The sequence below is a fragment of the Pseudarthrobacter sp. KH_020_B genome (assembly GCF_057840185.1).
Map to the genome: position 1 here is coordinate 2,804,873 of NZ_CM174506.1, position 112,186 is coordinate 2,917,058.

105 protein-coding genes, 5 tRNA genes, 1 other RNA gene, 1 pseudogene and 2 riboswitches (3 of these 114 running past the window's edge) are annotated in these 112,186 nt (G+C 65.4%); of the genes and pseudogenes, 36 read left to right on the forward strand and 76 right to left on the reverse strand.

Features of this window, described 5'->3' with window-relative positions; all coding sequences use genetic code 11:
* Positions 1-4 carry the start of a glutamate 5-kinase gene (proB, locus tag AC3IT0_RS12885; protein WP_489320185.1) on the reverse strand. It extends 1,148 nt beyond the left edge of the window, so 4 of the gene's 1,152 nt are visible here — the first part of the coding sequence; it begins with the start codon at positions 2-4; its stop codon lies beyond the left edge, outside the window.
* Positions 1-1,583, reverse strand: the 5' portion of a protein-coding gene (gene obgE / locus AC3IT0_RS12890; RefSeq protein ID WP_489320186.1) for a GTPase ObgE. Its footprint begins 7 nt before the window's first position; 1,583 of the gene's 1,590 nt are visible here — the first part of the coding sequence; it begins with the start codon at positions 1,581-1,583; the stop codon falls past the left edge of the window. Before obgE ends, proB begins: the two co-directional genes overlap by 11 nt.
* Positions 1,584-1,699: 116 nt before the next feature.
* The gene (gene rpmA, locus AC3IT0_RS12895) at positions 1,700-1,963 is read right to left on the reverse strand and encodes a 50S ribosomal protein L27 (protein ID WP_056340543.1); all 264 of its coding nucleotides are present in this window, start codon (positions 1,961-1,963) and stop codon (positions 1,700-1,702) included.
* A gap of 60 nt (positions 1,964-2,023) precedes the next feature.
* Positions 2,024-2,332, reverse strand: a complete 309-nt coding sequence (gene rplU, locus AC3IT0_RS12900; protein ID WP_018773353.1) for a 50S ribosomal protein L21 — start codon at positions 2,330-2,332, stop codon at positions 2,024-2,026.
* A 272-nt stretch (positions 2,333-2,604) separates the two neighbouring features.
* On the reverse strand, positions 2,605-4,170 hold the full coding sequence (thiD, locus tag AC3IT0_RS12905) for a bifunctional hydroxymethylpyrimidine kinase/phosphomethylpyrimidine kinase (RefSeq protein ID WP_489320187.1): 1,566 nt from the start codon (positions 4,168-4,170) through the stop codon (positions 2,605-2,607).
* A riboswitch (TPP riboswitch) is annotated at positions 4,153-4,250 on the reverse strand. (Overlaps the previous gene by 18 nt.)
* 101 nt (positions 4,251-4,351) lie before the next feature.
* Positions 4,352-7,624, reverse strand: a complete 3,273-nt coding sequence (locus AC3IT0_RS12910) for an Rne/Rng family ribonuclease (protein ID WP_489320188.1) — start codon at positions 7,622-7,624, stop codon at positions 4,352-4,354.
* Positions 7,625-8,078: 454 nt separating this feature from the next.
* Between AC3IT0_RS12910 and AC3IT0_RS12915 the strand changes: the two genes are divergently transcribed.
* Positions 8,079-8,753 (forward strand): vitamin K epoxide reductase family protein, encoded by a 675-nt coding sequence (locus tag AC3IT0_RS12915; RefSeq protein WP_489320189.1) that lies wholly within the window; start codon positions 8,079-8,081, stop codon positions 8,751-8,753.
* 157 nt (positions 8,754-8,910) lie between these two features.
* On the opposite strand, the gene ndk is transcribed toward AC3IT0_RS12915, so the two are convergent.
* Positions 8,911-9,330 carry a nucleoside-diphosphate kinase gene (ndk, locus tag AC3IT0_RS12920; protein ID WP_058932211.1) on the reverse strand — a complete coding sequence of 140 codons (420 nt, stop codon included), beginning with the start codon at positions 9,328-9,330 and terminating at the stop codon, positions 8,911-8,913.
* 191 nt (positions 9,331-9,521) lie between these two features.
* Between ndk and AC3IT0_RS12925 the strand changes: the two genes are divergently transcribed.
* Positions 9,522-10,280 carry a nuclear transport factor 2 family protein gene (locus AC3IT0_RS12925; protein WP_489320190.1) on the forward strand — a complete coding sequence of 253 codons (759 nt, stop codon included), beginning with the start codon at positions 9,522-9,524 and terminating at the stop codon, positions 10,278-10,280.
* Here AC3IT0_RS12925 and AC3IT0_RS12930 read toward each other — a convergent pair.
* Genes AC3IT0_RS12930 through ileS form a run of 3 tightly spaced genes read right to left on the reverse strand, consistent with a single transcriptional unit; the run spans position 10,277 to position 15,417 of the window.
* Positions 10,277-10,726, reverse strand: coding sequence for a DUF4233 domain-containing protein (locus AC3IT0_RS12930; RefSeq protein WP_489320191.1), 450 nt, complete (start codon positions 10,724-10,726; stop codon positions 10,277-10,279). The genes AC3IT0_RS12925 and AC3IT0_RS12930 overlap by 4 nt on opposite strands.
* Before the next feature lie 2 nt (positions 10,727-10,728).
* The gene (locus AC3IT0_RS12935; RefSeq protein ID WP_489320192.1) at positions 10,729-12,087 is read right to left on the reverse strand and encodes a bifunctional folylpolyglutamate synthase/dihydrofolate synthase; all 1,359 of its coding nucleotides are present in this window, start codon (positions 12,085-12,087) and stop codon (positions 10,729-10,731) included.
* Positions 12,088-12,090: 3 nt separating this feature from the next.
* Entirely contained in the window at positions 12,091-15,417 is a 3,327-nt protein-coding gene (gene ileS, locus AC3IT0_RS12940) for an isoleucine--tRNA ligase (protein ID WP_489320193.1), read from the reverse strand.
* Positions 15,418-15,799: 382 nt separating this feature from the next.
* On the opposite strand from ileS, the gene AC3IT0_RS12945 reads away from it, so the two are divergent.
* Positions 15,800-16,810, forward strand: coding sequence for an endonuclease/exonuclease/phosphatase family protein (locus tag AC3IT0_RS12945; protein WP_489320194.1), 1,011 nt, complete (start codon positions 15,800-15,802; stop codon positions 16,808-16,810).
* 58 nt (positions 16,811-16,868) lie between these two features.
* On the opposite strand, the gene AC3IT0_RS12950 is transcribed toward AC3IT0_RS12945, so the two are convergent.
* Entirely contained in the window at positions 16,869-17,627 is a 759-nt protein-coding gene (locus AC3IT0_RS12950; protein WP_489320195.1) for an SDR family oxidoreductase, read from the reverse strand.
* Positions 17,628-17,709: 82 nt separating this feature from the next.
* Between AC3IT0_RS12950 and valS the strand changes: the two genes are divergently transcribed.
* On the forward strand, positions 17,710-20,328 hold the full coding sequence (gene valS / locus AC3IT0_RS12955; RefSeq protein ID WP_489320196.1) for a valine--tRNA ligase: 2,619 nt from the start codon (positions 17,710-17,712) through the stop codon (positions 20,326-20,328).
* Between the two features lie 326 nt (positions 20,329-20,654).
* On the opposite strand, the gene AC3IT0_RS12960 is transcribed toward valS, so the two are convergent.
* From AC3IT0_RS12960 to AC3IT0_RS12985, 6 genes are all read right to left on the reverse strand, one after another.
* Positions 20,655-21,269, reverse strand: coding sequence for a mycothiol-dependent nitroreductase Rv2466c family protein (locus AC3IT0_RS12960; protein ID WP_489320197.1), 615 nt, complete (start codon positions 21,267-21,269; stop codon positions 20,655-20,657).
* 67 nt (positions 21,270-21,336) lie between these two features.
* A complete protein-coding gene (gene clpX, locus AC3IT0_RS12965) occupies positions 21,337-22,617 on the reverse strand; it encodes an ATP-dependent Clp protease ATP-binding subunit ClpX (RefSeq protein WP_489320198.1) in 1,281 nt (426 codons plus the stop codon).
* 180 nt (positions 22,618-22,797) lie between these two features.
* Entirely contained in the window at positions 22,798-23,457 is a 660-nt protein-coding gene (locus AC3IT0_RS12970) for an ATP-dependent Clp protease proteolytic subunit (RefSeq protein ID WP_185260774.1), read from the reverse strand.
* 37 nt (positions 23,458-23,494) lie between these two features.
* Positions 23,495-24,118 (reverse strand): ATP-dependent Clp protease proteolytic subunit, encoded by a 624-nt coding sequence (locus AC3IT0_RS12975; protein WP_489320199.1) that lies wholly within the window; start codon positions 24,116-24,118, stop codon positions 23,495-23,497.
* 225 nt (positions 24,119-24,343) lie between these two features.
* Positions 24,344-25,735 (reverse strand): trigger factor, encoded by a 1,392-nt coding sequence (tig, locus tag AC3IT0_RS12980; RefSeq protein WP_489320200.1) that lies wholly within the window; start codon positions 25,733-25,735, stop codon positions 24,344-24,346.
* Positions 25,736-25,820: 85 nt separating this feature from the next.
* Positions 25,821-25,895 (reverse strand) — tRNA-Pro (locus AC3IT0_RS12985).
* Between the two features lie 148 nt (positions 25,896-26,043).
* Here AC3IT0_RS12985 and AC3IT0_RS12990 point away from each other — a divergent pair.
* A tRNA-Gly gene (locus tag AC3IT0_RS12990) sits at positions 26,044-26,117 on the forward strand.
* Between the two features lie 72 nt (positions 26,118-26,189).
* On the opposite strand, the gene AC3IT0_RS12995 is transcribed toward AC3IT0_RS12990, so the two are convergent.
* The 3 genes from AC3IT0_RS12995 to AC3IT0_RS13005 all read right to left on the reverse strand — a co-directional run bounded on the left by AC3IT0_RS12995 (position 26,190) and on the right by AC3IT0_RS13005 (position 28,699).
* Positions 26,190-27,110 (reverse strand): Fpg/Nei family DNA glycosylase, encoded by a 921-nt coding sequence (locus AC3IT0_RS12995; protein ID WP_489320201.1) that lies wholly within the window; start codon positions 27,108-27,110, stop codon positions 26,190-26,192.
* A complete protein-coding gene (locus AC3IT0_RS13000; protein ID WP_489320202.1) occupies positions 27,110-27,604 on the reverse strand; it encodes a ribose-5-phosphate isomerase in 495 nt (164 codons plus the stop codon). Before AC3IT0_RS13000 ends, AC3IT0_RS12995 begins: the two co-directional genes overlap by 1 nt.
* A 78-nt stretch (positions 27,605-27,682) precedes the next feature.
* Positions 27,683-28,699 (reverse strand): hypothetical protein, encoded by a 1,017-nt coding sequence (locus tag AC3IT0_RS13005; protein WP_489320203.1) that lies wholly within the window; start codon positions 28,697-28,699, stop codon positions 27,683-27,685.
* Between the two features lie 109 nt (positions 28,700-28,808).
* On the opposite strand from AC3IT0_RS13005, the gene pepN reads away from it, so the two are divergent.
* Together pepN and AC3IT0_RS13015 are read left to right on the forward strand one after the other, a co-directional pair.
* On the forward strand, positions 28,809-31,376 hold the full coding sequence (pepN, locus tag AC3IT0_RS13010) for an aminopeptidase N (protein WP_489320204.1): 2,568 nt from the start codon (positions 28,809-28,811) through the stop codon (positions 31,374-31,376).
* Positions 31,377-31,384: 8 nt separating this feature from the next.
* The gene (locus tag AC3IT0_RS13015) at positions 31,385-31,858 is read left to right on the forward strand and encodes an OsmC family protein (RefSeq protein ID WP_489320205.1); all 474 of its coding nucleotides are present in this window, start codon (positions 31,385-31,387) and stop codon (positions 31,856-31,858) included.
* A gap of 79 nt (positions 31,859-31,937) precedes the next feature.
* Here the strand turns inward: AC3IT0_RS13015 and AC3IT0_RS13020 are convergent.
* Positions 31,938-32,931: pseudogene (locus AC3IT0_RS13020) on the reverse strand (NAD-dependent epimerase/dehydratase family protein).
* Between the two features lie 130 nt (positions 32,932-33,061).
* On the opposite strand from AC3IT0_RS13020, the gene AC3IT0_RS13025 reads away from it, so the two are divergent.
* Together AC3IT0_RS13025 and AC3IT0_RS13030 are read left to right on the forward strand one after the other, a co-directional pair.
* Complete coding sequence (locus AC3IT0_RS13025) at positions 33,062-33,745, forward strand: mechanosensitive ion channel family protein (RefSeq protein ID WP_489320206.1); 684 nt, start codon at positions 33,062-33,064, stop codon at positions 33,743-33,745.
* A 4-nt stretch (positions 33,746-33,749) separates the two neighbouring features.
* Positions 33,750-34,202: a globin gene (locus AC3IT0_RS13030; RefSeq protein WP_489320207.1), complete on the forward strand. Its 453-nt coding sequence runs from the start codon at positions 33,750-33,752 to the stop codon at positions 34,200-34,202.
* Positions 34,203-34,244: 42 nt separating this feature from the next.
* Here the strand turns inward: AC3IT0_RS13030 and AC3IT0_RS13035 are convergent, their stop codons facing one another.
* Entirely contained in the window at positions 34,245-34,901 is a 657-nt protein-coding gene (locus tag AC3IT0_RS13035) for a DUF8185 domain-containing protein (RefSeq protein WP_489320208.1), read from the reverse strand.
* Between the two features lie 63 nt (positions 34,902-34,964).
* Here AC3IT0_RS13035 and AC3IT0_RS13040 point away from each other — a divergent pair, with 63 nt between their 5' ends.
* Complete coding sequence (locus AC3IT0_RS13040) at positions 34,965-35,945, forward strand: acyl-CoA thioesterase (RefSeq protein WP_489320209.1); 981 nt, start codon at positions 34,965-34,967, stop codon at positions 35,943-35,945.
* A 50-nt stretch (positions 35,946-35,995) separates the two neighbouring features.
* On the opposite strand, the gene ettA is transcribed toward AC3IT0_RS13040, so the two are convergent.
* The 3 genes from ettA to AC3IT0_RS13055 form a co-directional block, all read right to left on the reverse strand.
* Positions 35,996-37,678: an energy-dependent translational throttle protein EttA gene (ettA, locus tag AC3IT0_RS13045; RefSeq protein WP_489320210.1), complete on the reverse strand. Its 1,683-nt coding sequence runs from the start codon at positions 37,676-37,678 to the stop codon at positions 35,996-35,998.
* 46 nt (positions 37,679-37,724) lie between these two features.
* On the reverse strand, positions 37,725-38,282 hold the full coding sequence (locus tag AC3IT0_RS13050) for a DUF6993 domain-containing protein (RefSeq protein WP_489320211.1): 558 nt from the start codon (positions 38,280-38,282) through the stop codon (positions 37,725-37,727).
* Between the two features lie 111 nt (positions 38,283-38,393).
* Positions 38,394-38,975 carry a single-stranded DNA-binding protein gene (locus AC3IT0_RS13055; RefSeq protein WP_489320212.1) on the reverse strand — a complete coding sequence of 194 codons (582 nt, stop codon included), beginning with the start codon at positions 38,973-38,975 and terminating at the stop codon, positions 38,394-38,396.
* Positions 38,976-39,187: 212 nt separating this feature from the next.
* On the opposite strand from AC3IT0_RS13055, the gene AC3IT0_RS13060 reads away from it, so the two are divergent.
* Positions 39,188-39,260, forward strand: a tRNA-Arg gene (locus AC3IT0_RS13060).
* A gap of 108 nt (positions 39,261-39,368) precedes the next feature.
* On the opposite strand, the gene AC3IT0_RS13065 is transcribed toward AC3IT0_RS13060, so the two are convergent.
* From AC3IT0_RS13065 to AC3IT0_RS13075, 3 genes are read right to left on the reverse strand one after another with little or no spacing between them, the layout of a single operon-like run.
* A complete protein-coding gene (locus AC3IT0_RS13065) occupies positions 39,369-40,226 on the reverse strand; it encodes a sugar phosphate isomerase/epimerase family protein (RefSeq protein ID WP_489320213.1) in 858 nt (285 codons plus the stop codon).
* The gene (locus AC3IT0_RS13070; RefSeq protein WP_489320214.1) at positions 40,223-41,437 is read right to left on the reverse strand and encodes a dihydrodipicolinate synthase family protein; all 1,215 of its coding nucleotides are present in this window, start codon (positions 41,435-41,437) and stop codon (positions 40,223-40,225) included. Before AC3IT0_RS13070 ends, AC3IT0_RS13065 begins: the two co-directional genes overlap by 4 nt.
* Complete coding sequence (locus AC3IT0_RS13075; RefSeq protein ID WP_489320215.1) at positions 41,437-42,606, reverse strand: Gfo/Idh/MocA family protein; 1,170 nt, start codon at positions 42,604-42,606, stop codon at positions 41,437-41,439. Before AC3IT0_RS13075 ends, AC3IT0_RS13070 begins: the two co-directional genes overlap by 1 nt.
* 177 nt (positions 42,607-42,783) lie before the next feature.
* Here AC3IT0_RS13075 and AC3IT0_RS13080 point away from each other — a divergent pair, with 177 nt between their 5' ends.
* On the forward strand, positions 42,784-43,872 hold the full coding sequence (locus AC3IT0_RS13080; protein WP_489320216.1) for a LacI family DNA-binding transcriptional regulator: 1,089 nt from the start codon (positions 42,784-42,786) through the stop codon (positions 43,870-43,872).
* A gap of 5 nt (positions 43,873-43,877) precedes the next feature.
* A complete protein-coding gene (locus AC3IT0_RS13085) occupies positions 43,878-44,513 on the forward strand; it encodes a GNAT family N-acetyltransferase (RefSeq protein ID WP_489320217.1) in 636 nt (211 codons plus the stop codon).
* Here AC3IT0_RS13085 and map read toward each other — a convergent pair.
* Entirely contained in the window at positions 44,500-45,267 is a 768-nt protein-coding gene (map, locus tag AC3IT0_RS13090; RefSeq protein ID WP_489320218.1) for a type I methionyl aminopeptidase, read from the reverse strand. The two genes, AC3IT0_RS13085 and map, sit on opposite strands and share 14 nt — an antisense overlap.
* Before the next feature lie 218 nt (positions 45,268-45,485).
* Here map and AC3IT0_RS13095 point away from each other — a divergent pair, with 218 nt between their 5' ends.
* The gene (locus tag AC3IT0_RS13095) at positions 45,486-46,196 is read left to right on the forward strand and encodes a DNA alkylation repair protein (protein ID WP_489323790.1); all 711 of its coding nucleotides are present in this window, start codon (positions 45,486-45,488) and stop codon (positions 46,194-46,196) included.
* Between the two features lie 15 nt (positions 46,197-46,211).
* On the opposite strand, the gene mptB is transcribed toward AC3IT0_RS13095, so the two are convergent.
* Complete coding sequence (gene mptB, locus AC3IT0_RS13100) at positions 46,212-47,768, reverse strand: polyprenol phosphomannose-dependent alpha 1,6 mannosyltransferase MptB (RefSeq protein ID WP_489320219.1); 1,557 nt, start codon at positions 47,766-47,768, stop codon at positions 46,212-46,214.
* Positions 47,769-47,967: 199 nt separating this feature from the next.
* Here mptB and orn point away from each other — a divergent pair, with 199 nt between their 5' ends.
* From orn to def, 3 genes are all read left to right on the forward strand, one after another.
* Positions 47,968-48,558, forward strand: a complete 591-nt coding sequence (orn, locus tag AC3IT0_RS13105; protein ID WP_489323791.1) for an oligoribonuclease — start codon at positions 47,968-47,970, stop codon at positions 48,556-48,558.
* 129 nt (positions 48,559-48,687) lie between these two features.
* Positions 48,688-48,760 (forward strand) — tRNA-His (locus AC3IT0_RS13110).
* Positions 48,761-48,875: 115 nt separating this feature from the next.
* Positions 48,876-49,448 carry a peptide deformylase gene (def, locus tag AC3IT0_RS13115; RefSeq protein ID WP_489320220.1) on the forward strand — a complete coding sequence of 191 codons (573 nt, stop codon included), beginning with the start codon at positions 48,876-48,878 and terminating at the stop codon, positions 49,446-49,448.
* Positions 49,449-49,457: 9 nt separating this feature from the next.
* On the opposite strand, the gene AC3IT0_RS13120 is transcribed toward def, so the two are convergent.
* From AC3IT0_RS13120 to rnpB, 4 genes are all read right to left on the reverse strand, one after another.
* Positions 49,458-50,255 (reverse strand): HNH endonuclease family protein, encoded by a 798-nt coding sequence (locus AC3IT0_RS13120; protein ID WP_489320221.1) that lies wholly within the window; start codon positions 50,253-50,255, stop codon positions 49,458-49,460.
* Positions 50,256-50,381: 126 nt separating this feature from the next.
* Positions 50,382-50,585 carry a hypothetical protein gene (locus tag AC3IT0_RS13125; RefSeq protein ID WP_056340655.1) on the reverse strand — a complete coding sequence of 68 codons (204 nt, stop codon included), beginning with the start codon at positions 50,583-50,585 and terminating at the stop codon, positions 50,382-50,384.
* Between the two features lie 78 nt (positions 50,586-50,663).
* Positions 50,664-52,106: a glyceraldehyde-3-phosphate dehydrogenase gene (locus AC3IT0_RS13130; protein WP_489323792.1), complete on the reverse strand. Its 1,443-nt coding sequence runs from the start codon at positions 52,104-52,106 to the stop codon at positions 50,664-50,666.
* 303 nt (positions 52,107-52,409) lie between these two features.
* An RNA gene (gene rnpB, locus AC3IT0_RS13135) (RNase P RNA component class A) lies at positions 52,410-52,801 on the reverse strand.
* 57 nt (positions 52,802-52,858) lie between these two features.
* Here rnpB and AC3IT0_RS13140 point away from each other — a divergent pair.
* Positions 52,859-53,623, forward strand: a complete 765-nt coding sequence (locus tag AC3IT0_RS13140; RefSeq protein WP_489320222.1) for a YaaA family protein — start codon at positions 52,859-52,861, stop codon at positions 53,621-53,623.
* Positions 53,624-53,683: 60 nt separating this feature from the next.
* Here the strand turns inward: AC3IT0_RS13140 and AC3IT0_RS13145 are convergent, their stop codons facing one another.
* Together AC3IT0_RS13145 and AC3IT0_RS13150 are read right to left on the reverse strand one after the other, a co-directional pair.
* Positions 53,684-54,439, reverse strand: coding sequence for a zinc ribbon domain-containing protein (locus AC3IT0_RS13145; protein WP_489320223.1), 756 nt, complete (start codon positions 54,437-54,439; stop codon positions 53,684-53,686).
* Positions 54,440-54,526: 87 nt separating this feature from the next.
* Positions 54,527-55,450, reverse strand: coding sequence for a Nif3-like dinuclear metal center hexameric protein (locus tag AC3IT0_RS13150; RefSeq protein ID WP_489320224.1), 924 nt, complete (start codon positions 55,448-55,450; stop codon positions 54,527-54,529).
* Positions 55,451-55,549: 99 nt separating this feature from the next.
* Between AC3IT0_RS13150 and msrA the strand changes: the two genes are divergently transcribed.
* From msrA to epsC, 3 genes are all read left to right on the forward strand, one after another.
* Complete coding sequence (gene msrA, locus AC3IT0_RS13155; RefSeq protein ID WP_489320225.1) at positions 55,550-56,074, forward strand: peptide-methionine (S)-S-oxide reductase MsrA; 525 nt, start codon at positions 55,550-55,552, stop codon at positions 56,072-56,074.
* A 65-nt stretch (positions 56,075-56,139) separates the two neighbouring features.
* Positions 56,140-57,075: a cysteine synthase A gene (cysK, locus tag AC3IT0_RS13160; protein ID WP_489320226.1), complete on the forward strand. Its 936-nt coding sequence runs from the start codon at positions 56,140-56,142 to the stop codon at positions 57,073-57,075.
* 39 nt (positions 57,076-57,114) lie between these two features.
* On the forward strand, positions 57,115-57,699 hold the full coding sequence (epsC, locus tag AC3IT0_RS13165) for a serine O-acetyltransferase EpsC (RefSeq protein ID WP_489320227.1): 585 nt from the start codon (positions 57,115-57,117) through the stop codon (positions 57,697-57,699).
* A gap of 8 nt (positions 57,700-57,707) precedes the next feature.
* Here the strand turns inward: epsC and AC3IT0_RS13170 are convergent, their stop codons facing one another.
* Together AC3IT0_RS13170 and gndA are read right to left on the reverse strand one after the other, a co-directional pair.
* The gene (locus AC3IT0_RS13170; RefSeq protein WP_489320228.1) at positions 57,708-58,541 is read right to left on the reverse strand and encodes an oxidoreductase; all 834 of its coding nucleotides are present in this window, start codon (positions 58,539-58,541) and stop codon (positions 57,708-57,710) included.
* 124 nt (positions 58,542-58,665) lie between these two features.
* Positions 58,666-60,102: an NADP-dependent phosphogluconate dehydrogenase gene (gene gndA / locus AC3IT0_RS13175; RefSeq protein WP_489320229.1), complete on the reverse strand. Its 1,437-nt coding sequence runs from the start codon at positions 60,100-60,102 to the stop codon at positions 58,666-58,668.
* A 172-nt stretch (positions 60,103-60,274) separates the two neighbouring features.
* Between gndA and AC3IT0_RS13180 the strand changes: the two genes are divergently transcribed.
* Positions 60,275-61,003, forward strand: coding sequence for a FadR/GntR family transcriptional regulator (locus AC3IT0_RS13180; RefSeq protein ID WP_489320230.1), 729 nt, complete (start codon positions 60,275-60,277; stop codon positions 61,001-61,003).
* Between the two features lie 64 nt (positions 61,004-61,067).
* Here the strand turns inward: AC3IT0_RS13180 and AC3IT0_RS13185 are convergent, their stop codons facing one another.
* From AC3IT0_RS13185 to AC3IT0_RS13195, 3 genes are read right to left on the reverse strand one after another with little or no spacing between them, the layout of a single operon-like run.
* Entirely contained in the window at positions 61,068-62,135 is a 1,068-nt protein-coding gene (locus tag AC3IT0_RS13185; protein WP_489320231.1) for an L-idonate 5-dehydrogenase, read from the reverse strand.
* Positions 62,135-62,905, reverse strand: a complete 771-nt coding sequence (locus tag AC3IT0_RS13190; RefSeq protein ID WP_489320232.1) for an SDR family oxidoreductase — start codon at positions 62,903-62,905, stop codon at positions 62,135-62,137. Before AC3IT0_RS13190 ends, AC3IT0_RS13185 begins: the two co-directional genes overlap by 1 nt.
* Positions 62,902-63,846: an NAD(P)-dependent oxidoreductase gene (locus AC3IT0_RS13195; RefSeq protein WP_489320233.1), complete on the reverse strand. Its 945-nt coding sequence runs from the start codon at positions 63,844-63,846 to the stop codon at positions 62,902-62,904. The genes AC3IT0_RS13190 and AC3IT0_RS13195 overlap by 4 nt, the downstream gene beginning before the upstream one ends.
* Before the next feature lie 73 nt (positions 63,847-63,919).
* Between AC3IT0_RS13195 and AC3IT0_RS13200 the strand changes: the two genes are divergently transcribed.
* Positions 63,920-64,984: a D-2-hydroxyacid dehydrogenase gene (locus AC3IT0_RS13200; RefSeq protein WP_489320234.1), complete on the forward strand. Its 1,065-nt coding sequence runs from the start codon at positions 63,920-63,922 to the stop codon at positions 64,982-64,984.
* Between the two features lie 223 nt (positions 64,985-65,207).
* Here AC3IT0_RS13200 and AC3IT0_RS13205 read toward each other — a convergent pair whose 3' ends face one another.
* The 3 genes from AC3IT0_RS13205 to AC3IT0_RS13215 all read right to left on the reverse strand — a co-directional run bounded on the left by AC3IT0_RS13205 (position 65,208) and on the right by AC3IT0_RS13215 (position 68,092).
* Positions 65,208-66,524, reverse strand: coding sequence for an MFS transporter (locus AC3IT0_RS13205; protein WP_489323793.1), 1,317 nt, complete (start codon positions 66,522-66,524; stop codon positions 65,208-65,210).
* Between the two features lie 214 nt (positions 66,525-66,738).
* Entirely contained in the window at positions 66,739-67,536 is a 798-nt protein-coding gene (locus AC3IT0_RS13210; RefSeq protein WP_489320235.1) for an IclR family transcriptional regulator, read from the reverse strand.
* A gap of 265 nt (positions 67,537-67,801) precedes the next feature.
* Positions 67,802-68,092, reverse strand: a complete 291-nt coding sequence (locus AC3IT0_RS13215) for a hypothetical protein (protein WP_489320236.1) — start codon at positions 68,090-68,092, stop codon at positions 67,802-67,804.
* Between the two features lie 222 nt (positions 68,093-68,314).
* On the opposite strand from AC3IT0_RS13215, the gene AC3IT0_RS13220 reads away from it, so the two are divergent.
* Entirely contained in the window at positions 68,315-68,818 is a 504-nt protein-coding gene (locus AC3IT0_RS13220) for an RNA polymerase sigma factor (protein WP_489320237.1), read from the forward strand.
* A 23-nt stretch (positions 68,819-68,841) separates the two neighbouring features.
* A complete protein-coding gene (locus AC3IT0_RS13225) occupies positions 68,842-69,612 on the forward strand; it encodes a hypothetical protein (RefSeq protein WP_489320238.1) in 771 nt (256 codons plus the stop codon).
* A 46-nt stretch (positions 69,613-69,658) separates the two neighbouring features.
* On the opposite strand, the gene AC3IT0_RS13230 is transcribed toward AC3IT0_RS13225, so the two are convergent.
* The 4 genes from AC3IT0_RS13230 to AC3IT0_RS13245 all read right to left on the reverse strand — a co-directional run bounded on the left by AC3IT0_RS13230 (position 69,659) and on the right by AC3IT0_RS13245 (position 71,673).
* Positions 69,659-69,734 (reverse strand) — tRNA-Val (locus AC3IT0_RS13230).
* 101 nt (positions 69,735-69,835) lie between these two features.
* On the reverse strand, positions 69,836-70,756 hold the full coding sequence (locus AC3IT0_RS13235; protein WP_489320239.1) for an NAD-dependent protein deacetylase: 921 nt from the start codon (positions 70,754-70,756) through the stop codon (positions 69,836-69,838).
* A 6-nt stretch (positions 70,757-70,762) separates the two neighbouring features.
* A complete protein-coding gene (locus AC3IT0_RS13240; RefSeq protein ID WP_489320240.1) occupies positions 70,763-71,257 on the reverse strand; it encodes a peroxiredoxin in 495 nt (164 codons plus the stop codon).
* The gene (locus AC3IT0_RS13245; protein ID WP_489320241.1) at positions 71,254-71,673 is read right to left on the reverse strand and encodes a DUF3052 domain-containing protein; all 420 of its coding nucleotides are present in this window, start codon (positions 71,671-71,673) and stop codon (positions 71,254-71,256) included. Before AC3IT0_RS13245 ends, AC3IT0_RS13240 begins: the two co-directional genes overlap by 4 nt.
* Before the next feature lie 398 nt (positions 71,674-72,071).
* On the opposite strand from AC3IT0_RS13245, the gene aceE reads away from it, so the two are divergent.
* The 6 genes from aceE (at position 72,072) to AC3IT0_RS13275 (ending at position 80,058) form a co-directional block, all read left to right on the forward strand.
* Entirely contained in the window at positions 72,072-74,840 is a 2,769-nt protein-coding gene (aceE, locus tag AC3IT0_RS13250; protein WP_489320242.1) for a pyruvate dehydrogenase (acetyl-transferring), homodimeric type, read from the forward strand.
* Positions 74,841-75,022: 182 nt separating this feature from the next.
* A complete protein-coding gene (locus AC3IT0_RS13255; protein ID WP_489320243.1) occupies positions 75,023-76,267 on the forward strand; it encodes a PucR family transcriptional regulator in 1,245 nt (414 codons plus the stop codon).
* 88 nt (positions 76,268-76,355) lie between these two features.
* A complete protein-coding gene (locus tag AC3IT0_RS13260; protein WP_489320244.1) occupies positions 76,356-77,285 on the forward strand; it encodes an ACP S-malonyltransferase in 930 nt (309 codons plus the stop codon).
* Positions 77,282-78,343, forward strand: a complete 1,062-nt coding sequence (locus AC3IT0_RS13265) for a beta-ketoacyl-ACP synthase III (RefSeq protein WP_489320245.1) — start codon at positions 77,282-77,284, stop codon at positions 78,341-78,343. The genes AC3IT0_RS13260 and AC3IT0_RS13265 overlap by 4 nt, the downstream gene beginning before the upstream one ends.
* Positions 78,344-78,424: 81 nt before the next feature.
* On the forward strand, positions 78,425-78,670 hold the full coding sequence (locus tag AC3IT0_RS13270; RefSeq protein ID WP_489320246.1) for an acyl carrier protein: 246 nt from the start codon (positions 78,425-78,427) through the stop codon (positions 78,668-78,670).
* 152 nt (positions 78,671-78,822) lie between these two features.
* A complete protein-coding gene (locus AC3IT0_RS13275; protein ID WP_058932122.1) occupies positions 78,823-80,058 on the forward strand; it encodes a beta-ketoacyl-[acyl-carrier-protein] synthase family protein in 1,236 nt (411 codons plus the stop codon).
* 92 nt (positions 80,059-80,150) lie between these two features.
* Here AC3IT0_RS13275 and AC3IT0_RS13280 read toward each other — a convergent pair whose 3' ends face one another.
* The 16 genes from AC3IT0_RS13280 to AC3IT0_RS13355 form a co-directional block, all read right to left on the reverse strand.
* Positions 80,151-80,654, reverse strand: a complete 504-nt coding sequence (locus tag AC3IT0_RS13280) for a DUF3145 domain-containing protein (protein WP_056349065.1) — start codon at positions 80,652-80,654, stop codon at positions 80,151-80,153.
* Positions 80,655-80,926: 272 nt separating this feature from the next.
* Positions 80,927-81,904: a tyrosine recombinase XerC gene (locus AC3IT0_RS13285; protein ID WP_489320247.1), complete on the reverse strand. Its 978-nt coding sequence runs from the start codon at positions 81,902-81,904 to the stop codon at positions 80,927-80,929.
* A complete protein-coding gene (gene dprA, locus AC3IT0_RS13290) occupies positions 81,905-83,089 on the reverse strand; it encodes a DNA-processing protein DprA (protein ID WP_489320248.1) in 1,185 nt (394 codons plus the stop codon). It lies immediately after the preceding gene.
* 13 nt (positions 83,090-83,102) lie between these two features.
* On the reverse strand, positions 83,103-84,647 hold the full coding sequence (locus AC3IT0_RS13295; protein WP_489320249.1) for a YifB family Mg chelatase-like AAA ATPase: 1,545 nt from the start codon (positions 84,645-84,647) through the stop codon (positions 83,103-83,105).
* A complete protein-coding gene (locus tag AC3IT0_RS13300; RefSeq protein WP_489320250.1) occupies positions 84,648-85,004 on the reverse strand; it encodes a YraN family protein in 357 nt (118 codons plus the stop codon).
* A 124-nt stretch (positions 85,005-85,128) separates the two neighbouring features.
* On the reverse strand, positions 85,129-85,455 hold the full coding sequence (locus AC3IT0_RS13305) for a DUF2469 domain-containing protein (protein WP_489320251.1): 327 nt from the start codon (positions 85,453-85,455) through the stop codon (positions 85,129-85,131).
* Between the two features lie 78 nt (positions 85,456-85,533).
* On the reverse strand, positions 85,534-86,262 hold the full coding sequence (gene rnhB, locus AC3IT0_RS13310; RefSeq protein ID WP_489323794.1) for a ribonuclease HII: 729 nt from the start codon (positions 86,260-86,262) through the stop codon (positions 85,534-85,536).
* An 11-nt stretch (positions 86,263-86,273) separates the two neighbouring features.
* Positions 86,274-87,140, reverse strand: a complete 867-nt coding sequence (lepB, locus tag AC3IT0_RS13315) for a signal peptidase I (protein ID WP_489320252.1) — start codon at positions 87,138-87,140, stop codon at positions 86,274-86,276.
* On the reverse strand, positions 87,141-87,818 hold the full coding sequence (lepB, locus tag AC3IT0_RS13320) for a signal peptidase I (protein WP_489320253.1): 678 nt from the start codon (positions 87,816-87,818) through the stop codon (positions 87,141-87,143).
* 83 nt (positions 87,819-87,901) lie between these two features.
* Entirely contained in the window at positions 87,902-88,261 is a 360-nt protein-coding gene (gene rplS / locus AC3IT0_RS13325) for a 50S ribosomal protein L19 (protein ID WP_131682513.1), read from the reverse strand.
* 244 nt (positions 88,262-88,505) lie between these two features.
* Complete coding sequence (gene trmD / locus AC3IT0_RS13330) at positions 88,506-89,363, reverse strand: tRNA (guanosine(37)-N1)-methyltransferase TrmD (protein ID WP_489320254.1); 858 nt, start codon at positions 89,361-89,363, stop codon at positions 88,506-88,508.
* A complete protein-coding gene (gene rimM, locus AC3IT0_RS13335; protein WP_489323795.1) occupies positions 89,364-89,909 on the reverse strand; it encodes a ribosome maturation factor RimM in 546 nt (181 codons plus the stop codon). It lies immediately after the preceding gene.
* Between the two features lie 113 nt (positions 89,910-90,022).
* A complete protein-coding gene (locus tag AC3IT0_RS13340) occupies positions 90,023-90,265 on the reverse strand; it encodes an RNA-binding protein (RefSeq protein ID WP_056349097.1) in 243 nt (80 codons plus the stop codon).
* A gap of 1 nt (position 90,266) precedes the next feature.
* Positions 90,267-90,683, reverse strand: a complete 417-nt coding sequence (gene rpsP, locus AC3IT0_RS13345) for a 30S ribosomal protein S16 (RefSeq protein ID WP_056349101.1) — start codon at positions 90,681-90,683, stop codon at positions 90,267-90,269.
* 212 nt (positions 90,684-90,895) lie between these two features.
* On the reverse strand, positions 90,896-91,333 hold the full coding sequence (locus AC3IT0_RS13350; RefSeq protein WP_489320255.1) for a hypothetical protein: 438 nt from the start codon (positions 91,331-91,333) through the stop codon (positions 90,896-90,898).
* Positions 91,334-91,446: 113 nt separating this feature from the next.
* Positions 91,447-92,322 (reverse strand): VOC family protein, encoded by an 876-nt coding sequence (locus tag AC3IT0_RS13355; protein WP_489320256.1) that lies wholly within the window; start codon positions 92,320-92,322, stop codon positions 91,447-91,449.
* Between the two features lie 154 nt (positions 92,323-92,476).
* A riboswitch (TPP riboswitch) is annotated at positions 92,477-92,584 on the forward strand.
* Between AC3IT0_RS13355 and thiC the strand changes: the two genes are divergently transcribed.
* The gene (gene thiC, locus AC3IT0_RS13360) at positions 92,579-94,396 is read left to right on the forward strand and encodes a phosphomethylpyrimidine synthase ThiC (RefSeq protein ID WP_489320257.1); all 1,818 of its coding nucleotides are present in this window, start codon (positions 92,579-92,581) and stop codon (positions 94,394-94,396) included. (Overlaps the previous riboswitch by 6 nt.)
* 4 nt (positions 94,397-94,400) lie before the next feature.
* Here thiC and AC3IT0_RS13365 read toward each other — a convergent pair whose 3' ends face one another.
* Positions 94,401-95,135 (reverse strand): alpha/beta hydrolase, encoded by a 735-nt coding sequence (locus AC3IT0_RS13365; protein WP_489320258.1) that lies wholly within the window; start codon positions 95,133-95,135, stop codon positions 94,401-94,403.
* Between the two features lie 95 nt (positions 95,136-95,230).
* Complete coding sequence (ffh, locus tag AC3IT0_RS13370; RefSeq protein WP_489320259.1) at positions 95,231-96,811, reverse strand: signal recognition particle protein; 1,581 nt, start codon at positions 96,809-96,811, stop codon at positions 95,231-95,233.
* A gap of 88 nt (positions 96,812-96,899) precedes the next feature.
* Here ffh and AC3IT0_RS13375 point away from each other — a divergent pair, with 88 nt between their 5' ends.
* Positions 96,900-98,303 carry a glucose-6-phosphate dehydrogenase gene (locus tag AC3IT0_RS13375; protein ID WP_489320260.1) on the forward strand — a complete coding sequence of 468 codons (1,404 nt, stop codon included), beginning with the start codon at positions 96,900-96,902 and terminating at the stop codon, positions 98,301-98,303.
* A gap of 116 nt (positions 98,304-98,419) precedes the next feature.
* Here the strand turns inward: AC3IT0_RS13375 and AC3IT0_RS13380 are convergent, their stop codons facing one another.
* Complete coding sequence (locus AC3IT0_RS13380) at positions 98,420-98,758, reverse strand: P-II family nitrogen regulator (RefSeq protein ID WP_489320261.1); 339 nt, start codon at positions 98,756-98,758, stop codon at positions 98,420-98,422.
* On the reverse strand, positions 98,755-100,104 hold the full coding sequence (locus AC3IT0_RS13385; protein WP_489320262.1) for an ammonium transporter: 1,350 nt from the start codon (positions 100,102-100,104) through the stop codon (positions 98,755-98,757). Before AC3IT0_RS13385 ends, AC3IT0_RS13380 begins: the two co-directional genes overlap by 4 nt.
* Positions 100,105-100,373: 269 nt before the next feature.
* On the opposite strand from AC3IT0_RS13385, the gene AC3IT0_RS13390 reads away from it, so the two are divergent.
* Positions 100,374-101,573 (forward strand): MFS transporter, encoded by a 1,200-nt coding sequence (locus AC3IT0_RS13390; RefSeq protein ID WP_489323796.1) that lies wholly within the window; start codon positions 100,374-100,376, stop codon positions 101,571-101,573.
* Between the two features lie 10 nt (positions 101,574-101,583).
* Here the strand turns inward: AC3IT0_RS13390 and ftsY are convergent, their stop codons facing one another.
* The 7 genes from ftsY to coaD form a co-directional block, all read right to left on the reverse strand.
* Positions 101,584-102,792, reverse strand: a complete 1,209-nt coding sequence (gene ftsY, locus AC3IT0_RS13395) for a signal recognition particle-docking protein FtsY (RefSeq protein WP_489320263.1) — start codon at positions 102,790-102,792, stop codon at positions 101,584-101,586.
* 55 nt (positions 102,793-102,847) lie between these two features.
* The gene (gene smc, locus AC3IT0_RS13400) at positions 102,848-106,435 is read right to left on the reverse strand and encodes a chromosome segregation protein SMC (protein WP_489320264.1); all 3,588 of its coding nucleotides are present in this window, start codon (positions 106,433-106,435) and stop codon (positions 102,848-102,850) included.
* A gap of 192 nt (positions 106,436-106,627) precedes the next feature.
* Positions 106,628-107,575 carry a bifunctional DNA-formamidopyrimidine glycosylase/DNA-(apurinic or apyrimidinic site) lyase gene (mutM, locus tag AC3IT0_RS13405; RefSeq protein ID WP_489320265.1) on the reverse strand — a complete coding sequence of 316 codons (948 nt, stop codon included), beginning with the start codon at positions 107,573-107,575 and terminating at the stop codon, positions 106,628-106,630.
* Between the two features lie 8 nt (positions 107,576-107,583).
* Entirely contained in the window at positions 107,584-108,324 is a 741-nt protein-coding gene (gene rnc / locus AC3IT0_RS13410) for a ribonuclease III (RefSeq protein WP_489320266.1), read from the reverse strand.
* 21 nt (positions 108,325-108,345) lie between these two features.
* A complete protein-coding gene (rpmF, locus tag AC3IT0_RS13415; protein ID WP_009356569.1) occupies positions 108,346-108,549 on the reverse strand; it encodes a 50S ribosomal protein L32 in 204 nt (67 codons plus the stop codon).
* Between the two features lie 36 nt (positions 108,550-108,585).
* Complete coding sequence (locus tag AC3IT0_RS13420) at positions 108,586-109,110, reverse strand: YceD family protein (protein WP_489320267.1); 525 nt, start codon at positions 109,108-109,110, stop codon at positions 108,586-108,588.
* A gap of 142 nt (positions 109,111-109,252) precedes the next feature.
* Complete coding sequence (coaD, locus tag AC3IT0_RS13425; protein ID WP_489320268.1) at positions 109,253-109,735, reverse strand: pantetheine-phosphate adenylyltransferase; 483 nt, start codon at positions 109,733-109,735, stop codon at positions 109,253-109,255.
* A 43-nt stretch (positions 109,736-109,778) separates the two neighbouring features.
* Between coaD and AC3IT0_RS13430 the strand changes: the two genes are divergently transcribed.
* Complete coding sequence (locus AC3IT0_RS13430; protein ID WP_489320269.1) at positions 109,779-111,008, forward strand: aminotransferase class I/II-fold pyridoxal phosphate-dependent enzyme; 1,230 nt, start codon at positions 109,779-109,781, stop codon at positions 111,006-111,008.
* Positions 111,008-111,796: a spermidine synthase gene (locus AC3IT0_RS13435; protein ID WP_489320270.1), complete on the forward strand. Its 789-nt coding sequence runs from the start codon at positions 111,008-111,010 to the stop codon at positions 111,794-111,796. The genes AC3IT0_RS13430 and AC3IT0_RS13435 overlap by 1 nt, the downstream gene beginning before the upstream one ends.
* Before the next feature lie 3 nt (positions 111,797-111,799).
* Here the strand turns inward: AC3IT0_RS13435 and rsmD are convergent, their stop codons facing one another.
* A protein-coding gene (gene rsmD, locus AC3IT0_RS13440) for a 16S rRNA (guanine(966)-N(2))-methyltransferase RsmD (protein ID WP_489320271.1) crosses the window boundary here: on the reverse strand, positions 111,800-112,186 show its 3' portion. The gene runs 243 nt beyond the window's last position; 387 of the gene's 630 nt are visible here — the last part of the coding sequence; its start codon lies off the right edge, out of view; the stop codon is at positions 111,800-111,802.

Genomic DNA, 112,186 nt, shown 5'->3' on the forward strand with positions numbered 1-112,186 from the left:
TCATCTTCTGCGCCTAGTCCACTCTCCTTGACCGGCTTTGCAGCGCGGCGGCCGCTGACCGATTCGGTCCAGATCCCGGCCTTGCGCTCGGCTTCGAGCTCGGCGCGGGCGGCGGCCTTGGCCTCGCGGCGTTCCACCTGCTCGTCCCGCTTCTGACCTCGGGTGGGCCGGTCGCCGATGTCGGCGAAGCGGACGTCGGTGCCACGCGGTGCCGCCAGCAGTTCGGCGCCGGCCATCATGGTGGGCTCCCAATCGAAGACGACGCCGTCGTCCTCGCCGATCACTACCGTGTCGCCCGGCTTGGCGCCCTGTTTGAACAGTTCGTTTTCGACGCCGAGCTTGGCCAGGCGGTCGGCGAGGTAGCCGATCGCTTCCTCGTTGGTGAAGTCGGTCTGCTTGACCCAGCGGACAGGCTTGTCGCCCAGGACGCGGAACAGCGGTTCGAGGTTCTTCTCCTCGCGGCGGATCTTGAAGCCGGATTCGTTGACGGCGCGGGGCCGCAGGACGGGCGGCTTGACCTTGGGCGGGGCGGCGGCGAGGGTGTCGCGGGCGGCCTGGACGATTTCCGCCATGGCGAAGCCAAGCTGGCGGAGCCCCTCGTGGCTGGTGGCCGAGATCTCGAAGACCCGGTAGCCGCGTGACTCGAGTTCCGGGCGGACAAATTCAGCCATGTCCTTGCCGTCCGGGAGGTCCACCTTGTTCAGGGCCACCAGGCGCGGACGGTGGTTCAACGGAACCACATCGCCGTCGGTACCCGCGTAGCTCATGTCCACGGAGTACTTTTCCAGCTCGGCCTCGATGATGGCAAGGTCTGCCAACGGGTCACGGTCCGATTCGAGCGTGCCGCAGTCCAGCACGTGCACCAGGGCGGCGCAGCGCTCCACGTGGCGCAGGAAGTGGTGGCCAAGGCCCTTGCCTTCGCTGGCGCCCTCGATGAGGCCCGGGACGTCGGCAATGGTGAAGCGGACATCGCCGGACTGGACAACACCCAGGTTCGGGATCAGGGTGGTGAAGGGGTAATCGGCGATCTTGGGCCGCGCGGCGGACATGGCCGCGATCAGGCTGGATTTTCCGGCAGAGGGAAAACCCACAAGCGCGATGTCGGCGATGGACTTCAGTTCCAGCACAATATCGCTGGCGTCACCCTCGATGCCCAGCAGGGCGAAGCCCGGGGCACGCCGCTTCTGCGAGGACAGCGAGGCATTGCCCAGGCCGCCCAGGCCGCCGGCGGCCGCCACGTACTCGGCGCCTTCGCCCACCAGGTCCGCCAGGACGGTGCCGTCCTTGGACTTGACCACCGTGCCATCGGGCACGGGCAGGATGAGGGTCTCACCGCTCTTGCCGCCGCGCCAGTCACCCATGCCCGGTCCACCGTTGGTGGCGTGGCGGTGCGGGGCGTGGTGGTAGTCAAGCAGCGTGGTGGTCTGGTGATCAACGCGCAGGATGACGTTGCCGCCGTCGCCGCCGTTGCCGCCGTCGGGACCGCCCAGGGGCTTGAACTTCTCCCGGTGGACAGAGACGCATCCGTGGCCGCCGGTACCGCCGGATACGTGCAGTACTACCCGGTCTACAAAGCTCGCCACGTGGATCTCCTCAGTGCTGTTTCCTGTCCGCCCAAAGGCGCCAAGACGATTGTAATGCGGTTAAAAGAACAGTGGAGCGGACCAAATGGCCCGCTCCACCGCTTCAGAACTATTTGTTACTCTGCAGCTGCAGCAGCAACGATGTTAACAACGCGGCGACCGCGGCGGGTGCCGAACTGGACGGCTCCCGGGGCCAGTGCGAACAGTGTGTCGTCGCCGCCACGTCCCACGCCGGCGCCCGGGTGGAAGTGGGTGCCACGCTGGCGGACGATGATCTCGCCTGCGGAAACTACCTGCCCGCCGAAGCGCTTGACGCCGAGGTACTGGGCGTTGGAGTCACGACCGTTGCGAGTGGAACTCGCGCCTTTTTTATGTGCCATTTGAAATGCCTGCCTTTAAATTCTGGGGAATCTGCTGAAGAACCTGAACGGTAAACGAAGTTACTTGATACCCGTGATCTTGACCTTGGTCAATTCCTGACGGTGACCCTGGCGCTTCTTGTAACCGGTCTTGTTCTTGAACTTCTGGATGACGATCTTCGGACCACGGAGGTCTTCGAGGATCTCAGCCGTAACCGTTACCTTGGCCAGGTCCGCAGCAGCAGAGGTGACTTTGTCACCGTCTACCAAGAGCAGTGCGGGCAACTCAAAGGTGCTGCCGGCTCCACCGGGGACGCGGTTCAGGGTAACGAAGTCTCCAACGGAAACCTTCTCTTGGCGGCCGCCTGCGCGGACAATCGCGTACACCACTTGGGAACTCACTTCTCTCGACGTTTATTACTAAATTTGCGTGCTGAACCCGGTTCCGTAATTGGCTGGGTTCTCGCTGTGCCTCAACGCCGTGGGGTCGTAACCCAAGTGTTGGCGTAAGCACCGAAGATCTAGAATACGCTAAATTTGCCTTCGGCCGCAAATGAGGCTGGTTACGGTCGATTGTCTGTGATAGGACCCACAAGCAGGTACTGCACTGACAATCCAAAACCGTGCCTGACTATCGTACAGGCCACAAGGTCCGCAGCCTGTCAGGAGTGAATTCGCGGCGCGTCGAAGAATTCCACTTCGAACCGGCACGACTGCCTGAAAGCCACCAACATCGCAGCCCGTTCATCCGCGGATGCACTCCGTCCGGCGTCGTCAGCCAAGGCGATCGCCTCACGGGTGGCTTGGGCGAAGTCCTCGTCAGCATAGGCCCGCAGCCAGTCGGCATAGGGATGCTCCGCCGGTGCACCGGCGGCCAGGAACTCCGCGTGGAGGGTCTGTCCCACCTCGGCGTACAACCAGAAGCACGGCAGCACCGCCGCCACGAGGACCGCATAGCTGCCCGAAGCCGAAGCGGCCAGCAGGTGATCCACATACGATTTGGTGACCGGTCCAAGGACGGATTCCACCGTCCTGGTGCTCAGCCACGTGCGGTGCAGTTCAGATTCGACCTCAAGGCATTGCTGGGCCGACTTTGCCCAGAACAGCTGGGCGGCTTCCGTGGGCGCCAGCGCACTGGCCCGGGCGAGGACACGCGAATAGCCGTTGAGGTAGATGGCGTCCTGGGCGAGGTAATAGGCGAACTGTTCCTCAGCCAACGTGCCGGCCGCCAGGTCGCGGATGAAATCCAGCCCGTAGATAGCGTCAAGATCCGGCGCAGACGCCAGCCCCAGCGTCTGCGCGAATTCGCCGGCCGCCGGAACCTGCTGCATGTGGTGGAAGTGGTTGATGGGGCCGTTACCCCCGCCCACCTCGAGTTGGTCAGAGGCCTGCAGCGCGCCCACCAGCCAAGGCTTCACCTGCCGCAGTGCGGCCTCCCAGTCTCCCAGCCTGGCCTGGGCCGTGGCTATGGCCGAGGACAGCGAGCAGCCGGTGCCGTGGCTGTTGCGGGTGGGGATCCTGTCCCCCGCCACTTCCACCACCTCCCGTGCGAGCAGCCCCGCGGCGTTGACCAGGGCATCCGGGCACGCACCGCCGTCGAGATGGCCGCCCTTGACCAGGACGGTGGCACCGGTCGCGGCGGACAACCGCCGCCCCTGCCCGAGCGCGTCGGCCCAATCCCGCGCCTGCGGCTCCCCCACCAGGATGGCCAGTTCGGCCAGGTTGGGGGTGATCAGGTCCGCGAGCGGGAGCAGCCCCCGCAGGGCCGCCTCCGCAGACTCCTGCAGCAGCCGGTCGCCGCTGGTGGCCACCATCACCGGATCAAGAACGACGACGGCGGGACGCACCCTTTCCAGCCAGTCGCGGACCACGCCAATCACCGCAGCGTCGCCCAGCATGCCGATCTTGACGGCGTCGATGGTGATGTCATCGCTGATGGCATCGAGCTGCTGGCCCAGGAAGGACGCCGGCGGGACGTGAACCGCCTGGACCCCCTGCGTGTTTTGGACTGTCAGGGCGGTGATGGCCGCCATGCCGTAACCGCCAAGAGCAGCAATGCTCTTGAGGTCGGCCTGGACGCCCGCGCCACCGGACGGGTCCGATCCGGCAATGGACAGCACCCGCGGGACGTCACGCAGCACCTGGACCACAGAAGAGTTGCCTGGTGCGGGCAGGACCGCCGCGGGCGTTGCGGGAGGAAGGACAGAAGTTGAAGCCAAAGGAGACATCCCTTCGCCGGTGCTAACCGGACAGGTTCAACGGGTGTGGATCTCAGCCGGCCCTCTGCGCGGCACCCCGTGTCAGTCACCAGCCTAGCGTCCCTCAGGACTTAACGCCGGACGCCCGGACGCGGGCTGTAATTCACAGGCACGTCCGGGCGCCGTTGTTTTGGCTGCCCCTACAGCTTGGTCAGAGCTCCGAGGCCGGAACCCCTACGCCCAGGATGATGGGCGCGTTGGTGGCCGCCGGCTTGTCAGCAACGGGAGCCTTGACAGGCTCCGGGGCCTTGGCGGCGTGCGTGTGTCCAGCGGCAGCCGCCGGAGCGGCTTCGTGATGCTCCACGGACGTGGCGTTGGCTGCGCCCTGGGCACGGCTGGCACTCCGGTTCCGCCGGGGACGGCGGGCGCGGGGCTCCTGGGTGTGGTCGGAGTAATCCTTCTCCACAGCTGGCTGCTGCTGGCGGGCAGGTTCGGCCGGCTGGCTTTCAGGTGCCTGGACTGCCAACGGCTTGCTGGCCGCTACAGGAGCCGGCTCGCCCAGGTGGGCGAAGGCCGCCGCGAGGCGGTCAAGTGTCAGGGCAGGCGCGTGCGGCTGGTCCTCGTGGTGCTGCACGAACGGCAGCACCACCTGCTCGCCGCCGAACGTCAGCACCGCGGCCGGGCGGCCGTTGGAGTCCGTCTCGGACCGCTCAGCCGGCACCGGAGCAGCAGGCTGCTGGCGCGCGGCGGCTGATGCGTGGGCTACCTCGTCGTCGTGCAGGTGCGCAGCGTGGGCTGCGGCCGCAATGTTCGCAAGTGCCGCCCGCGTGGCCTCCGCCTTGGCATGGCGCTCGGCGTCACTGGGATCCGGGTGGACCGTATGGATCTGCACCGGAGCGGACGGTGCCGTTTCCAGCGGCTGGCCGCCCCGTCCGCGGCGGCGCTTCCGGTCAGTGCGGCCACCCGGCTGGCTGTCCGGGCGCTGGCTGTCGGTGCGCATGGTGTCGGTGCGCTGGCTCTCCGGGCGGCTGTCAACCCGCTGCACGTGGTGCTCCGCGGCTACGATGTTGGCTCGGCGGTGTTCCACGGGGTCGTCGTGGGTGACAATTCCGCGGCCTGCACAGGTTTCACACTGCTCGCCGAAGACTTCCAGGAGCCCGGTGCCCATGCGCTTGCGCGTCATCTGCACGAGGCCCAGCGAGGTCACTTCGGCCACCTGGTGCTTTGTCCGGTCGCGGCCCAGGCACTCCACCATGCGGCGCAGGACCAGGTCGCGGTTGGATTCGAGGACCATGTCGATGAAGTCGATGACGATGATGCCGCCGATGTCGCGGAGCCGGAGCTGCCGGACCACTTCTTCAGCTGCCTCGAGGTTGTTCTTGGTGACGGTTTCCTCGAGGTTGCCGCCGCTGCCGGTGAACTTGCCGGTGTTGACGTCCACCACGGTCATGGCTTCGGTGCGGTCAATGACCAGCGAGCCGCCCGAAGGCAGGAAGACCTTGCGTTCCAGGGCCTTGTGGATCTGCTCATCGATCCGCCACGCAGCGAAGATGTCCTGGTCCTTGGTCCACTTTTCCAGGCGGCCCACGAGGTCCGGGGCAACGTACGTGACGTAGGCCTCGATGGTGTCCCAGGCCTCCTCACCGGAGACGATCAGCTTGGAGAAGTCCTCGTTGAAGACGTCACGGACCACCTTGATGGTGAGGTCAGGTTCGCCATAGAGCAGCTCCGGCGCGAGGATCTTGGTGGACGTGGACTGGCTATCGATGCCCTCCCACTGCGCGCGCAGCCGGTTGATGTCGTGCGTGAGTTCCTCTTCCGAGGCGCCTTCGGCAGCGGTGCGGACGATCACGCCGGCGTGCTCCGGGAGGCGGTCCTTGAGGATGCGCTTGAGGCGGTTGCGCTCGACGTCGGGCAGTTTGCGGGAGATGCCGGTCATGGAGCCGCCGGGCACATAGACCAGGTAACGGCCCGGCAGCGAGATCTGACTGGTCAGGCGTGCACCCTTGTGGCCCACGGGATCCTTGGTCACCTGGACCAGGACGGTGTCGCCGGACTTGAGCGCGTTTTCGATCCGGCGCTGCTTGCCTTCGAGGTTAACGGCTTCCCAGTTCACTTCACCCGCGTACAGGACGGCGTTGCGGCCGCGTCCGATGTCCACAAACGCCGCTTCCATGGACGGCAGGACATTCTGCACCTTGCCGAGGTAGACGTTGCCGATCAGGGAGTCCTGCTGGGTCTTGGAGACAAAGTGCTCGGCCAGGACGCCGTCTTCGAGGACGCCGATCTGGATTCTGTCGTCGCGCTGGCGGACGATCATCTGCCGGTCAACTGATTCACGGCGGGCCAGGAACTCGGCCTCGGTGATGACGGTGCGGCGGCGGCCGGTGTCGCGGGATTCGCGGCGGCGCTGCTTCTTGGCTTCGAGGCGGGTGGAGCCCTTGACGGACGTGACGCGGTTGTTGACCGGCGCTTCGGTCGCGGCGCGCGGCGCGCGGACGCGGGTCACCGTGTTGGGCGGGTCGTCGCCTTCTCCTCCGGTCAGTTCCAGATCCTGGTCGCCACGGCGGCGGCGACGGCGACGACGGGAGGTCACGCCCTCGTCGGCCTGTCCAACGGATTCCTCATCGGTTTCTTCGGCTGCGCCGTCGTCGCCTTCGTTATCGCCCTCAGCATCGCTTTCGCCCGTTCGGCTGCGTCCGCGGCGGCCACGGCTGCGGCGCCTGCGGCGGCCGTTGGCGTCGTCCGCTTCGCCGTCTTCGGCGTCGTCCTCTTCCTGCTCCTCAACCACGGCGGCGGCCGGCGCGGGGCGGACCACGGTGCTGAGGTCAGGGGCCTGGAAAAGCACCGATGTGGTGGACGCCGGCTCGAGGAACAGTGAACTGAACGGGCTGGCGGGCTCAGCTACAGCCGGTTCTTCAGCCGGCGCGGCGGCAGCGTTGACGGGGGCGACGGCGGTTGCTGCGGGCGCGGCGGCCTCCGCAGCGGCGACTTGCTCTGCTTCCGGGGCCGGCGGTGCTGCAGCTTCAGGGGCTGCCTGCTCCTCCGGTGCAGGTTGTTCGACGGCCGCGGGAGCGACGTCGGGAGCCGAAGTTTTGCGCGTGGCCACCCGGCGGCGGCGGACAGGCTTGGTCTCCGCTGCAGCCTCAGCGGCTGCGGGTTCGACGGCGGCAGGCTCCACGGCAGCGGGCTCGACGGCGGTCTCGGCAACAACGGCGGCAGGTGCTTCCAAAACCTCAGCAGCGAAGGCCGGCAACGGTTCGGCGGTAACCACCGCCTTACGTGCGCGAGTCCGCCGCACCGGCGCCTTAGCCTCGGGCGTGGCGTCTGACGCAGCCTCAGTCTGGGCGGCGGCGTCCGTCATGGGTGCGGACTCTGCGGCCTTCGGCACTGCCTTCCGACGCGTCCTTGTAACCTTCTTGGGCGCTTCCGCAGCCTCGGCGACTGCTTCATCATTAACGGCTGGTGCTTGTTCGTTTTCCATATGTGGCAACACTCCTGCCCCTGACGTACCGCCACATCCGGCACCCATTGGGGCACATATTGTCAAAACCCGCAGGCGTTGACAGAAGTCAAGTGGATTCTCCCAGGTTCGCACCGGCAGAGGGGTGCGGCAGCCCGTGGGAGCCGTCGGCTGTGTCCTGGAACCCGTTGTTCTACACGCCACAACCAGGTGCCGACCAATGGAATTGCGGGAAGCCGGATCAGAGAATCCGAAGCCTGCCCTGCTCATCATTGGCGGTCTTGAAACAAGCCACCGGACCGGAGTCCGAATGTGGGTCGGCCTCCAGCCATGTTCATTCTCTCACACCCGGGCTGAAAGACGGCGGAACCACGGGCAGCGGATCAGTACGTGAGGGGCGATTACTGAATGCTGCTGCCAGTCACCGGCGTTACAATCGGGGCAAGGAGCACCCAAGCAAAGGACGCCACACACCATGCCCAGTATTTCCTCCCACGGCACCGACACGCCGGCGGCCTCCCCGGCGGCAGAGCCGTTGCCCGCCACGCCTGGCACTGTGCCGCCGATGGCACGTAACCGGCCCTTCGGCTGGCTGATGGTCATCACCGGCGTCATCGGCTGGCTTGCCTCGGGAACGCTGGTCCTGGAAAAGCTCGCCCTCCTAGAGGATCCGAATCACGTAACGGCCTGCGATGTTAATCCGTTTGTCTCCTGCGGCCAGGTCATGCAGACGTGGCAGAGCTCGGCGTTCGGGTTCCCCAACATGTTCATTGGCATCGTCGCGTTCGCCGTCATCATCACCGTGGGCATGGCCCTGCTGTCCGGCGCCACCTTCGCCCGCTGGTACTGGACAGGGCTCCAGGTCGGCGTCACGCTCGGCTTCGCGTTTGTGGTGTGGCTCTGGTCCCAGGCACTTTACGACATCCACGTTCTGTGCCCGTTCTGCATGATCGTCTGGGCCGCGATGATCCCGCTCTTCGTCTGGGTAACCATCCGAAACGTCGTCCACGGCATCATCCCCGTCCCGTCAGGTGCGGCACGTGTGCTGGGCGAATCGGGCTGGATCATCACCGCGTTGCTGTATGTAGCGGTCATCGCCACCATCTTCTTCGCCTTCATCCAGGTGTTCGCCGGAACTTCGGGCTTCTGACGCCAGCCCCGCACAAGACTCACAACAAAGCGCGAACGGAAAAGCGCGAACGGACAAGCGCGAACGGACACTTGAGGCCCCGGTTTCCCGGGGCCTCAAGTGTCCGTTCGCGCCGGGGCCTCAAGTGTCCGTTCGCGCCGTGGGGTGGGTGCAGGACTTAGTCCTGGAACCAGATCTTGATTTCGCGCTCGGCCGAGTCAACGGAGTCGGAGCCGTGAACCAGGTTCTGCTGGACCTTCAGGCCCCAGTCGCGGCCGAAGTCGCCGCGGATGGTGCCCGGAGCCGCGGTGGTGGGATCGGTGGTGCCCGCCAGGGACCGGAAGCCTTCGATGACGCGGTGGCCTTCGAAGATCGCGGCCACAACCGGTCCGCTGAGCATGAATTCAACGAGCGGCTCGTAAAACGGCTTGCCCACGTGCTCTTCGTAGTGCTGCTCCAGCAGTTCCCGGCTGGCGTCAACCTTCTTCAGTTCAGCGAGGGTGTAGCCCTTGGCCTCAATACGGCCCAGGATGGCGCCGCTGAGGTTGCGGGCAACGCCGTCGGGCTTGATCAGTACCAGGGTGCGCTCAATGGTCATGGCTGCTCCAATGCGTAAAGGGGGTGGGTTTCCCAGCCAGTTTACGGGGTTTCGCCGGCACCAAGGGACGGGTTGTGGCGCTTGAACGTCCCAGCCAGATGCCCCTTGTCTTCCCGCCCGCAACTGGACAGACTGAAAGGTGGCCGCGCGAACAGCCGCCTACGGCCGGATGGAGAGAGAGGACGCCGACAATGGACAACAAGGAGCTTGTAATCAAAGCCGGGAACGAGCTTTTCATTGACCGCGACCCGGGAGCCATTGACCGATGGTGGGCAGCGGGCTACCGCCAGCACAGCGCCATGGCCGCCGACGGACCTGAGGCGCTGCGCGGCCTGGTGGCTGGCCTGCCCGAAGAGTTCCGCTTTGAGCCGGCCAGGATCCTTGCCGACGGCGATCTGGTCGCAGTACACAGTGTCTACCACGGCTTCGGGCCGGATCCGCTTGTTGCGTTCGACCTGTTCCGTGTCGCGGACGGCAGGATCGCCGAGCACTGGGACGCGCTCCAGCCGGCGGTGTCCAGCACAGCCAGCGGCCGCAGCCAGGTGGACGGCCCATCCGAGGTCACCGCACCGGAACAGACCGAGGCGAGCCGCGCCGTCGTCGTGGGTTTCGTCGAAGCGGTCCTTAAAGGCGGGCAAGTCGACCGGATCACGGAGTTCATCAGCCCGGAGCAGTACGACCAGCACAACCCCGGCGTCGCCGACGGCCTGGACGGCCTGGGCGCGGCGCTGAACGCATGGGGTGAACAGGGCATCACGATGCAGTACGACACCTTGCACCGCTCAGTCGCCGAGGGCGAGTTCGTACTGACCCAGTCCGAGGGGCGGCTGGGAGGCAAACCCACCGCGTTCTACGATCTGTTCCGGGTCGACGGAGGCAAGATCGTCGAGCACTGGGATGTCGTGGCGGACATCCCGGAGTCACTGCCCCACGGCAATGGCCTCTTCTAGTCCGTTTGGCCACCCTCCGCGCCGTGCGACGCGTTCCATTCGGCCTGTTCGCGTTCGCGCTTTGCGGCCTCGGAATCGATCCTGATGCCGGTGCGGATTCCGTACCACCAGGCCAGGCCGAACAGTGCACCAACCAGGAACATCATGGGCTCAACGATGCCCGTCAGGATCAGCACAATCTGCAGGATCCAGCCCAGTCCCACGCCCCACGGCTTGGATAGCACGGCGCAGGCAAGGACCATCACGAGGCTCAGTGCGATGCCGATGCCCAGGATCAGCGCCGGCGGAAACTCGCCCCGCCTGAGTCCAAAGACGGCCAGCGTCGCGAAGAACACCACAAAGGCCTCAAGCAGCAGGACGGTGGAGGCAAACATCACCTTGGTGGACCGGCGCTTCTTGGGCATTCCCGGGCGCCATTCACGCTGGGCTTTGGTCAGCTTGGCCATGGCTAGGCCTCCGTCTTTCCGAGCAGGATCCGGGCTTCAGCCACCAGGGTGATGGAGCCCGTGACCAGGACGCCGCCGGAGAGGTCATCGTTGGCTTCGGCGCGTTCCACGGCCCATTCGAGGGCGTCGTCGAGTTTCTCCGCGATGTGGATGTTGTCTTCGCCGAAGCCCAGTTCCACGGCCAGTTCGGCCAGTTCGGCCGCGGGCACTGCGCGTGGCGAGTTGGACTGGGTGAAGCAGTATTCCTGGGCGATATCGCCCAGGGATTCCTTGAGCTGGCGCAGGATCTCTTCGGCGTCCTTCTCCTTCAGGACTCCCACCACCGGCACCAGCCGGGTGAAAGTGAAGGCCTCCTGGATGGCCTCGGCCGAGACCCTGATGCCGTCCGGGTTGTGGGCCGCGTCCACGATGATGGTGGGCGCCGTGCGGACAACCTCAAGCCGGCCCGGGGACGTGACGGATGCGAAGGCTTCCTGGAGCACCTCGAAGTCAAGTTCCTTTTCGCCGCCGAAGAACGCCTCGAGGGCTGCCACTGCCACCGCGGCGTTCTGCGCCTGGTGCGCGCCGTGCAGCGGCAGCAGCAGTTCCGGGTACCGGCCGGCGATGCCCTGGATGCTCACTACCTGGCCGCCCACGGCAACCGTCCGGGATTCGACGCCGAACTCCACGCCTTCAAACCGGAACGGGACTGCCACGTCCTTGGCTTTCTCGAGCAGCACCTGCGCGGCATCAACGGGCTGCGAGGCACTGATGAGGTAGCCACCGGGCTTGATGATGCCGGCCTTCTCGTAGGCAATGTCCTCGGTGGTATCGCCCAGCAGGTCGGTGTGGTCCAGGGAAATGGGAGTGACCACCGAAACCAGGCCGTCGCCCACGTTGGTGGCATCGGTGATGCCGCCCAGGCCCACCTCGATCACGGCCACGTTGACGGGCTGGTCCGCGAAGACCGCGAAGCCCAGGATGGTCAGGCACTCGAAGTACGTAAGTCGGGGCTCCCCCGCCGCGGTGAGTTCGTCGTCGACGATCTGCAGGTAGGGGCGGATTTCGTCCCAGATCCGGACGAATGTTTCGTCAGGGACGGGGTGGCCGTCGATGCTGATTCGCTCGGTGACCTTGGACAGGTGCGGGCTGGTGTAGCGGCCGGTGCTCAGCCCGTGCGCGCGCAGCCCGGCCTCGATCATCCGGGCCGTGGAGGTCTTGCCGTTGGTGCCGGTCACATGGATGATGGGGAACGCCTTATTGGGCTCCCCCAGCACGTCCATGGCCCGGAACAGCGGGGCAAGACGCGGCTCCATTTTGTTTTCCGGTGCACGCCCCAGCAGCTCGGCGTACACACTCTCTACGGAGAATTCGTCAGTCATGGCTCAGGCCTCTGCTTTTTCGACGGTGATGCGCGGTTCGCCTGACACGGCAGGAACGGTGGCCAGCTCCAGGGTCAGGGTTTCGGTCTTGACCAGCTCGGCGTTGGCCAGCAGGGCGTCCAGCACGGTGTGAACGGCCGTGACGGTGGTCCGGATCCGGTCGCTCACGTTCAGTCCGGCGTCCTTGCGTGCCTGCTGGATGGCCCGAACCATGTCGCGCGCGGTTCCTTCGGCCTCAAGTTCGGGCGTGACCTCGGTGTTGAGCACCACAAAGCCGCCGCCCGGCAGGACAGCGACTGAAGCCGATCCGCCGTCGGACTCTGCCACCACTGTCTCCAGGGTGTACTCCTGGGGTTCCAGGTCCAGGCCTCCGGCGATGACCACTCCAGCATCGGAAACCGACCAGTCACCGGACTTGGCGCCCTTGATGGCCTGCTGGACGTTCTTGCCCAGGCGCGGTCCCGCGGCGCGGGCGTTGACCACGAGCTTCTGTTCGATGCCGAACTCCTCCGGGGAGGCGCTCTCGGCATCCAGCAGGCGCACGGAGCGCAGGTTCAGTTCATCGGCGACGACGGCGGCGAAGCCTCCCAGCGCCTCCGCGCCGGGTGCCACAACCGTCAGTTCCTGCAGCGGCAGGCGGACACGAAGGTTGGCGGCCTTGCGCAGCGAGGATCCGGTGGAGCAGATCTGCTGCACGCGGTCCATCGCCTCCACCAGCGAAGCGTTGGCCGGGAACAGGTCCGCGTCCGGCCAGTCGGCCAGGTGCACGGAGCGGCCGCCGGTGAGTCCGCGCCAGATCTCTTCGGAGACCAGAGGCAGCAGCGAGGCCGCCACGCGGGACACGGTCTCCAGCGCCGTGTACAGCGCATCGAACGCGTCCACGCTCTCGTCAAAGAAGCGCTGGCGGCTGCGGCGGACGTACCAGTTGGTCAGCATGTCCAGGTAGCTGCGGAGCTCGTCGCAGGCGCCGGAGATGTCGTAGCTGTCCAGCTGTGCAGTCACGTTCCGGACGAGGTCGCCGGTGTTGGCCAGCAGGTACTGGTCCAGGGTGTCGGCGTACCCGTCGTAGCGCAGCTTCGCGTCATATCCGGAGCCGCCATTCGCGGCGTTCGTGTAGAGCGTGAAGAAGCTGTAGACGTTCCACAACGGCAGGATGACCTGGCGGACGCCGTCGCGGATTCCCTGTTCGGTGACCACCAGGTTGCCGCCGCGCAGAATGGGGCTGGACATCAGGAACCAGCGCATGGCGTCGGAGCCGTCGCGGTCCAGGACCTCGGAGACATCCGGGTAGTTGCGCAGGCTCTTGGACATCTTCTGCCCGTCCGAGCCCAGCACGATGCCGTGGCTGATGACGTTCCGGAAGGCCGGACGGTCAAACAGCGCCGTGGACAGGATGTGCAGCATGTAGAACCAGCCGCGGGTCTGCCCTATGTACTCCACGATGAAGTCCGCCGGGTTGTGGGTGTCGAACCACGCTTCGTTCTGGAAGGGGTAGTGGACCTGCCCGTAGGGCATGGAGCCGGAGTCGAACCAGACGTCAAGGACGTCCTCGACGCGGCGCATCACGGACTGGCCCTCTTCCGGGGTCCGGGGGTCGTCCGGGTTGGGGCGCGTCAGTTCGTCGATGAACGGGCGGTGCAGGTCAACCTGGCCGGCCGCATTCAGCGGCAGGCGGCCGAAGTCGGCCTCGATCTCGGCCAGGGAACCGTAGACGTCGGTGCGCGGGAATTCCGGGTCGCTGGACTGCCACACCGGGATGGGGCTGCCCCAGTAGCGGTTGCGGCTGATGGACCAGTCGCGGGCGTTGGCCAGCCACTTGCCGAACTGGCCGTCCTTGACGTTGCCCGGGATCCAGTTGATGTCCTGGTTCAGTTCGGACATGCGGTCCTTGAACTTGGTGACTTCCACGTACCAGGAGGACACGGCGCGGTAGATCAGGGGGTTGCGGCAGCGCCAGCAGTGCGGGTAGCTGTGCTCATAGCTGGCCTGGCGGACCATCCGGCCCTTCGCGCGCAGCACCTGGGTGATGGGCTTGTTGGCTTCGAAGACCTGAAGGCCCACGATGTCGTGCAGGTCGCCGTGGCTGAACAGGTGCAGGAACTTGGCGCCTTCGTCAACGGACAGGACCACGGGGATGCCGGCCTCTTCACAGACCTTCTGGTCGTCTTCACCGTAGGCGGGGGCCTGGTGGACGATGCCGGTGCCGTCGGTGGTGGTGACGTAGTCGGCCACGAGAAAGCGCCAGGCGTTCTCGGTGCCGTACTTTTCGGCGTCGCTGAAGTCGTTCCAGAGCGGCTGGTAGGCCAGGCCCTCAAGGTCGGCGCCGGTGTGGGCTGACGTCACGGCGGCCTCGGCGGAGTCCGCATCCTCATAGCCCAGGTCCTTGGCGTAAGCGGCCAGGAGGTCCGCGGCCAGGAGGAAACTGCCGGTGACGGGCGCGTCCGGCGAAGCAGCCTTGACGCCGTTGGGTCCGGCGGGGAGTACGGCGTAGGTGATGGAAGGCCCGACGGCGAGCGCCAGGTTGGTGGGCAGCGTCCAGGGCGTGGTGGTCCAGGCGAGCGCCTGGACGCCGGCGAGCTGCTTCGAGAGCTCCGACTCCCCTGCCGTGATGGGGAACGTCACCGTGACCGTTTGGTCTTGGCGGTTCTTGTAGACGTCGTCGTCCATCCGCAGTTCATGGTTGGACAGCGGCGTCTCGTCCTTCCAGCAATACGGCAGCACGCGGTAACCGTTATACGTCAGGCCTTTTTCATGCAGCTGCTTGAAAGCCCACAGGACCGATTCCATGTATTCGACGTTGAGCGTCTTGTAGTCGTTGTCGAAGTCCACCCAGCGGGCCTGGCGGGTGACGTAGCTCTTCCACTCATCGGCGTACTTCATCACGGAGGCACGGCAGGCGTCGTTGAACTTGTCGATGCCCATGGCCTCGATCTGGGTCTTGTCCGTCATGCCCAACTGCTTCATGGCTTCCAGTTCAGCCGGCAGTCCGTGGGTGTCCCAGCCGAAGCGGCGTTCAACGCGGCGGCCGCGCTGTGTCTGGTAGCGGCCCACGAGGTCTTTGGCGTACCCCGTCAGGAGGTGGCCGTAGTGCGGCAGGCCGTTGGCGAAGGGAGGGCCGTCGTAGAAGACGAACTCGTTGCTGCCGGGCTGCCCGCCGGGAGCATCGGCGCTGCGCTGGTCGATGCTGGCCTGGAACGTGCCGTCCTGGTCCCAGTACTTCAGGATGCGCTCTTCGATCTCCGGGAACTTCACAGAGGCGGAGACACCAGCGGCAGCGCCGCTCGATACAGCAGCCGAAGGGGAAGCTGAGGCTTTGGGGTAATAAGTCATTCTCGACATCCTGGGTTGAGCTGGTGAACCACACAGCCGTTGCTGGATGGTTCCGTTCAGGATGCGAGGACGGCTGGTGTGCTGTCCTGGGACTGCACGCTTACCGCGGTACCACCTCACTTACCGGCACTCCGCCATGCTCCGGGGGAAGCTGTTGGTGCGCCGGCCGCTCATTACTGCTGTGACGGGCTTACCCGTCCGGTTCTAGTAACACCGGCTGCCTGGCCGTCAGTGCGTTCTTCCGGAAGCTCACCGGTGATAGCCGGGTCATAGCCACCTTTGAGTCTACTATCGCCTGCCCGTCCTCCGCCATTCTTCGACGGCGGCCTGGGCGCGCCGCAGCCGGGCTACTCCGGGCCACGGATTGCCTAGACTCAAGGTCATGACTGCTTCCGGCCGGGCTTCGGCAATAACGCGACCCGCCGCGCTGTTCAGATGGCTGTGGCTGCTGGCCACGGCGCCGGTGCTGGCGCTCTCAGTTTTCCGCGCCATCCCGGCGGAGTGGCCCGTGCTGGTGGTCCAACTGCTGGCTTTCACGCCGTGGCTTGCCGTGCCCGCCGCCGCTGCCCTGCTGCTTGCGTTTCTGGGACGGAGCCGCTGGCAGCAAGCGCTCACCGTCGCCCTTGTCCTCATCCACGTGTTCTGGCTCTTCCCCCTGGATACGGCCCGGCCCGCTTCCGCGGCGGGGCGTCCCACTGTGCCGCTGACGGTCATGAACATCAATTCCGAGTTCGGCCAGGCCGACGCCCGCGAAATCGTCCGCCTTGTCCGGGACAACGGTGTGGCGCTCCTCGCGATCCAGGAACACACCCAGGGGCTCCAGGACAAGCTTTCGGCGGAGGGTCTGGACCGGCTGCTTCCGAACAGGATCAGCGAACCCACCAACAACGCCGGCGGCAGCGCCGTGTACTCACGCTACGCAATGGAGCTTGTAGGCATCGTCCCGGACACCCCGTTCAGGATGCCAACGGTCCGGCTGACCGCCGAATCCGACGGGGCGGTTGCCGTGCTGGAAGTGACCAACGTGCATGTGCTGCCGCCGGTGGATGTCAGGGTTGACCAGTGGCGCAGTGACCTCGCGGCCGTGGGCCTGCTGGCGGAGCGTCCCGGCAACAGGCTGCTGACCGGCGACTTCAACGCCACGTATGACCACGAAGAATTCCGGGCGCTGCTTGGCGCGGGCCGGGACGGTACGGGACTGGTTGACGTGGGGACGGCGTCAGGATCCCGGCTGATGCCCACCTGGCCGATGGAGGGACCGCTGCTGCCGGGGATCACCATCGATCATCTGGTCACTTCAAGGCAGGTGGGGAGCACCGGATACCAAGTCAAGCGGGTGCCCGGCACGGACCACGCAGCTGTTCTGGCCACGCTCACCGTCCCGGCTGGCTGAACTCCCGTCAGTAAGCGCCGGTCAGTAGGCACCCACCCGTCGGCCGCAGCGGTTCAGTTCACCCTTTGCGGATCAACTTGTGGGTGGCGGCCTGGGCAACGGGCCGGATCACGATCTGGTCCAGGTTGACGTGGTGCGGCGCGCTGACGGCAAAGCGCACCACGTCGGCGACGTCGGCTGCGGTCAGGGGCTTCTCCACGCCCTGGTAGACCTTCTCCGCGGCGTCCTGGTCACCAAACCTGTTGAGCGCGAACTCTTCGGTGCGGACAAGGCCCGGCGCTACCTCGATGACGCGGATGTTGTGCTCCGCCTCTTCCAGCCGGAGGGCACCCGTCAGCGCGTGCTGGGCAAACTTGGCGGCGTTGTAGCCGCCGCCGCCCTCGTACGCCACCAGTCCGGCGGTCGATGTCAGGTTCAGGACGGTTCCTTCGCCGTTGGCGCGAAGCATCGGCAGGAAAGCCCGGATGAGCTTCAGGGTGCCCAGCACGTTGACCCGGTACATCCAGTCCCAGTCCTCGGTGCTGGCAGCGCCCACCAGGTCCGCGCCCCGCGCCCCGCCTGCGATGTTAATGAGCGTTCCCGCACCCCCCGCTTCGGTGACACGGGCAAGCAGCCCGGCGACGTCGTCGTCCTCGGTAATGTCAGCGGGAACTCCGACGGCGCCGGTCTCAGCTTCCAGCGCGGCCAGCCGCCCGGCGCGGCGCGCCACAGCAAACACCGTCCAGCCGTCCGCCCGCAATGCACGCACGGTCGCCTCGCCGATGCCTGTGCTGGCGCCCGTTACTACTGCTGCCTTGTTGAGTGAATCTTCAGTCATGGCACCACCCTAACGGGCCCGGCCGGTGGCATGCTTGGAGCGATGTCGCCGGATGAAGTCCTGGCCATGAAACAATTGCCAGATGGCTGAAGACACTCAGGGTACAGACACGCCCTCCACCGCCCCTATCAACGTTCCGGACAAGCCCGCCCTTGAGGGGCTCGAAGCTGCCCTCACGCAGCGCTGGCTTGCCGAAGGGACCTACAAGTTCAACCCGGACACCACCCGGGAGCAGGTCTACTCGATCGACACTCCCCCGCCCACCGCGTCGGGCTCTCTGCACGTGGGGCACATGTTCTCATTTACGCAGACGGACGTGCTGGCCCGCTACCAGCGCATGATCGGCAAGAACGTGTTCTACCCCATGGGCTGGGATGACAACGGCCTGCCCACCGAGCGCCGCGTGCAGAACTACTACGGCGTGCGCTGCGATCCGGCCATCCCCTACGATGCCGCTTACCGTGCACCGGCCGAGCCCGCCAAGAACCAGCGCGACTTCGACGTCGTCTCGCGCCGGAACTTCATCGAGCTGTGTGAAGAACTGGCTGTGGAGGACGAGAAGGTCTTCGAAAGCCTGTTCCAGCAACTCGGCCTGTCCGTGGACTGGCAGTTGACGTACCGGACCATCGACGACGCCTCCCGCGAAGTCTCCCAGCGCGCCTTCCTGGCAAACCTGGCCGCCGGGGACGCCTACATGGCCGAGGCCCCCACCCTCTGGGACATCACCTTCCGCACGGCCGTGGCCCAGGCGGAACTCGAAGACCGCGAAGTGGCCGGCGCGTACTACCGCTACCCGTTCTTCACGGAAGACGGCGAAAAGATCTACGTCGAGACCACCCGCCCAGAACTGCTGGCAGCCTGTGCCGCCCTGGTGGCAAACCCCGACGACGAGCGCTACCAGCCGCTGTTCGGCAAGAAAGTCACGTCCCCGGTCTTCGGTGTTGAGGTTGAGGTCAAGGCCCACGCGCTGGCCAAGGCGGACAAGGGCTCCGGCATCGCCATGGTGTGCACCTTCGGTGACCTCACCGACGTCACCTGGTGGCGGGAACTCCAGCTGCCCACCCGCGCCATCGTTGGCCGGGACGGACGGATCATCGGCGAGACGCCGGACTGGATCACCACCGAGGCCGGCCGTGCCGCGTTCGAGGCGATCGCAGGCAAGACCATCTTCAGCGCCAAGGAAACAGTAGTGGAGCTCCTGGCCGCCGAAGACCTGATCGACGGCGAACCGAAGAAGATCATGCACCCGGTGAACTTCTACGAAAAGGGCGACAAGCCCCTCGAGGTTGTCACCTCACGCCAGTGGTACTACCGCAACGGCGGCCGCGACGAAGACCGCCGCGCACGCCTGATCGCGCGCGGCCACGAGATCGACTTCCACCCGGCCTTTATGCGGTCCCGCTACGAGAACTGGATCTCCGGGCTGAACGGCGACTGGCTCGTCTCCCGCCAGCGCTTCTTCGGTGTGCCGATCCCCGTCTGGTACCCGCTGGATGCTGATGGCAACCCGCAGTACGACGCCCCGATCGTGCCCCTGGACGAGCAGCTGCCGGTTGACCCCGCGGCCGATGCCGCACCGGGCTACGACGAAGCCCAGCGCGGTGTTCCCGGTGGCTTCGCCGGCGACGCCGACATCCTGGACACGTGGGCCACGTCGTCCCTGACGCCGCAGATTGTGGGCGGCTGGAGCCGGGACGAGGACCTCTTCGCCAAGGTGTTCCCGTTTGACCTGCGCCCGCAGGGCCACGACATCATCCGCACCTGGCTCTTCTCCTCCGTGGTTCAGGCTGATGCGCTGCAGCACGCCGCGCCGTGGAAGCATGCCGCCATCTCTGGCTGGATCCTGGACCCTGACCGGAAGAAGATGTCCAAGTCCAAGGGCAACGTGGTGGTTCCCACCGATGTGCTGGACGAATTCGGCTCCGACGCGGTCCGCTACTGGGCCACGTCCGCCAAGCTCGGCGCGGACACGGCCTACGAGATCGCGCAGATGAAGATCGGCCGCCGCCTGGCCATCAAGCTGCTGAACGCCTCCAAGTTCGTCCTCAACCTGGGCGCGACGGAGAACTCTGTAGTGTCCGCGGACCTGTCGGTCCTGACCAACCCGTTGGACCGCGCGGTGCTGGCCCAGCTGGCCGACGTGGTCCGCCAGTCGAGCAAGGCGTTCGAGAACTACGACTACGCCCGGGCCCTGCAGATCACCGAGAGCTTCTTCTGGCAGTTCACCGACGATTACGTGGAGCTCATCAAGGACCGCGCCTACGGTGCCGCCGGCGACGCCGAGCAGGCCTCCGTGCTGGCAGCGCTCGCCACCAGCCTGGACACACTGCTGCGCCTGTTCGCCCCGTTCCTGCCCTTCGCCACCGAAGAGGTCTGGGGCTGGTGGCGCACCGGCTCCGTGCACCGTGCGCAGTGGCCCACCGCAGTGGGCGTGGACGGCGACACCACGCTGCTCGCCACCGTGGGCACCGCCCTGAGCGGTGTCCGCAAGGCAAAGTCCGAGGCCAAGGTCAAGCAGCGCACCGAGGTCCTCTCCGCCACCATCACGGCATCGGAATCCCTGACCACCCAGCTGAAGGCCGGACTTGGCGACCTGAAAGCTGCCTCGAACGCCCGCGAACTGACCCTCGTGGCAGGCGACGGCGAACTGACCGTCAGCGATGTTGTGCTGGCAGCTCCGGAGGAACAGCCCAAGGCCTGACCTGTTTTTGGGCAAAGGGGAAGCCCCATCAGCGTTTTGCCGTTGGTGGGGCTTCGACTTTTCGGCCATCCTGGTGACGTCTTTGATGGTCTGGCAGGATCCTTGGATCTTCAGGTCTTCCTACCTCGTCACTGGTAGCTTGTACCTGACTTTGCCGATGGCTGCGTCTGATACATATCACTGAATCTTTGGTTCCTGCGTCCCGCTTCTTTCGAAGTGGGTAAGAACTATTGTTGTCCCGCTGGTTTGGATGCGCAAGGGCCCCGGAAGAATTACATCAGAGTAGTTCTTCCGGGGCCCTTTGCTGCCTGCCAGGGAAAGGAGTTTCAGTTGAATTCGGGACGTTCGCTGCGGCTGCGCTTGATCTCGAAGAAGTGCGGGTAGGAGGCGAGCGTGACGGTGGCATCCCACAATTGGCCCGCCTGTTCTCCGCGCGGGATACGGGTCAGCACCGGGCCGAAGAAAGCCGTCCCGTTGAAGGCAACAACCGGCGTTCCCACGTCCTGGCCCACCAGCGAGATGCCCTCCTCGTGGCTGGCCCTCAGCTGGGTGTCAAAGGCGTCCGTGGTGGCTACATCTGCCAGGCTGGCCGGGAGTCCGCACTCGGCAAGTGCCTTGCTGATGACAACGCCGAAGTCCTTCTCCCCGCCCTGATGGATCAGTGAGCCCATGGCGTCGTAGAGCGGCTTCACCACGTGGTGGCCGTGCTGCTCCTGGGCCGCGATGATGACCCGTACCGGGCCCCACGCCTTGTCCATGGCCTCGCGGTACGCAGGCTCCAGATCCCGGCCCTCGTTCAGGACAGACAGGCTCATCACGTGCCACACCGTCTTGATGTCGCGGACGGCCTCAACTTCGCCGATCCAGCGTGAGGTGATCCAAGCAAACGGGCACAGCGGATCAAACCAGAAATCGGCCTTGTTGATGTTTGTTTCAGTCATGCGTGAGTCCTCTGGTTCCTGGGCATGCGGGGATGGAAGGCGGAAAGTGTCAGGCGGGGCGGACGTGTCAGGCGGACTTGCGCCGCTTGGTCACGTGCGGAATGAGGGTGGGCTCGGCCTTGCTGAGGACAACGTCAGCGGTGATGACCACACTGGCAACGTCTTCGCGGCTGGGGAGGTCGAACATAACCGGGAGCAGGACTTCCTCCATGATGGCGCGCAGGCCACGGGCACCGGTGCCACGCTCAAGGGCCTGGTCGGCGATGGCATTGAGGGCGTCCTCATCGAAGACCAGTTCCACGCCGTCGATCTGGAACATCTTCTGGTACTGCTTGACCAGGGCGTTTTTCGGCGTGGAGAGGATCTGGATGAGGGCGTCGCGGTCGAGGCTGGAGACCGTGGTGATCACGGGCAGGCGGCCGATGAATTCCGGGATGAGACCGAATTTCAGGAGGTCCTCGGGCATAACTTCGCCGTAGGAGTCCACTTTGTTGCTGGCATCGTTGAGGGGGGCGCCGAAGCCGATGCCCTTGCGTCCGGAACGCGAACCAATGATCTCTTCCAGCCCGGCGAAGGCGCCCGCAACAATAAACAGCACGTTGGTGGTGTCGATCTGGATGAATTCCTGGTGGGGGTGCTTGCGTCCGCCCTGGGGCGGAACGGAGGCTACTGTTCCTTCGAGGATCTTCAGGAGGGCCTGCTGCACGCCCTCGCCGGAGACGTCCCGCGTGATGGAGGGGTTCTCGCTTTTGCGCGAAATCTTGTCGATTTCGTCAATGTAGATGATGCCCTGTTCGGCCTTTTTGACGTCGTAATCGGCCGACTGGATGAGCTTGAGGAGGATGTTCTCCACGTCCTCACCCACATAGCCGGCTTCGGTGAGCGCCGTGGCGTCGGCAACAGCAAACGGAACGTTCAGCCGCCGCGCCAGTGTCTGGGCAAGGTAGGTTTTGCCGCAGCCTGTGGGGCCGATCAGGAGGATGTTGGACTTGGCGATTTCGACGTCGTCGTGGTGGCCGCCCTCGGCGAGGCTGCCGCCCTTGGGGGCGTGGCCGGCCTGGATCCGCTTGTAGTGGTTGTAGACGGCGACGGCGAGGGAACGCTTGGCGGGTTCCTGGCCGATGACGTATTCCTGCAGGAAGTCGAAGATCTCGCGGGGCTTGGGCAGTTCGAAGCTTCCCAGATCGGCGACTTCCGCGAGCTCTTCCTCAATGATCTCGTTGCAGAGCTCAATGCATTCGTCGCAGATGTAGACACCGGGCCCGGCAATGAGCTTGCGTACCTGCTTCTGGCTCTTTCCGCAGAAAGAACACTTCAGCAGATCCGTGCTCTCGCCAATCCGAGCCATATGTGAACCCCTTTAGTATCTTGCTGCCAGGCAGCTGTGCACCGTTGCTGGAATCGTGGCGGGCCTGGGAGGACCGGCCGTGACATCTTCCACTCTAGGTCACAATTGCGCCCAAGGGTGGAAAGCGAAGGCCGGTGCGGCCCAAATAAATGGGACCGCACCGGCCGCCGAAGAGCCGTACTACCTGGTAATGGCCTGCGGCTTGATCTTGCGGGAATCAAGGACCTGGTCGATGAGGCCGTACTCCAGGGCGTCGGCCGCGGTCAGGATCTTGTCGCGCTCGATGTCGTTGTTGACCTGCTCCGACGTCCGGCCCGAGTGGTGCGCCAGCGTGTCCTCAAGCCAGGAGCGCATCCGCATGACTTCGGCCGCCTGGATCTCGAGGTCCGAGGCCTGGCCGCCCTGGCCGCCGGACAGTGCCGGCTGGTGGATCAGGACACGGGCGTTGGGCAGTGCCAGCCGCTTGCCGGGGGTACCGGCTGCGAGCAGGACCGCGGCGGCGCTGGCCGCCTGGCCAAGGCAGACGGTCTGGATCTCGGGCCGGATGTACTGCATGGTGTCGTAGATCGCCGTCATGGCGGTGAAGGAACCGCCCGGTGAGTTGATGTACAGCGTGATGTCGCGGTCCGGGTCCGTGGACTCGAGCACCAGCAGCTGGGCCATGACGTCGTCTGCGGAGGCGTCATCCACCTGGACGCCGAGGAAGATGATGCGGTCCTCGAACAGCTTGGTGTAGGGGTCCTGGCGCTTGAAGCCGTAAGGCGTGCGCTCTTCGAACTGGGGAAGGACGTAGCGGCTGGTCGGAAGGTTACCGGCAGTCGATCCGAAGTTGTAAGTCATTTTTGTTGCTCCTGATCTAAGTGTTCTAAGTGCCGGGTTACTTCTCGGAAGCTGACTCGCCGGAGCTGCCGTTGGCGGTTCCGCCGCCGCCGGAGACGGATCCGGCGTGGGCCGCGATCTTGTCGAAGAAGCCGTATTCGAGGGCTTCGGTGGCGGTGAACCACTTGTCGCGGTCGTTGTCCTTGAGGATGGTATCCACCGACTGGCCGGTCTGGTCCGCGGTCAGTTCGGCCATGACCTTCTTCATGTGCAGGATCAGCTCGGCCTGGATCTTGATGTCCGAGGCCGTGCCGCCGATGCCGCCGGAGGGCTGGTGCATCAAGACGCGGGCGTTGGGGGTGGCGTAGCGCTTGCCCTTGGTGCCGGAGGAGAGCAGGAACTGGCCCATGGAGGCTGCCAGGCCAGTGGCGACGGTGACGACGTCGTTCGGGATGAACTGCATGGTGTCATAGATGGCCATGCCGGCGGTCACGGAGCCGCCGGGCGAGTTGATGTAGAGGTAGATGTCCTTTTCCGGATTCTCGGCGGACAGGAGCAGCAGCTGCGAGCAGATGGCGTTGGCGTTGTCGTCACGCACCTCGGAGCCCAGCCAGATGATGCGCTCTTTCAGGAGGCGGTTGTAGATGTAGTTGTCCTGGCCTGCCGGATCTACAGTCGCCATCCGGGGGGCCTCTGCGTGCTGTGACATGTGTACTTACCTCTCGCTGGTGACGGTGACATCACTGAACTTCACTACTTGGACACTAACCGGTTTGGTGGCCGATTTGTTCGCGGGAATCGCGCTGTTCGCTGACGGCGCACGATCCCCGCGGCGGCCCGTTAAACCAAGGCAGCCCCCGGACCAGTAGGTCCGGGGGCTGCCTTCAGTCGCACTGCCAGGGGCGTGCTAGAACTTCACTGCTGCCGGGTCGTCACTCGGGGTGGCCTCGGTCTCGGCGTTGGTGTCTTCAGCGGCCTCGGCCTCAACGGCGGGAGCCTCTTCTTCGCCGCCGGGGCGGACGAAGTCGCTGAGGTCAACGGCCTTGCCGTCGGTGTCGGTCACGGTGGCCTGGCCCAGGACAACGGCCAGAGCCTTCCGACGGCGGACCTCGGAAACCATCATGGGAACCTGGCCGCTCTGATCGATGATCTGGGCGAACTGGTTCGGGTCCATGCCGTACTGGCTGGCGGCGCTGACGATGTAGTCGATCAGCTCAGCCTGGCTGACGTTGACTTCTTCCTTTTCGGCAATGGCGTCGAGGATGACTTCGTTCTGGAAGGCGCGGGCGGTGTTGGCCTTGACCTCTTCGCGGTGCTCCTCGGTGTCGTGCTCGCCTTCACCGTGGCCGTTGCCCTCCTTGAAGTGGGCATCGAGCTGCTCTTCAACGACGGAATCCGGAACCGGAACCTCAACGAGCTCAACGAGCTTGTCCAGAACCTTGTCGCGGGCCTCTACGCCCTGCTCAACAACCTTGGACTCGGCGGCCTGCTTGGCCAGGTCCTCGCGGAGTTCGGCGAGGGTGTCGAACTCCGAGGCCAGCTGGGCGAAGTCGTCGTTGGCCTCGGGAAGCTCGCGCTCCTTGACGGCCTTGATGACAACCTTCACCTGGGCGGACTCGCCGGCGTGGTCGCCGCCCACCAGGGTGGTTTCGAAGATGGCGTCCTCGTCAACGCTGAGGCCGGTCACGGCCTCGTCCAGGCCCTCGAGCATGGTTTCCGTGCCCACCTGGTAGGACAGGCCGGAAGCGGAATCGACGTCGGCGCCGTCAATGGTGGCGGTGATGTCGATGGTCAGGAAGTCGCCATCGGCGGCCGGGCGGTCCACGGACTTCAGCGTGCCGAAGCGGCCGCGCAGTTCATCCAGGGCCTTGTCAACGTCTTCGTTGGAGGACTCCGCTGCGGCTACCTCGACCTTGATGCCGGCGTAGTCGGGAAGTTCGATCTCCGGACGGATATCAACCTCGGCGTGGAACTTCAGTTCCCCGTCCGTGGAGGTGGGGTCCGGAACTTCGGTGATTTCAACCTCGGGACGGCTCAGGGGGCGGATGCCGGATTCCTGGACTGCAGCCTGGTACCAGCCGTTGAGGCCTTCGTTGATGGCCGTCTCCAGGACGTAGCCGCGGCCAACGCGCTGGTCGATCAGCTTGGACGGGACCTTGCCCTTACGGAAGCCAGGGACCTGGATCTGCGAAGCAACAGTCTTGTATGCCTCGTCGATGCTGGGCTTCAATTCCTCAAAAGGGACCTCAACATTGAGCTTGACCCGCGTGGGGGTGAGGTTCTCGACAGCGCTCTTCACGGTCTAAGTACTCCTGGGTTTGTGGGATGGGTTTCTGCAAACGCATTTTTCTGCCCGGGCCGTATGCACGGCCCGAGCCGCAGAGTCGGGGTGACAGGATTTGAACCTGCGACTTCCTGCTCCCAAAGCAGGTGCTCTAGCCAAGCTGAGCTACACCCCGTAAGTGCACAGGCAAGTCTACGGTCATCCGGGCGTTCTTTGCACATTTGACACGTGGGGCATGAATTAGGTTTAGTTGTATCCGGCTTCAACAGCCAGCCTGAAGAAACGCAGAGCAGCCCGATGCAACAGCTGAGCTGTATTTTTCCGGGGACGTAGCTTAATGGTAAAGCCTCAGTCTTCCAAACTGATTACGCGGGTTCGATTCCCGTCGTCCCCTCCACACAAGCAGGGCCCCTCGCTGAGGGGCCCTGCTTTTTTGTTTGGCTGGCTTTTCTGTTGGCTGACTTTGCGGCTACTGCTGGCAGCCGGGGCACCAGTACAGCTTGCGCCCCACCATTTCGGTGATGGCCACCGGCACAGCACAGACCCGGCAGGGCAGCCCCTCGCGCTTGTACACAAAGTGGGCGTCGCCGCCCGAGGGCAGGACCGCCCCTGGTTCCCGGGAGTCCGGCTCCCAATAGATCGCCGGTGTGGTGATGATCCGTCCGTCGCGGACGCCGTCGGCCATTACCGCGGCCGTGTCGTCCCACAACAGGCCGGCGTCGCTGCTGGAGAGCCCGCTACCCGGCAGCCACGGATCCAGCCGCTGCCGGAACAGCGCTTCGGCACGGTAGACATTCCCGACGCCGGCAATCACCTTCTGGTCCATCAGGAGCGCCGCGATCGGCGTCTTGCGGGACAAAAGTCCCGTCACAAAGCGGGCCCGGTCCGCGGGCTGGTTGTGCAGCGGATCCGGCCCCAGCCGCGCCAGGACGCCCCGCGCTTCTGCCTCGGTGATGGCTGCGCAGGTGGTGGCACCGCGCAGGTCCGCCCAGCCATGGCTGCTGACCAGGCGGACGCGCACGGCGCCGCGGGGCTCGGGAGGGCCTGCGTACTCAACGGTCCCGGCGCCGTCGGTAATTTCCGGGTCGTCGAAAACCTCGCGCTCCCCGATCTTCCGCGGGGCGCCGATGCTGGAGGCCCCGCTGAAGGTCGCGTCGCCGCCGAAGTCCCAGGCGCCATAGAGCCCCAGGTGGACGTGCAGCACCACGGCGTGGTCAAAGTGCAGGAAGAGGTGTTTGCCATGGGCGCGCGAATCCGTCAGGACCTGGCCGTCCAGCAGGGCTGCGCCGGCAGTGAACCGGCCCTGCGGGCTGCTGACGGACAGCGACTCGCCAATAAAGACGTCCCCGAACTGTTGCGCCAGGCGGCGGACTGAATGCCCTTCGGGCACTACTCGATGACCTCGCCGGTGGTTTCGTAAGCCGCAATCTTGCCGATGCGGCGGACGTGCCGCTCGTCGTTGCTGAAGGGCTCAGCCAGGAAGGCCTCGATCAGTTCGGTCGCTTCTTCGACGGTGTGCTGGCGGCCGCCCACGGCCACCACGTTGGCGTCGTTGTGTTCACGGGCCAGGGTGGCGGTGGAGTGGTTCCAGGCGAGGGCGGCCCGGACGCCCTTGACCTTGTTGGCCGCAATCTGTTCGCCGTTGCCCGAGCCGCCCAGGACGATGCCCAGGGCGTGGATTCCTGCCTGCTGGTCGGCCACGACGGCGAGCGCTGCGTTGATGCAGAAGGACGGGTAGTCGTCCAGGGCGTCGTATTCCTTGGGACCGTGGTCCACCACGTCGTAGCCCTTGGCTGCGAGGTGGCCGACCAGGTGGGCGCTGAGTTCCATGCCTGCGTGGTCGGTGGCGATGTGTACCCGCGGGAAGGCAGGGGAAGAAGTCACAGCAGTATCCGTTCGTTTCGGCGCCGGTGGCCAGCAGTGCTGGTTCAGGCCAGGGTCAGATCATCACGGACAAGGTTACTAGGACTCAGACTCCGGGGCACGCCCGCCGGAGCCACCCCCGTGCGCCCTGGCAGCCACCCGGGTCAGGACTTCCGCCAGCCGGGCCGCGGATGCCGGGCTGCCGCCGCTGACCGCAAGGTTTCGCCCATTCGTTTGATGGACGACGACGGCGGGGCCGCTGCTGACGAGCATCGCGGCGGTCCCGCTGTGGTTGCGGTAGCCCCACCCGCCGTAGTCGGCGGCGCGGACCTCCGCGGCGCTGGCCGTGGAGATCGCGGCCGCCGGCACATGCATGACCGGGAGCACGCCGGCCACCAGGACACGCAGGCCGCCGCGGTCCGCTTTGACGCGGGCACACAGGAAGGCAGCGCCCACCACCGCCAGGGCAGCGACCAGCGCCCCGAGCCAGGGCAGCGCAACGACGATCAGGGCCGCCGGGAACAGGCTGGCCACCGCGATCATCACAAAGACGGAACTGCGGGCGTGCACCCACATCCGGAACGTGTCGCCGGCAAGATCCGGGTCAAGCTCACGGGCGAGTGCCAACTCCAGGGCCCGGTCATCGTCGAGCGACCACTGCCTGTCAGCTTTGAAGACGAACCCCATGATGACGCCCAGCGACAACGCCGCCCCGCTCCCGAGAGCGAGGACCGTGAGGTCCACGCGGGACTCCCGGGCGTCGGCGAGGCCGGCCTGGCCCACCAGCCCGGCCGCCAGGACGCTGGTGATGAACAGGCTCAGGAACAGTCCTGTTCCCATCATGATCCGGCGCATCACAGCAGGCCGGGACAGCGGTACCGCCTGGAACAGCACCAGCCAGCCTGAGGCGATGATGAGCAGCGCTCCGCCGCCCGCATAGGCGCCGAACGGGGCAAAGGAGGCACCGCCGTCGGCCGTCCAGCTGATCGCCACGGGGTCCGGAAGATCGGGCCGCAGCAGAAAAGCGCAGAACACAAAAGCCGCCGCCAGGACCACGGGAAAGCCGACAGCGAAGCGCAGAGCCTTGGTATCCACCGAATCCCGGAACTTGCCCATGCCTTAACGCTACTCCCGCGGGAGGCCGTGACAGAATGACTTCACTCGCCGGTGCAGGCCACCGCCCGCCGGCAACCGCAACCCCTTCTGGAGGTCCCACTTGCCAGGTATGAACCTGACTCGCGCCGAAGCCCGCGAGCGTGCCGAACTCATCAACGTTGACTCCTACGATGTCATCCTCGACCTGACCCGGGGCGAGAAGGTCTTCGGGACCACCACCACGGTGAAGTTCACGGCAGCGCCAGGATCTTCCACGTTCATCGATGCCGTCACCCATGCCGTGCACAGCGTCACGCTCAACGGGCGTGCACTGGACCCTGCAGCCGTCTCCGACGGTATCCGGATCCAACTGCCGGACCTGGCCGGCTCCAACGAGCTCACGGTGGTGGCCGACGCGCCGTACATGAACACCGGCGAAGGCCTGCACCGCTTTGTGGATCCGGTGGACAACGAGGTGTACCTGTACACGCAGTTCGAGGTTCCCGATTCGCGCCGGATGTTCGCGGTGTTTGAGCAGCCCGACCTCAAGGGCACCTTCAGGTTCACGGTCACCGCGCCGTCACACTGGGATGTCATCTCCAACTCCCCCACCCCCGCCCCGGTGGAGGCCACGCCAGGGGACGACGGCGGCGCACGCTCAGTCTGGACGTTCACCCCCACGCCGCGGCTGTCCTCCTATGTCACCGCCCTGATCGCCGGCCCGTACCAGTCGGTCCGCAGCGAAGTGGCCAGCTCCGACGGCCGGGTGATCCCGCTGGGCGTTTTTGCCCGGAAGTCCCTGATGCAGTACCTCGACGCGGACAACATCTTTGCCCTGACCCGCCAGGGCTTCGAATTCTTCGAGGCGCAGTTCGGCGTCCCGTACCCGTTCGAGAAGTACGACCAGCTCTTTGTGCCCGAATTCAACGCGGGCGCCATGGAGAACGCCGGCGCGGTCACCATCCTCGAAGGCTACGTTTTCCGGAGCAAGGTCACCGGGGCGCAGATCGAGCGCCGGGCCATCACCGTGCTGCACGAGCTCGCGCACATGTGGTTCGGCGACCTGGTGACCATGCGCTGGTGGAACGACCTCTGGCTCAACGAATCCTTCGCCGAATACATGTCCCACCTCGCGGCCGTGGAAAACACGTCCTTCACCAGCGCGTGGACCACCTTCGCCTCGGTGGAGAAGTCCTGGGCCTACCGCCAGGACCAGCTGCCCACGACGCACCCGATCTTCGCCGATATCAACGACCTGCAGGACGTGGAGGTCAACTTCGACGGCATCACCTACGCCAAGGGCGCCTCAGTCCTGCGCCAGCTGGTGGCCTGGGTGGGGCCGGAGCAGTTCATGGCCGGGGTCCGGGAGTACTTCGCCAAGCACGCCTGGCAGAACACCGAGCTCAGCGACCTCATGGTGGAACTGGAAAAGGCCAGCGGCCGCGACCTGGACCAGTGGGGCCGCCTCTGGCTGGAGACCGCCGGCGTCAATACGCTCAAGCCGGAGCTCGCCGTGGACGGCTCCGGCACGCTGACGTCCTTCACCATCGTGCAGTCCGCCGTCGAGGAGTGGCCCACCATCCGTCCGCACCGGCTCGCCGTCGGGTTCTACAACCTGAATGGCGCGGGCAGGCTGGAGCGCGTCCACCGTGAGGAGCTCGACGTCGACGGCGAGCGCACCGAGGTGCCGGAGCTGGCGGGCCTGGCCCAGCCTGACCTGATCCTGGTCAACGACGACGACCTCGCCTACGCCAAGGTCCGGCTGGACGAGAAGTCCCTCGCCACGGCAACGGCGCACCTGAAGGACTTCAGCGAGAGCCTGCCGCGCACCCTGGTGTGGAACTCCGCCTGGGACGCCGCCCGCGACGGCGAGTCCCCCGCACGCCGGTACGTGGAGCTGATCCTGGCCAACGTGGCCGCGGAGTCCGATTCCTCGGTGATCCTGGTCCAGCTGCGCCAGCTGGCCACCACACTGAACTTCTATGTCGCCGAGGAGCACCGCGAGGCCACCACTGTCGCCGCCGTGGACACGCTGTGGGATCTGACCAGCGCAGCACTTGGCGGGTCCGACGCCCAGCTGCAGTTTGTGAAGTCGTTTGCCCTGCTGGCCTGCAGCCCAGGCCAGCTGGACACCGTCGCCGGGCTCCTGGACGGCTCTTTGACGCTGGAGGGGCTGGCCGTGGACCAGGACCTTCGCTGGGAGCTGCTGGCATCGCTGGTGTCCGGAGGCCGGCTCGGCCAGACCCAGATCGACGCCGAACTGGAACGCGACAACACCGCGAGCGGACAGAACGCCGCAGCCCTGGCCACGGCGGCCATCCCCACGGCCGAGGCCAAGGCAGCCGCCTGGGACTCGGTCGTCGTCACGGGAGAACTCTCCAATGCGCTCCAGGGTTCAGCGGTCACTGGCTTTATGCGCGTGCTGGACCGTTCACTGCTGGAGCCCTACGCGGAAAAGTACTTCGAGGCTGTTCCCGGGATCGTGGCAAACCGCACGCACGCACTCGCCCAGCAGATCGTCGTCGGGCTTTACCCGGCACTGCTGACCACGCAGGCAACGGTGGAGCGGACAGATGCTTTCCTCGCCGGCCTTCCGGCCGACAGCAGCGCCCTGCGCCGCATGATGCTGGAAAACCGCGACGGCGTGGCCCGGGCCCTGCGGGCACGCGCGGCCGACGTGCTGCCGGGCGAGTTGTAGGCCGCGCCATGGGACTGGGCGAGCACCACTATGCGCTGACGGTGCAGTGGACCGGCAACCTGGGAAACGGCACGTCGTCATACCGTGGCTACTCACGGGACCACGACATCCGGATCCCCGGGCTGCCGGTCCTGCCAGGCTCCGCCGATCCGACGTTCCATGGGGACCGTGAGCGCTACAACCCGGAGCAACTGCTCCTGGCAGCGCTGGCGCAGTGCCACATGCTGTCCTTCCTGCACGTGGCGGTGCGGCACGGGGTGGTAGTGACCGACTATCAGGACGACGCTACCGGTGTTATGCGCCTGAACCGCGACGGCAGCGGACAGTTTGAATCCGTCACGCTGAACCCGCGGGTGACCGTGGCGGACGCCGCCCACCTGGATCTCACGGAACAGCTTCACCGCGAAGCGAACGCGGTCTGCTTCATCGCCCGGAGCGTCAATTTCCCCGTGCTTCATTCCCCCGTGACTGTGGTGGCCTGAGACCCAACTAGGTCGCACTAACTGTCGTTTTGGGGCCTCAGAACGACACTTACTGCTACCCAGTTGGGCGGGGCCGGACTCAGCGGCTCTGGATCAGCTCCTCTGCCAGCCGCGCTTCGGTGGCGGGCGTGAGACCTGCTTTGCGGGGGCGGTCCAGGCCGCGGCGGCGCTCGTCCTCCAGTGCGGCCGCCAGCGTTTCCTGCCAGGGCCTGGTCGCCAGCCCGGCAGCCCTGGCGGCGTGGTTGCTGCGGCTGCAGAACCCCTCGTGGCCGGGCGGGAGCCACAGCGGGAGCGAATCCGGCCCGGCCCAGTAGTCGATCCCGCGCTCCAGGAGCCAGTCCTCCGGTGCGCCGAGGACGTCGCCCCGGTACCCGGGCCACTGTTTTGGCCGCCTCGATGTACTCGCCGAAGGGCACCTGGTCCCCCACAGCATTCAGCGGCCCGGTCACCCCACGCTGGGCAGCATCGAGGACCCAGGCCGCGAGGTCCCGCACATCGATGACCTGCGTGGCGTGGCCTTGGATATCCGGGACCACGGCCGGGCCGTTGGCCCTGGCGAACCTTGCGGGCCAGTAGCCGTACCGGTCCGTCCCGTCGCCGGGGCCACCGATCAGGCCGGCGCGGCAGAGGTGCGCCCTGTCCCCCGCGGCGTCCAGGGTTGCCTCTTCAATCGCTGACTTGGATTCGCCATAGTTCTCGGGAGTGGATTCTGTTCCGGCCGGCAAGGGGGCCAGGAGCGCGGCGTCCTCAGCCGCTCCGGGCGTCGAAGTGTCTCCGTAGACGGAGCAGCTGGACACAAACGTCCAGTGCGCGGTCCGTTGGGCCAGGACGGTCAGTGCCTCCTTGGCCGGGACAGGATCACGGGCCACGTCAATGACCGCATCCCAGTCCGCTGCCACCTGTGCGTAGCTGTTCGCGCCGAGTGAACGGTCCGTTTTTACCCACTGGACACCGTCCGGCGGTTCCGACGCCGATCCGCGGGCCAGGCACGTGACCGTATGACCTGCGGAAACGGCCTGCCGGGCGATTTCAGACGAGAGAAAGGCGGTTCCGCCCAGAATGAGGATGCGCATGGGGCCACGCTACGGCGCTAGGGTGGAAAGAGAATAGAGCCTTATGCCGCGGGCGAACCTGTGCATGGGCCGACGTCATCCCCGGCCGCCGCCGGTGACCCCCAAGGAGTTTTCCTCTATGTTCAGCACGATGCCGATTACACCCCCTCCCCTCACCTCGCAGCCCAACGGCGTCAGCATCACGGGCATCGCGATCAGCCTCGGCGTCGGAATCGCCGTGTGGCTGGTGGCTACGTTCGTGATTTCCCGGATCAGCAAGCGTGTGGCTGCAGGCAGCAATTTCTTCAAAAAACCGCATTTCAAGTGGGTGGCCCCGGCACTGCGGGCACTGGACCATGAACGCCGCGTGCAGCGGGCGGAGACCATCGGTTCCCTGCTGAACAGCATCGTGGGCGTACTGGTGGCCGTGATCACCATCATGTACGTGCTGCAGAACCTGGACATCAACATCGCACCGCTGCTGACCAGCGTGGGCATCCTGGGTGTGGCCATCGGTTTCGGCGCGCAGCAGCTGATCCGTGATTTCCTCGCGGGGATCTTCATCACCATCGAGGACCAGTACGGGATCGGCGACGTCATCGAAACCAGCGAAGTAGTGGGTGTGGTCGAGTCCATGGGGCTGCGCATCACCCGGGTCCGCTCGGAGGACGGCGCCATCTGGTACCTCCGCAATGGCGAAATTCTTCGCGTCGGCAACCGTTCGCAGGGCAACTACGTGCCCGTTTCGGATGATGCCCCGGTGGCCGGGCCCGAGACTGCTTTGCATGAGCCTGCCACCGAGGCCAAGAAAACGCCGCAGAAGGCGGGAGAATAGAGCCATGACCACACCCGTCGAGCCGCAGCGGCCACGCCAGCTGATGCAGAACGATCCCTTCAGCCAGCCCGGCTACACGGATAACTTCTACGATGCCGTGGGCGGACACGAGACGTTCGCCAAGCTGATCGATGTCTTTTACGACGGCGTCGCCACCGACGCGCTGTTGCGCCCGATGTACCCGGAGGAGGACCTTGCGCCGGCCAAGCGTCGGTTCCTGATGTTCCTGGAGCAGTACTGGGGCGGGCCTACAACCTACGGCGAGGAGCGCGGGCACCCTCGCCTGCGGATGCGCCACATCCCGTTCCGGGTCACGCCGGAAGCCAAGGACCGCTGGCTGTTCCACATGCGAACGGCGGTCGATTCCCTGGAACTGCCTCCCTTGTACGAGGGAACGCTCTGGGACTACATGGAACGCGCCGCGCTGTCCATGGTGAACAGCCCCTCGGACGCCTGACCGGCCTGACGCCTTAGCGCGTACGACGGCGGCGGGCCGGTCCTAGAGGCCGCTGCCGGTCCGCGCCAGGACGTGGCCGCGCGGACCGCTGAGGCGGAACCAACGGCCCGCCCGGTAGAGCTTCTGGTCCGCGTCTGCGAGGAACCCCAGGGTGAGTGCCGCGAAGGCGGCTCCTGCCGGGAGGCCGGAGTCGTCAAGGGCCCGGCCCCACACGGCGGCGCGTGCGTTGTTGACGATCAGTGCCCCCGGCTGGGCGGGCACAATGCCGGCAACTTCGGTGATGCCGGCTTCGGCCGCGCGCCGGAGGTCGGCATCCGATAACACCCCCACCAGCTCCCAGCCGGTGCGCGGCGCGCCGACGCCCGTCCACGATTCCGTGACGGTGGATGGCGGAACCGGCAGCTCGACGTCGTCCTCCCCTGCCCTGGCAAGCCGGTCAAGCACTGCTGACAGCGGCACCGTCACGTCAATTCCGGAAGGTTCCGCCAGCGCCATCGTGCGCAGGCCCAGGATGGTGGGGGTGGATTCGCCCAGCAGGCGGGGCCGCAGCACGCATACGTAGGCCGCGAGAACGGAGCCTGCGGCCTGAAGCCGGATGGCGCCGTCGTCCACGGCCTTGGCACGGGTGGCGAAGGTGCGCAGATCGGCGAGATCATGCGGATCGGCGAACCGGAAGGACTTAGTAAGTAGGTCAGACACATTAAGAACACTACCGGCTGAAGCTCGGTTGAGCAGCGGCGGGGCGACGTCTAGAGTCAATCCATGACTGAAGCCGAAACCGGACTGCTGGCGCCACCCAACGGCGACCCCACCGAAACGCTCATCCAACTCCTTAACCTCGGTGAGCTTGAAGGCGCCCGGACCGATGAGGACATCTTCCTTGGCCCATCGCAGCAGCAGCCCCGGCAGCGCGTGTTCGGTGGCCAGGTCTTGGCCCAGTCGCTGATCGCTTCCATGAGGACTGTGGACCCGGAACGGTTTGTCCACTCCATGCACGGCTATTTCCTCCGGCCAGGAGACGCCAACAAGCCCATCACGTTCGGTGTCCAGCGCCTGCGCGACGGCAGGTCCTTTTCGGCCAGGCGGGTTCACGCGTACCAGGAAGGCGTGCCCATCCTTTCGATGATCGCGTCCTTCCAGGGCCTGGACGAAGGCCTCGACCACGAGTCCAAGATGCCCGCCGGCATCCCCGATCCTGAGTCGCTGCCCAGCACGGCGGACCTGCTGGGCAAGTTCGACCACCCCATCGCCCAGCATTGGGCTTACGAGCGGCCCTTTGATATCCGGCACGTTGACCCGCCGCTCTACGTTTCGGCCAAAGGCAAGAAGGAAGCCCGGAACGCCGTCTGGATGAAGACGTTCGGGCCCATGCCGGATGATACGAACCTGCACCGGGCCGCACTGGCCTACGCCAGCGACTACACGCTCCTGGAATCCATCCTGCGCCGCCACGGGCTGAGCTGGATCACGCCCGGCATGAGTGTGGCCAGCCTTGACCACGCCATGTGGTGGCACCGTCCCGCCCGCGTGGACGAATGGCTGCTCTACGTCCAGGAATCGCCCAGCGCCCAGGGAGCCCGCGGCCTCGCCACGGGCAAGATCTTCAACCGGGCCGGGCAGCACGTTGCCTCGGTGGCGCAGGAGGGCATGGTCCGGGTTCCCACCGACCTGAAGAACAAAGTAGTTGGCGCCTTCCAGTCCAAGGTCCTGGACCACCAGATCCGCAAGGCCGGGCGGAACTGACAGCAGAAAGGCCGGCACCCCTGGGCGGGGTGCCGGCCTTTTCTTTGCGATCAGTCGCGGGTGAGGCGGCGGTGGGTCACGCGGTGCGGCTTGGCCGCGTCGGGTCCGAGCCGCTCTACCTTGTTCTCCTCGTAGGATTCGAAGTTGCCCTCGAACCAGTACCACTTGGCAGGGTTTCCCTCGTCGCCTTCGTAGGCCAGGATGTGCGTGGCCACCCGGTCCAGGAACCAGCGGTCGTGCGAGACCACTACGGCGCAGCCGGGGAACTCCAGCAGCGCGTTTTCAAGGCTGCTGAGGGTCTCGACGTCGAGGTCGTTGGTGGGTTCGTCAAGGAGCAGCAGGTTTCCGCCCTGCTTGAGGGTCAGCGCAAGGTTAAGGCGGTTGCGCTCACCACCGGAGAGTACCCCGGCTTTCTTCTGCTGGTCCGGACCCTTGAAGCCGAAAGCGGCAACATAGGCGCGGGACGGCATTTCAACCTGGCCCACCTGGATGTAATCGAGGCCGTCGGAAACAACTTCCCACAGGGTCTTGTTCGGGTCGATGCCGCCGCGGCTCTGGTCCGCGTAGGAGATCTTGACCGAATCGCCGATCTTCAGCTCGCCGCCGTCGAGCGGTTCCAGGCCCACGATGGTTTTGAACAGCGTGGACTTGCCCACGCCGTTGGGGCCGATGACGCCGACGATGCCGTTGCGGGGAAGCGTGAAGGACAGTCCGTCGATCAGGGTGCGGTCGTCGAAGCCCTTCTGCAGGTTCTTGGCTTCCAGCACCAGGCCGCCCAGGCGCGGGCCCGGCGGAATCTGGATCTCTTCGAAGTCAAGCTTGCGCGTGCGGTCAGCCTCGGCAGCCATTTCCTCGTAGCGGGCCAGACGGGCCTTGGACTTGGTCTGGCGGCCCTTGGCGTTGGAGCGTACCCACTCGAGTTCCTCGGTGAGGCGCTTGGCCTGCTTGGCGTCCTTCTTGCCCTGGACTTCCAGGCGGGCGCGCTTCTTCTCCAGGTACGTGGAGTAGTTGCCCTCGTAGGGGTACAGGTGGCCGCGGTCAACCTCGGCGATCCATTCCGCGACGTGGTCAAGGAAGTACCGGTCGTGGGTGACGGCCAGAACTGCGCCGGCGTAGCTGGAGAGGTGCTGTTCCAGCCACAGCACGCTCTCGGCGTCCAGGTGGTTGGTGGGCTCGTCGAGAAGCAGGAGGTCGGGCTTCTGCAGCAGGAGCTTGCAGAGGGCCACGCGGCGTCGCTCACCGCCGGAGAGCAGTGTTACGTCGGCGTCCGCGGGCGGGCAGCGGAGGGCGTCCATGGCCTGCTCAAGCTGGGAGTCGAGATCCCAGGCTTCCGCGGCGTCAATGGCTTCCTGCAGCTGACCCATTTCTTCGAGCAGGACGTCGAAGTCAGCGTCGGGGCTGGACATTTCCTCGGAGATCTCGTTGAAGCGCTGGATCTTGCCGTAGATCTCGCCGACACCTTCCTGGACGTTGCCCAGGACGGTCTTTTCCTCGTTCAGTGGCGGTTCCTGCAACAGGATCCCCACGGTGTAGCCGGGGCTGAGCCGGGCCTCACCGTTGGACGGGATGTCCAGTCCGGCCATGATCTTCAGGATGGTGGACTTACCGGCACCGTTCGGGCCAACAACACCGATTTTGGCGCCCGGGAAGAACGACATGCTTACGTTGTCAAGAATGAGTTTTTCGCCAACTGCCTTGCGGGCATTGGTCATTGTGTAGATAAATTCCGCCATGGTTCCAAATCTAGTGGGTTGGCGGGCTTAACTCACATTCGAGGCGTCAGGCAAGCGCTCCTACGAAGCACTTGCCGCTGGCCAGGACCGGCAGAACGGTAACGGTGACGTTGCCGTCGCGGACCTGCCCCACCACGCAGTCGTTGCCCTGCAGCACTGCAGCCTCAATGGCATCGGCTTCCAGCCCGGTAGGCGTCCGGCTCGCCGACACTTCCAGGGCCGCAGGGGAAATCCCTGCGCCGGTCAGGGCATCTGTCACCTGGGCTGTGGCTGGCTTTGGTGTCCCCGCCGCCAGCCTGCCCAGCGCATCCGTTATTGTCTGTTTCATCATCACGATGGCCGGGTCCTCCGCCGGGGACGTGGCGGCCGGCTGGGTGGAGCCCGTAGTGGCCGGCTCCGAGGGTGTGGCCACATCGCCGGAGGTGGCAACAGCCTGCCCGGTTCCTGTTGGGGAGCCGCCGGTGCAGGCTGCTAGGGCGAGAACCATCAGGAGGCTGCCGGCGAGCGCCGCGGGCGCCCGTCCCGCATTTGACCCAAACCGCCAGGAACGGCTGGTCCGGCTGGTGATTGGAGATGCCTGCCGGGTGTCCGTCGCGCGATTCATGCCGCCATTCTGTCACGCGGCCAAGCCTGGGACGGAACGGTCCCGGCGCGGGCGGACTGCCGGCACCGGCTCCGCCCGCGTCCCGTGCGGTGTCCAACGCCAGCACTACTTTCAGACGTTGGCTCCGGCGAGCTCGCCTGTTTCAGTGTCCACCGGGATGTGGTTGCCGTCTGCGTCCTCGTGGAAGACTGCCAACGCTGCGGCGTCGTCGTCCGTGTGCTCCCCGTCGTCCGGGTCGCCGCCGTCGTCGTCAGGATCAACTGGGCCGATGCCGTTGCCCTCCACTGCCGCATCCTGCCCCGCCGCGCCGTTGTCTGAGACGACGTGCAGTCCGGTGTCGCTGGTGCGGATGTAGTTGGCCGAACCGCGCTTGAGGTCGTGCCCCACGGAATCGGCATCGATTTCGGCCGAATGGTAGACCCGGCCGTCTTTCTCCCAGCTGCGGAGCTTGAGCCGGCCCACGACGATGACGCACTGGCCCTTCTTGATGCTGCAGGCCATGTTCCCGGCAAGCTGACGGTAGCCCTGGACGTTGAACCAGTTGGTGTGGGTGTCCACCCAGGTACTGGTGGCGCGGTCAAAGCGCCGCGCCGTCGAACCGAGGCGGAAGGAGGCGGTGCCAACGCCGCCCGGAGTTGTGGAGGTCTTGATATCCGTGGCAACGAAGCCCCGGAACGTTTGGTAGTCACTCATCGTCTTGTCCTGTCTCGAAGGTGGTGCCTTAGCGGCAGAACCAGCTTCGCGTTGACGGCACCGGGCCGCGAGGGACAACTTCGCGTATGTGCATAACCTGCCTGGAACCGGCCTGTTGAGGAGCAGTGCCGGGCGGCCGCCCAGGTGACGCGGCCGCACCCTGGGGCCGTGTAAACTTTTGATGCGCCGGATTTCTGGTTGTGGCGCCACGTGCCCCAGTAGCTCAGGGGATAGAGCAGCGGCCTTCTAATCCGCCGGTCGGGGGTTCGATTCCCTCCTGGGGCACAAGATGATGAGCCGGACATCCTTGACGGATGCGCCGGTCAGCGAAAAACACCCCGGTCAGCAGACCGGGGTGTTCCTCTTTGTGTGGCTGGTGTAAACGTGCCCTTCTTAGGCGTAAGGCAGGACGAGTTCCGCGTAGCGCGCCTTGACGGTCTCCATAACCGCATCGCCGTCAGCGTCCCAGATCTCCTGGTTGAAGATTTCAACCTCGATGTCCCCGGTATACCCGGCATCCCTGACCCAGGTGCCGATGGTGGCGAAGTCAATGACGCCGTCGCCCATAAATCCCCGGGACAGCAGCGGATCGGCCGCAATGGGCATGTTGAAGTCACACACCTGGTACGAGGCGATGCGCCCTTCCCTGCCGGCACGTTCAATCTGTGCCTTCAGTTCCGGATCCCACCAGACGTGGAAGGTATCGACGGCGACGCCCACCGCGTGCGCATCAAACGGGGTTGCAAGATCCAGGGCCTGGCCCAGGGTCGAAATGACGGCGCGGTCCGCTGCGTACATGGGGTGCAGCGGCTCCAGCACCAGCCGGATGCCGTTCTCCGAGGCGAACGGGACAAGATCGGCGAGGCGGTCAGCAACGCGCTGGCGGGCAGCCACCACGTCCTTCTCGCCCGGCGCCAGCCCGCCGACCACCAGGAAGAGTTCCCTGGTGTCCAGCGCAGCCGCTTCGAGGACTGCCGTCCTGTTGTCCGCCAGCGCGGCGGCCTGGCCTTCAGCGTCGGCTGCTGTCAGGAAGCCGCCCCGGCACAGGGAGGAGACCCGGAGGCCGGCGTCCTTGATCAGCTTCGCGGCCTTGTCCAGCCCCGCTTCTTCAACCCGGTCGCGCCACGGGGCGATCGCGGGGATTCCGGCGCGGACACAGCCATCGACCACTTCGGCAAGCGTCAATTTCTTGGTCGTGGCGCTGTTCAGGGAAAGTCGTGAAAAAGGGGACGGTTCTGAATTGGATGTCATACTCCCACTCCGTTGATGCGCAGGTAGTCGGACATCCGGAACGCGGCGAGCGCCGGGTCCTTCAGCAGCCCTGCCTTGTCAGCCAGTTCGAAGGTCTTGGCGAGGTGGCAGACGGAGCGGCCGGAGTGCAGGCCGCCCACCATCTGGAAGCCGGGCTGCTTGCCGTTGAGCCAGGACATAAACGCGATCCCGGTTTTGTAGTAGAACGTGGGGGCGCTGAAGATGTGCTTGCCGAGCTCGCGGGTGGAGTCCAGGATGGCGCGCGCTTCCGCAGCCTTGCCGACGTCGTACTTCTGCAACGCAACCGACGCCGCGGGGTAGATCGCCGCGAAGATGCCCAGCAGGGCGTCCGAGTGGTGATCGCCGTCGCCGTCGATCAGTTCCGGGTAGTTGAAGTCGTCGCCGGTGTAGAGGCGGACGCCTTCGGGAAGGGCAGCGCGCAGGGCAACCTCGTGCGTTGCATCCAGCAGGGATACCTTCACGCCGTCCACCTTGTCCGCGTGCTCGCGGATCAGGGACAGGAACGTCTCTGTCGCGGCAGCAACGTCGTCGCTGCCCCAATAGCCGGCCAGTGCAGGATCGAACATGGTGCCGAGCCAGTGCAGGATGACGGGCTGGTCCACTTCCTGCAGCAGCGTCGAGTAAACGTGCAGGTAGTCGTCCGGACCTGTGGCCACGCGGGCCAGCGCCCGGGAGGCCATCAGGATGATCTTGGGTCCGGCTTCACTGACGACGGCGATCTGCTCGCGGTAGGCATCCAGGACCGCGGCAAGACCTGCCCTGCCGGCGGGCAGGGTTGCGAGGTCCAGCTGGTCCGTGCCGGCGCCGCACGAGACGAGGTCGCGGACAGTCTTGCCGGCGGTTGCGGCATTACGGGCGGAGACCACCGATGCGGCCTCCACACCAGTGCGCTTGATGAGCTGCTGTGTGGCCGCCCAGTCCAGGCCCATGCCGCGCTGGGCCGTGTCCATGGCATCCGCTACACCCAGGCCGTAGGACCAGAGTTCGTGCCGGTATGCCATGGTGGCGTCCCAGTCGAGTCTGGCCGGGGCGCCCGGTGTGTTGTCCGCGAGGACCTCGGGAATGACGTGCGCGGCGGCGTAGGCGCGCCGTGACGTGAGCGGGGCGGTGGGGCGGGCCCACGACACGCCGCCCTGGAGGCGGTACTCGCGGGTACCGCCGTCGTGGGTGGGAAGGATGAGGGAAGTCATCAGAGTGTGATCTCCGGGATGTCGATGGTGCGGCGTTCGTCGTTGGACTGCAGGCCCAACTCGGCGAGCTGGACACCGCGGGCGGCGGACAGCAGGCCGAAGCGGTGCTCGCGGCCGGCGACGACGTCGCGGAGGAATTCTTCCCACTGCAGCTTGAAGCCGTTGTCCAGCTCGGCGTTGGCAGGGACTTCCTGCCACTGGCTGCGGAAGGATTCCGTGACGGGCAGGTCCGGGTTCCAGACGGGCTTCGGCGTGTGGGCGCGCTGCTGCGCGACGCACTTGTTCAAACCGGCTACGGCCGAACCGTGCGTGCCGTCGACCTGGAACTCCACCAGTTCGTCGCGGTAGACGCGGACGGCCCAGGAGGAGTTGATCTGGCCGATGACAGGCTCGCCGCCCGGGGTTTCGAGTTCGAAGATGCCGTAGGAGGCGTCGTCGGCGGTGGCCTTGTATTCCTTGCCGGCCTCGTCCCAGCGGGCCGGGATGTGCGTGGCGGTCTTGGCGTTGACGCTCTTGACCTTGCCGATGATGCCTTCGAGGACGTAGTTCCAGTGGCAGAACATGTCCGTGGTCATGCCGCCCCCGTCCTCCTTGCGGTAGTTCCAGGACGGGCGCTGTGCTGCCTGGACGTCGCCTTCGAAGACCCAGTAGCCGAACTCGCCGCGGATGGACAGGATGCGGCCGAAGAAGCCTTCGTCCACCAGGCGGCGGAGCTTGACCAGGCCGGGGAGGTACAGCTTGTCGTGCACAACGCCGGCGGTGACACCGGCTTCCTTGCCGATGCGGGCCAGCTCGATGGCTTCCTCGAGGGTCTCGGCCGTGGGCTTCTCGGTGAAGATGTGCTTGCCGGCGCGCATGGCCTTCTTCAGGGTGGCGGCGCGGAGGCTGGTCATGGACGCATCGAAGATGACGTCCACCGAGGGATCGTTGATCACGGAATCCAGGTCCGTGGTCCATTCGGCCACCTTGTGGAGCTCTGCCAGCTCACGGATCTTGGCCTCATTGCGGCCTACCAGGATCGGTTCCACCTGGACTTTGGTGCCGTCTTCCAGGGTGAATCCGCCGGCGTCGCGGATGGGAAGGATTGAACGCAGCAGGTGCTGGCGGTAACCCATCCGGCCGGTGATGCCGTTCATGGCGATACGGATCGTCTTTGTTTCGAAGCCCATGTTTCCTCCACGGTGAGTGAGCAGTGTTACTCAAACTGATTGGGAAAGCGCATTCCCAGTGCATCCATCATGCACCGCACCCGTTCAGGTTGGCAAGCGCTTTCCCAAAGTATCCCCAAACTGCCATACTGAAAGCGGCGCTAACGGCGCCGAAAGTCTGTATGAACGGGAGAAGCTGTGGCTGCAAGTACCCTCACCGAGGTGGCGCGGCTGGCGGGCGTTTCGCCGGCCACCGCCTCCCGCGTGCTGAACGGCTCCGCCCGGATACCCGGCAAGGACATTGCCGACCGGGTGCGCCAGGCTGCCGAATCCCTCGGCTACATTCCCAACGCCCAGGCGCAGGGGCTGGCCAAGTCCAGCTCCGGGCTGATCGGGCTGATCGTGCATGACATCGCCGATCCGTACTTTGCGGCCATTGCCCGCGGCGTCCAGGAAGCCGCCAGGGAACAGCACAAGATGGTGCTGCTGGCCACCACCGAGGGCGCTCCGGAGAGTGAAAAGGAGGCCGTGGCAGCATTCGCCGCGCGCCGCGCCGATTCGATAGTGATCGCAGGATCACGGACATCCCGCACCGAGGACATGGAAGGCAATACCGAGCTCGCTGCGGAACTTGACCGCTACTGCCGCAACGGCGGCCACGTGGGTGTGATCGGCCACGGGATTGTGGGCGCCACGGCGGCAGACGGCTACCACGTGGTGAGTGTGCCCAATGAGGAACTGGCCGCCCAGCTTGCAACTGAGCTGGCCGAGTCGCCGGAAGAAGACTTCGTCATCATCGCCGGCCCGGCAGGGCTGTTCACGTCCGACGACCGGATCCGTGGGTTCCAGCGCGGCCTTGCCGGCGCCGGCCTGCCTGCCGCGGACATCATCCGCACGGACTTCACCCGTGCCGGCGGCTTCGAAGCAGGACTCGCCCTGGCTGCACGGATCACAGGGTCCCGAACGGGGGGCGAGACAAAAAGGCTCTGCATCTTTGCTGTGAACGATGTTATGGCCATCGGTGCCGCGGCCGCGCTGCGCGCGCAGGGACTGCGGATCCCGCGTGACGCCGCCGTTGCCGGATTCGACGATATTGAGACCCTGCGCGATTTCCGTCCCGCTCTCTCCACGGTGCACCTTCCCCTCGAGGAGATCGGACGGCAGGCCGCCAGCAGCGCAGCCGGCCTGTCCGCCGACGATGCCGGATCATCGCCGATAACCGGCCAGGTCATACTGCGGCGCAGCACTGAAGTGGCGCAGGCGAGCGGCGCCGGGTCGGTGGCCTGACCAATATGACGGACGGGCCCGCCGCTGGCCTGACGACGGCCGCGGCGCAGTGGGACGGCGTGGAGCAGTTGTTCGGCCGCCCCGGTGAGCCGTCCCGCTGCTGGTGCCGGTTCTTCGCCCTCACCGGTCCGGAGTACTCCGCGCTGGAACCGGGCGCCCGCAAAGCACAGTTAAAGGAAAAGTTCGACGGCGGCTCCCCCGCCCCCGGCGTCCTCGCCTTCGTCGACGGTCAGCCGGTGGGCTGGTGTGCCGTGGAGCCACGGACCTGTTATCCACGCGTGCTTCGCTCCCGTGTGCTCCGGCTGGCCGAGGAATCAGGGCTGCCCGACTCCGAAACTGCATCACCGAATGCGTCCGGCGGAGTGTGGTCAGTGACCTGCTTTGTGGTCGCGGCCGGCCACCGCCGGAGCGGCGTGGCCGACGCCCTGCTGCGTGCCGCCGTCGAGCATGCCCGGCTCAATGGTGCAGACGTTGTGGAAGGCTACCCGGTGGACCGCGAGCAGCGGCCCAAAGCGGGACCCGCAGATCTTTACCACGGCACGCTGAACCTCTTCCTGCGCGCCGGGTTCACCGTGGTCAGCAGTGCCGTCCCGGGGCGGGCCGTGGTGCGCCTGAGCCTGACCGGACCTAAGGGAGCGTAAGGATCACCGGGCCGTCCGCGGTGATGGCCACCGTGTGTTCGCTGTGGGCAGCCCGGCGGCCGTTGGCGGAGCGCAGCGTCCATTCGTCGTCGTCGTGGTAGTAGTCGTCCTTGCGGCCCAGGATCAGCATGGGCTCGATGGCGATGACCAGCCCCTCGGTGAGCTTGATCCCCCGTCCCGGCCTGCCGTCGTTGGGTACAGGCGGTTCGGCGTGCATGGTGCGGCCGATCCCGTGGCCGCCGTGGTCAGCCAGCAGGCCGTACCCCGCCCGGCGCGCGGCGCCGCCGATCGCGTAGGCAAGATCGCCCATTTTGTTGCCGATCCGGGCTGCCTCGATCCCTCGGGCCAAGGCGGCATCCGTGGCTTCAATGAGCGCCTGGTCCACAGGATCGGGTGTTCCCACGATGAAGCTGATGGCCGCATCGCCGCACCAGCCGTCCAGGAATGCCCCGCAATCCACGCTGAGGAGGTCACCATCCTGGAGTTTGTAGCCGTCGGGGATCCCGTGGACCACGGCGTCATTGACACTGGTACAGATCACCCCGGGAAACGGAACTGAGGCCCAGCGCGGGTGGTAGTCCAGGAAGGCCGGCGTGGCTCCTGCCGCGGCAATCGTCTCGGCGGCCAGCGCATCGAGCTCCCGCAGGGTGACACCCACTCCGGCCGCCTCACGCACCGCCGCCAGCGTATTGGCCACCACCCGCCCGGCTTCGCGCATGAGGGCAATCTGCTCGGGAGTCTTGATCATGGACATGCAGGGAACCTCCGACGTCGGGTGGCACAGTCCAACGGAACGTGCAGTTTGTCTGCTTCCACTCTAGGGCCGTCCTGCTGAAGAGGCCCGGCCCAGCATTCACGCCGGCGGCGGCTCGCTACAGTTGCACCATGGACGGATTATCGCCGCATAAGGCATCGCCGGACAAGGAATCCTTGGACCCTGAGGCCACGGCCACGGAGGCGCCGAACCGCGAGCTGCTTAACACCGAGCTGCTGGACGCCATCCGCGCGGCGCTGCGCGAACATGCGGACTCGGCGCGGGCCGCCGGAGCGCAGGCGTATATGAAGTCCACCCTGCCGTCACTGGGCGTCAGGGTCCCGGAAGTCAGGCGGCTGGCGCTGGCCGCTGCCGCCGCCCATCCCTTTACGTCGGCGGGCCAGTTGCGGGCCACCGTGCTTGAATTCTGGCGCGGCTCCACGGTGCGCGAGGAACGCTATGCGGCCATTGACCTGACGAGCCTCCGGCTGGTGGCCCGTGACCAGCTGATGCTCCCTATCCATGAGGAGATCATCCGCACCGGCGCGTGGTGGGATCTCGTGGATGGAGTGTCGCCTCGGATCGGCGGGCTTCTCCGGGCCCACCGGCCCATGATGACCGAACTGCTGCTGGCCTGGAGCACAGACCAGGACTTCTGGATCAGGCGTTCGGCCATCACCTCGCAGTTGAAGGCCAAGGCCCACACGGATCAGGACCTGTTGCGGGCCGTGATCGAGCCGAACGTGGCGGACCCGGAGTTTTTCATCCGTAAGGCCATTGGCTGGGCCCTTCGGGAATACGCCAAGACGGACCCGGATTGGGTACGCAGCTTTGTGGCGGAAAAGGGGTCCCAGTTGAGTCCGCTGTCCAGAAAGGAAGCCGTGCGCCATCTGGAGGGCACGACGGCGGGAAGCACCGGCGCCGGATAACCGCACCTGCGGAGACTAGATCACCGGGCGTTCGGTCACCGGCTCGGCCGACTTCCGGAAAAGCCGCTTAGTGCCCGGATCCATGAAGATCAGGTACATGGCGAAAAGCAGGCCGGTGATCGCTGCCGCGAAGCGGGCCAGGACCAGGGCAAGTCCCAGGTCCTCGGTCTGGAGGTAGGGAAACACTTCCAGCTGGTCGGAAATGGCGTAGATCATAAAGAACGACACGATGAAGTACAGGGCTTTGACCTGCCAGTCATTGCGGACGCCTGTCACCGCGAACAGCGGGATGAGCCACACCACATACCAGGACTGGATCATCGGCGCCAGCACCACAATGGCCGCAAAGCCCAAGGTGAGGCGGCGAATCAGGCGGTTATGCTCACCCTTGAAAATCTGGAAGGCGACGATGCCTACGGCAAGTAGCTTGCCGGCGTCGAACACCCAGTCTGCGAGCGTCCACCCGTCGAGGCCGAAGGCGTTCGAAACGGAAGCGATCACCAGCCCCACCAGGCCCACCGGGGCGTACCAGATGAAGAGGCTGCCAGGGGCGGACAGCCCGTTGATCCAGCCGAAGCCGAACCCGTTGACCAGGCTCAGGCCGTACAGAATGGCCAGGCTCAGCCCTCCAGTCATTCCCCAGAACAGGAATTTCCGTGGCCAGCCGGCGTTCTTGCCTGCCCAGAGCAGGCCGATGAACGGCAGGAAAACGATGGTGATGGGCTTGACGGCGATGGAAAGCGTGACGAGGACAATACCCAGCACCACGCGCCTGGTGGCCGCGTAGTACAGCCCGGCAAGGGCCAGCCCGATCATGAGGGCATCGTTGTGGACACTCGCGATGAAGTTGGTGAGGAACAGGGGGTTGGCCGCGGTGAGCCAGAGGGCGCGGTGCGGATTGACGCCATGAAGCTCGGCCAGCTTGGGCACATAGATGACGCAGAGGACCACACCAAACAGCGCAACGAGCCTGAAAAGCATCACGCTGGCCTCGGGCTGGACGTTGGTGGACCAGACCACAAACTGCTCGATCCACAGGAACAATTGGCCGTACGGCACGGGAGCTTCGGTCCATTGTTTGTCGGCGCCAAGCTGGAAGTAGTTGGACAGCGCCGAGATGCCGTTCTCGTAGGGGTTGAACCCCTCCACCATCAGCCTGCCCTGGCCGATGTAGGCATACACGTCGCGGCTGAAGAGCGGGACGGTGAACATCAACGGCAGGCCCCACGCCGCGATGGCCTGCAGCGTTGCCTTTCGCGCCGCCGGCCCCCACACGCGGACCCGCTGGCCGAGCCTCAGCCAGGAGCGGACCAGGAGCATGCCGCCCACCGCAACCAGCACGATGGCCAAGGCAACGCCGATGGCCTCGGTGCGCATCCAGATGAAGATGGGTACCCGGCGGAGTTCGGAAACGGGGGCCAGCCAGCCGACGCCGAGGGAGCCGATCACCATAAGGACCGAGCCGACAAGACCGGCAAGGATGGGGGACCTGGCGTTATCCACTTCTGCCGCAGCAGGCTCCGGGATCACGCTGGCGGCCATCTCCCCCGTTGCAGGCACAGGCGCCGTCATCTCAGGATCGTCCAATCTCTTTACACTCGGCGCTTCAGCCCCGCGGGCGGCAGTGGCCGCCCGGGCCGCGCAGGCACAGCGGCAAAGTCCTCGCCCCCATGTACCCGAAATCCTAGCATCGGACGGTTGCCGGGAAGCTAAACGGTAGGCTGGTCCGGTGCCTATATCTAACGAACGCATCGTCTGGATCGACTGCGAAATGACCGGCCTGGACATCAAGAACGACGCCCTGATCGAGGTGGCGGCGCTGGTGACGGACTCAGAGCTCAACATTCTCGGCGACGGTGTGGACGTGGTGATCAAGCCCGAGGATGCTGCCCTCGCCCAGATGAACGACTTCGTGCGGGACATGCACACCCGTTCCGGGCTGCTCAAGGAACTGCCTCACGGCAAGACCATGGCCGAGGCCCAAGCCGCCGTCATGGAATACATCGAAAAGTGGGTGCCGGATCCGCGCAAGGCACCGTTGGGCGGCAACTCCGTGGGAACCGACCGCGTCTTCCTCTCCCGCGACATGCCGGCCGTTGTGGAACACCTGCATTACCGCGTGATCGACGTGAGCACCATCAAGGAACTCTCCCGCCGCTGGTTCGCCCGGGCTTACTTCCAGTCCCCCGCAAAGAAGGGCGGCCACCGCGCCCTGGGGGACATCCAGGATTCCATCGACGAACTCCGCTACTACCGCGAGGCGGTTTTTGTTCCGGCTCCGGGGCCTGACAGCGTCACGGCTCGGGAAATCGCCCAGCGCATCTCTGCCACACCCGGTACGCCCGCCGCCCCGGCAGAGTAATCTGCGCCACGTTTGGTAGAAATTTTCGCAAAAACCCCAAAAGTGGCACAAGCGCCCGCAAACAGCAGGTAAGCTATTTGAGTTGCCTTTCCAGAGGACCGGGTTACCGGATCATCTGCGGGGCACATGGTGGGCTTAGCTCAGTTGGCAGAGCGCCTGGTTGTGGTCCAGGAGGTCGCGGGTTCAACCCCCGTAGCTCACCCTCATAGGGCGGCAGTAGCAGCCGTTCGTTTGGAGGCCGTACCGGATATCCGGTGCGGCCTTTCCTTTTGCACAAAATGCCGGTGCCACACCGCACGCACGAAGGGTCACTTGCCATGACAGTTCTGCCAATCACCGTCTGGGGAGAACCGGTGCTGCACCGCCGCGCCGCAGAGGTGGAGGTGTTCGACGACGAGTTGCGCACGCTGATCGCGAACATGTTTGAAACCAACGACGCCGCCAACGGTGTGGGCCTGGCCGCCCCGCAGGTTGGTGTTGGCAAGAGAATCTTCGTGTACAAGTACGCCAATGACGACGGCGCTCCCGCCACCGGAGTCCTGGTTAACCCGGTCCTGACCCTGTCCAAAATCTCTGGCGCCCTGCCGGACCCCGAGGAAGAGGAAGAGGGATGCCTCTCGTTCCCCGGTGGCGCGTACCCGCTCAAGCGTGCGGAGTGGGCGCGGGTGGAAGGATTTGACGGTTACGGGCAGCCAGTTGAATTCGAAGCGACCGGATGGTTCGCACGGGTGATCCAGCACGAATACGACCACCTGGACGGAAAACTCTACGTCAACCGGCTGATGGACCGCTACGCGCGGAAGGCCATGAAACTGGCCAAGAAGAGCGGCTGGGGTGTGCCCGGGCTGACCTGGATGCCCGGCGTGGATCCGGACCCGTTCGGCCACTGAGCCAGCGCATTACCGGGTGGTAATGGTTGGCTGATCCGGGCAGGAGTCCAGGACGCGCTTCATCGCGTCCTTCTCCGGCTGCGTGACCCACAGCCCATATGACGCCTTCACCGAGATCTGGCGGGCAACATAATGGCAGCGGATATTCTTGTTCTTCGGCAGCCAGGTGGCCGCGTCGCTTGCACTCTTCTGCTGATTTGCGGGACCGTCCGCGGCGATGAGGTTTATCGGATCGTTGGCCAGACTATGGCGCTGCTGCGGGGTCAGCCCCTGTGCGCCTTTCTGCCACGCGTCACTGAGCGCCACAACGTGATCGATCTGGATTTCCTTGCTGCTTTCCGGACCACGCCGGAACTCCATGGCTTTCCCCGTGTACGGCTCCTGGATAGCCCCTGACGCAACCCTGCATTTGGACCCCTCCGTGAAGCCCACAGCGGTGAGGTCCCTGCGGAGGATGTCATTGCGGGTGTCGCAGCCGTTCCGGTCCACGTCCAGCCAGGCCTGCCCGAAGGCCTCCCGCTGATAGTTGTCCGTCGGAGCCCGTCCCTTGACGGGCAGCACCTCGAGGGCGGCCACGGCACTCCCCCGCGGTACAGCGTGCACCGGGATCACGGGCTTCATCCAGGTCCCGTCGAAAACAGGCGCCTCGCTGGGTCCTGCGATTGCCGGTTCTGCCGCCGCGAACTGGCCAGTGGTGAAAAACCACCCCACAAAGCCCACTACGGACAGGGCCAGCACCGCCAGGAGAGCCCAAGCCAGCCTGGAACGGCGGCGGGCACGGCGGTAGGCACGCCAGCTGACGGTCATGGGCAACCAGCTCTTCCGGAAATGTAATGCACCAGAAGAGCCTAGGCCACCCCACTGACACCGAAACGGTTATCCACAATGGGGAGGAAGAGTGGCCCGGGTAGGCCGCCTATTACTAAGGGCCGCCTACTGCTCCCGGGCTACGCGGCGCAGGTCCTCCTCCGCAACCTGGAGGAGCCCTTCGAGCTGCCGCACTCGGTCGTCACCAACGTCGCCGGACGCCCGGGACGCGCGTGCCTGCTCCAGGAGCCGGATGGCTTCTTTGTGGTTGGCCTTGGCGACGTCGAGGGCGTGTTCAAGGGTGGTCTCGTGGAGAGTTTCGTTATCCATGCCACCAGTGTGGCCCCGATTCCCGGCTGATTCCAGCGAATCAGCCGGGAATGTCGGGCAGCCAGCCGGCAGTCGGCCCTAGACGGCGATTGCGGCCAAGGCAACAGCGGCTTCCTTGGCAGGGAAGGACGGCGGGTTGACCCCGGCCATCTCTTCCATGACGCGGACTACCTGGCAGCTGTAGCCGAACTCGTTGTCGTACCAGACGTAGAGGATGACGTTCTTATCATTGGAGATCGTGGCGAGACCGTCCACGATGCCGGCACGGCGCGAGCCGACGAAGTCCGTGGAAACAACCTCGGGTGAATCGATGTAATCAATCTGCTTGCGCAGGTCCGAATGCAGGGACATCTGGCGCAGATAATCGTTCACCTCATCCTTGGTGGTGCCGTTTTCCAGGCTCAGGTTCAGGATCGCCAGGGACACGTCCGGAGTGGGGACGCGGATGGAGCTGCCGGAAAGCTTGCCCTGAAGTTCGGGCAGGGCCTTCGCCACAGCGGTGGCCGCTCCGGTTTCGGTGATGACCATGTTCAGCGCGGCGGAGCGGCCCCGGCGGTCGCCCTTGTGGAAGTTGTCGATCAGGTTCTGGTCGTTGGTGAAGGAGTGGACCGTCTCCACGTGGCCGTGGATCACACCGAACTTGTCGTTGATGGCCTTCAGGACCGGCGTGATGGCGTTCGTGGTGCAGGAGGCCGCGGACACAATCTGGTCCGAGTCCAGGATGGTGCCGTGGTTGATGCCGTGCACGATGTTCTTGAGTTCGCCCTTGCCCGGTGCGGTGAGGAGAACACGGGCAACGCCCTTGCTCTGCAGGTGCTGCGACAGGCCTTCAGCGTCGCGCCAGCGGCCGGTGTTGTCCACAACGAGCGCATCCTTGATGCCGTAGGCGGTGTAGTCGATCGTGGCGGGGTTGTCCGAGTAGATGACCTGGACCTGGACACCGTTCGCGGTGATGGTGTTGGCTTCCTCGTCCACGCGGATGGTGCCTTCAAAGGAGCCGTGGACCGAGTCGCGGCGCAGGAGGCTGGCACGCTTGGTGAGGTCCTTGTCCGAGCCGCGGCGCACCACGATGGCGCGCAGGCGCAGGCCGTGGCCGCCGCCTGCCTTTTCGATCAGGAGGCGCGCCAGCAGGCGGCCGATCCGGCCGAAGCCGTACAGTACAACGTCGGTGCTGGTGCGGTCATCGCCGCCGCGCTTGCCCACAATCTCGGCAAGCTCGGCGCGGAGGAACTCTTCCAGGGTGGCGCCGTCGCCTTCGGCCTTGAACTTCTCTGCCAGGCGGGCTACGTCGATGGCTGCCGCACCCAGCTCCAGCTGAGCCAGGATGTTCAGCAGCGGTGCGGTCTCTTCGAGCAGGAGCTCGGTGTTGCTCATACGGCGGGCGAAACGGTGCGCCTTCAGGATGTTCATGGTGGACTTGTTGATCAGGCTGCGGCCGTGAATGCTGGTCACCACGTTGTTTTCGCGGTACAGCCGGCCAATCACCGGAATCATGGCCTCGGCGAGAGCCTCCCGGCCCATCCACGTATCAAGACAAGAATCTGACGTCTGGCTCACAGAACTACCTTCCTCGGTTCAGCCGCATACGTCCTCGTATGCGGTTGGCGGCCACCTGATGTTGTCCAGGGGCTCTGGCACCGGCAGGATGCGGTCCATCCCGGGTGCCGTGGAGAAGCGTAAAGAAAAGCCACCGGCTGCGAACGCAGACCCGGCGGCAGAACTTCTACGTTCGCTCTCTATTCTAGGCTGGAGCAGCCGCGCGGACCGCCGCCGCCAGCGTGAAATCACTCACATGCGGCGCGGGTCCGGGCCCGGTGGTGGTGCTGGATGGGTTGACCGATACGCCGGGTTCTGTGCTCCCGCGCCGTTACCAGCGCGGGAGTAGCGGCCATCCATCTACGGACGCCGTTGCCGACGCCCTCCAGCGGCCTACCCGGACACTCGGGCGGGCAGCCCTCAAACGTGTCCTGTCTGGCCTTGCTCCGGGTGGGGTTTACCTAGCCTTCCCGGTCACCCGGGAAGCTGGTGGTCTCTTACACCACCGTTTCACCCTTACCTGCTTCGTGCCGCTTTCAAAACGGCGCGACGCAGGCGGTCTGTTCTCTGTGGCACTGGCCTGCGGGTTACCCCGAGTGGGCGTTACCCACCACCCTGCCCTGCGGAGCCCGGACGTTCCTCGAGCCACTTGCGTGACGCGCGGCCGCCTGGTCAACCCATCCGCAGCCCAGTCTACCGCCGGAAGGAGGCCACGCCGTCGCCGGTAGGATCGTACGGTGCTGATTCTGCTTCCCCCCTCCGAAGGCAAGACCCCCGCAGTCCGCGGGTCCGCCGTCGACTGGCCGTCGCTGAGCTTTCCCGAACTCAACACCTACCGGGCCAAGGTCCTGGAGGCACTGGGGACGGTCAGCGCACACGAGGATGCCCTCGCGCTGCTGGGCGTCGGCGCATCGCTGCAGGACGACGTCGAACGCAACACCCGGCTCCACGCCGAACCGGCGGCCCCTGCGCACCAGATCTATTCGGGCGTTCTGTACGACGCCCTCGGCTACAAAACCCTGACGCCGGCGCAGCGCCGGAAGGCCGATGTGTCGGTGCTGGTGATCTCGGCACTGTGGGGTGCCATCCGCTTCGCCGACAGCGTGCCCGCCTACCGGCTGTCGATGGCAACGGCACTGCCCGACGTCGGCCGCCTCGCCTCGTTCTGGAAGCCGCAGCTTTCGGAGGCCCTCGCCGAGTCGGTGTCCGGGCAGCTGCTCGTGGACTGCCGCTCCAGCACGTATGCCGCGGCGTGGGCACCGCCGCCGGCTCAGACGGTGGCTGTCAACGTTTTCACGGAGGTGAACGGGGTGCGCAAGGTGGTCAGTCACTTCGCCAAGCACACCCGAGGAGAGCTGGCGCGGCACCTGCTGGCCCGCCGCGGCCACGCCCCGCAGACCCCGTCGCAGCTGCTGAAGGCCACGCGCGAAAAATGGGACGCGGAGCTGGTTGATGGTTCAGCCCGGAAGCCGCATGCCCTGAACATCATCCTGCCCAACTGACTCGCATTTAACGTCGTCATTCGCGATTTTCACGACGTTATCTGCTAGTTACTTGGGCTGCTAGGCAGTTGGGGCGGGCGCGTTCCACTCGGCGGAGCGCACCAGGATGGCGCCGGAGTCCGGGCAGAACACAATGTCGTCTTCGGCGGCGGCCTTGATTTCTGCGAGGTCTCCGGGGCTCAACTTCATGCCGGAGGCTTCAGAGGTTCCGTGGAACAACCGGGCGGCGCCCACTCCCCGCTTTGCCAGCGTCTTTTCGTAAATAGCCAGCATCCCGGCGTCGAGTCCTGCAGCGAATTCGGCGCGCTTGCCGCTGACAACGGTCGCTTCAGCGGCCACTTCGGCCAGGGCCTCATCGAGTTCGGCCCGGATGCCGCCGAAAGAGCCTTGGACGTTGTCCACGATGAGTTGCTGGGCAGCCTGCCGCTCGCGGAGCGAATCCAGGCGTTCCAGGACTTCCAGCTCCACGTCTTCAAGGTCGGAGCGGCGTTTATTGAGGGAGGCGATGTCCTTCTGCAGCGCCACGAGGTCCTTTGACAGCCCCGTTCCGCTGTTGAGCCGGGCTTCGTCGCGTTCGATGCGGGAGGCAACCTGTTCGACGTCGGCTTCGGAGCGCTTCAGCTCGGCTTCGGCGTCATGCACGGCCATCTTTGCGGAGCCGAGTTCACCGTTGGCGACGGACAGGGCAGATTGCAGGTCCTCGATCCGTGGATCGGTTTCCAGGGCGCGGCGGCGGTTGGACAGGGACCTGAGCTTTGCGTCCAGCCCCTGCAGTTCGAGCAACTTCAACTGTTCCGTCGGTGCTGCCTTGGCCACTATTTACCTCCGCTAAATCCAATCCGGCCGAAGCCGGGCACCGTATCGGCGCTGTTTAGACTCTAGCGCCTAGCGTGCTCCCCTGGCTTAGCCCGGAGTCAGAATGAAGTCCCACGGATCGCTGTTGGTGGTGCTTACCTGGATCTCGACGTCGTGGCCCTGGTCGGCGAGCACATTGCCCAGTGCCGACGCCGCGGCGGGCAGCCACAGCCATTCGCTGGCGAAGTGCGAAACGTCGATCAGGTAGGGGCGTCCGTTCACTGCCTCTTCGCGGGCTTCGGACGCCGGATGGTGACGCAGGTCGGCAGTGACGTACACGTCGGCATTGTTGGCGCGCACCTCGTTGAACAGCGAATCCCCTGCGCCGCCGCACACCGCAATGCGCCGCACCAGCCCGTCCTTGTCCCCGGACACGCGGACGCCCCCGGCCACGGACGGCAGGATGCCGAACACCCGGGCAGCGAAATCGCCCAGGCTCATCACGTCAGCCAGATCACCGACGCGTCCGATTCCTTCCTCGGGCAGGCCGTTCGCGGCAACAGTCAGCGGGACGACGCCTTCGAGTCCCAGCGCATCAGCCAGGACATCGGAAACGCCCCCGACGGCGGAATCACCGTTGGTGTGGACGGTCAGGAGGGCGGTGCCAGACTCGATGAGCCGGTGGATGGCCTGACCTTTGGCTGTGGTGGCCGCCACCGACGTGACGCCTTTGAGGAGCAGCGGGTGGTGGGTAATCAGGAGCTCGGCACCCCATTCCACGGCTTCCTCGATCACCGTAAGAGTCGGATCAACGGCGAACATCACCCTGGTAACGGGCGCTGACGGGTGGCCGGCTACCAGCCCAACTTCGTCCCAGTTTTCGGCCAGCGACTCGGGCCACAGTTCCTCTACCGCCAGCAGCACCTGGCCCAGCGTGGGCGCAGCCGGACCAGCCGCTGCAGCGTCCTCCCTGGTAAGGGTGCCGTCGTCGTGCTTTTCCGCATCTGTAACGCCGGTGTCTGCAGATTCCATAGTCTCAGTTTTACCCCATCGGGCCGATTGCCCCGCATGTTTCAAAGTCTCGTAGGGTGGTCAGGGAATCATCCGGCGCGCTCAACCATTGAAGAGGTCATGAAAACTTTTGTTCTTGGCGGGGGCTGCTTCTGGTGCCTTGACGCTGTTTACCAAAAAACCAAGGGCGTCACGTCGGTGATTTCCGGGTACACGGGCGGCCATGACCCCCAGCCGGACTACTACTCCGTCTGCGGCGGAACCACGGGCCACGCTGAAGTGGTGGCGGTCACTTTCGACGAGTCCGTCATCCCGGCCGAGGTCATCCTTGACATGTTCTTCGTGCTGCACGATCCCACCACGCTCAACCGCCAGGGCTACGACGTGGGCACGCAATACCGCTCGTCCATGTTCTATGAGACCACCGAGGAGAAGATTCTCTTCGAGGAAGCCATTGACCGGAACCAGGCGCTGTGGTCGCACCCGATCGTGACCGAGGTCAGCCGGCTGCCACGGTTCCATGTTGCGGAGGACTTGCACCAGGACTTCTACGCCAAGTATCCCGAGCAGGGTTACTGCCAGGTGATCATCAATCCCAAGCTCGCCAAGGCCAGGAAATATTACTCTGCATGGCTTAATGCTTAGCAGCGGCCGCTCAGCCATCGTTAGGCTGACCTCAGCATTCACTCTTGAGAGATAGGCATATCTACATGGCACGGATCTATGACGATGTAACGCAGTTGGTCGGCGGCACTCCGCTGGTCCGCCTGAACCGGCTCACCGAGGGCCTGGGCGCCACTGTGGCCGTCAAGCTTGAGTTCTACAACCCGGCCAACAGCGTCAAGGACCGCATCGGCGTGGCCATCGTTGACGCCGCCGAGAAGTCCGGCGCCCTCAAGCCCGGCGGCACCATCGTTGAAGGCACCTCCGGCAACACCGGCATCGCCCTGGCCATGGTGGGCGCGGCCCGCGGTTACAAGGTCATCCTGACCATGCCCGAGACCATGTCCACCGAACGCCGCGTTATGCTGCGGGCCTTCGGTGCCGAGATCGTCCTGACCCCGGGTTCCGAGGGCATGCGCGGCGCCGTGGAGAAGGCCCAGGAAATCGTGGCCAACACGGAGAACTCCATCTGGGCCCAGCAGTTCGCCAACGAGGCCAACCCTGAGATCCACCGCACCACCACCGCCGAGGAAATCTGGTCCGACACCGACGGCAAGGTGGACATCTTCGTCGCCGGCATCGGCACCGGCGGAACCGTCACCGGCGTCGGCCAGGTCCTGAAGGAACGCAATCCTGAGATCCAGATTGTGGCCATCGAACCGAAGGACTCCGCCATCCTGAACGGCGGCGCTCCCGGGCCGCACAAGATCCAGGGCATCGGTGCGAACTTCATCCCGGAAATCCTGGACACCAACGTCTACGACGAAGTCCTGGACGCCACCCTGGAGGATTCCGTCCGCGTCGCCCGTGAACTCGGCGTCAAGGAAGGCATCCTCGGCGGCATCTCCTCCGGCGCCATCGTCTGGGGTGCCCTGGAACTGGCCAAGCGTCCGGAGAACGCCGGCAAACTGATCGTGGCGGTTGTCTGCGACTTCGGTGAGCGTTACATCTCCACCGTGCTCTATGACGACATCCGCGGCTGATCAGTCCGTTGTCGCCCCGTTTCCTGTAGAAAGAACTTTGTGGGCTTTTTCGCAAGACTGAAGGAAGACCTCGACGCCGCCCGGTCACACGACCCGGCGGCTCGAGGTTCTTTTGAGAATTTTTTCGCCTATTCGGGGCTGCACGCCATCTGGATCCACCGGCTGACGCACCAGATGTGGCAGACCCCGGGGCTGCGGTTCCCGGCGCGGCTGGTGTCGCAGCTGGGCCGCTTCCTGACCGGAATCGAGATCCATCCCGGCGCCACGATCGGCCGGCGCTTCTTCATCGACCACGGCATGGGTGTGGTCATCGGCGAGACCGCCGAAATCGGCGAAGACGTGATGATCTACCACGGCGTCACGCTCGGCGGCCGCTCCCTGGCCAAGGTCAAGCGCCACCCCACCATTGAGGACCGGGTCACCATCGGTGCCGGAGCCAAGATCCTGGGACCTATCACCATCGGCCGGGACAGCGCCGTGGGCGCCAACGCCGTGGTGGTCAAGGACGCGCCACCGGAATCGATTGTTACCGGAGTGCCCGCCAAGTGGCGCCACCGCGATGCCCAGCGGGAAACCAAGCCCGCAGTGGATCCGGCCGAGTACGACATCGAATACCGGATCTGACCCTGCTTCTAGCCGGCAACACGCTTCAGGACTGCCATAACCACCGCATCATAGATTCGGTCCGGCAGGAGGCGCCGAAGGCCCAGAATGGCTGCCGCTCCCCTGCCCACCGGATACCGGGTCCGGGGACGCGCAGCCGTGGCCGCGTGCAGCACGGCCGCCGCAATCACCGTCGGTTGCGTTGACGTTTCGGGCCTGTCCGTGGTCGCCAGGAGGTCCGCCATCTGCCGGGCCTGGGCAGCGTACGGCCCCTCGCCGCTGCTGGTCAGCAGCCCGTCGGCGGAAATCCGGCCCCATTCGCTCAGCGTACCTGCCGGTTCAATGATGGCTACCTCGATGCCGTGCGGCTTGAGTTCCAGCCGCAGCGAATCGCTCATACCCTCAACGGCGAACTTCGTGGCGTGGTACCACGCGCCGAGCGGCTCGTAGTACTTTCCGCCGATGGACGAGACGTTGATGATCCTGCCCCGCCCTGCACTCCGCATGGCTGGCAGAACCAGCTGGGTCATCCTGGCAAGGCCAAAGACGTTCACCTCGAATTGGCGCCGGCCTTCGGCCAGGTCCACCTGTTCCAGCGCCCCGTAGGACCCATAGCCGGCGTTGTTGACCAGGACGTCTATCCGCCCGCGCTCTTCCAGGACACGGCCGACGGCGGCACGCATCGAGTCGTCGTCCGTCACGTCCAGTGCCAGGACCTGGATGCCAAGCGCTTTCAGCGGCTCCATCCTGTCCACCCGGCGGGCGCCGGCATAGACGATGAAGCCGTGGCTGCTGAGCGTCTTCGCCGCCTCGAAGCCGATACCCGTGGAAGCTCCCGTAACAAATGCGACTGGCTTGGGCATTCTGACTCCTTGGATGGACGGACACCGCGGCTGCTGCCGGAAACACCAACGGCCGGCAGCTCCCAGAATATCCGGGAAGTGCCGGCCGCAGGGTTTGCAGCTTGATGCAATCAGAGCATGGCGATTAGTGCGTGTCCACTGCTTCGATTTCGGACTTGTCCTCGCCCCACAGGGTGTGGAACGTGCCCTCGGCGTCGACGCGGCCGTAGGTGTGCGCGCCGAAGAGGTCGCGCTGGCCCTGGATCAGGGCTGCGGCCACACGCTTGCGGCGCAGGCCGTCGTAGTAGGCCAGGGAGGAGGAGAACACGGGAACCGGGATGCCCAGCTGGACAGCCGTGGCAACCACGCGGCGCCACGCCGGGAGGGCGTCGGCAATCGCCTTGGTGAAGGCCGGGGCGAACAGCAGGTTGGCCGGCTTTTCCTCGGCGGCGTAGGCCTTGGTGATGTCCTTGAGTAGCTCCGCACGGATGATGCAGCCTGCGCGCCAGAGAGAGGCGATCTCGTCCAGCTTGAGGTCCCAGCCGTATTCCTTGGCGGAGGACGTCAGCATGTCCATGCCCTGGGCGTAGGAGACCAGCTTGGAGGCGTAGAGTGCCTGGCGGACATCTTCGACGAAAGTCTCCGGGATCTCCACGGATGCCTCCGCGCCGGCCAGCAGTTCCTGGCCCAGCTTGCGCTGCTCGGCCTGCGAAGACAGTCCACGCGCGAAGACGGACTCGGCGATGCCGGAGACCGGGGAACCGAGCTCGAGGGCGGAGATGACCGTCCAGCGGCCGGTGCCCTTCTGGCCTGCGGCATCCACCACAACGTCAACGAACGGCTTGCCGGTCTTCGCGTCAACGTGGCCGAGGACCTCTGCCGAGATTTCGATGAGGAAGGAGGACAGCTCGCCTTTGTTCCACTCGGTGAAGATCTTGGACTGCTCGGCCGGCTCGATGCCTGCACCGGAGCGGAGGAGGTCGAAGGCTTCGCCGATGACCTGCATGTCGGCGTATTCGATGCCGTTGTGGACCATCTTGACGAAGTGGCCTGCACCGTCGGTGCCTACCCATGCGCAGCAGGGCTCGCCGTCGACCTTGGCTGAGATCTTTTCCAACAGCGGTCCGAGGGCGTCATAGGACTCCTTGGAGCCGCCGGGCATGATGGACGGGCCGTTCAGTGCGCCTTCTTCGCCGCCGGAAACGCCGACGCCCACGAAGTGCAGGTCCTTCTTCGCCAACGCGGCTTCGCGGCGGCGGGTGTCCTCGTAGTGGGAGTTGCCGGCGTCGATGATGATGTCGCCGGCTTCCAGCAGGGGTTCAAGCTGCTCGATGACCGAGTCAACGGGCTTGCCGGCCTTGACCATGATCAGGACACGGCGGGGCTTCTCCAGGGAGTCAACAAGTTCCTGCAGCGTTTCGGTGCGGACGAAGTCGCCGTCCGTGCCGTGCTTTTCGAGCAGTGCGTCAGTCTTTTCGACGGACCTGTTGTGCAGGGCAACGGTGAAGCCGTTGCGGGCCAGGTTGCGGGCCAGGTTGGCGCCCATCACCGCAAGGCCGGTGACACCGATGTGTGCAGACATCAAAACTCCAATTTCGTTGTGCAATGGATGTGCAGGTGGCTCCGCGTTCGCAGCGAAGCACGCTGTCACGAACCGAGGGATCCGAATAAAGCATATATATTCAAACGGCCCGAGGGAAGCGGTGCCCACTTTGTGGAACGGGGCCAGTCAATCCCAGTTTAGGCTTGAGTCCATGTCGACCAGCCTGCACCACCGTGCCATTGAGAACCTTGGCACCCGGATCATCACGGGCGAGCTGCCCACCGGACACATCATGCTGGCCGAGCATCTTGAGGAAGAACTGCAGGTTTCGCGCTCCGTGGTCCGCGAGGCCGTGCGGGTCCTCCAGTCCCTGGGCCTCGTGGAAACCACCAAGCGGGTGGGGATCCGGGTACTGCCGCCGAGCCGCTGGAACCCCTTCGATCCGCAGGTCATCCGTTGGCGGCTTTCCAGCGACGCCCGGGGCGCCCAGCTGCGCTCACTGATCGAACTGCGTTCCGCCGTCGAGCCCGCCGCGGCCGAACTGGCAGCGAACAATGCACCGGCACAGCTGCGGCGGGAACTGGTGGACATCGCCCATGCCCTCCGCGACGCCGGCCACACCGGCGACGCGCAGAAGTTCCTGGAGCTGGACATCGCTTTTCACTCGGTCCTGCTTTCCGGATCGGGCAACGAAATGTTTGCCAACCTGATGGGGCAGGTGGCGGAGACCCTGACGGGGCGCACGGTCCACGGACTAATGCCGGACCACCCCCATGAGGGGGCGCTCCAGTGGCATGTGGACCTCGCCGAAGCGGTCGCCGCGGGGGACGCCGCCACGGCCCGGGCCGCGTCCGAACAGATCATGCGCCGCACCACCTCCAGGCTGTCCGGAACGTGGACGGACCAGCCCCGGGTGTTCATTCCGGTCCGCCGGGCTTGAGCGCGAACGGACACTTGAGGCCCTCTTGAGTTGGGGCCTCAAGTGTCCGTTCGCGCTCAAACACTCAGCTTGCCGGTTGGAAGTTGAGGAGGACTTTTCCTGATTCGGCGGAGTTCCTGGCCACTTCGAAGGCGGTCAGTCCCTGGCTGAGGGGGTATTCGTGGGTGATCACGGGGCCGATCTGCAGGGTGCCGTCGGCGAGGGCGGTGATCACGTCATCGATTTCGTTGTTGAAGCGGAAGGACCCGCGCAGGTCCAGTTCCCGGGTGATGGCCAGGGAAATCAGGACCGGCTGCGGCCCGGTGGGCAGCAGCCCCACCATGACCACGGTCCCGCCCCGGGCCGCGCCCTGGATCGCCGAGGCCAGGCCGTGGTGGCTGCCCGAGGACTCAATCACCACATCAGCCTGCACCGCGGCGATCGCCTCCGCGTCGCCGGCCTGCAGGACCGCGTCCGCGCCGACGGCCGCGGCGATCTCCAACGGCTTGGCATGCATGTCGACGGCGGTGATCCGGGCCGCGCCGGCACGTTTGAGGACCGCGACGGCCAGGGCACCGATCGGCCCGGACCCGATCACCAGGGCGGACTTGCCCGCCACGTCCCCGGCCCTCGCCACGGCGTGCCAGGCCACCGCGGCGGGCTCGATCAGCGCCGCGGTCCGCAGGTCCAGGCCCGCCGGAAGCACCCGCAGCATCCGGCTCGGCAGGTTCACGTACCGGCTGAACGCGCCGTCGGTGTGCGGGAACCGTGCCGCGGAGCCCAGGTACGTGCAGCCCGGGGACAGGTTGGGCCGGTCCGCCGGCCACCGCACCTCCCCCGCACCCGGGCCCGGGGTGGCCGGGTGGACCGCGACCGGGGTCCCGGCGGCCGGGCCGGCCCCGTCCGCCGCAGCCGCCACCACCGTCCCGGAAACCTCATGCCCCAGCACCATCGGCGCCTTCAGGATCGACTCGCCCGCAGCCCCGTGCAGCCAGTAATGCAAATCCGACCCACAGATCCCCCCATACGAAACCTCGACCACGGCCTCATCCGGGGCCGGTGCCGCCAACGGGACGTCCTCGATCCGCAGATCCCCGGCCGCATACGCCACCACCGCAGCACCCGACACGGACAGTGTTGTGTTCGCGCCCATCAGACCACCACCGTCATTCCGCCGTCGATAAAGATCGTCTGCCCGTTCACAAAATCCGACCCGTCCGAGGCCAGCCACACCGCCGGACCGGCCAGGTCCTGGACCGTGCCCCACCGGTGCGCCGGCGTCCGGCCCAGGATCCAGGCGTTAAACTGCTCATCGTCCACCAGGTTCTGCGTCATCTCGGTGTGGATGTAGCCCGGGGCGATCCCGTTGATCTGCAGCCCGGACCCCGCCCACTCCGCCGTCATCGCCCGGGTCAGGTTCCGCAGCCCGCCCTTCGCCGCCACATACGGGGCAATCGTGGGCCGGGCCAGGTCCGTCTGCACCGAACAAATATTGATGATCTTGCCCCGCCCCCGCGGAATCATGTGCCGTGCGGCCGCACGGCCCACCAGGAACGCGCTCGTCAGATCCGTCCTGATCACCCGCTCCCAATCCGCGACATCCAGCTCCAGCATCGGCACCCGGTGCTGGATCCCGGCGTTATTCACCAGAATCTGCAACGGCCCCACATGCTCCTCCACCCACGCCACACCCCGCGCGGCCTCGGCATCACTCGTGACATCAAACGCGACACCATGGATCCGCCCCGGCGCGAAATCCGCAGCCATCGCCGCCTCCGCCGCCTTCAACCGCTCCGCGTTCACACCGTTCAACACCACCGTCGCCCCGGCCCCAGCCAACGCCCGCGCCAACGCATTGCCAATCCCCCGGCTCGAGCCCGTCACCAAGGCAACCCGCCCGGTCAAATCAAAAAGTCCACTCATCGTGCAGCTGTTCCTTTCGTTGCGGCATCCGCAGGTTCCGCGATATTGGTGTTGTCGCTCAGATTCGAAATGGCCTGGCGGACCACGGCAAGGTCCTGATCGCCAAGGCCCTGGCGTTTGAGTTCTGCGTAAAGTTCGACGCCGGCAGTCGCCATGGGCACGGCAGCGCCTGCCGCCTGGGCTGATTCGAGCACAAAGGACAGGTCCTTATGCATGAATTTCGCCGGGCCTGTTGGTGCGTAGTCCTTCCGGACCAGGCGCGGTCCCACGTTCTCCAGGACACGGCTGCCGGCAAGGCCGCCGGCCAGGACGTCGAAGAGCGCCGCTGGATCCATCCCGGAGCGGTCGGCGAGCTCGGCCGCTTCGGCGAGCGCCGCCGTCGTGGTTCCTACAATGAGCTGGTTGCAGGCCTTGGCGAGCGACCCAGCGCCGAGTGGGCCCATATGCCTGACGGTGGTCCCCATCGCGTTGAAGAAGGGCTCGAGCCGCCGGAAATCATCCGCGGTACCGCCAGCCATGATGGCCAGGGTCCCGTCGGTCGCGCCCTTGGTCCCGCCACTGACCGGTGCGTCCACCACGGCGGCGCGGCCGTGGCTTGCCTCGTGGACCCGTCGCCCGAAGTCCTGGACCTTCGCCGGTGAGACTGAGCTCATGACCACCACGGCAGTGCCGGCCTGCGGCGGATTTTCCTCCCAGCTCGCCAGCAGCCCCGCCGTGGCCTCCTCGATGAAGGACAGGTCGGGGAGCATAAACGCGATGACCAGCAGGTCCCGCAGGGATGCAACGTCCCGCTCGGAGCGGCCACCCTGCGCCACGAACTCCTTCAGGGGTCCTTCGGATCGGTTCCAGGCAGTAACCGTCCAGCCGGCACGGACCAGATTCGCTGCCATGGGCAGCCCCATCAGCCCCAGGCCTACAAAGCCCGCTGTTCTGTCTTCCATCTATAGGCCTCGACTCACATCGTTGGGTGGTTAATGAAGAGAAATCTGTCCAATATCCTAGCCGCTATTCAGTATGATGAACACTATGACGACTCTAACCACCGTCGCGATCGCCGTCCCGCTCGAAGCCGAGCTGGTGGACCGCATCCGCGCCGTAGACCCCTCCGTAACTGTCCTCTATGAGCCGGACCTGCTTCCGCCCGAGCGTTTTCCGGCCGACCACTCCGGGGACCCGGACTTCAAACGCACTCCCGCGCAGGAGGAGCAGTACTGGGCCATGCTCAACCAGGCGCAGGTGCTGTACGGCCTGCCCAATGAAAGCCCCGCCGGACTGGCCCGCATCGCGCGCGAGAATCCACGGCTCCAGTGGGTCCACGCCATGGCCGCCGGCGCCGGCGGTGCCGTCAAGGCCTCCGGGCTGGACCAGGAAACACTCCTCAAATTCAAGGTAACCACCTCCGCCGGCGTCCACGCCCTGCCGCTGGCAGAATTCGCTGCCCTGGGAATCCTCAACGGCTTCAAGCGCAGCGCCGAACTGGCCCAGGACCAGGCGGCCAAGGTGTGGCCTGAGCTTCGGACCCCCACCCGCCTGGTCAGCGGTTCCACGCTGGTGGTGACCGGTCTGGGCGAAATCGGCCTGGAGACGGCCCGGATCGCCCGCGCCCTGGGCATGACGGTCAGCGGCACCAAGCGGAATGTTGAACCGATCGAAGGAATCGAGCAGGTCGCCGGCAACGACGGCCTGGCCGGGCTGCTCGCCTCGGCGGACGCCGTCGTCAATACGCTGCCCGGCACCCCGTACACGGAGAAGCTCTTCAACCGCGAGGTGTTCGCCGCGATGAAGCCGGGAACGGTGTTTGTGAACGTGGGCCGCGGCACCGTTGTGGACGAGGACGCCCTGCTGGAGGCCCTGGACAACGGCCAGGTCTCCTACGCCTGCCTCGATGTCTTTGCCGTGGAACCGCTCCCTGCGGACAGCCCGTTGTGGAACCACCCCAAGGTCATGGTGTCGCCGCATACCTCGGCGCTCAGTGCTGCGGAGAACCGCCTGATCGCGGAGCGTTTCTGCAGCAACCTGCGCACGTTCCTCAACGGCGGCGACCTCCCCCACCTGGTGGACCCGGTCCACTTCTACTAAGGGCACCGCCCACCGGCCCCGCAACACAGAGCCCCTGCTGAGGAATCCTGGAAACAGGAATCCTCAGCAGGGGCTCTTTTGTGTCGGCGGTTGTGTCCGCGTCGTGTCGGCGGGAAGCACCGTGGGGCGCCGGGGAAGGTGCATCTGGCTGTTTGGGCATTAACGCCGGAAGGTGGCCTCCCCGTTTCGGGGAGGCCACCTTCATAGAGTGGGTACGGTGCGTCTAGCGTGCGTCCTCCACCAGGAGCAGGTCGCGGCCATTGGTTTCCGGCGTGGCGAAGGTGGTGCCGAAGGAGATCAGCGCCAGGACCAGGGAGTAGATGGCGGGAACCAGCCAGGAATGGCCGGTCGCGGCCAGGAGCGCCACACCGATCATGGGTGCGAATCCGCCGGCCAGGACGGCGGAGAGTTCACGGCTCAGCGCCACGCCGGTGAAACGGTGCTGGGAGCCGAAGAGTTCCGGCAGCAGGGCGCACTGCGGACCAAGCATGGACTGCACGCCGAGCGAAATGCCCACCACCATGACCACCCAGACGAGGGTGACATTGCCGAGCGTGACCAGGTAGAAGGCCGGCAGGGCGATGGCAGCCTGGAAGAGAGCGCCGTAACGGTATACCGGAACGCGGCCGAAGCGGTCGGACAGGGCACCGAAGGTAACCACCATGACGGCTGCGAATCCGGCGGCAATGAGGAGGCCCGTGGGGCCGATGAACTTGTCGCCGGCGAAGATCCCGGCGGGCATGCTGATGAAGGACACCAGAAGGGCTGAGTAGATGGAGGAGTTTCCGTTTTCTCCCATGCGCAGGCCGATGCCGATGAGCACGTTCTTCTTCGAGTGCTTCCAGATCTGCACTACGGGGTTCTTGACCACGGCCTTGTGCTTTTCCAGTTCCTGGAAGACCGGCGTTTCCTTGAGCCGGAGCCGGATGAAGACCGCTACGACAATCAGGATGACGCTCGCCAGGAACGGAACGCGCCACAGCCAGCCCTGCAGCACTTCCTTGTCAGCCAGTGCCATCAGGGCGAAGGTGCCTGCGCCGAGCAGCGTGCCCAGCTGGATGCCGACGAACGGCAGTGCGGCGAAAAATCCACGACGGCGGCGCGGGGCCACTTCCGAGATCAGGGTGGTGGCGCCTGCCTGCTCGGCACCGGCACCCAGGCCCTGGAGGATTCGAAGGGCCACCAGGAGCACTGCGCCTACCATTCCCGCCTGTTCAAAGGTGGGCAGGAGCCCGATGGCGAAGCTGGCCATGCCCATCAGGCCGATGGTCAGGATCAGGACCATCTTCCGGCCGAACCGGTCACCGATGTAGCCGAAGACGATGCCGCCGAACGGCCGGGCTGCGAAGCCCACGCCGTAGGTGGCGAACGACGCGATCATGGCGCCGCTTTCCCCCAGCGGTGAGAAGAAGAGCGGTCCAAAGATCAAGGCCGAGGCGAGGCCGTAGATGTAGAAGTCGTAGTACTCCAGTGCGGAGCCTACTGAACTGGCAAGAGTTGCCCTTCGCAGCTGCTCCGGATCGACGGCGGCGCCGTCCATGTCAGTCTGCGGTGATTTAGTACGAGTTGTCACAAGAACTCCCTCAAAAACACTCCAGGCCCCCGTTGGCCTGGTGGGATAGCGAGGACACCCCGTGGCGTCGATCACTATATTGAACAGAGTACAGCAAGTTGAACACGTAGCAAGCGGTTGACGGATATTTTGGTCACAACCAGGGTTTTGAACGTTATATAGGGCCGTCCGGGCGCCATACTCAGCCCATGGGGTTGCCCAGGGACCGCGCCAACTCGTTCAATTCCTTGACCATCTGGGCACCCTGCTCCGCGGAGTATGTGGCCTTAAGAGCCGTGACTGACAAACCAAGGCTCGGGCCGTGGGCGCCGCGCGTGGGCACCGCCACCGCCAGGCAGACCACTCCCGTGGTGGACTCCTCATCCTCGAACGCATAGCCCTGTTTACGGATGGTGGTCAGGTGGGCCTTCAATTCCGCCCCCGTGCGGAGGGACTTCGGCGTCAGCACCGGAAGTTCGGCGTCATCGGAAAACATTGCGTCGACGTCGTGGTCATGAAGGCGGGCAATCAGGGCCTTGCCCACGGCACACAGGGACACCGGCATTTTGTCGCCGATGTTGGACGTCAGGCGGACCGCCGGATGACCCTCGTAGCGGGCCAAATAGATCACGTTGGTTCCGTCCAGCATGGCTATGCGTACTGTCTCCCCGGAAAGGGTCGGCGCCTGCTCGCAGAACCGGTAGAACTCCTGCACTTCGTCGAGCCGGCTGAGATAGGCGGCACCAAGTTCCACGAGCTTGCGTCCTAGCGTGAATTCGGCGCCCTGGCGGCTGATCAGCCTGGCTTCTTCCAATGCCAGCAACAGGTTGGAGGTGGACGACTTGGGGATCCCCAGTTCGCGGGCCAGGTCGCTTAGTGTCAGCCGCCCCGTCGCAGAGGCTGCCAGGGCGTCCATGACGGCGGCGGCACGCGTGACCGCCGGCGCCGGCGATGTGCTCCCCAATCCCTCGGAGGAGCGGGAGGTGCGGGAATCGGCCATGATTCTCCTTCGATCGGCACGCCGGGGCGCTTCGCGTAGATGCGTTCATTCTGCTGAACAGTAACCATCATAATGGCTTGGCGGCGATTCAGAGCCCGACTCACGGCGCCGTCCGCCGCGCCACGCACCCCCATTCGCGTGGCATTTGTTTGTTTCGGGAAGTTCACGGTATATTCATTTCAGACCCTCCACCGCGGCATCCCCCAATAGTCGCGGTGGAGGGTTTTCCAATGCCTGAATGTTGTCGTGGCCTTTGCCGCCGTGTTCAGGCGGCGTCCACCACGGATTCCCTCAGCCGCCAGCCACCACCAAGGCCGTCGCGCTCCAGCAGCATAGTGGTCAGCGCGGACTGCGGATTGCGGCCCAGCCGCACCTGGACCTGCAGCACCTCAACATCCACGCGGCCCAGCCCTTTGGGCATACGGCGCTGCGCCTCCCACCAGCGCACGCGCTCAAACCATCTCACTGCGTCGGCACCGACGGTCCATTCCCGGCCGTTGCTGACCACCGCCGTCGGGCTGCCGTCCTTGGCCGTCTTCACCACCACATATTCCATAGCGGGAACACTAGGGTCAGCCACCGACAATATGGCGCCACCAAGTCAGGGCCTTCGACCCGCTGCGGCACTGGATGGACACCGACTGGCCGCCCGGATTCCGCGGATCGGACGCGAGCTAAGGACTGCAGGAAAGTTTTTCTGCACCGATGTAATTTTTGCCCTTCGTGCGGAAACTTAAGAGTCAAGGGGTGGGAACCGTCCGCATGCAAGGGGGGCACCATGTTGGCCACAAGGGAGCATCAGTTCATTGCGATGCATACCGAGCACTTTGGCCGGGTATACAGGTACATCGCGTACCGGATCAGTGACTCCCAGCGGGCCGAAGAACTGGCTTCGGATGTTTTTCGGATCGCCTGGGAAAGGCAAATCCCGGAAGTTCCAGGGATCGGCTGGCTCATTGCCACCGCACGGAACCTGGTGGGCAACGAGTACCGCGGACGCCAACGCGAGCACTCACTTACCGAGCGCCTGGCTGACCAGGCCAGAGCGGCAGCACAGACGCATCGCAGTCCGGAGGCCGCCGCCGTCGTGGACGTCCTTTCGCAACTGAACGACAAGGACCGTGAGGTTCTCATGCTGAGCTACTGGGATGAACTGACGACGGCGGAACTCGCCGCAAGTCTCGGTTGTTCCGTTTCCGCCGCGAGAGTGCGGCTGCACCGAGCCAGAAAAGCCTTTGCCCGCGCCTTCCCGTCACATCTGATGTCCGAAAGGCAGGGTTAGCCATGGATCGCATTGAACAGCTTATGAGGAACGCAAAGCCGGACGTAGCCGAACCCCAGCGGCCTGCACTGACGGACCCGCAGGCCATGTTCGGCCGGGCCGGGACGGCACCTATGCTGTCCGAAGAGGTCAGGACGTTCTCAGATGACTACACGGACCAGCCTGTGGACCGGCCCATGGACCTGAGCCGGGGCAGCAAGCGTCAGCTGGGGCTGCGGGTGGCAGTTGCCGGACTCGCAGCGGCTGCGGCAGCGGCCGCGGTTGTTGTGGCCGGCAACCTGGGGTCCCTGGTTCCGGCGCCTGCGCCGCCGGCCGTGAGCAGCACCGCAACGGACCAGCCAACAGTTGCAACACCTTCGCCAACGCCTCCGCCCGGTTTCCCCACGACGGGGTCAGCGGAATGCTCTTCAAGTAACATCTCCACCATCAATTCAGGCGCACCTGGTGAGCCGCCGGCTCCACAATCCGAGGTGATTGGATGTGCCGGTGGCTGGATGGGGTACAGCCGGCTGGAGCCAGGCTGGGACGGGGAATACTACTTCGCCAAGCTGCAGGACGGTCGCTTTGTCACCGATTTATCGGCCAAGTGGTCAAGGGTGATGTCTTGGAACTGCCGAGGAGTATCTTTCGATGTTGGAATGTGCGGGGTAGTCGTGACGAACCAGGAGATGGATGAGCGATTCGCCGCGGCGGGGATCCCCGTTGAACTCCGGCCGCAGCTGGTCGGGGACCAGCCGACAACGCAGCCGAGGCCTACTGCGTCAGTGGCCGACGGCTGGAAGGTCCCACAATAAAACCCCGCCGTTCCCAGCCACTCGGGCCAGGAACAACGGGGTTTGGTGGTGGGTCCTACCGGGATCGAACCGATGACATCCACGGTGTAAACGTGGCGCTCTACCAGCTGAGCTAAAGACCCAAACTACCGGTTTTTCGCGCCTCAGCGCGTCAACCAACGAACATAAACTCTACCTGACGGGCGGGACGAAAAGCCAATCGGCACGCCCGACGACGCGCGGGTCAGAGATCGGGGAGTTCGGCGGCGAGCCAGGCCAGTGCCTCGCTGACGCCCACGTGGAGCTTGATGGTGGCGTGCTGGTCGCCCCTGGTGTCGCCCCGGTTGATGATCACCACACACTTGCCGTCCTTCGCCGCGTGACGGACAAACCGCAGTCCGCTCATCACGGTCAGCGACGATCCCGCAACAAGCAACGCCTCTGCACTGTCCACCATCAGGTAAGCGGCTTCGGCACGCTCCTTGGGCACGTTCTCGCCGAAGTAGACAAAGTCAGGCTTGAGTATTCCGCCACAGGCGGGGCAGGCGGCGACCACAAAACTGCTGATCAGAGCCGCGTCATCAACTGTGGCGTCGGCGTCGGGGGCCATTTCCACCAGGCCGGAGCTGCTGGCGCGCGCCAGGAAGCCCGGATTCAGTTCATCGAGCACCCCCGCCAGCAGGTGACGGGTGTAGGTACGTTGGCAATCCAGGCACACCACCCGGTCATAGCGGCCGTGGAGGTCAATGACGTTCCGGCTGCCGGCGTCTTCATGCAGCCGGTCCACGTTCTGCGTGATCAACCCCGTGAGCAGGCCCCGCCGCTCCAGTTCTGCCGCCGCACGGTGCCCGGGGTTTGGATCTGCGTGCCGCAAGCGGGACCAGCCAATGTGGTTCCGCGCCCAGTAGCGCTGGCGGTTGGCGGCCTCGCGCACAAACTCCTGATAGGTCATGGGCGAACGTGGCACAGCGTCCGGCCCACGGTAGTCCGGTATGCCCGAATCGGTGCTCAGCCCTGCGCCGGTCAGTAATGCCAGCCGCTTGCCGGACAACAGGTCCCGGACGCCTTCAAGCCCCTGAAGGTCCGCACCGGACAGCGCAGCAGGGTCAGCGGCCGGCAGGCTGGCGAAGCCTGTCAGGCCGATGCCGTGCCGCTGCGGGTCCATGCGGCGTCAGGCCTGTTCCAGACCTGCCAGAGCATCCTGGTACTCGGCGAGCTCGCGGGCCTGCCCACGCGGATTCACCACGACGTAGCGGATTGTTCCGGCTGCATCGATGATGAACGTCCCGCGCCCAGCCATGCCGCTCTCGGGGTCGAAGACACCGTACGCGGTAGCGACAGCGCCGTGCGGCCAGAAGTCGGCCAGAAGATCAAAGCCGTAGCCTTCCTTCTCGGCATAGGCCCGCAGACTGAACTTGCTGTCCACGGACACTGTCAGGACGGTGGCCCTGGCATCCTCGAACGCGGCCAAGTTGTCCCGGATTTCACAGAGCTCGCCGGTGCAGACACCCGAAAATGCAAACGGATAAAACACCAGCACAACGTTCTGCCCGCGGAATGAGGACAACCGGACAGGTTCTCCGAACTGGTTCACCAGCTCAAAATCCGGGGCAAGCTCCCCCACCGCCGGAACAGTCTGCCCGGCTAGGGAAAGAACTGCCGTCACTTGTTCTTCCTGCTGACCAGGCGGGTGGCGCTCCAGTCCTTTGACACACCTGCGGAGGTGGTGAGGTGCAGGCCCGCAGTGGGCGCCGCTTCCTGGATTTCCGCCGGCGAGACGTACCCGGCGCGCCCGGACTTTGGCGTCAACACCCAGACAACCCCGGTTTCACTCAGGGTGGTCAGGGAATCCATGAGGCTATCGACCAGATCCCCGTCGCCCTCGCGCCACCAAAAAATGACGGCGTCAACAACGTCGTGATCGTCCTCGTCCAGGAGTTCGGACCCTGTCAGGTCCTCAATATCATCACGTAAGTCGAAATCGACGTCGTCGTCGTAACCGAACTCCTGAATCAGATCCCCGTTTTTGAAACCCAATTTTTCCGCCACATTTACCGAAGTGGCGGCGTCGGCCTCGCTCACGTGTTCCTCCAATGCCTAATACATGCAATACGCATAGTGATTTCCATTACTCCCAGCCAACACCCTTTGTGCCTGCGCTTCAAGCTGCCACCACCGCGATCCGCCATATTCTGCGTCACATCCGGCGCCGTCAGCCTGGGTTGCAGCGGCTTTCGTCACACAACCAGTATGACGGCGAAATACAACAGGGACGCCATGGACGCGGCTACGCATCGCGCTGGAGTCACAGCTAGAGTGACTGGTGACAACTATGCCTGCGGGGCGACCGCCTGGAACTCAATGGCAGACATAGGCGTGATAGGAACCTGCCCGGCGCACATGACCGGGCTGTTGTAACCGATACGTCGCACACGTCGCACTCATGCCGGACAGTCACCCTGCCTGGCATGTGGGCGCCGATGCATGCGCGCAAAGAGAGGTTGGACGTGGCTGCAGGAGAAGATACCTCCCATATCCTCAGCGGGTTGACAAACCAGCTGCCTGATCGTGATCCGGAAGAGACCGCCGAATGGGTTGAGTCCCTGGATGCGCTGATCAGGGAACAGGGCACGGAACGTGCCCAATACATCATGCGGAGCCTGCTGCAGCGTGCCGGCGCGCAGAGCGTCGGCGTGCCGATGGTGACCACCACGGACTACGTGAACACCATCCCGGTAGACCAGGAAGCTCCATTCCCCGGCAACGAGGAATTCGAACGCCGGTACCGGGCGTACATGCGCTGGAACGCTGCCATCATGGTGCACCGGTCCCAGCGGCCGAACATCGGCGTGGGCGGGCATATCTCCACCTATGCCGGTGCCGCCACCCTGTACGAGGTGGGCTTCAACCACTTCTTCCGCGGCAAGGACCACCCCGGCGGCGGTGACCAGGTCTTCTTCCAGGGCCACGCCTCCCCCGGCATGTACGCCCGTGCGTTCATGGAAGGCCGGCTCGCCGAGGAGGACCTGGACGGATTCCGGCAGGAAAAGTCCAAGGAAGGCCACGCGCTCTCCTCCTACCCGCACCCGCGCCTCATGCCGGACTTCTGGGAATTCCCCACGGTCTCGATGGGCATCGGCCCGATGAACGCGATCTACCAGGCCCAGTCCAACCGGTACCTGCACAACCGCGGCCTGAAGGACACCAGCGACCAGCAGGTCTGGGCGTTCCTGGGCGACGGCGAAATGGACGAGCCCGAGTCCCGCGGCCTGCTCCAGCTCGCCGCCAACGAGAACCTCGACAACCTGAACTTTGTCATCAACTGCAACCTCCAGCGCCTGGACGGACCCGTCCGCGGCAACGGCAAGATCATGCAGGAACTCGAAGCGTTCTTCCGCGGTGCCGGCTGGAACGTCATCAAGGTCGTCTGGGGCCGGGAGTGGGATGACCTGCTCACCCAGGACACCGACGGCTCGCTCGTGAAAATCATGAACGAGACCCCGGACGGGGACTACCAGACCTACAAGGCAGAATCCGGCGGCTTCGTCCGCGAGCACTTCTTCGGAAAAACCCCGCAGACCAAAGACATGGTCGCGGACCTCTCCGACGACCAGATCTGGAACCTCAAGCGCGGCGGCCACGACTACCGCAAGGTCTACGCCGCCTACAAGGCAGCGACCGAATTCAAGGGCAAGCCCACCGTGATCCTGGCCAAAACGGTCAAGGGCTACGGACTCGGACCCCATTTCGAGGGCCGCAACGCGACCCACCAGATGAAAAAGCTCACCCTCGATGACCTGAAGAAGTTCCGCGACCACCTGCGGATTCCGGTCACCGACGAGCAGCTGGAGAAGGACCCCTACCAGCCCCCGTACTTCCACCCGGGCACCGATGCGCCGGAGATCCAGTACATGATGGAACGCCGCGCCCAGCTCGGCGGTTCTGTTCCTGAGCGCCGCTCCAAGCACCAGGAGATCGCCCTCCCCGAGGCAAAAACGTATGACGTTGCCAAGCGCGGGTCCGGCAAGCAGCAGGCCGCCACCACCATGGCGTTCGTCCGGCTCCTCAAAGACCTCATGCGGGACAAGAATTTCGGCAAGCACATCGCCCCGATCATCCCCGATGAGGCACGCACGTTCGGCATGGACGCGTTCTTCCCCACGGCGAAGATCTACAACCCCAAGGGCCAGAACTACCTGTCCGTGGACCGGGACCTGGTCCTGGCCTACAAGGAATCGGCCCAGGGCCAGCTGATCCACCCCGGCATCAACGAAGCCGGGGCCGTGGCCGCGTTCACGGCCGCCGGCACCGCCTACGCCACGCACGGCGTACCGCTGATCCCGATCTACGTGTTCTACTCCATGTTCGGGTTCCAGCGCACCGGGGATGCCTTCTGGGCCGCCGGGGACCAGATGACCCGTGGGTTCATCATCGGCGCCACCGCAGGACGGACCACCCTGACCGGCGAAGGCCTCCAGCACGCCGACGGCCACTCCCCGCTGCTGGCCTCCACGAACCCGGCAGTGGTCACCTACGACCCCGCCTACGGGTACGAAATGGGCCACATCATCCGGGACGGCATCGAGCGCATGTACGGGCCCGATTCGGCTGACCGGAACCTCATGTATTACCTGACGGTGTACAACGAGCCCATCACGCAGCCGGCCGAACCCGAGGGGCTCGATGTGGAAGGTGTCCTCAAGGGCATCTACCTCCTGGCTCCGGCGAAGATGGACGGTCCCCGGACCCAGATCCTGGCCTCCGGCGTCTCGGTTCCCTGGGCCATCGAAGCCCAGCGGCTGCTCGCCGAGGACTGGGGCGTCTCCGCCGACGTCTGGTCCGTGACGTCCTGGAACGAACTGCGCCGCGACGGCATGGCCGCCGAGGAAGAGGCATTCCTGAACCCGGGCAAGCCCGCCCGTGTTCCGTTTGTGACCCAGCAGCTCGCCGGCGCCACAGGCCCCGTGGTGGCGGTCTCGGACTACATGAAGGCCGTCCCGGACCAGATCCGCCAGTTTGTGCCGAACGAGTTCGCCACGCTGGGTGCGGATGGCTTCGGCTTCTCCGACACCCGCGCGGCAGCACGCCGCTTCTTCAAGAACGACATCCACTCGATCGTGGTCCGTTCCCTGGAACTGCTGGCGCGCCGCGGCGAAGTTGATGCCCAGGCCCCGGCCCAGGCCATTGAGAAGTACAAGCTGCACAACGTCAACGCCGGTTCCACCGGCAACGCGGGCGGCGAGTCCTGATCAACTCCTGCTGACCTGCTGTCAGCGGAAATGAACGACGACGGCGACCCTCACCGAAAGGCGAGGGTCGCCGTCGTCGTTCCCTGCGTTTCTGCACAGGAGACCGCCTGTGATGCAGGTCCAACAGCGTTGTAGCCTTTGCACAAATGGAGCTTGCCGGGCAGGCACCGTATGCTCGAAGGATGCCAGAGCCAACCACCCCGCCCGTGAAGCGCAAGCCGTCCTCGCGCAGCATGACACCGGAGAAATCCGAAACCCTGAAAAAGCTCCGGGCAAGCGTGGGCCAGCTCTCCACCACCACCCTTCGCCAGCTGGAGAAGTCGCTGCCGTGGTATTCCCGGCTCAGCTCCGATGAGCGCTCAGCGCTGGGCATGGTGGCGCAAAACGGCATCGCAGCGTTTGTCACCTGGTATGAGCGGCCCAGCTCGCCCTCGTGGATCCTCACCGACGTTTTTGGCACGGCACCCACGGAACTGACCCGGTCCATCAGTCTTCAGAAGGCGCTCCAGCTCATCCGCATCGTGGTTGAAGTGGTGGAAGACCAGGTGCCTGTCATTGCCCCCGAAGCCGACCAGCCCTCGCTCCGCGAAGCCGTCCTCCGGTACTCGCGGGAAGTGGCCTTCGCCGCGGCAGACGTGTACGCGCGGGCGGCCGAGTCCCGCGGTTCCTGGGACACGCGGCTGGAAGCGTTGATCGTGGACGCCATCCTCCGTGGCGAAAACACGGACGCGCTGCGGTCCCGGATCGCCGCGCTGGGCTGGAAGGCGCAGGAGAGGTTCACTGTGATGGTGGGCAATTCGCCGTCTGAACCCAGTGCCAGCTACGTCAGCGAGCTGCGCCGCCTGGCTGGCCGCTACGCCGAGGATGCATTGGTGGGCATTCAGGGCGACCGGCTCATCCTGATCCTTGGCGGTGTCCAGGACCGAGAGACGGCATATCTGAAGCTCAGCGAAATGTTCGCCCCCGGCCCGGTGGTCTACGGCCCGGAAGCCGGCTCCCTGCTGGAGGCCAGCAGCTCAGCCCAGTCAGCCTTTGCCGGCCTGACCGCGGCAAGGGCCTGGCCCGCCGCTCCCCGGCCTGTGGCCGCCGATGACTTATTGCCCGAACGCGTCATCTCCGGCGACGAGGCGGCGCGCCGTTCCCTGGTGAAGAACATCTACCGTCCGCTTGTCGCTGCCTCCAACGGGCTGGTCGAGACCCTGGGCACCTACCTGGAGTTGGGTCATTCCCTCGAGGCGACTGCCCGCGAATTGTTTGTCCATGCCAACACGGTCAGGTACCGGCTCAAGCGCGTCTGCGACGTCACGGGCTGGGATCCATTGCTCCCCCGGGAGGCGTTTGTGCTGCAGGCGGCGTTGGTAGTCGGGCGGCTTTCGGCGCCGCCAAAAGCCCCGACAGAGCGTAATCCGGCGCGGAATCAGCCGTGAGTCGTTGTAGACTTCCTACAATCTGACCCCTTCAGCTTGGTGCAGAGAAACACCGCTGGATGACCCCGTAATTTGGAAAGCTGGATACGTGCTTGCAATAGTCTGCCCTGGACAGGGCTCACAGACCCCGGGTTTTCTGGCCCCTTGGCTGGAACTGCCTTCGGTAGCAGGCCATCTGGCCTCCCTTAGTGAGATCGCAGGCATCGACCTGACAGCCCACGGGACCACCTCTGACGAGGAAACCATCAAGGACACCGCCGTTGCGCAGCCCCTGATTGTTGCCGCCGGGCTGGTCGCCGCCAAGTCGCTGTTCGACGTCGAGCTCGGCACGCTTCCCGTGATCCTCGCCGGCCACTCCGTCGGTGAAATCACCGCCTCGGCCCTCGCCGGGGTGCTCACCGAGCAGGAAGCCATGACGTTTGTCCGTGAACGCGCCAACAGCATGGCCGCCGCCGCTGCCGTGACCCCCACCGGCATGAGTGCCGTGGTGGGCGGGGATCCTGCAGAGGTCCTGGCCGCCATCGAGGCGACCGGCGCGACACCTGCCAATGTCAACGGCGCGGGCCAGACCGTGGCAGCCGGAACCTTCGAACAGCTCAAGGCCCTGGCGGACAACCCGCCGGCCAAGGCGCGCGTCATCCCGCTGAAGGTGGCCGGGGCGTTCCACACCTCCCACATGTCCCCCGCCGTGAACGCCCTCGAGTCGCTCAAGCCGGGCCTCAAGCCGCAGAAGCCGCAGGTGCCGCTGCTGTCCAACTTTGACGGCCGGGAAGTGACCGACGGCGGCGCCGCCGTCGAGAGCCTCATCGCGCAGGTCTCACGGCCAGTCCGCTGGGACCTCTGCATGGAAACCCTTGTGCAGCGCGGCGTCACCGGTGTCATTGAGCTGGCCCCGGCCGGCACCCTGGCCGGACTCGCCAAGCGCGGCATGCCCGGCGTCAAGACCGTTGCAGTCAAAACCCCGGACGACCTCACGGCCGCACTGGCACTCTTCGCAGAACTGGAGGGAAATGCATGAGCGTTCCCACGCTGAAACAGGTTCCCGTCAACGAATACAGCCGCATCATCGGCCTTGGCGCATTCCGGCCTGACGTCATCGTCACCAACGATGACGTCTGCCAGTGGATTGATTCCTCGGACGAATGGATCCGCCAGCGGACCGGCATCGTCACCCGTCACCGGGCTGCGGCCAACGTCAGCGTCATCGACATGGCCGAGGGCGCCGCCCGGGAGGCCCTGCAGCAGGCAGGCATCGAAGCCTCCCAGCTGGGTGCCGTCATAGTTTCCACCGTCACCCACCCGTACGCCACGCCGTCGGCCGCCGCCGCCCTGGCTGACCGCATCGGTGCGACGCCGGCTCCGGCCTTCGATATCTCGGCTGCGTGCGCCGGGTACTGCTACGGCATCGCCCAGGGTGATGCCTTGGTCCGCTCCGGCACGGCCACCTACGTGCTGGTGGTTGGTGCGGAGAAGCTTTCCGACGTCATCGACAACCGGGAACGCACCATCTCCTTCCTGCTCGGCGACGGCGCGGGCGCTGTTGTCATCGGCCCCTCGGACACCCCCGGCATCGGACCCTCCGTGTGGGGTTCGGACGGCAGCAAGTGGGACGCCATCGGCATGACGCGTTCCATGCTGGACGTCCGTGACCTCAGCATGGCTGCCCGCCAGTCCGACGAGTCCGGCGACTTTGCCCTGCTCGAAGAAGCGCAGGAGCTCTACCCCACACTCCGCCAGGACGGGCAGACCGTCTTCCGCTGGGCGGTCTGGGAAATGGCCAAAATGGCGGAGCAGGCCCTGGAGGCCGCGGGCGTCAAGGCTGAAGACCTCGTCGCCTTCATCCCCCACCAGGCCAACATGCGGATCATCGACGAGATGGTCAAGAAACTCAAGCTTCCCGAATCCGTCACCGTGGCCCGTGACATCGCCGATGCCGGTAACACCTCGGCGGCCTCCATCCCCCTGGCCACCCACCGCCTGCTCAAGGAAAACCCTGAGCTCAGCGGCGGCCTCGCACTCCAGATCGGCTTCGGCGCCGGGCTGGTCTTCGGTGCCCAGGTAATCGTCCTTCCTTAGGAACGCCCCATACAGGCCGCATCCGCGGACTGCACCGTTTCCGGCGCCCCCTGCCGGCAATAACAAGAAAAGGAGCCATCAATGGCTAGCAACGAAGAGATCCTGGCCGGCTTGGCTGAAATCGTCAACGAAGAAACCGGCCTCGCCCCCGAGTCCGTGGAACTGGACAAGTCCTTCACCGAGGACCTGGACATCGACTCCATCTCCATGATGACCATCGTGGTCAACGCCGAAGAGAAGTTCGGCGTGCGTATCCCGGACGAAGAGGTCAAGAACCTCAAGACCGTGGGCGACGCCGTCAGCTTCATCGCCGGCGCACAGGCCTAGCCAAGGCTTCAGCCCCTTATGGCTGACTGGACTGCCGGCTCGTGCTCAGGCCGGACCGGCAGTCCACCACATTTTTCGGCAGCCAGCTGCCCCACACGCGGGACCCCGCCGGATAACCGGATACGGCCTGCCCACCGACAGAGAGTGATCCAATGACACGCAAAGTAGTCATTACCGGTCTGGGTGCCACCACGCCCATCGGCGGCGACGTACCCACCATGTGGAACAACGCGCTGAAGGGGGTCTCCGGTGCCCGCACGCTGGAAGACGAATGGGTCGCCAAGTACGAACTTCCGGTCCACTTCGCTGCCCGCTGCTCCACTCCGGCCCTGTCGGTCCTGAGCCGCGTTGAGGCCAAGCGGATGGACCCGTCCACCCAGTTCGGCGTCATCGCCTCCCGTGAAGCCTGGGCCGATTCGGGCATCACCGAGATTGACCCCGACCGGCTTGCGGTCGCCTTCGCCACCGGCATCGGCGGCGTCTGGACCCTGCTGGACGCGTGGGACACGCTGAAGGAAAAAGGTCCGCGCCGCGTGCTGCCCATGACGGTGCCCATGCTGATGCCCAACGGCGTCGCAGCAGCTGTCAGCCTTGACCTTGGCGCCAGGGCCGGCGCCCACACCCCGGTTTCGGCCTGCGCGTCGGGCACCGAGGCCCTTCACCTGGGCCTGGAGCTGATCCGCTCCGGCAAGGCCGACGTGGTGATGTGCGGCGGCGCCGAAGCGGCGATCCACCCCATGCCCCTGGCCGCGTTCTCGTCCATGCAGGCGCTTTCCCGCCGCAACGATGACCCCCAGGGCGCCTCACGCCCGTACGATCTGGGCCGCGACGGCTTTGTGATGGGCGAAGGCGCCGGTGCGCTGGTGCTCGAGGCTGAGGAGCATGCCATTGCCCGCGGCGCCCGCATCTACGCCGAACTGGCCGGCACCTCGGTGACGGCCGATGCCTACCACATCACCGCCCCGGACCCGCAGGGCCTGGGAGCCACCCGCGCGCTGAAGGCAGCCATGTTCGACGGCCGGATCCAGGCCGAGGACGTTGTCCACGTCAACGCGCACGCCACGTCCACTCCCGTAGGTGACAAGCCCGAGTACACGGCCCTCCGCGCATCGCTGGGGAACCACATCGACAACGTTGCGGTGTCCGCCACCAAGTCACAGATGGGCCACCTCCTGGGCGCGTCCGGTGCCGTGGAGGCAGTGCTCACTGTGCTGGCCGTCTACCACCGCAAGGCCCCGGTCACGATCAACCTCGAGAACCAGGACCCGGAGATCCCGCTCGACGTCGTTACATCGGCGAGGGATCTGCCGGCGGGCGACATCGTGGCGCTGAGCAACTCGTTCGGCTTCGGCGGCCACAATGCCGTGATCGCTGTCCGCAGCATCTAGCAGCAAAGTCCCCCGCGAGATGACAGATGGCGGCAATGTTCGAGAGAACATTGCCGCCATCTGTCATTTGGGCGTTGCTATGGAGTTGCTGCCTAGCCCACCTGGTGCAGCCAACGGACCGGCGCGCCTTCGGCTGCGTGGCGGAACGGCTCGAGTTCCTCGTCCCAGGCCTCACCCAAGGCCAGCGAAAGCTCGTGGTACACGGCGGAAGGATCGCCGGCGCCCGATTCGTAGGCGTAACGGATGCGGTCCTCTGAGACCATGATGTTGCCGTGGACATCCGTGGTGGCGTGGAAGATTCCCAATTCGGGGGTATGCGACCAGCGGCCGCCGTCAACGCCCTGGCTCGGCTCTTCGGTGACCTCGTAGCGAAGATGGGCCCAGCCGCGAAGTGAGGAAGCCAGCAGGGATCCGGTGCCCGGAGTTCCCGTCCAGGAGAGCTCGGCGCGGAACATTCCGGGCGCGGCAGGCTGAGGGGTCCATTCAAGATCCGTCCGCTTATCCACGACGGATCCAATGGCCCACTCAACGTGCGGGCACAGTGCTGTAGGGGCTGAGTGAACAAACAGCACACCGCGGGTCATTGCAACAGACATTCCATCCTCCATAGCTGTAGGTACGTCTTCCCCAACGACCTCTGCCCGGATGAAACTGCCCGTTGCGCTGTTCCAGCGGCGGTGTTCCCTGACTGATTATTAAGCTGTGTCCGGACTTGGGGTAACGCGCGAAGCGATAGAGCTTCAAGCGAAACTTGAAAGTTGCCGGACGTGACTCTTATTGTGCCGTACGCTGCGTAATTACGCCAGTGCGATTCGCCACGGGTGACATGGTCCGGGAATTACCCGGCGTTGGCGGGAATCCCGGGCACTCAGGCCCGGGGATGGGCCTGCTGGTAGCTGCTCCGGAGCCGCTCAACCGACACATGGGTGTAGATCTGCGTGGTGGCGAGGCTGCTGTGGCCCAGGATTTCCTGGACCGCACGAAGGTCCGCGCCGCCATCGAGCAGGTGCGTTGCCGCAGAATGCCTCAGCGCGTGCGGGCCGGTGGCTGAGGTGTCGCCCAACGCTTCGAAGAGGGCGTTCACCACGGTCCTGACCTGACGCTGGTCAACACGGTTTCCTCTGGCGCCCAGGAAAAGCGCCGGACCGCTGTGCCCTGTCGACAGGAGCGGCCTGGCCCGGCGGAGCCAGTCGTCGACGGCCACAGCGGCCGGGACGCCGTAGGGAACCGTCCGTTCCTTGTTGCCTTTGCCGACCACCCGCAGCGTGCGGCGGTCCGGGTTCAGATCGTCCACATCCAAGGCGGCCAGCTCCCCCACCCGCAGCCCGGTGGCGTACAGGAGCTCCACCATGGCCCGGTTGCGCACCGGAACCGGTGACCCGTCAGCCGCGGCTTCCTCCAGGCTGTTCAGCAGCCTGAGGAGTTGTTGGGACTGCAGCACCCCGGGCAATGACTTTTCCGCTTTGGGAGCCCGGAGACGGAGTGCAGGATCGGTCTCGATGAGTTCTTCCCGCATGGCCCACGTGGTGAAGGAACGCGCCGTAGCCGATCTCCGCGCAAGGGTGGCCCGGGATATCCCGGCCTGGCTCTGCGCCCCGAGCCAGCGGCGGAGAGTGCCCAGCTCCAGGCCCGGCAGATCCGTGACGCCCTCGGAGGCGGCGTATTCCAGGAGGCTCCGAAGATCGGACAGGTATGCCCGGAGTGTATGCCCGGACCGGGCCCGCTCGGCTGTCAGGTATCTGCCGAAGCCGGCAAGGGCCTGCTCAAACGCCCGGGACAGTTCCTGATTCTCCACTGTTCCACTGTCCCAGAACTCCGCGGGGAATCCCGTGCCGGACACAGGCATCTACGCTGATTCCTTGGCCCGTTTCCAGCCGCCCCTTTCTGACGCCGCGAGCCCCAGCAGGCCTAGCCTGCCCAGCCCGGCCCGCACGGAGTCCGCACTGAGGCCTGCAACTGCGCAGAGCTTGTCCACGGACGTGGTGGACCGCAGCGGGAGTGCGTCCAGAAGGATCAGGTCCTCCAAGGTCAGTCCGTCATGGTCGGCCGCATGCGCTGTCCCGGGCTCCGCAAGCCCCACGCCGCTTGGGGAGGCCAGCTCGGCGATCTCCGCGGCGTCAGTCACGCAGACAGCGCCACCATCGCGGAGCAGCCGGTGGCAGCCGGCGGAGTTGGCGCTGTGCACGGAACCCGGCACAGCTCCGACCGCCCGGCCAAGCGTCTCCGCATGGTGGGCCGTATTCAGCGCACCGGACCGCCAGCGGGCCTCCACCACCACGGTCACTGCAGCCAAGGCCGCGATCAGCCTATTCCGCTGGAGAAAGCGGTAGCGGGTGGGTGCCGACCCCGGCGGCACCTCGGCGAGCACTGCTCCCTGGTTGCAGACCGCCCGCAGGAGATCCTCGTTGCCGGAGGGGTAGAACCGGTCCACACCACCTGCCATCACCGCGATAGTAGGCACCGCCGCTGTTCCCCCGGCCAGCGCTGCCCTGTGCGCGTGCGCGTCGATGCCGTACGCGCCCCCGGAAACCACTGTGAAGCCCCGCTGAGCCAGGGAGTAGGCCAGGTCCCCTGTCACCGAGGCGCCGTAGCTGGTGCTGTCGCGGGACCCCACCAGCGCCACGCTCCGGGCCGGACCGGGAAGCTCCTGTTCCAGGCCCCGCCACCACAGACAGATGGGCTCCTGCATCCCAAGGTCGCCGAGCTGGGCGGGCCAAAGATCGTCCGACGGGATAATCAGCCGGCCGCCAAGGCGTGCCATGGTGGCCAGGTCGCGCTCGGGCGCCAGATCCGGAATGCGGGGAGCCCAGCGCTTGAGGGAGGCAGCCAGCCCTGCCCAGCTCGTTCCGGCGCCGTTGTCCGCCAGCAGGCCGGTAATCTCCCGCTCCAGTGCCGGGCCGGCGGCCGCGTATCCGGTGGCAATTTTCAAGGCCTCGAGTGCGCCGGTGGCCTGTACGAGGGCCAGTCCGGCCGCGTCCTGCGGTTCCATGAGCCGCGACAGGGCGGCCCGGGCAATCCGTTCGTTGTCCATGTGGCTTCTTCCTTCACGCAGCTGCCGAGGCAGCCTGCCGGAGGCCAAGGGCCTGGCCGATGTCGTTGGTGTCGGGCACGTCGCGGTGTGACAGGTCCGCCAGGGTCCAGGCCAGCCGCAGGACCCTGTCATAGCCCCTGGCTGTCAGCACGCCCCGCTCCAGTGAGTGGTCCAGGATCCGCGTGGCGCCGGCCGGCAACCGTAGGGCACCTCGCAGAATCCGGCCGGGCACCTGCGAGTTCGTTTCCATTCCCAGCGGCTGCAGCCGTTCGGCCTGCCGCCGGCGTGCGTCGCCGACCCGCCGGGCCACGGCGGCTGTGTCCTCTTCGTCGCCCGCCTGGCCGAAGTCGGCCAGTGACACGCGCTCCACCTGCAGCTGGATATCCACCCGGTCCAGCAGCGGACCGGACATCCTGGCCACGTAGCGGCGCCGCATCGTGGGCGTGCACGTGCAGTCCAGGCCCTTCCCCGAGGCCTTGCCGCAGGGACAGGGGTTGGCGGCAAGGACCAGCTGGAACCGGGCCGGGTAGGCTGCTGTTCCTGCCGAGCGGTGAATGACCAGCTCCCCGCTCTCCAAGGGCTGGCGAAGGGCGTCCAGGACACGCCGTTCGTATTCCGGCGCCTCGTCCAGGAACAGGACTCCGCGGTGGGCCCGCGACGCGGCACCCGGGCGCGGCAGCCCCGATCCCCCGCCGATGATGGCGGCGGCTGTGGCCGAATGATGCGGATTCTCGAACGGCGGCCGCCGCACAAGCTGAACGGCAGATGCGGGAAGGCCACAGAGCGAGTGGATGGCCGTGACTTCCATGGCCTCATTGTCAGCAAGGTCCGGCAGGAGACCGGGAAGTCTTTCGGCCAGCATGGTCTTGCCGGCGCCCGGAGGTCCGGTCAGGAGCAGGTGGTGGGCCCCGGCAGCGGCCACCTCGAGTGCACGCCTGGCTTCGCCCTGGCCGGAGACGTCGGCCATGTCAGGAACGGCCTGAGCCCCCGGTTCGGAATCCCCGTGACCGCCCTCGTCCTCCGGTTCGAAGTCCAGTGCGAGCGCTTGCGGGTCTGCACCGAAATCGAGTGCCAGCCGCGCCAGCGTGCGGTACCCCCTGACGTTGGCTCCGGGGACCAGCGATGCTTCGCCGAGGTTGGCGTGCGCGACCACCACGTCCGGATAGCCGGCCTGCACCGACGCCATCACTGCCGGCAGGATGCCGCGCACCGGCCGCAGCCGGCCATCCAACCCCAGTTCGGCGATGAAGACGGTCCGTCCGGTGGGCTTGATGTCATTTGCGGCCCTCAGGACCGCCATGGTCACGGCAAGGTCGAAGCCGGAACCGCGCTTGGGCAGCGACGCCGGAATGAGGTTGGCCGTGATCTTCCGCCGGCTCAGCGGAATGCCGGAATTCTTGGCCGCGGAACGTATCCGTTCCTTGGCCTCGTTGAGGGCGGCATCCGGGAGGCCCAGGATCACAAATGCCGGCAGTGTCTGGCCGATATCGGCTTCCACCTCGACGATGTACCCGTTCAAACCCACCAGCGCCACGGAATAGGCCCGGCCCAGGACCATCTACCCCACCCCCTTGAGGTGTTCGACGAGGGGTTCGCCGCCGCCGTCGTCCAGCACGGCAATGACGTCCACCCGCCGTAGCGGCATCCGCAGCTCCCGGTCCCGGCACCACGCCGAACCAAGCCGATGCAGCCGGGCGAGTTTGTCCGGCCCCACGGCTTCGAACGGGTGCCCGTAGTCCAGGGAACGGCGGGTTTTCACCTCTGCGATGACCAGGGCGTCCCCGTCCAGGGCCACAATGTCTATTTCACCTTCGGTGCAGCGCCAGTTGCGTTCCACCACCAGCATGCCGAGCGATTCAAGATAGCCGGCCGCGAGCTCCTCGCCGCGCCGGCCCAACAGGTCCTTGGATTTCATTTTCTACCTCCGCAACCAGCCTGCAGTGGCAGGACAGCGGAGGACAGGGGGCTATTCGCGTATGTGGGTAACCCGGGAAAATCGCCCCATTGCAGCGGAGCTGTTCAGGAGCAGTGGGCCGGCGTCAGTTGCCGAGGCCAGCGTCCTTCGGCAGGGCGAGTTCCTCGTTGCGGGGAAGTTCTTCGACGTTGACATCCTTGAACGTGAGGACGCGGACCGTCTTGACGAACCGTGCCGAACGGTAAACATCCCACACCCAGGCATCCTGCAGCGTCAGATCGAAGTAGACCTCACCGTCGGCGCTCCGGGCCTGCAGGTCAACATGGTTGGCGAGGTAAAAGCGGCGTTCGGTCTCGACAACGTAACTGAAGAGCCCGACAACATCGCGGTATTCACGGTAGAGCTGCAGCTCCATGTCGGTTTCATAGTTTTCAAGATCCTCAGCACTCATGCTTCCATCTTGCACCATCCAGGGCGCCGCAGTCGCAGCGTCCGTGCCGCGTGGGCCCTGCACCAGTGCAGCAGGGATTCAGAGTTCGCCGCCCAGGAGATTCCAGCTCACCCGGTGGTACGGTGTGGCTCCTGCGGCGCGGAGCACGTCCCGGTGATTTGCCGTGGCGTAGCCCTTGTTGATGTCCCAGCCATAATCGGGGTATTCACCGTGCAGGCCGCGCATCTGCTCGTCGCGTTCCACCTTCGCAATCACGCTGGCCGCGGCCACGCTCAGGCACTGCATATCCGCCTTGATCTTGGTGTGGACGGGGGCCAGGCATGCGAAATCCAGGGGTGGTTCGTCAAACAGGGAAGGCTGCCCCGCGGGCGAGAGCCAGTTGTGGCTACCATCGAGCAGCACCACATCAGGGCTGATGCCGGCCGCAAGGATGTCCTGCCACGCGCGCGTGCCGGCCAGCCGCAGTGCAGCAATGATGCCCAGCGCGTCGATCTCCCGCGCGGAGGCGTGCCCGACTGCCGACGCAACGCTCCAGCGTCGGACCAGCGGTTCCAGTCGCTCCCGTTCGGCGGGGCTGAGGAGCTTGCTGTCCCGCACACCGGCCAGGGGCTTCTGCGTGTGGAGGTCGACGACGGCGATCCCGACGCTCACAGGTCCTGCCAGCGCTCCGCGGCCCACTTCGTCCACGCCGGCGAGGTAGCGGGCACCTTGCGCTTTGAAGGTCCGCTCGTGCCGCAGCGTCGGTGCTTTGGAGCGGACGCCTGCAGCCTGGCGGGCTGGAGCCTTGGCCTCGGTAGCCGGTATCACTGCGGACACTGCTAGCCTCCCGCAGGCACGTTCCGGAAGACGGCCGGATAGTTGTCAAGGACAGTGATCCGGTTCAGCGGCCACGCGATGACGGCGGCTTTGCCCTCCATGTCCACGAGGTCCACGAAGCCGCCGTTGGAGTCCATGTGCGAGCGGGAATCAGCGGAGTGGTTGCGGTTATCGCCCATGACCCATACCTTCCCTTCCGGAACAACGACGTCGAAGGCACGGATCTGCGGTTCCTCAGCACCGTTGACATAACTTTCATCAATGGGAGATCCGTTGATGGTCAGTTTACCGCCGGCGTCGCAGCAGATCACGTGGTCACCGGGGAGCCCGATGATGCGTTTGACGAGGTGCTGTTCGGAGTTGTCCGGCAAGAGTCCCACAAATGTCAGGCCGTCCTGGACCCAGGTAAACGGTCCCTTCGGTTCATCCGGCGACGCGGTCAGCCAGTTCTTGGTGTCCCGGAAGACCACCACGTCGCCGCGCGAGAGGGAAAAAGGCTCCGGTACGAGCAGGTTCACGAAGATGCGATCGTTAACGTCCAGGGTGCTGACCATGGACTCGGACGGAATATAGAACGCACGGAACAGGAAGGTCTTGATCAGGAAGGACAGGACCACGGCGATCACCACCACCGTGGCAACTTCCTTCAGCCAGATAAAGAGCTGGCTGGGCACGGCAGGCTCACTCCGCGGCGCGGCTGATCGCCTTCCGGAAGCCGGCGCGGCAGGACTGGCATCCGCCCCACCGGACGCCCCGCCGGACGCCCCGCCGCTGGATGTCTCGCCTGCGGGCGGCACTGATATCCCGTCGGCAGTGCCGTGGGCACCCTCGCGAGGCGGCTCGGGTGTCCGGGCATTGTTCTCGGGCATTTACTGTCCGTCCTCTGTTGTTGGTGCTGCCGCAGGCGGCCGTGGTACTGCAGCAAATCTATCAAGTGGCCAGACGATCTGGACCGGCCTGCCGATGACCCGGTCCAGGGGCACCATGCCGCCGCCGGGCGCACCGAGCAGGCTGCGCGAATCAGCGGACGCCGAGCGGTGGTCACCCAGCAGCCAAAGCCGCCCGTCAGGTACCACCGCACTGAAGTTCTGCGTGCTGGGGCTGTCTCCGTCGAACAGGTAAGGCTCATCGAGCGCTTCGCCGTTTACGGTGATCTGTCCGTGTGCATCGCAGCAGACCACGGTGTCCCCCGGCAGGCCGATAACACGTTTGACGAACGTGGTGTCACTGCCGGCCAGGCCAAGCCACTGCCCGGCCGCTGCGACGGAATCCGCAAGGGGGCCTTTCCCACTGTTCAGGGGAGCGAACGAACCCCTGCCGTCGAAGACCACGATGTCGCCGCGACGGATGGGTTCGGCGTGGAAATCTGTCCTGGAGACGAGGATGCGGTCGCCGCTGGCAAGGAGCGGTTCCATGGATTCCGACGGAATGTAGTACACATCCAGCCACAGCGAACGGATCAGGCCGCTGATAGCCACGGCGAGGAGAAGAGCCAGGAACGCAAAACGCCAGCCCATTCTTCTGGGCTGGCGTTTTGTGTGGTCCATGATCCGTATTCCTGGGGCGCTGTTGCGAATGGCTCCGGCGCTGGCCTGGTACGGCTGGGGCCACTTTGTAGATCCCTAGGGACTTACTTCTTGGTCTGGAAGTCGCGCTTTTCCTTGATCTTCGCGGCCTTGCCACGCAGATCGCGCATGTAGTACAGCTTGGCGCGGCGCACGTCACCCTTGGAGACAACCTCGATCTTTTCAATGATCGGGGAGTGCACCGGGAAGGTACGCTCCACACCGACGCCGAAGGAGACCTTGCGGACGGTGAAGGTTTCGCGAAGGCCATCGCCGTGGCGGCCCAGGACGAAGCCCTGGAACACCTGGACACGGGAGTTCTTGCCTTCGATGATGTTCACGTGAACCTTGAGGGTGTCACCCGCGCGGAACTCGGGAACATCGGTGCGCAGCGAGGCTGCATCTACGGAATCGAGAATATGCATAATTGCACTCCTGGTGAACGCCACAGGTCATTCACTTTGGGTCACGGCGGCCAAGCCCGGTAGCACCGGAAATTACCGCCGAAAGTTAAGTGGGTCCGGTTCCTTCACTGATTGAAGGTCTCGGGGCATCCAACTGTTGGTTACGCTCCCCCTGTAGCAGGTGCGGACCCAGCAGACACAAAGACTAATTTTGCCACACTCGCAGGCCTACAGCCAATCGCTGCAGGCCGATACCCGCGGCGGTTCAGGCTGGGGCGTCGGTTTCGGTGTCCGTGCCGGTACCGGCCTGCCGCCGCGCCCGGAGGTGACCGTCGACGACGTCGTACCCGAGATCGGCGAAAGCCGTCCGGTCGGCACGCGGCAGCTTCCCGGCGTCGAACGTTTCCAGCAGATCCGGACGGCGTTCCGCCGTCCGGCGGTACTGCTCGTGGCGGCGCCACTGCGCGATCTTCCCGTGGTTGCCGCTCAGCAGCACCGCAGGGACTTCCCTGTCCCGCCAGCTGGAGGGTTTGGTGTACACAGGGTATTCCAGCAGCCCGTCCGAATGCGACTCCTCGACCAGGGAATCAGGGTTGCCCACCACGCCGGGCAGCAGCCTGCCGATGGCTTCAACCATGGCCAAAACGGCCACCTCGCCGCCGTTCAACACATAGTCACCAAGGCTCACGGGGCGCACCGTGAAGTGCTCTTCCGCCCACTCGATGACACGCTCGTCGATCCCCTCATAGCGGCCGCAGGCAAAAACCAGCTGGTCCTCTTCGGCGAGCTCATAGGCCAGGGCCTGGTTGAAGCGCTCCCCTGCCGGCGATGGGACGATCAAAACCGGCTTGGCGGGCTTGCCCTCCGTGGTCTCGGCGCCCTCTGCGGTTTCACCGGCTCCGGCGACGGCAGCCAACGCCTGCGCCCACGGCTCAGGCTTCATCACCATGCCGGCGCCTCCGCCGTACGGGGTGTCATCCACTGAGCGGTGCTTGTCGGTGGTGAAGTCGCGCAGGTCGTGGACGCGCAGGTCCAGTAGGCCGTCCTGCCGGGCCTTGCCAATGAGCGAGAGTTCCAGGGGCGCCAGGTACCCGGGGAAGATGCTGACGACGTCGATTCTCATCTACGCGTTTTCCTCCGGGTCGCCGGTGCCGGCTTCGCCGTCGTTGACCTCAAAGAGTCCGTCCGGCGGCGTCAGCAGGACAAAGCCGTCGGCCACATTGACCTCGGGAACGATCTGCTCCACGAACGGGACCAAGATTTCCTTGCCGTCCGGCGTTTCAACCACGAGCAGGTCCTGGACGGGCATGGTGTGCAGGGCCGCGATCTTGCCGACCACCTGCGAGCCCACCCGGGCTTCGAGCCCCACCAGTTCGTGCTCGTACCAGCCTTCGTCCTCGTCCTCGTCCAGCTCTTCGGTTTCGATAAAGAGCTTGGCGCCGCGCAGGGTCTCTGCCTGGTTGCGGGTCTCGATTCCCTCGAACGCGAGCAGCAGGATGTCCTTGTTCCACCGCGCACTCTCAACAATGAGCGGGCCGGCCGATGCAGGCTCCACCACAAACTCGGTCCCGGGAACAAACCGGTCCCCCGGAGCGTCGGTCAGCACCTGGACCGTCACTTCGCCGCGGATTCCATGCGGTTTGCCGATTCGTGCCACCTGAAGCTGCATCTGTTCCTCTGTTCCGGTTCTGGGATTACCCACGATGTTGTGGTGAAAGCACTCCGGCCCCTCCACCGTTGCGGGTGGAAGGGCCGGAGCAAAAAACTGATGTTGCCGAGCGCTTAGCGGCGGCGGTCTGTGTCGACGACGTCGACCCTGACCGGTTCGCCGTCTGCCAGTGCCGCCACAACGGTGCGCAATGCCCGTGCGGTGCGGCCCTGGCGGCCGATCACCCGTCCCAGGTCATCCTGATGAACACGAACCTCGAGGGTGTCCCCGCGGCGGTTGTTCTTCGAGCTGACCTTGACATCCTCCGGCGAATCAACGATTCCCCGGACGAGGTGTTCGAGCGCTTCTGCCAGCAATCTACTCAGCCTCGGTGGTCTCTGCTTCGGCCGGGGCCTCGGCTGCGTCAGACTGCTTTGACTTCTTGGTGATGGCTTCCGGGATGATCACGGAACCCTTTTCCGGGGCAACAAAGGCAGCCTTCGGAGCTTTGGTCTTCAGGGTGCCTTCCTGGCCCGGCAGGCCCTTGAACTTCTGCCAGTCACCGGTGATCTTGAGGATCGCAGCAACCTGCTCGGACGGCTGTGCGCCGACGCCGAGCCAGTACTGGGCACGGTCCGTGTCCACCTCGATGTATGAGGGCTCTTCGGTGGGGTGGTACTTGCCGATCTCTTCGATGGCACGGCCGTCACGCTTGGAGCGTGCGTCCATGACGACGATGCGGTAGTACGGTGCGCGCATCTTGCCAAAGCGCTTAAGGCGAATCTTTACGGCCACTTTTGTGGTCACTCCTGTTTCAGAAAAGGGGTGAACCGACGTTCTGCACCCGTGGGGCGGGCCATACTTGAGGGTTCAAAGGACAGGATCCGGACGCGGAGAGAGGGGCCACGCAGATCGAGTACCTGTTTATTGTGCCAGATCAGCGTCCGGATTTCGACTTGACACGTCGGGATGGGGCAGCCGGGCGGACCCGGCAGGCCGCGGCAGGCCTAGGACGACCAGACATACACGCCGGTGCGTGCGGCGTCATCGATGGAGTTGGCCAGCTCCGCGAACTGCTGGACATACGCACGGGCCTCGTCCGCGCCGAACGGCATGTCATCCTGGGCCGCCCACTTTTCAGCGACGTCGTCCAGGACATTACCTTCACCCTCAGTCTCATAGCTGAGCAGATCCGCCAGCGCACGCACCATGGCCGGCGGAACTCCGAGGAGTGAATCGCTGGCCACGTCAACCATTGCCAGTTCGTAGTCTGCGCCACCGGCATGCACCGCAATCCCGGCAAGGTTGCCCAGCTGTTCGATTTCGAAATCGCTGATTCCGGGAATCCGCAGGGCAGGGCCTGCCGGGGAGCCGCCGTCATCAAGGACACTGGCCCGCTTCAGCGCGGCATCGTGGGTGGCAACAAAAATTTCAGTGAAGCCCATGGGAACAGCCCTCATTCCGTCGACGGTGCGGCCCGGAAGGGCAGCACCAAGTGCCGCCCCGGCCGTTCAGAATCAGCCTAGTACAAGGCGGACCGCACATTTCGCATCCGCGCTCAGCGGACCGCGACTCGAATGCTGTTGCGCCACGGATCCTCGAAGCGAAGCTCGGCTCCCGTGTGGTGCGAGGCCACACCGGCGACCTTCAGGCGGTCGGCGAGCGCGCCGACGTCGTCCCCGGAAGGGACCTCGATGAGGACTTCGCCCAGGCCCAGGGTGTCCTTGCGGGGACCAGCGCCGCGGCTGTTCCAGACGTTCATGGCCATGTGGTGGTGGTACCTGCCGGCGGAGACAAACAGTGCCTGCCCGTGCCAGCCTGCGGTCTTTTCGAAGCCCAGCGCGCCCACGTAAAAATCGTGTGCAGAGTGGACGTCGCCCACCTGGAGGTGGACGTGGCCCACGCCGGCTTCGGCGCGCCGCTGGCCCTCCACGGACTCCTGGGTCAGGTGGTGCTCGAGGTAGCGCTGCGGCGGCAGGGCCAGGCTGTCCATCACCACGTCCTTGCCGTTCCAGGACCAGTTTTCGCGGGGCCGGTCCCAGTACAGCTCGACGCCGTTGCCTTCCGGGTCACTGAAGTAGAAGGCCTCGCTGACCAGGTGGTCAGCACTACCGGTGAAGGACCGGGGTTCGTACTGGGCGGCGGTGGCCACCGTTGCAGCAAGTGAAGCCTGGTCGTCAAAGAGCAGCGCGGTGTGGAACAGCCCGGCCTCTCCCCTGCCGGGCAGGTTCAAGGACGGGGCGGCCGCGAGATGGACCAGCGGGCGTTGAAGCCGGCCAAGGTAGACGCCGCCGTCCTCTTCGGCGACAACCTCCAGGCCGAGCGCACGCTGGTAGTAGTCGGTCATCAGCTTCATGTCGCCCACCTTGAGCATCACGGTGCCCATGGAGAGATCGGCAGGAAGGAGATCCTGGCTGGTGGCTTCTGCAGTCATGTGAAAACTCCCGGTCCGTTGGCCTTCGGATGGAAGGCGGCTATGCCTCCAATTTACTTGAAGCTTCAATTTAATTCAAGTGGCGGACCAGACAGATTGCGACCCCTTCCCGTGATTGCTGTCACGAGTCCACCCTCGGCCTGTGGTAGCTTCGACTTGACCACACGGGAGCCCTTGCAGGGGCTGAGATCGGGCTAGCGCAGCCTGCGACCGTTGAACCTGTCCGGGTAATGCCGGCGAAGGAAGTGAGTATTCAGTGAATACACAAGAAACACAGCTGATCCCTGCCCTAAATGAAGCAGCCGTGGATCAAGCGGCCTGGACTGAAACCCAGTCGCTGAAGTCCCATTCGTTGGCGTATGTCACCGATGACGCCACGGGAATCCGGGTTCCAGTGACCGAGATCGCGCTGGAACCGTCGCCAAACGGCGAGGCGAACGGGCCTTTCCGGACCTACCGCACGGCCGGTCCGGGCAGCGATCCGGTGGTGGGCCTCAACCCGTTCCGCTCGGAGTGGATCGCCGCCCGCGGAGACACCGAGCCCTACAGCGGCCGGGAACGGAACCTGCTCGACGACGGCAAGTCGGCCGTGCGCCGCGGCGCAGCCTCTGCGGAGTGGAAGGGTGCACAGCCGGTCCCCCGCCGCGCCGTCGAAGGCCGGACTGTCACCCAGATGCACTACGCGAGGAAGGGTGTCATCACCCCGGAGATGCAGTTCATCGCCCTCCGCGAAAACTGCGACGTGGAACTGGTCCGCAGCGAAGTGGCCGCCGGACGGGCCATCATCCCCAACAACATCAACCACCCGGAATCCGAACCGATGATCATCGGCAAGGCCTTCCTGGTGAAGATCAACGCCAACATCGGCAACTCCGCCGTGACCAGCTCCATCGCCGAGGAGGTGGACAAACTCCAGTGGGCCACCCAGTGGGGCGCGGATACCGTCATGGACCTCTCCACCGGGGACGACATCCACACCACCCGGGAATGGCTCATCCGCAACTCCCCCGTCCCCATCGGTACCGTGCCCATCTACCAGGCGTTGGAGAAGGTCAACGGCGAAGCCAACGCCCTGACCTGGGAGATCTTCCGGGACACGGTGATTGAGCAGTGCGAGCAGGGCGTGGACTACATGACCATCCACGCCGGCGTGCTGCTGCGCTACGTACCGCTGACGGCCAACCGCGTCACCGGCATCGTCTCCCGGGGCGGCGCGATCATGGCGGGCTGGTGCCTGGCCCACCACCAGGAGAACTTCCTGTACACGCACTTTGACGAGCTGTGCGAGATCTTCGCCAAGTACGACGTCGCGTTCTCCCTGGGCGACGGGCTGCGTCCGGGAGCGACGGCGGACGCCAACGACGCCGCCCAGTTCGCCGAGCTGGACACCCTGGCGGAGCTTACCCAGCGGGCGTGGGAATTCGATGTGCAGGTCATGGTGGAAGGTCCCGGGCACGTCCCGTTCCACCTGGTGCGGGAGAACGTGGAACGCCAGCAGGAACTCTGCAAGGGCGCCCCGTTCTACACGCTGGGGCCGCTGGTCACGGATATTGCCCCGGGCTATGACCACATCACGTCCGCCATCGGCGCCACCGAAATCGCCCGGTACGGCACGGCCATGCTTTGTTACGTCACGCCCAAGGAGCACCTTGGCCTCCCGAACAAGGACGACGTGAAGACCGGTGTGATCACCTACAAGATCGCCGCCCATGCAGCCGACCTTGCCAAGGGCCACCCCGGCGCCCATGAACGGGATGATGCCCTGTCCAAGGCCCGGTTCGAGTTCCGCTGGCGCGACCAGTTCGCGCTGTCCCTGGACCCGGTCACGGCGGAGGCCTTCCATGACGAGACGCTGCCCGCCGAACCGGCCAAAACCGCCCACTTCTGCTCCATGTGCGGCCCGAAGTTCTGCTCCATGAAGATCAGCCAGGACATCAGGGACGAATACGGTTCCGCCGATTCGCAGGCGGCCATCGCCGAGGCCTACAGCGGGATGCGGGAAAAGAGTGCGGAGTTCCTGGCCGCCGGCGGGAAGGTCTACCTCCCCGAGCTTCGGATCCCCGCCGGAAGCTGACGGCTCAGGAAGCCTGAACTGAGCGTGACCTGCCGACGTCGGCGATGAAGGACCGGATGGCCCGGTCACCTTCGGCTGAGTCCTGGGGCCGGTGTCCTCCCGCAGCAGTGCGGTGCAGGGCACCGGTCTCCTGCAGGTAACCTGCGATCTCTTCATAGAGCGGTTCCCACCCACCCGTCAGGACCATGGTGGGGACGCCCGGAACAATATGGAGCGGGGCCTCCCAGGACGGCGCCTGCAACCGGAGCCGGCGCGCCGACCGTTTTTCCTCCGGCGTGGCGGGTTCCTGCAGGTCCGCCGCGAACACTCTCCGGACGAATTCCCGCTGGAAGTCTTCATCGCTGAGCTGGTGCCGGACGTCGAACAGCGGCTGCATCAGGGCCATGTGGGCAGAGGTGGCCGGCAGTTCGGCGGTCAGGGACAAACACGCCGGTTCAACCAGCGTGAGGGAAAACACCAGATCGGGGCGTTCGACGGCGGCCATCGTGGCCGCAATGGCGCCCTCGGCGTGGGCGACGACATGGCCCCCGGCGGCCCCGCGGCCGTCATCCGCAAGCGAGCGCAGGATGATGGCGGTGTCTTCAGCGAACGAGGACTCCACGGGTTCAGCCACCGCATCAAAGCCGTGCCGCCGCAGGAACAGGGCGTCGTACGTCAGCGCCATTCCGTGCTGGCGCGGCCACGCCGCCGCACCGAAAGGTCCGGCGCCGTGCACGAACACTACGCGCTGTTTGAACATGACCCAACCCTATTCCACGGCGCCGACATCCCAACTGACTCGCATTAGATGTCGTCAAAACGCGGAATGACAACGTTAACTGCGAGCTAGTTGCGTTACTTGCCGAGGAACTTGTCGAATCCCTTGGGCAGGTTCAACTGCGAAGGGTCGAAGTCGCCGCCCTGCTGGCCGAACGCTGCCCCTGTGGGGAGCGCCTTCGCCGCGCCGGCCCGCCGGGCCTCGGCGTCCTTGAGCTCCTGGGCAGCCTTGGCAGGGTTGCCTGAGCGGGCCTTCTTCTTCGGGGCGTTCTTGCCACCCTTCCGCGCACCGCCGGGGCCGCCCATGCCAGGCATCCCGGGCATTCCCGGCATGCCGCCGCCCTGGGCCATCTTCTTCATCATCTTCTGGGCCTGGCCGAAGCGCTCCAGCAGGCCGTTGACCTCGGAGACATGCACGCCGGAACCGCGGGCGATGCGTGCCCGGCGGGAGCCGTTGATGATCTTCGGGGCGACGCGTTCGTGCGGCGTCATGGAACGGACAATTGCTTCGACACGGTCAATCTCGCGCTCGTCAAAGTTCTCCAGCTGCTCGCGGATGTTCTGCGCACCCGGCATCATCATGAGCATCTTCTTCATGGAGCCCATGTTGCGGATCTGCTGCATCTGGGAGAGGAAGTCATCCAGGGTGAAGTCCTCCTGGTCGGCGAACTTCTTCGCCATCCGGGCGGCTTCGTCCTTGTCCCAGTTCTTCTCGGCCTGCTCAATCAGGGTGAGGACGTCACCCATGTCCAGGATGCGGGAGGCCATGCGGTCCGGGTGGAACAGCTCAAAGTCATCCACGCCTTCGCCGGTGGAGGCGAACATCACCGGCTTACCGGTGACCGACGCAACCGACAGTGCGGCACCGCCGCGGGCGTCGCCGTCGAGCTTTGACAGCACGATTCCGGTGAAGTTCACACCCTCGTCAAACGCCACAGCCGTGTTCACGGCGTCCTGTCCGATCATGGCGTCGATCACGAACAGCACTTCATTGGGGACGATGGCGCGGCGGATCTCGCGCGCCTGCTCCATCATCTCGGCGTCAACACCGAGGCGCCCGGCGGTGTCCACAATCACGACATCATGCAGTTTCTGGCGCGCTTCCTCGACGCCGGCGCGGGCGACGGCGACCGGGTCACCGGCGGGGTGCTCCAGTTCCGAGGTGGCCCCGGGGTGCGGCGCGAAAACGGGCACGCCGGCACGGGTGCCGACAACCTGGAGCTGGGTGACGGCGTTGGGCCGCTGGAGGTCGCAGGCCACGAGAATGGGGCTGTGGCCCTGGGACTTGAGCCACTTGGCGAGCTTGCCCGCCAGGGTGGTCTTACCGGCACCCTGGAGGCCGGCCAGCATGATGATGGTGGGGCCGGTCTTGGCCAGGCGGATGCGGCGGGTCTCGCCACCGAGGATCTCAACAAGTTCCTCATTGACGATCTTGACGATCTGCTGGCTCGGGTTCAGCGCCCCCGAAACCTCGGCCCCCAGGGCACGCTCACGGACGCGGGCTGTGAACTCACGCACCACGGGAACGGCGACATCGGCATCCAGGAGGGCGCGGCGGATCTCCCGGACTGTGGCATCGACGTCGGCCTCGGTGAGGCGGCCCTTGCCACGGAGATTCTTGAAGGTTGCTGTCAACCGGTCAGAGAGTGAATTGAACACGCGCCGCGCACTTCTTTCAGTGGATTTACAGGGGGGACTCGACTATCTAGCCTACCAAGTCGGGCTTGCCGGATGGCATGCTGGCAGGGTGACCAGCGAAACAAGTGTAAAAACCCTGATCGTTCTGGGTGCCTCAGGCGATCTGACGGGACGCCTACTGCTCCCGGGACTGGCCCGGCTGGTGGCGACCGGGCGGGCCGATGGACTGACCCTGGTGGGCGCCGGCTCCGATGCCTGGACACCGGAACAGTGGCGGACCAGGGTCCACGAGGCCTTCGCCCCCGCCGCGGACGCCGCCGACGCGGCTGGAAAAAAGGCACTCACCGCCATGGCAAAAGCCACTCCCTACCACCAGCTTGATGTTACGGCGGACGGAGCCCTGGCGGCATTATTGGCCGGACTGGACGGCCCCACCGCGATCTATTTTGCGTTGCCTCCCCATGTCAGCCAGCTGGCCTGCGAGTCCCTGCACCGTGACCAGGTTCCGGCCGGAACACGGCTGGTAATGGAAAAGCCCTTCGGCTCAAGTGTTGCCTCCGCCCGTTCCCTCAACCACACGCTCGCCGCGCTGGTGCCGGAGGACCACATCCACCGGGTGGACCATTTCCTGGGCAAGGCGACGGTGCTGAACATCCTGGGCCTGCGCTTCGCGAACAATTTCCTGGAACCGGTGTGGAACCGCGAGCATGTGGAAAAAGTAGAGATCATGTTCGACGAAGACCTGGCATTGGAGGGAAGGGCGAGGTATTACGACAACGCCGGCGCCCTGCGCGACATGATCCAGAGCCACCTGCTGCAGATCATGGCCCTGCTGGCCATTGAGCCGCCGGCCACCATCGGGGAGCGGGACCTCCGGGACGCCATCGCAGCCGTGCTCCGCGCCAGCAGCATCAGCGCGCCGTACGCGAAATCCACGCGCCGGGCCACGTACACGGCAGGTTCGATTGCCGGCAGGACCGTCCCGGACTATGTGCAGGAAGAAGGGGTGGACGCAGCCCGCGGGACCGAGACCCTGGCGGAAGTCCGCGTGGAGATCGACAACTGGCGTTGGAAGGGGGTCCCATTCATCCTGCGTTCGGGCAAGGCCCTCGGGGTGAAACGCAAGGAAGCCGTGGTCACCTTCCGCCCCGTCCCGCATCTGCCGGCAGGATTCACGGGCGTGGACTCCCCCAACCAGCTGCGGATCGGTTTCGGGCCGGATACCCTGGCGTTCGACGTCGACGTCAACGGGCCCGGCAGCATCTTCAGCCTGAGCCGCACAACGTTGAATGCGGAGCTCAGCGCTTCTGAGCTGCTGCCCTACGGCGAAGTGCTGGAGGGCGTTCTGACCGGCGATCCGCTCCTCTCGGTGCGCGGCGACACAGCGGAAGACTGCTGGCGGATTGTTGAGCCCGTGCTGAAGGCATGGCAGCGGGGCAGCGTACCGCTGGAAAAGTACGACGCCGGTTCGGCCGGTCCCGCCGGATGGCCAGGTTCTGCGCCGGCTGAGTAGGCACCTGCCGAGTCGGCCACAACAAACAGAGCGGGCAGGGAAACCCTTTCGGGGTTCCCTGCCCGCTCTTTCGTTTGGAACAGTCTGCCTTGCCGATCAACCAGCCTGCGGGACTGCTAGATGGCGGCGACGCCGCGTTCTCCCGTACGGACCCTGACTGCTTCGAAGACGTCCACGGTCCAGACCTTGCCATCGCCCGCGCGGCCGGTGTTGGAGCTGGCGATGATGACGTCGAGGATGTCATCTGCCTGATCGTCCGTGGCGAGGACTTCAACCCGGATCTTGGGCAGGAGGTCCACGTTGTATTCTGCTCCGCGGTAGACCTCCGTGTAGCCTCGCTGGCGGCCGTAGCCGCTGGCCGCGCTGACCGTCAGCCCCTGGACGCCGTAGGACTCCAGGCCTTCCCGGATGGCTTCGAGCTTCTCCGGGCGGACGATGGCTGTGATCAGTTTCATGCTTCCACGCTTTCCTTGCCGGCTGCCGGCTCGGTCTTCTTTGCGCCAGCAACCTGGCCTTCAGTGGCCGTTCCCTTGCCCGTGATCAGTTCGTGGAGCGGCTGGAAGCTCCCGCCGTGACCGCCCACACCGAACTCGTAGGCCGTTTCGGCGTGCAGGCTCAGGTCAACGCCCACGACTTCCTGCTCATCCGAAACCCGGAAGCCCATGGTCTTGTGGATGGCGAAGGCGATGATCGCCGTGAGGATTGCAGAGTAGGCGATGGCGATGCCGGCCGCGGCCAGCTGCGCCCACATCTGGGTCATGCCGCCGCCGTAGAAGAGGCCGCCGCCCACGCCGTCCGTGGGGAGGGCGATGAAGCCCAGGGCAACCGTTCCGATGATGCCGGAGACCAGGTGCACGCCCACAACATCCAGGGAATCATCGAAGCCCCAGCGGAACTTGAGGCCAACGGCCAGGGCGGAAGCGACACCGGCGACGACGCCGAGACCGAGCGCGCCCACCGGGCTGACGTTGGCGCAGGCCGGGGTGATGGCGACCAGGCCGGCAACAACACCGGAGGCGGCACCAAGTGAGGTGGGGTGGCCGTCGCGGATGCGTTCGGTGACAAGCCAGCCGAGCATTGCCGCGGCCGGGGCTGCGAGGGTGTTGACCCAGATCAGGCCGCCCTGCTCAGCGGTGGTGGCGGCTCCGCCGTTGAAGCCGAACCAGCCGAACCACAGGATGGCTGCACCGAGCATAACGAACGGGATGTTGTGCGGGCGGTGGTTCGGGTCCTTGCCGAAGCCGCGGCGGTTGCCGATGATCAGGACCAGCACGAGGGCTGCCACACCGGCGTTGATGTGGACCACTGTGCCGCCGGCGAAGTCGATGGCCGGGCCGAGGGCCTGGCCAATGGCGCCTTCGGGGCCGAAGAGGCCGCCGCCCCAGACCATGTAGGCCAGGGGGCAGTAGACGAGGGTGACCCAGACGGGGACGAAGACGGACCAGGCGCCGAACTTGGCGCGGTCAGCGATCGCGCCACTGATGAGGGCGACGGTGATGATGGCGAAGGTGGCGGCGTAGCCGACCTTGATGAGCCCGTCCGGCGTGGTGATGCCTTCAAGGCCGAAGGTGGCGAACGGGTTCCCGACTATCTGCAGGAAGCCCTCACCGGAGCTCATCGAAGCGCCCCAGAGGACCCAGACCACGCCGACCATGCCGATGGAGATGAAGCTCATCATCATCATGTTCAATGCAGCTTTGGCGCGTGTCATGCCGCCGTAGAAAAATGCCAGACCTGGTGTCATGAACAGCACGAGTGCTGCCGCCACCATGAGCCATACGTGACCTGCAGTAAGTTCCATGGTGCACGTCCTCCCTATGATCGATGCTGCGGAATCCTCCGCCTTACCAACGCCTTTTGCGTCCTGCATCGAGTCTGTCCCTGCCGTGTTTCGCTCGCGGAGGATTTACATTGCCGGATTGTTACAACAACCTCCCGGAAGTAAATGGTGCATATCTGGCTTGTTACGGTTATGTTTCACCACTGCCGCCGGCCACCGGCTGCCTACCTGCAAGGAACCCCGCCCCCATGACGGCACCATCACCCGTGAGCCGCGCCACAACGCGGATTATGTCCGTTATCCGCCCGCAGCGGCCCCCGCTTCCGCGCGACATCAAGGTGATGCTCGCTGCGGCGTTCCTGATCGCCCTCGGATTTGGGCTGGTGGCGCCGGTCCTGCCCCAGTTCGCCACAACTTTCGACGTCGGGGCAACGGCCGCCGCCGTGATCGTCAGCATCTTCGCCTTTATGCGGCTGGTGTTCGCGCCGGCGGGCGGAGCCCTGATCGGCCGCTGGGGTGAGCGGCCGGTATATGTGGCGGGGCTGCTGATTGTGGCGGTATCAACCGCGGCGTGCGCGTTTGCCCAGGACTACTGGCAGCTGCTGGTCTTCCGCGGGCTTGGCGGCGTGGGTTCGGTGATGTTCACCGTGGCCTCCATGGCCCTTGTGGTGAGGCTGGCCCCGCCGGAAAGCCGGGGCAGGGTGTCCGGCGCTTACGCGTCCGCGTTCCTGATCGGCAGCGTCCTGGGCCCGGTGGTGGGTGGCCTGCTCGCCGGATTCGGCTTGCGGGTGCCGTTCCTGGGCTACGCGGCCGCGCTGGTCCTTGCTGCCGCGGTGGTGCAGACCCAGCTCAGCCACGCGCCGTCCGCGGCCCGGTCGACAGTGAGCCGCGCCCCGGACATGCGTTTCGCCGAGGCCTGGGGAGTTGGCGTGTACCGCTCGGCGCTGCTGTCCAGCTTCGCCAACGGCTGGGCCACGTTCGGTGTGCGGATGGCCACGGTCCCGCTGTTTGCCGTTGCTGCACTCGGCGCCGGTCCTGAGGCTGCCGGCCTTGCGCTGGCTGTTTTTGCCGCGGGTAATGCAGCCGCGCTGACGTTCTCCGGCCGGCTGGCGGACAGCCTGGGCAGACGGCCATTGATGGTCGTTGGCCTCCTGGTCGCCGGGCTCGCCACGGCCGCAATCGGCTTCACGGCCCACCTGGGGTGGTTCCTCGCCGCATCAGTGGTGGCCGGGGTGGGGTCCGGACTGCTTGGACCTGCCCAGCAGGCCGCCGTCGCGGATGTCATCGGCAATGAGCGGTCCGGCGGGCGGGTCCTGGCCGCTTACCAGATGACCTCGGACGTCGGGGCCATTGCCGGACCCGTGCTGGTGGGCGTCCTGGCGGACCGGCTGGGCTACGGCTGGGCATTCGGCGTCACCGGCGGCGTGCTGGTGCTGGCGGCGGCCTGCTGGACTGTAACGCGCGAGCCGCTGAAACGCATCGAGAGGTGAGATCCCGCCGCTAGTTCAGCAGGGCGTCGACAAAGCCCTCAACTTCGAACGGAGCCAGGTCATCGGCGCCTTCGCCAAGACCGATCAGCTTGACCGGCACGCCGAGTGATTTCTGGATGGCCACCACGATGCCACCCTTGGCGGTCCCGTCCAGCTTGGTCAGGACGATGCCGGTGATGTTCACTACCTCGGAGAAGACGCGGGCCTGGTTCAGGCCGTTCTGGCCGGTGGTGGCGTCCAGCACCAGCAGGACCTCATCCACCTCCGCCAGCTTCTCGATGACGCGCTTGACCTTGCCGAGTTCGTCCATCAGGCCGGTCTTGTTCTGCAGGCGGCCCGCCGTGTCAATCATGACAACGTCGACTTCCTGCTCAATGCCGGCCTTGACCGCCTCATAGGCAACGGACGCCGGGTCCGCGCCGTCGACGTCGGACTTCACGGTGGGAACACCCACACGCTGGCCCCACGTGGCCAACTGCTCGGCGGCTGCGGCGCGGAACGTGTCCGCCGCGCCCAGCAGGACATCCTTGTCCTCGGCAACGAGCACGCGGGCGAGCTTGCCCACGGTGGTGGTCTTCCCCACGCCGTTGACGCCCACCACCAGCACAATAGCCGGCTTGTCGGCGTGCCTGTCGGTGCGCAGGGCGCGGTCCATGGTGGGATCCACCAGCTTGATCAGTTCCTCGCGGAGCAGTGCCTTGACCTGTTCAGGGGTCCTGGTGCCGAGTACTTTCACGCGCTCCCGGAGGGCATCGACCAGCTGCATGGTGGGTTCAGTGCCGAGGTCGGCCAGAAGGAGGGTCTCCTCCACTTCGTCCCAGACGTTTTCGTCGATCTTGTCGCTGGACAGCAACGCCAGCAGGCCCTTGCCGAGGATGTTGTTCGACCGGACCAGTCGCTCCCGGAGCCGGGTCAGGCGGCCCGCAACGGGAAGGGGGGTCTCAACCTCGATGGTTTCCAGGCCTGCCACGTCATCAGGAACATCGGTGACTTCGAGGTCTTCGAGGTCGACGCCGGCGGGAGCATTGCGCTCGGCCGGAACGACGGGCGCGTCCTCGAGCAGCGTTCCCCCGCCTTGCGGGGTGGCGGGATCATTGGCGTCGCGCGTCCCGGGGTACCGGGTGATGTTCTTCCGCGTCTTCAACAGGACCGGGATCAGCCCGCCAATAACCGCCAGGGCAGCAACAATGGACAGAACAATGGGGAGAATGTCATTCACTCCCCTAGCTTCTCACAAACGTGGCAGGCGTTCGGGGCGGCCACCTGTGCGGACGCTAGACGTCGGCGCCCAGCCGCTGGCTGATGACGGTGGACACACCGTCGCCGCGCATCGTGACGCCGTAGAGCGCATCAGCCACTTCCATGGTCCGTTTCTGGTGGGTGATCACGATCAGCTGGCTGGATTCCCGGAGCTCTTCGAAGATGGTGATGAGCCGGCCGAGGTTGGTGTCATCAAGCGCCGCTTCAACCTCGTCCATGACATAGAACGGAGAGGGGCGGGCCTTGAAGATGGCCACCAGGAGTGCGACGGCGGTGAGGGACCGTTCGCCTCCTGACAAGAGTGAGAGGCGCTTGATTTTCTTGCCGGCGGGTCGCGCTTCGACTTCGATTCCGGTGGTGAGCATGTCCGAAGGGTCCGTGAGGACGAGCCTGCCTTCGCCGCCGGGAAAGAGGCGTTCAAAGACGTGGACGAACTGATTCCGGGTGTCCTCAAAGGCCTCGGTAAAGACCCGCTGGACCCGGTCATCCACTTCCTTGATGATGTCCAGCAGGTCCTTGCGGCTGGACTTCAGGTCCTCCAGCTGGGTGCTGAGGAACTGGTGGCGCTCCTCCAGTGCCGCGAACTCCTCCAGCGCCAGCGGGTTGACCTTGCCCAGGGCTGACAGGTCCCGTTCGGCTTTCCGGAGGCGCTTTTCCTGCTCCTCGCGGACAAAGGGCTTGCCTTCCGGGACGGGTGTGCCGTCGCCGTCCACGGGTGTCCGCAGGGCCGCCCATTTGTCCCCGCTTTCTTCTGCGGGGACGGGCACGGGAACGTCCGGGCCGAAGTCCACCACCAGCACGTCCGGGGTGATCCCGAGTTCCTCGATGGAGCGTGTTTCCAGGGCTTCAATTCGTGCCCGCTGCTGGGCGCGGGCCAGTTCGTCCCGGTGAACCGAGTCCGTCAGCTCTGCCAGCTCACGGGCCAGGGCGTCATTGGTTGTCCGGGTCTCCAGCAGCGCACGGTCCCGCTCTTCCCGGTTCTCTTCGGCGCGGTCGCGTTCATTCCGGGCCAGCTCAACAGAAACATCGATAAACCGGATTGCCAGCTCCACCGCAGCGGAGACGGCGGCCGCCCGTCCAGCCTGTATCCGACGGCGGCGCGCCCGTTCGGCTGCCTCTTCACGCGCCCGGCGTTCGGTGGCCGCTGCCCGCTCCAGCGACAGGGCCCGGTTGCGGGTGGCGGTGAGCTGCTCTTCCGTGCTGCGGAGCGACAGCCGCGCGTCCATCTCCGCAGACCTGGCCAGCGATGCGGCCAATGCCAGCGCATCACGCTGTTCGGTGGACGGTTCCTCTTCGGCCGGCGCCTCCTGCGCCGCAGCCAACCGCGCCGCAACGGCGGCGAGCGCCTGTTCCTCGGTGACAACGTTGGCTTCCGCCCTGGCCAGCGAGGTGGCCAGCCTGTCGCTTTCACCGACGGCGCTGCGCAGGATGGAGTTCAGGTGGCCGAGCTTTTCGGCCACGGCCGCGAGCCGGGCGTCGGAATCGTGCAGGCGGTCCAGGGCAGCATCAGCCCTTGTCCGGGCTTCGGCGCGGCGGACTTCTGCGCCGGCCAGGGCGAACCTGTTCCGTTCCAGATCCGCGGTGACAACCGCCAGCCGGGCCTCGGCGTCGTCCACGGCGGCCTGCACTTCAAGCAGGGACGGCGGCTTCGCCGAGCCTCCAGTCACCGTGAGGGCAGTAAACACGTCCCCGGCCAGGGTCACGGCTGTCAGGTCCGGGCGTTCGGCAACCAGCAGCCCCGCACCATCCACGTCTTCAACAACTGCCACCCCGGTCAGGAGCGCGGCCACCGCGGTGGCGGGCCCGCCCCCTGCGGATGCCAGGTCCATAGCCCAGCGTGCGCCCGCCGGCAAAGGTCCGCCCGTGGCGGAGTTTGCGTCCGGCATAGGTGCAACAGACGCCAGCAGCAGGGAGGCACGCCCCGCGTCGTCGTCCTTCAGTAGCTGCACCACGACGGCGGCGACGTCAGGATCCCGGACCACGATCGCTTCGGAGGCGTCGCCCAGGGCCGCGGCAATCGCAGTCTCGTACCCCGGATGAATGGTGAGGGCAGAGACAAGGGTGCCCACAACGCCGTCCAGTCCGGAGTTCAGGGCGTGCGCCGTGCCGTCCTTGCGGCTAAGGCCGAGCTGCAGCGCATCCCGGCGGGCCACGAGGGCGTCACGTTCGCGGACAGCTTCTCCCCTCACGGAGGTCAGATCGGCAATCTCCTGGACGACGGCGTCGAGCTCTGCGCTGGCGTCCTCGTAGTCGGCGTCGAGGCTTTCCTCCCCTTCCTCCACCCCCGCAACCTGGGTTTCCAAGGCGGTGAACTCGGACTGGGCCCGCCGGCGGCGTTCCTGTCCGGCGGCGAGTGACTCCCGCAGCCTGCCCAACTCGGCCTGCGCGGATTCAACCCGAGATCTGGCCGCACCTACGGCTCCGGCCAGCTTCGCCAGGCCCTCGCGACGGTCCGCTGCGGCCCGGAGGACTGCCGTGAGCCTTTTGTCCTCGGCAGTCGCGTCGAGTTCGGCCCCGGTCTTGGCCGCCGTGGCTGTCTCCAGCGCGCTGCGCCGGTCAAGAATGTGGCACTCCAGCTCCGTCAGCTCATCCCGGACCCGAACGGCCTGCCGTTCCAGCTGCTCAGGATCCCTGCCCGAGTACGGTTCAGCATCAGCCCCCAGCAGCCGGCAGCGTTCCTCGGCCAGCGAGCCCAGGGAACGGAGTCGTTCCCTGGCAGCGGAGAGCCGGTACCAGGTATCCCGCGCGGCGTTGAGCTTTGGCGTGGCCTCGGCGGCGAGCTGTTCCGCGGCTGCCTGATGGCGGCGCCCCGCCTCAAGCTGCTGATCCACTACTGCACGGCGGGCCTTCAGCGCCGTTTCGTCCGCCACGTCCTGCTTGAGTGAATTCTGTTGCTGGACGAGGTCGTCGGCCAACAGCCGTGCGCGAGCGTCCCGGACATCGAACTGGACCCGCTGGGCGCGGCGCGCCACATCAGCCTGCTTGCCGAGCGGCGTGAGCTGGCGCCTGATCTCCCCCGTCAGGTCGCTCAGCCGCTGCAGGTTCGCCTGCATGGCCTCCAGCTTGCGGACCGTTTTTTCCTTGCGGCGGCGGTGCTTGAGGATCCCGGCCGCTTCCTCGATGAAGCCGCGGCGGTCCTCCGGAGTTGCGTGCAGAACCTTGTCCAGCTGGCCCTGGCCCACAATGACATGCATTTCCCTGCCCATACCGGAATCCGAGAGCAGTTCCTGGATGTCGAGCAGGCGGCAGCTGGCACCGTTGATGGCGTACTCGGAGCCTCCGGTGCGGAAGAGGGTCCGCGAGATGGTGACCTCGCTGTACTCGATGGGCAGTGCCCCGTCGGTGTTGTCGATGGTCAGGGAGACGTGGGCCCGGCCCAGTGGCGGGCGCCCGGAGGTCCCCGCAAAAATGACGTCCTCCATTTTGCCGCCGCGGAGCGTTTTGGCTCCCTGCTCCCCCATCACCCAGGAGAGGGCGTCCACCACGTTGGACTTGCCGGAACCGTTCGGCCCCACCACTGCCGTGACTCCGGGCTCAAAATCGAAGGTCGTGGCCGACGCAAACGACTTGAACCCACGGACGGTAAGGCTTTTGAGGTGCAAGGTGTTTCTGTTCTCCTGAGTGGCTGAAGCGGCTGCTTTGCTGCCCCAAATCTACTGCGTGCTGGCGGAATTCCGCGGATTTGGAGCCTGTCCGCTGTGACGGCTACTGCCGGACCACCGCAGGAGACCAGGCATGTTCGATAAAGAGGGAGGGCTGTGCAGCCGGGTCAATGGCCTCAGGTGCGCTGTGGACTACCAGCGTCCGTTGCGCGGGCGCGGCTGACAGACCGGGCAGGAGTATGACGAGCGGTTCATGAACTGCTCGCGGCGGAGCGTGGAGTTAATTCCGACGGCGGCACAACGGCTGCAGGGTTTCCCTTCCCGCCCGTAGGCGTTCAGGGAGCGGTCGAAGTAACCAGAGGCCCCGTTGACGTTGACGTACAACGAATCGAAGCTGGTGCCGCCGGCCTCGAGAGCGTCCAGCATGACCTCACGCGCGCTGGTTATGAGCCGTTCCGCGTCGCCTCGGCGCAGCGTATCGGTGGGTCTGGCGTAATGCAGTTGTGCCCGCCACAAGGCCTCGTCCGCATAGATGTTGCCGATGCCCGAGACGAGTCCCTGGTCCAACAGGGCGCGTTTGAGGCCCGTCTTTCGCTTCCGCAGCCGGCTGTAGAAAAGGTCAAAGGAAAATGCCGGGTCCAGTGGGTCCCGGGCGATGTGGGCGGCTTCCTCGGCGATCAGCGCAACGGGAGATTCCGCCTGGCCGCCAGGACCGCCGTCGTCCGTGGGAACCATGCCGGTGACGAACAACCCGCCGAAAATCCGCTGATCAACAAACCGGAGTTGTTCAGGCATTCCGGCCACGGGACTCAGGCGCAGCCTGACCTTGAGGTGTTTCTCGTCCGGAACCTGGCTGTCCTGCATCAGGAGCTGACCGCTCATCCCGAGGTGGGCCATGAGCGCGACGGACGGCGTGCCGGTGGCGTCGGGTGTCTCACTCAGCGGCATCCAGAGGAATTTTCCGCGGCGCACCACGTCCACGACCATTGCGCCCTGGAGGTTGCCCTTGAAGTCCTCAGCACCCAGGGCATGGCGGCGGAGGGAACGTGGGTCCAGTACGTCTACCGATGTGATGGTCCGGCCGCGGACCCAACTCACGAGTCCGCGGCGGACTACTTCGACTTCAGGCAGTTCGGGCACGGCTCAGCCTAGACGCTGCGGAAGGACTCTGATGATGCGCCCTCCGATGAGGAGGCTGCGGCGGTTCCCGCATTTGGAGAGAGCTGACGCCAGGCGTCCGCAGCAGCTTCCTGCTCCGCTTCCTTCTTCGAGTGGCCTGATCCGTTGCCGTATGGTTTGCCGCCGATATTCAGGACAGCGGTGAAGGTTCGGGCGTGGTCCGGTCCGGCTCCCTCAACGGCGTAATAGATAGTGCCGAGCTGCCGGCTGGCGGCCAGTTCCTGGATGCTGGTCTTCCAGTCAGTACCGGCGCCGAGCGCGGCCGCATCCTTGAGGAGCGGGCCAATCAGGCGCATGACCAGCTGGCGGGCAGTCTCGATGTCGTTGGACACGTAGGTGGCGCCAATGAGTGCTTCCATGGTGTCCGCCAGGATGGAAGCCTTGTTCTTGCCCTCGGTGAGCTTTTCGCCCTGCCCCAGGTAGATGTAGTCCCCGATGCCGAGGCTGCGGCCGATGCCGGCGAGGGCCCGGGTGCTGACCACCGCAGAGCGGCGCTTGGCGAGGTCGCCTTCGGGCAGTGTGGGGTTGTCCCGGTACAGGGCATCGGTCACGGAGAACCCCAGGATGGAGTCGCCCAGGAATTCGAGCCGCTCGTTGGTGGGAATGCCGCCGTTTTCGTAGGCGTAGGAACGGTGCGTGAGAGCAAGACGAAGCGTCCCGGCGTCAATGGAGACACCGAGACGCTTCAGAAGCTCTTCAGTTGAAGACATCATGTCAGCCCAAGCGGCCGATTAGACGTCAGCGACCTTGCGGCCCTTGTACTCAAGGAACAGCGCAGTGCCAGCCGAGTCGGTGACGACCTTTGCCTGGTGCGGCAGGCTGTAGGTAACCTGGCCGTTTTCGACAGTCTTCACCAGGTGGGGGGCAGTTGCCTTCCACTGGGAGCGGCGGGCGCGGGTATTCGAGCGAGACATTTTCCGCTTCGGGACAGCCACGGCTAACTCATTTCTCTCTAGACAAACACGTACAAATCAGTTTTGCCGGTCAGGCTTAGCCAAGTCGGCTAGGGCAGCCCAGCGAGGATCTACGATCTCGTGGTGATGCCCCGGCTCGTCTTCCAGGCGGACTCCACATTCGGAGCAAAGGCCCTGGCAGTCTTCCCGGCACACCGGCTGGAACGGCAGCATGGTTACAACTGCGTCCCGCAACACCGGCTCAAGATCGATAACATCGCGCTCGACTCGATATTGCTCTTCTTCGTCTTCTTCGTCCGACAGCACAACGCCCTCGTAGAAGAAAAGTTCTTGCACATTGACCTCAAGGTCATACGCAAGGGGATCCAGGCATCTGCCGCATTCGCCTTTTACTTCGGCGGCTGCGGTTCCGGATACCAGAATTCCTTCGTGTACGGCCTCAAGCCTCAGGTCAAGCTCGATGTCCGAGCCTTCCTGAACGCCAATGAGTGCCACACCAAGATCACTTGGTGCGGGTACATGTTCCTTCAGTGTCCGCATGCTGCCCGGGCTGCGCCCGAGATCCTTGACGTCGAACGCCAAGGGCGAACTAGCATCTCGTTTAATGAGAACTCCTGTTGAACATATGACCGACGTACCATCTTAGCCTGAAGAACCGCAGGGACTCAAACCAGGCGACGGACGGCCGTCGAAGTACCGGACTAGCCTACCTGCTTGGCTGTTGTTAGGGCGCAGACTCGCCCGCGAGCAACCTTTTATGTACCGACCGGGGCACATAGTCGGACACGCTGCCGCCCAGGCCGGCCACCTCTTTGATCAGGGTGGATGACAAATGCAGGTAGTGCGCCTCGGCCGGCAGGAACACCGTTTCCACGCCGCTGAGCTGACGGTTCATCGTGGCCATCGGAAGTTCGTAGTCGAAGTCTGAGGATGAGCGGAGACCTTTGACGATCGCGGAGACCCCGCGCTGGCGGCAGTAATCGGCCAGGAGGCCATCTCCCACCGGTTCCACCACAATGCCTTTGAGGGACGCCAGTGTTTCGCGCGCCATATCCAGGCGGTCCCCCAGGCTGAACCTGTACTTCTTCGCATAATTGGTCGAAACCGCCACGATCACCTCATCGAAGAGGCCGGCGGCACGGGCGATGACCTCGAGATGGCCGTTGTGAATGGGGTCAAAGGATCCGGGGCAGACAGCGCGTCTCATGCACCGAACCTACCGCATGGGACGGCCGGGATACCATGACTGGATGCATCCACCACGGGACCTTTCCATGCCCACTGTGCCTGCCCCGTGGCAGCGCACCGCCTCAGGCGCCAATCTGCTGGGACCTGCCGGCCAACTGGGCGTCACCATCTTCGAAGAGATGACCACGCTGGCGGCGCAGACCGGCGCCATCAACCTCGGGCAGGGCTTTCCTGACGAGGACGGTCCGCTGGAAATCAAGGCGGCAGCGATGGCCGCCATCGAAGCGGGGGCCAACCAGTATGCGCCGGGCAAGGGCATCCTGGAACTGCGTGAAGCCGTGGCTGCCCACCAGGAGCGGTTCTACGGGCTGACCCCGGACCCGCACACCGAGGTCATCATCACCACCGGTGCCACAGAGGGGATCGCCGCAACGCTGCTGGCGCTCGTCGGCCCGGGCGACGAGGTGCTGACCTTCGAGCCGTTCTATGACTCGTACGGCGCCGTCATCGGCCTGTCCGGCGCCACCCACATCACGGCCCCGCTGCTTGCCCCCGACTTTTTCCCGGACATGGCGGCCCTGGAAGCGTCCTTCACCGACCGCACCAGGGTGGTGCTGTTGAACAACCCGCACAATCCCACCGGCGCCGTCTTCCCGCGTCATGTTCTGCAGCGCGTCGTTGAGCTTGCCGCAAAGCATGACTGCCTCATCATCACCGACGAGGTGTATGAGCACCTCACCTTCGGCGCCCGGCACATTCCTGTAGCTTCCCTGCCGGGTGCGGGTGAGCGGACCATCACCATCTCGTCCGCCGGAAAGACCTTCTCCTTCACCGGCTGGAAGATCGGCTGGCTGACCGGCCCGGAACACCTGGTGGCGGCTGTCCGCACGGTCAAGCAGTTCCTGACCTACAGCTCCGGTACACCGTTCCAGGCGGCCATTGCCACCGGCCTGGCACTGCCGGATGAGTTTTACCAGGGCATCTCGGCCACCCTCCAGAAGAAACGGGACATCCTCAGCGAAGGCCTGCGCGCCGCAGGATTCGACGTCTACACGCCGCAGGGCACCTATTTCGTCAACGTGGACACCGCGCCCCTTGGCATTGGCGACTCCGTGGACCTGGCCCGCAGGCTGCCCGGACTGGTGGGAGTGGCCGCCATCCCCGTCCCCGTCTTCTGCCACCCGGAGGGCGCGGAACGGACACGCAGCCTCCTCAGGTTCGCGTTCTGCAAGAAAGTGGAGGTCCTAGAGGAGGCCGCCGCCAGGCTGGCGACCCTCGGCGGAAAGCTCTGATGGCGGATCCCGTCGGCAAACGTTCCACCCGGTTCCTGCGGACCACCGGACAGCACGCCTCCATCGAGCCCGATGCGTTCACCGACGGCGGCTACGTCCTGAGCATCGGCGTGGCTGAACAGTCCCACGTTAATCTGGCGCACCCCGAGGAGATCTTCTACGAATACCTGCGGAGGATCGGCCACCTGGTGGATCTCGCCGCCCCCGAAGGCCAGCCAATCACCGCACTGCATCTTGGGGCCGGGGCCCTGACCCTGGCCCGCTATATCCAGGCGACGAGGCCCGGATCCGTCCAATACGCGGTGGAGCTGGAACGGGAACTCCTCGACTTTGTCCTGCAGCAACTCCCCCTGCCCGACGGAACCGACCTGCGTACGGTCATCGGCGATGCCCGCGACGCCCTGGCGGACCTGGACCCGGAACTTCAGTTCGACGTCGTGATCCTGGACATCTTTTCGGGACCGGAAGCACCGCGCCACATCGCCTGCCAGGAGTTCTACCAGGAGGCCCGAGCCCGACTGGCACCGGAAGGCTTGCTGATCGTCAACGTCGGCGATGAACCCGGCCTGACCCTGGTACGAAGCCAGGCCGCCGCCCTGCGCCGCGCCATGACCGACGTTGCAGCCTTCGCCGAGACCGGGATGTTCGCGGGCCGCTACCCCGGCAACATCATCCTCGCCGGAACGCAGACTCCCTGGCCCGAAGCCTGGACAACCGAACTGACGGCGCGCGGCCCCCACCCTGCGAAGGTTCTGGCCGGCGTGGACCTGGATCGCCTCGCCGGCTGAGCCCTAAGCCTGCTCCTGTTGTGGCGACTGCTCCTCAATAACAACGTCCGGCGCGATGGCGTCGGGCACAAAAGGCTCCGCGAACCAGAGCCGCGTTTCGCCGTACTTCTTCTCGGCAAACCGTTCCAGTCCTGCGGGCCAGAACGGCTCCGGTGAACGCGAGGACCGCTCCACCACCACCAAGGCCGCCGGAGCCAGATGATCGGCGAGTTTGCCCAGCACCGCCGACAGGGCAGGGTCATCCAGCGGATACGGCGGGTCCAGGAACACCAGGTCCCAGCGAGCCGTCTCCGCCGTGCGCTCCAGGAAGGACTCGACTTTGGACCGGTGGACGGTCACTGCTTTGCGGCCCAGCACGCCGTTGATCAGGTCCGCGTTGCGTTGGCACAC

What these genes read in the sequence shown, in the direction of transcription:
- AC3IT0_RS13055 (WP_489320212.1), bottom strand. Translation starts at nt 38,975, where the DNA reads ATGAGTGACTACCAAACGTTCCGGGGCTTCGTTGCCACGGATATCAAG.
- AC3IT0_RS13305 (WP_489320251.1), bottom strand. Translation starts at nt 85,455, where the DNA reads ATGAGTGCTGAGGATCTTGAAAACTATGAAACCGACATGGAGCTGCAG.
- AC3IT0_RS13130 (WP_489323792.1), bottom strand. Translation starts at nt 52,106, where the DNA reads ATGGGCCGGGAGGCTCTCGCCGAGGCCATGATTCCGGTGATTGGCCGG.
- AC3IT0_RS13180 (WP_489320230.1), top strand. Translation starts at nt 60,275, where the DNA reads ATGTCGACCAGCCTGCACCACCGTGCCATTGAGAACCTTGGCACCCGG.
- AC3IT0_RS13210 (WP_489320235.1), bottom strand. Translation starts at nt 67,536, where the DNA reads ATGGCCGATTCCCGCACCTCCCGCTCCTCCGAGGGATTGGGGAGCACA.
- coaD (WP_489320268.1), bottom strand. Translation starts at nt 109,735, where the DNA reads ATGAGACGCGCTGTCTGCCCCGGATCCTTTGACCCCATTCACAACGGC.
- AC3IT0_RS13065 (WP_489320213.1), bottom strand. Translation starts at nt 40,226, where the DNA reads ATGACATCCAATTCAGAACCGTCCCCTTTTTCACGACTTTCCCTGAAC.
- AC3IT0_RS12925 (WP_489320190.1), top strand. Translation starts at nt 9,522, where the DNA reads ATGGACAACAAGGAGCTTGTAATCAAAGCCGGGAACGAGCTTTTCATT.
- AC3IT0_RS13350 (WP_489320255.1), bottom strand. Translation starts at nt 91,333, where the DNA reads ATGGGCTTCACTGAAATTTTTGTTGCCACCCACGATGCCGCGCTGAAG.
- mptB (WP_489320219.1), bottom strand. Translation starts at nt 47,768, where the DNA reads ATGACGGCGCCTGTGCCTGCAACGGGGGAGATGGCCGCCAGCGTGATC.
- aceE (WP_489320242.1), top strand. Translation starts at nt 72,072, where the DNA reads ATGCATGCGCGCAAAGAGAGGTTGGACGTGGCTGCAGGAGAAGATACC.
- AC3IT0_RS13125 (WP_056340655.1), bottom strand. Translation starts at nt 50,585, where the DNA reads ATGGATAACGAAACTCTCCACGAGACCACCCTTGAACACGCCCTCGAC.
- AC3IT0_RS13075 (WP_489320215.1), bottom strand. Translation starts at nt 42,606, where the DNA reads ATGGGCTTCGAAACAAAGACGATCCGTATCGCCATGAACGGCATCACC.
- cysK (WP_489320226.1), top strand. Translation starts at nt 56,140, where the DNA reads ATGGCACGGATCTATGACGATGTAACGCAGTTGGTCGGCGGCACTCCG.
- AC3IT0_RS13275 (WP_058932122.1), top strand. Translation starts at nt 78,823, where the DNA reads ATGACACGCAAAGTAGTCATTACCGGTCTGGGTGCCACCACGCCCATC.
- AC3IT0_RS13365 (WP_489320258.1), bottom strand. Translation starts at nt 95,135, where the DNA reads ATGTTCAAACAGCGCGTAGTGTTCGTGCACGGCGCCGGACCTTTCGGT.
- AC3IT0_RS12970 (WP_185260774.1), bottom strand. Translation starts at nt 23,457, where the DNA reads ATGACTTACAACTTCGGATCGACTGCCGGTAACCTTCCGACCAGCCGC.
- map (WP_489320218.1), bottom strand. Translation starts at nt 45,267, where the DNA reads ATGTCCATGATCAAGACTCCCGAGCAGATTGCCCTCATGCGCGAAGCC.
- AC3IT0_RS13280 (WP_056349065.1), bottom strand. Translation starts at nt 80,654, where the DNA reads ATGTCTGTTGCAATGACCCGCGGTGTGCTGTTTGTTCACTCAGCCCCT.
- def (WP_489320220.1), top strand. Translation starts at nt 48,876, where the DNA reads ATGACAGTTCTGCCAATCACCGTCTGGGGAGAACCGGTGCTGCACCGC.
- dprA (WP_489320248.1), bottom strand. Translation starts at nt 83,089, where the DNA reads ATGGACAACGAACGGATTGCCCGGGCCGCCCTGTCGCGGCTCATGGAA.
- pepN (WP_489320204.1), top strand. Translation starts at nt 28,809, where the DNA reads ATGAACCTGACTCGCGCCGAAGCCCGCGAGCGTGCCGAACTCATCAAC.
- AC3IT0_RS13070 (WP_489320214.1), bottom strand. Translation starts at nt 41,437, where the DNA reads ATGACTTCCCTCATCCTTCCCACCCACGACGGCGGTACCCGCGAGTAC.
- AC3IT0_RS13435 (WP_489320270.1), top strand. Translation starts at nt 111,008, where the DNA reads ATGGCGGATCCCGTCGGCAAACGTTCCACCCGGTTCCTGCGGACCACC.
- AC3IT0_RS13220 (WP_489320237.1), top strand. Translation starts at nt 68,315, where the DNA reads ATGTTGGCCACAAGGGAGCATCAGTTCATTGCGATGCATACCGAGCAC.
- AC3IT0_RS13190 (WP_489320232.1), bottom strand. Translation starts at nt 62,905, where the DNA reads ATGAGTGGACTTTTTGATTTGACCGGGCGGGTTGCCTTGGTGACGGGC.
- rpmA (WP_056340543.1), bottom strand. Translation starts at nt 1,963, where the DNA reads ATGGCACATAAAAAAGGCGCGAGTTCCACTCGCAACGGTCGTGACTCC.
- AC3IT0_RS13380 (WP_489320261.1), bottom strand. Translation starts at nt 98,758, where the DNA reads ATGAAACTGATCACAGCCATCGTCCGCCCGGAGAAGCTCGAAGCCATC.
- gndA (WP_489320229.1), bottom strand. Translation starts at nt 60,102, where the DNA reads ATGTCTGCACACATCGGTGTCACCGGCCTTGCGGTGATGGGCGCCAAC.
- AC3IT0_RS13255 (WP_489320243.1), top strand. Translation starts at nt 75,023, where the DNA reads ATGCCAGAGCCAACCACCCCGCCCGTGAAGCGCAAGCCGTCCTCGCGC.
- valS (WP_489320196.1), top strand. Translation starts at nt 17,710, where the DNA reads ATGGCTGAAGACACTCAGGGTACAGACACGCCCTCCACCGCCCCTATC.
- lepB (WP_489320252.1), bottom strand. Translation starts at nt 87,140, where the DNA reads ATGCCCGAGAACAATGCCCGGACACCCGAGCCGCCTCGCGAGGGTGCC.
- AC3IT0_RS13265 (WP_489320245.1), top strand. Translation starts at nt 77,282, where the DNA reads ATGAGCGTTCCCACGCTGAAACAGGTTCCCGTCAACGAATACAGCCGC.
- AC3IT0_RS13205 (WP_489323793.1), bottom strand. Translation starts at nt 66,524, where the DNA reads ATGGACGGCGCCGCCGTCGATCCGGAGCAGCTGCGAAGGGCAACTCTT.
- AC3IT0_RS13355 (WP_489320256.1), bottom strand. Translation starts at nt 92,322, where the DNA reads ATGACTGCAGAAGCCACCAGCCAGGATCTCCTTCCTGCCGATCTCTCC.
- AC3IT0_RS12935 (WP_489320192.1), bottom strand. Translation starts at nt 12,087, where the DNA reads ATGACTGACGAATTCTCCGTAGAGAGTGTGTACGCCGAGCTGCTGGGG.
- orn (WP_489323791.1), top strand. Translation starts at nt 47,968, where the DNA reads ATGACCGGCCTGGACATCAAGAACGACGCCCTGATCGAGGTGGCGGCG.
- AC3IT0_RS13025 (WP_489320206.1), top strand. Translation starts at nt 33,062, where the DNA reads ATGCCGATTACACCCCCTCCCCTCACCTCGCAGCCCAACGGCGTCAGC.
- AC3IT0_RS13235 (WP_489320239.1), bottom strand. Translation starts at nt 70,756, where the DNA reads ATGGACCCGCAGCGGCACGGCATCGGCCTGACAGGCTTCGCCAGCCTG.
- AC3IT0_RS13015 (WP_489320205.1), top strand. Translation starts at nt 31,385, where the DNA reads ATGGGACTGGGCGAGCACCACTATGCGCTGACGGTGCAGTGGACCGGC.
- AC3IT0_RS13120 (WP_489320221.1), bottom strand. Translation starts at nt 50,255, where the DNA reads ATGACCGTCAGCTGGCGTGCCTACCGCCGTGCCCGCCGCCGTTCCAGG.
- AC3IT0_RS13030 (WP_489320207.1), top strand. Translation starts at nt 33,750, where the DNA reads ATGACCACACCCGTCGAGCCGCAGCGGCCACGCCAGCTGATGCAGAAC.
- rnc (WP_489320266.1), bottom strand. Translation starts at nt 108,324, where the DNA reads ATGTCTTCAACTGAAGAGCTTCTGAAGCGTCTCGGTGTCTCCATTGAC.
- AC3IT0_RS13005 (WP_489320203.1), bottom strand. Translation starts at nt 28,699, where the DNA reads ATGGGCAAGTTCCGGGATTCGGTGGATACCAAGGCTCTGCGCTTCGCT.
- AC3IT0_RS13215 (WP_489320236.1), bottom strand. Translation starts at nt 68,092, where the DNA reads ATGGAATATGTGGTGGTGAAGACGGCCAAGGACGGCAGCCCGACGGCG.
- ileS (WP_489320193.1), bottom strand. Translation starts at nt 15,417, where the DNA reads ATGACTTATTACCCCAAAGCCTCAGCTTCCCCTTCGGCTGCTGTATCG.
- AC3IT0_RS13170 (WP_489320228.1), bottom strand. Translation starts at nt 58,541, where the DNA reads ATGCCCAAGCCAGTCGCATTTGTTACGGGAGCTTCCACGGGTATCGGC.
- AC3IT0_RS13225 (WP_489320238.1), top strand. Translation starts at nt 68,842, where the DNA reads ATGAGGAACGCAAAGCCGGACGTAGCCGAACCCCAGCGGCCTGCACTG.
- thiD (WP_489320187.1), bottom strand. Translation starts at nt 4,170, where the DNA reads ATGTCTCCTTTGGCTTCAACTTCTGTCCTTCCTCCCGCAACGCCCGCG.
- AC3IT0_RS13085 (WP_489320217.1), top strand. Translation starts at nt 43,878, where the DNA reads ATGACGGACGGGCCCGCCGCTGGCCTGACGACGGCCGCGGCGCAGTGG.
- AC3IT0_RS13390 (WP_489323796.1), top strand. Translation starts at nt 100,374, where the DNA reads ATGTCCGTTATCCGCCCGCAGCGGCCCCCGCTTCCGCGCGACATCAAG.
- AC3IT0_RS12910 (WP_489320188.1), bottom strand. Translation starts at nt 7,624, where the DNA reads ATGGAAAACGAACAAGCACCAGCCGTTAATGATGAAGCAGTCGCCGAG.
- AC3IT0_RS13050 (WP_489320211.1), bottom strand. Translation starts at nt 38,282, where the DNA reads ATGAATCGCGCGACGGACACCCGGCAGGCATCTCCAATCACCAGCCGG.
- AC3IT0_RS13150 (WP_489320224.1), bottom strand. Translation starts at nt 55,450, where the DNA reads ATGGAATCTGCAGACACCGGCGTTACAGATGCGGAAAAGCACGACGAC.
- lepB (WP_489320253.1), bottom strand. Translation starts at nt 87,818, where the DNA reads ATGGACCACACAAAACGCCAGCCCAGAAGAATGGGCTGGCGTTTTGCG.
- AC3IT0_RS13185 (WP_489320231.1), bottom strand. Translation starts at nt 62,135, where the DNA reads ATGGGCGCGAACACAACACTGTCCGTGTCGGGTGCTGCGGTGGTGGCG.
- AC3IT0_RS13195 (WP_489320233.1), bottom strand. Translation starts at nt 63,846, where the DNA reads ATGGAAGACAGAACAGCGGGCTTTGTAGGCCTGGGGCTGATGGGGCTG.
- AC3IT0_RS12950 (WP_489320195.1), bottom strand. Translation starts at nt 17,627, where the DNA reads ATGACTGAAGATTCACTCAACAAGGCAGCAGTAGTAACGGGCGCCAGC.
- msrA (WP_489320225.1), top strand. Translation starts at nt 55,550, where the DNA reads ATGAAAACTTTTGTTCTTGGCGGGGGCTGCTTCTGGTGCCTTGACGCT.
- AC3IT0_RS13385 (WP_489320262.1), bottom strand. Translation starts at nt 100,104, where the DNA reads ATGGAACTTACTGCAGGTCACGTATGGCTCATGGTGGCGGCAGCACTC.
- AC3IT0_RS13295 (WP_489320249.1), bottom strand. Translation starts at nt 84,647, where the DNA reads ATGGTCCTGGGCCGGGCCTATTCCGTGGCGCTGGTGGGTTTGAACGGG.
- AC3IT0_RS13430 (WP_489320269.1), top strand. Translation starts at nt 109,779, where the DNA reads ATGCATCCACCACGGGACCTTTCCATGCCCACTGTGCCTGCCCCGTGG.
- ndk (WP_058932211.1), bottom strand. Translation starts at nt 9,330, where the DNA reads ATGACCATTGAGCGCACCCTGGTACTGATCAAGCCCGACGGCGTTGCC.
- clpX (WP_489320198.1), bottom strand. Translation starts at nt 22,617, where the DNA reads ATGGCTCGGATTGGCGAGAGCACGGATCTGCTGAAGTGTTCTTTCTGC.
- rplS (WP_131682513.1), bottom strand. Translation starts at nt 88,261, where the DNA reads ATGCATATTCTCGATTCCGTAGATGCAGCCTCGCTGCGCACCGATGTT.
- rimM (WP_489323795.1), bottom strand. Translation starts at nt 89,909, where the DNA reads ATGCAGCTTCAGGTGGCACGAATCGGCAAACCGCATGGAATCCGCGGC.
- AC3IT0_RS13270 (WP_489320246.1), top strand. Translation starts at nt 78,425, where the DNA reads ATGGCTAGCAACGAAGAGATCCTGGCCGGCTTGGCTGAAATCGTCAAC.
- AC3IT0_RS13040 (WP_489320209.1), top strand. Translation starts at nt 34,965, where the DNA reads ATGACTGAAGCCGAAACCGGACTGCTGGCGCCACCCAACGGCGACCCC.
- AC3IT0_RS12975 (WP_489320199.1), bottom strand. Translation starts at nt 24,118, where the DNA reads ATGGCGACTGTAGATCCGGCAGGCCAGGACAACTACATCTACAACCGC.
- trmD (WP_489320254.1), bottom strand. Translation starts at nt 89,363, where the DNA reads ATGAGAATCGACGTCGTCAGCATCTTCCCCGGGTACCTGGCGCCCCTG.
- AC3IT0_RS13200 (WP_489320234.1), top strand. Translation starts at nt 63,920, where the DNA reads ATGATGAACACTATGACGACTCTAACCACCGTCGCGATCGCCGTCCCG.
- AC3IT0_RS12960 (WP_489320197.1), bottom strand. Translation starts at nt 21,269, where the DNA reads ATGACTGAAACAAACATCAACAAGGCCGATTTCTGGTTTGATCCGCTG.
- AC3IT0_RS12945 (WP_489320194.1), top strand. Translation starts at nt 15,800, where the DNA reads ATGACTGCTTCCGGCCGGGCTTCGGCAATAACGCGACCCGCCGCGCTG.
- ettA (WP_489320210.1), bottom strand. Translation starts at nt 37,678, where the DNA reads ATGGCGGAATTTATCTACACAATGACCAATGCCCGCAAGGCAGTTGGC.
- AC3IT0_RS13300 (WP_489320250.1), bottom strand. Translation starts at nt 85,004, where the DNA reads ATGAAATCCAAGGACCTGTTGGGCCGGCGCGGCGAGGAGCTCGCGGCC.
- AC3IT0_RS12915 (WP_489320189.1), top strand. Translation starts at nt 8,079, where the DNA reads ATGCCCAGTATTTCCTCCCACGGCACCGACACGCCGGCGGCCTCCCCG.
- AC3IT0_RS12930 (WP_489320191.1), bottom strand. Translation starts at nt 10,726, where the DNA reads ATGGCCAAGCTGACCAAAGCCCAGCGTGAATGGCGCCCGGGAATGCCC.
- AC3IT0_RS13285 (WP_489320247.1), bottom strand. Translation starts at nt 81,904, where the DNA reads ATGCCTGTGTCCGGCACGGGATTCCCCGCGGAGTTCTGGGACAGTGGA.